The sequence below is a fragment of the Rossellomorea sp. NPDC071047 genome (assembly GCF_050270195.1).
In the GTDB taxonomy this organism is placed as follows: domain Bacteria; phylum Bacillota; class Bacilli; order Bacillales; family Bacillaceae_B; genus Rossellomorea.
On record NZ_JBNNJT010000002.1, the window covers coordinates 1 to 85,014 of the forward strand.

General features: G+C 43.0%; 80 protein-coding genes and 1 riboswitch. Of the genes, 54 read left to right on the forward strand and 26 right to left on the reverse strand.

Going from position 1 to position 85,014, the window contains the following annotated elements:
- The 4 genes from ACQKFO_RS07775 to ACQKFO_RS07790 form a co-directional block, all read left to right on the forward strand.
- Positions 1-206: hypothetical protein (locus tag ACQKFO_RS07775; RefSeq protein WP_427597822.1), on the forward strand; the 206-nt coding region annotated here is incomplete at its 5' end.
- Between the two features lie 122 nt (positions 207-328).
- A complete protein-coding gene (locus ACQKFO_RS07780) occupies positions 329-1,708 on the forward strand; it encodes a sigma-54 interaction domain-containing protein (RefSeq protein ID WP_427597823.1) in 1,380 nt (459 codons plus the stop codon).
- 132 nt (positions 1,709-1,840) lie between these two features.
- On the forward strand, positions 1,841-3,226 hold the full coding sequence (locus ACQKFO_RS07785) for a YjiH family protein (protein ID WP_427597824.1): 1,386 nt from the start codon (positions 1,841-1,843) through the stop codon (positions 3,224-3,226).
- A gap of 51 nt (positions 3,227-3,277) precedes the next feature.
- Positions 3,278-4,600 carry an aspartate aminotransferase family protein gene (locus ACQKFO_RS07790; RefSeq protein WP_427597825.1) on the forward strand — a complete coding sequence of 441 codons (1,323 nt, stop codon included), beginning with the start codon at positions 3,278-3,280 and terminating at the stop codon, positions 4,598-4,600.
- 61 nt (positions 4,601-4,661) lie between these two features.
- Here ACQKFO_RS07790 and ACQKFO_RS07795 read toward each other — a convergent pair whose 3' ends face one another.
- The gene (locus tag ACQKFO_RS07795) at positions 4,662-6,071 is read right to left on the reverse strand and encodes a sodium:solute symporter family protein (protein WP_427597826.1); all 1,410 of its coding nucleotides are present in this window, start codon (positions 6,069-6,071) and stop codon (positions 4,662-4,664) included.
- Positions 6,072-6,622: 551 nt separating this feature from the next.
- On the reverse strand, positions 6,623-7,474 hold the full coding sequence (locus tag ACQKFO_RS07800; RefSeq protein ID WP_427597828.1) for a MurR/RpiR family transcriptional regulator: 852 nt from the start codon (positions 7,472-7,474) through the stop codon (positions 6,623-6,625).
- A 308-nt stretch (positions 7,475-7,782) separates the two neighbouring features.
- On the opposite strand from ACQKFO_RS07800, the gene ACQKFO_RS07805 reads away from it, so the two are divergent.
- From ACQKFO_RS07805 to ACQKFO_RS07850, 10 genes are all read left to right on the forward strand, one after another.
- Positions 7,783-9,126, forward strand: coding sequence for a GntP family permease (locus ACQKFO_RS07805; protein ID WP_044339150.1), 1,344 nt, complete (start codon positions 7,783-7,785; stop codon positions 9,124-9,126).
- 90 nt (positions 9,127-9,216) lie between these two features.
- Positions 9,217-10,728 (forward strand): gluconokinase, encoded by a 1,512-nt coding sequence (gntK, locus tag ACQKFO_RS07810; RefSeq protein WP_427598874.1) that lies wholly within the window; start codon positions 9,217-9,219, stop codon positions 10,726-10,728.
- 142 nt (positions 10,729-10,870) lie between these two features.
- On the forward strand, positions 10,871-11,590 hold the full coding sequence (locus tag ACQKFO_RS07815) for a YebC/PmpR family DNA-binding transcriptional regulator (protein WP_044339151.1): 720 nt from the start codon (positions 10,871-10,873) through the stop codon (positions 11,588-11,590).
- Between the two features lie 189 nt (positions 11,591-11,779).
- Positions 11,780-13,051 carry an ATP-grasp domain-containing protein gene (locus ACQKFO_RS07820; RefSeq protein WP_299741467.1) on the forward strand — a complete coding sequence of 424 codons (1,272 nt, stop codon included), beginning with the start codon at positions 11,780-11,782 and terminating at the stop codon, positions 13,049-13,051.
- A gap of 43 nt (positions 13,052-13,094) precedes the next feature.
- On the forward strand, positions 13,095-15,059 hold the full coding sequence (locus ACQKFO_RS07825) for a hypothetical protein (RefSeq protein WP_427597829.1): 1,965 nt from the start codon (positions 13,095-13,097) through the stop codon (positions 15,057-15,059).
- Between the two features lie 110 nt (positions 15,060-15,169).
- Complete coding sequence (locus ACQKFO_RS07830) at positions 15,170-15,364, forward strand: hypothetical protein (protein ID WP_282137600.1); 195 nt, start codon at positions 15,170-15,172, stop codon at positions 15,362-15,364.
- A gap of 10 nt (positions 15,365-15,374) precedes the next feature.
- A complete protein-coding gene (locus ACQKFO_RS07835) occupies positions 15,375-15,530 on the forward strand; it encodes a hypothetical protein (protein WP_427597830.1) in 156 nt (51 codons plus the stop codon).
- On the forward strand, positions 15,514-15,732 hold the full coding sequence (locus tag ACQKFO_RS07840) for a hypothetical protein (protein ID WP_427597831.1): 219 nt from the start codon (positions 15,514-15,516) through the stop codon (positions 15,730-15,732). Before ACQKFO_RS07835 ends, ACQKFO_RS07840 begins: the two co-directional genes overlap by 17 nt.
- A 154-nt stretch (positions 15,733-15,886) precedes the next feature.
- Positions 15,887-16,540, forward strand: a complete 654-nt coding sequence (locus ACQKFO_RS07845) for an NAD-dependent epimerase/dehydratase family protein (RefSeq protein WP_427597832.1) — start codon at positions 15,887-15,889, stop codon at positions 16,538-16,540.
- A 14-nt stretch (positions 16,541-16,554) separates the two neighbouring features.
- Positions 16,555-16,980: a DUF1284 domain-containing protein gene (locus ACQKFO_RS07850; RefSeq protein WP_427597833.1), complete on the forward strand. Its 426-nt coding sequence runs from the start codon at positions 16,555-16,557 to the stop codon at positions 16,978-16,980.
- 46 nt (positions 16,981-17,026) lie between these two features.
- On the opposite strand, the gene ACQKFO_RS07855 is transcribed toward ACQKFO_RS07850, so the two are convergent.
- Positions 17,027-17,881, reverse strand: a complete 855-nt coding sequence (locus ACQKFO_RS07855; RefSeq protein ID WP_148995024.1) for a TetR/AcrR family transcriptional regulator — start codon at positions 17,879-17,881, stop codon at positions 17,027-17,029.
- 163 nt (positions 17,882-18,044) lie between these two features.
- Here ACQKFO_RS07855 and ACQKFO_RS07860 point away from each other — a divergent pair, with 163 nt between their 5' ends.
- The 9 genes from ACQKFO_RS07860 to ACQKFO_RS07900 all read left to right on the forward strand — a co-directional run bounded on the left by ACQKFO_RS07860 (position 18,045) and on the right by ACQKFO_RS07900 (position 31,875).
- The gene (locus ACQKFO_RS07860) at positions 18,045-21,188 is read left to right on the forward strand and encodes an efflux RND transporter permease subunit (protein ID WP_427597834.1); all 3,144 of its coding nucleotides are present in this window, start codon (positions 18,045-18,047) and stop codon (positions 21,186-21,188) included.
- Positions 21,189-21,333: 145 nt separating this feature from the next.
- On the forward strand, positions 21,334-22,359 hold the full coding sequence (locus ACQKFO_RS07865; protein ID WP_427597835.1) for a LacI family DNA-binding transcriptional regulator: 1,026 nt from the start codon (positions 21,334-21,336) through the stop codon (positions 22,357-22,359).
- Between the two features lie 102 nt (positions 22,360-22,461).
- Complete coding sequence (locus ACQKFO_RS07870) at positions 22,462-23,778, forward strand: ABC transporter substrate-binding protein (RefSeq protein ID WP_427597836.1); 1,317 nt, start codon at positions 22,462-22,464, stop codon at positions 23,776-23,778.
- A 75-nt stretch (positions 23,779-23,853) separates the two neighbouring features.
- Positions 23,854-24,753: a carbohydrate ABC transporter permease gene (locus ACQKFO_RS07875; protein WP_148995020.1), complete on the forward strand. Its 900-nt coding sequence runs from the start codon at positions 23,854-23,856 to the stop codon at positions 24,751-24,753.
- Between the two features lie 144 nt (positions 24,754-24,897).
- Complete coding sequence (locus ACQKFO_RS07880; protein WP_262371858.1) at positions 24,898-25,674, forward strand: carbohydrate ABC transporter permease; 777 nt, start codon at positions 24,898-24,900, stop codon at positions 25,672-25,674.
- A 15-nt stretch (positions 25,675-25,689) separates the two neighbouring features.
- A complete protein-coding gene (locus ACQKFO_RS07885) occupies positions 25,690-27,057 on the forward strand; it encodes a GH1 family beta-glucosidase (RefSeq protein ID WP_427597837.1) in 1,368 nt (455 codons plus the stop codon).
- Positions 27,054-28,397 (forward strand): glycoside hydrolase family 30 protein, encoded by a 1,344-nt coding sequence (locus ACQKFO_RS07890; protein ID WP_427597838.1) that lies wholly within the window; start codon positions 27,054-27,056, stop codon positions 28,395-28,397. Before ACQKFO_RS07885 ends, ACQKFO_RS07890 begins: the two co-directional genes overlap by 4 nt.
- Before the next feature lie 138 nt (positions 28,398-28,535).
- Positions 28,536-29,852 carry an oligosaccharide flippase family protein gene (locus ACQKFO_RS07895; RefSeq protein ID WP_427597839.1) on the forward strand — a complete coding sequence of 439 codons (1,317 nt, stop codon included), beginning with the start codon at positions 28,536-28,538 and terminating at the stop codon, positions 29,850-29,852.
- Between the two features lie 136 nt (positions 29,853-29,988).
- Positions 29,989-31,875, forward strand: coding sequence for a cation:proton antiporter (locus ACQKFO_RS07900; RefSeq protein WP_427597840.1), 1,887 nt, complete (start codon positions 29,989-29,991; stop codon positions 31,873-31,875).
- Positions 31,876-31,900: 25 nt separating this feature from the next.
- On the opposite strand, the gene ACQKFO_RS07905 is transcribed toward ACQKFO_RS07900, so the two are convergent.
- Both ACQKFO_RS07905 and ACQKFO_RS07910 read right to left on the reverse strand, forming a co-directional pair.
- The gene (locus tag ACQKFO_RS07905) at positions 31,901-32,035 is read right to left on the reverse strand and encodes a hypothetical protein (protein ID WP_427597841.1); all 135 of its coding nucleotides are present in this window, start codon (positions 32,033-32,035) and stop codon (positions 31,901-31,903) included.
- A gap of 82 nt (positions 32,036-32,117) precedes the next feature.
- Positions 32,118-32,843, reverse strand: coding sequence for a TspO/MBR family protein (locus ACQKFO_RS07910; RefSeq protein ID WP_427597842.1), 726 nt, complete (start codon positions 32,841-32,843; stop codon positions 32,118-32,120).
- A 651-nt stretch (positions 32,844-33,494) separates the two neighbouring features.
- On the opposite strand from ACQKFO_RS07910, the gene ACQKFO_RS07915 reads away from it, so the two are divergent.
- The 11 genes from ACQKFO_RS07915 (at position 33,495) to ACQKFO_RS07965 (ending at position 44,466) form a co-directional block, all read left to right on the forward strand.
- Positions 33,495-35,282, forward strand: coding sequence for a M3 family oligoendopeptidase (locus tag ACQKFO_RS07915; protein ID WP_427597843.1), 1,788 nt, complete (start codon positions 33,495-33,497; stop codon positions 35,280-35,282).
- Between the two features lie 304 nt (positions 35,283-35,586).
- Positions 35,587-35,931 carry a flagellar basal body rod protein gene (locus tag ACQKFO_RS07920; RefSeq protein ID WP_427597844.1) on the forward strand — a complete coding sequence of 115 codons (345 nt, stop codon included), beginning with the start codon at positions 35,587-35,589 and terminating at the stop codon, positions 35,929-35,931.
- Between the two features lie 15 nt (positions 35,932-35,946).
- A complete protein-coding gene (locus ACQKFO_RS07925) occupies positions 35,947-36,600 on the forward strand; it encodes a PspA/IM30 family protein (RefSeq protein WP_427597845.1) in 654 nt (217 codons plus the stop codon).
- Between the two features lie 158 nt (positions 36,601-36,758).
- Entirely contained in the window at positions 36,759-37,490 is a 732-nt protein-coding gene (liaF, locus tag ACQKFO_RS07930; protein ID WP_427597846.1) for a cell wall-active antibiotics response protein LiaF, read from the forward strand.
- Positions 37,487-38,536, forward strand: coding sequence for a sensor histidine kinase (locus tag ACQKFO_RS07935; RefSeq protein ID WP_427597847.1), 1,050 nt, complete (start codon positions 37,487-37,489; stop codon positions 38,534-38,536). Before liaF ends, ACQKFO_RS07935 begins: the two co-directional genes overlap by 4 nt.
- Positions 38,529-39,161, forward strand: a complete 633-nt coding sequence (locus tag ACQKFO_RS07940; RefSeq protein WP_113968787.1) for a response regulator transcription factor — start codon at positions 38,529-38,531, stop codon at positions 39,159-39,161. The genes ACQKFO_RS07935 and ACQKFO_RS07940 overlap by 8 nt, the downstream gene beginning before the upstream one ends.
- Before the next feature lie 254 nt (positions 39,162-39,415).
- Positions 39,416-40,345 carry a hypothetical protein gene (locus ACQKFO_RS07945; protein WP_427597848.1) on the forward strand — a complete coding sequence of 310 codons (930 nt, stop codon included), beginning with the start codon at positions 39,416-39,418 and terminating at the stop codon, positions 40,343-40,345.
- A 93-nt stretch (positions 40,346-40,438) separates the two neighbouring features.
- Positions 40,439-41,080: a DUF4129 domain-containing protein gene (locus tag ACQKFO_RS07950; RefSeq protein ID WP_427597849.1), complete on the forward strand. Its 642-nt coding sequence runs from the start codon at positions 40,439-40,441 to the stop codon at positions 41,078-41,080.
- Positions 41,081-41,103: 23 nt separating this feature from the next.
- On the forward strand, positions 41,104-42,234 hold the full coding sequence (locus ACQKFO_RS07955; protein ID WP_427597850.1) for a DUF4350 domain-containing protein: 1,131 nt from the start codon (positions 41,104-41,106) through the stop codon (positions 42,232-42,234).
- The gene (locus ACQKFO_RS07960; protein ID WP_427597852.1) at positions 42,231-43,157 is read left to right on the forward strand and encodes an AAA family ATPase; all 927 of its coding nucleotides are present in this window, start codon (positions 42,231-42,233) and stop codon (positions 43,155-43,157) included. Before ACQKFO_RS07955 ends, ACQKFO_RS07960 begins: the two co-directional genes overlap by 4 nt.
- Complete coding sequence (locus ACQKFO_RS07965; protein ID WP_427597853.1) at positions 43,108-44,466, forward strand: DUF58 domain-containing protein; 1,359 nt, start codon at positions 43,108-43,110, stop codon at positions 44,464-44,466. The genes ACQKFO_RS07960 and ACQKFO_RS07965 overlap by 50 nt, the downstream gene beginning before the upstream one ends.
- On the opposite strand, the gene ACQKFO_RS07970 is transcribed toward ACQKFO_RS07965, so the two are convergent.
- Positions 44,458-45,417, reverse strand: coding sequence for a stage II sporulation protein M (locus ACQKFO_RS07970; RefSeq protein ID WP_427597855.1), 960 nt, complete (start codon positions 45,415-45,417; stop codon positions 44,458-44,460). The two genes, ACQKFO_RS07965 and ACQKFO_RS07970, sit on opposite strands and share 9 nt — an antisense overlap.
- Before the next feature lie 104 nt (positions 45,418-45,521).
- Between ACQKFO_RS07970 and ACQKFO_RS07975 the strand changes: the two genes are divergently transcribed.
- Together ACQKFO_RS07975 and ACQKFO_RS07980 are read left to right on the forward strand one after the other, a co-directional pair.
- Positions 45,522-46,325, forward strand: coding sequence for an RDD family protein (locus ACQKFO_RS07975; RefSeq protein ID WP_427597857.1), 804 nt, complete (start codon positions 45,522-45,524; stop codon positions 46,323-46,325).
- A 291-nt stretch (positions 46,326-46,616) separates the two neighbouring features.
- On the forward strand, positions 46,617-48,578 hold the full coding sequence (locus ACQKFO_RS07980; protein ID WP_427597858.1) for a phospholipase D-like domain-containing protein: 1,962 nt from the start codon (positions 46,617-46,619) through the stop codon (positions 48,576-48,578).
- A gap of 82 nt (positions 48,579-48,660) precedes the next feature.
- Here ACQKFO_RS07980 and ACQKFO_RS07985 read toward each other — a convergent pair whose 3' ends face one another.
- Together ACQKFO_RS07985 and ACQKFO_RS07990 are read right to left on the reverse strand one after the other, a co-directional pair.
- Positions 48,661-48,948, reverse strand: a complete 288-nt coding sequence (locus tag ACQKFO_RS07985; protein ID WP_427597859.1) for a hypothetical protein — start codon at positions 48,946-48,948, stop codon at positions 48,661-48,663.
- 172 nt (positions 48,949-49,120) lie between these two features.
- A complete protein-coding gene (locus ACQKFO_RS07990) occupies positions 49,121-49,921 on the reverse strand; it encodes a VLRF1 family aeRF1-type release factor (RefSeq protein WP_427597861.1) in 801 nt (266 codons plus the stop codon).
- Between the two features lie 132 nt (positions 49,922-50,053).
- Here ACQKFO_RS07990 and ACQKFO_RS07995 point away from each other — a divergent pair, with 132 nt between their 5' ends.
- The 3 genes from ACQKFO_RS07995 (at position 50,054) to ACQKFO_RS08005 (ending at position 50,982) form a co-directional block, all read left to right on the forward strand.
- Positions 50,054-50,470, forward strand: coding sequence for a GNAT family N-acetyltransferase (locus tag ACQKFO_RS07995; protein ID WP_427597862.1), 417 nt, complete (start codon positions 50,054-50,056; stop codon positions 50,468-50,470).
- A gap of 162 nt (positions 50,471-50,632) precedes the next feature.
- Entirely contained in the window at positions 50,633-50,866 is a 234-nt protein-coding gene (locus ACQKFO_RS08000) for a hypothetical protein (RefSeq protein WP_427597863.1), read from the forward strand.
- Positions 50,860-50,982, forward strand: a complete 123-nt coding sequence (locus ACQKFO_RS08005; RefSeq protein WP_262371836.1) for a hypothetical protein — start codon at positions 50,860-50,862, stop codon at positions 50,980-50,982. The genes ACQKFO_RS08000 and ACQKFO_RS08005 overlap by 7 nt, the downstream gene beginning before the upstream one ends.
- Before the next feature lie 123 nt (positions 50,983-51,105).
- Here the strand turns inward: ACQKFO_RS08005 and aldA are convergent, their stop codons facing one another.
- Positions 51,106-52,554, reverse strand: a complete 1,449-nt coding sequence (gene aldA / locus ACQKFO_RS08010) for an aldehyde dehydrogenase (protein WP_427597864.1) — start codon at positions 52,552-52,554, stop codon at positions 51,106-51,108.
- Positions 52,555-52,816: 262 nt separating this feature from the next.
- Complete coding sequence (locus ACQKFO_RS08015; protein ID WP_427597865.1) at positions 52,817-53,842, reverse strand: NADP-dependent oxidoreductase; 1,026 nt, start codon at positions 53,840-53,842, stop codon at positions 52,817-52,819.
- 104 nt (positions 53,843-53,946) lie between these two features.
- Here ACQKFO_RS08015 and ACQKFO_RS08020 point away from each other — a divergent pair, with 104 nt between their 5' ends.
- Complete coding sequence (locus tag ACQKFO_RS08020) at positions 53,947-54,879, forward strand: phosphotransferase (protein ID WP_427597866.1); 933 nt, start codon at positions 53,947-53,949, stop codon at positions 54,877-54,879.
- 25 nt (positions 54,880-54,904) lie between these two features.
- Here the strand turns inward: ACQKFO_RS08020 and ACQKFO_RS08025 are convergent, their stop codons facing one another.
- Positions 54,905-55,408, reverse strand: coding sequence for a peroxiredoxin family protein (locus tag ACQKFO_RS08025; protein ID WP_427597867.1), 504 nt, complete (start codon positions 55,406-55,408; stop codon positions 54,905-54,907).
- A 170-nt stretch (positions 55,409-55,578) separates the two neighbouring features.
- Between ACQKFO_RS08025 and ACQKFO_RS08030 the strand changes: the two genes are divergently transcribed.
- Together ACQKFO_RS08030 and ACQKFO_RS08035 are read left to right on the forward strand one after the other, a co-directional pair.
- On the forward strand, positions 55,579-55,881 hold the full coding sequence (locus tag ACQKFO_RS08030) for a phospholipase (protein WP_427597868.1): 303 nt from the start codon (positions 55,579-55,581) through the stop codon (positions 55,879-55,881).
- Positions 55,882-56,236: 355 nt separating this feature from the next.
- Complete coding sequence (locus ACQKFO_RS08035) at positions 56,237-57,343, forward strand: acyltransferase (protein WP_427597869.1); 1,107 nt, start codon at positions 56,237-56,239, stop codon at positions 57,341-57,343.
- Between the two features lie 151 nt (positions 57,344-57,494).
- Here ACQKFO_RS08035 and ACQKFO_RS08040 read toward each other — a convergent pair whose 3' ends face one another.
- A complete protein-coding gene (locus ACQKFO_RS08040) occupies positions 57,495-57,908 on the reverse strand; it encodes a DUF2269 family protein (RefSeq protein ID WP_427597870.1) in 414 nt (137 codons plus the stop codon).
- A 118-nt stretch (positions 57,909-58,026) separates the two neighbouring features.
- Between ACQKFO_RS08040 and ACQKFO_RS08045 the strand changes: the two genes are divergently transcribed.
- Complete coding sequence (locus ACQKFO_RS08045; protein ID WP_427597872.1) at positions 58,027-58,749, forward strand: 5-formyltetrahydrofolate cyclo-ligase; 723 nt, start codon at positions 58,027-58,029, stop codon at positions 58,747-58,749.
- A gap of 154 nt (positions 58,750-58,903) precedes the next feature.
- Here ACQKFO_RS08045 and ACQKFO_RS08050 read toward each other — a convergent pair whose 3' ends face one another.
- The 3 genes from ACQKFO_RS08050 to ACQKFO_RS08060 all read right to left on the reverse strand — a co-directional run bounded on the left by ACQKFO_RS08050 (position 58,904) and on the right by ACQKFO_RS08060 (position 60,758).
- Positions 58,904-59,461: a beta-class carbonic anhydrase gene (locus ACQKFO_RS08050; protein WP_427597873.1), complete on the reverse strand. Its 558-nt coding sequence runs from the start codon at positions 59,459-59,461 to the stop codon at positions 58,904-58,906.
- A 26-nt stretch (positions 59,462-59,487) separates the two neighbouring features.
- Positions 59,488-60,021, reverse strand: a complete 534-nt coding sequence (locus tag ACQKFO_RS08055) for a hypothetical protein (RefSeq protein ID WP_427597874.1) — start codon at positions 60,019-60,021, stop codon at positions 59,488-59,490.
- An 86-nt stretch (positions 60,022-60,107) separates the two neighbouring features.
- A complete protein-coding gene (locus ACQKFO_RS08060; protein ID WP_427597876.1) occupies positions 60,108-60,758 on the reverse strand; it encodes a cobalamin B12-binding domain-containing protein in 651 nt (216 codons plus the stop codon).
- 343 nt (positions 60,759-61,101) lie between these two features.
- Between ACQKFO_RS08060 and queF the strand changes: the two genes are divergently transcribed.
- The 9 genes from queF (at position 61,102) to ACQKFO_RS08105 (ending at position 71,378) form a co-directional block, all read left to right on the forward strand.
- A complete protein-coding gene (queF, locus tag ACQKFO_RS08065) occupies positions 61,102-61,599 on the forward strand; it encodes a preQ(1) synthase (RefSeq protein WP_113968655.1) in 498 nt (165 codons plus the stop codon).
- Positions 61,600-61,727: 128 nt separating this feature from the next.
- Positions 61,728-62,627, forward strand: a complete 900-nt coding sequence (locus ACQKFO_RS08070) for an EamA family transporter (protein ID WP_427597877.1) — start codon at positions 61,728-61,730, stop codon at positions 62,625-62,627.
- Between the two features lie 256 nt (positions 62,628-62,883).
- Complete coding sequence (locus tag ACQKFO_RS08075; RefSeq protein WP_148967364.1) at positions 62,884-63,732, forward strand: YitT family protein; 849 nt, start codon at positions 62,884-62,886, stop codon at positions 63,730-63,732.
- Positions 63,733-64,578: 846 nt separating this feature from the next.
- Positions 64,579-66,216, forward strand: coding sequence for a DUF2339 domain-containing protein (locus tag ACQKFO_RS08080; protein ID WP_427597878.1), 1,638 nt, complete (start codon positions 64,579-64,581; stop codon positions 66,214-66,216).
- A gap of 79 nt (positions 66,217-66,295) precedes the next feature.
- Positions 66,296-66,409, forward strand: a complete 114-nt coding sequence (locus ACQKFO_RS08085; protein WP_427597879.1) for an RAxF-45 family protein — start codon at positions 66,296-66,298, stop codon at positions 66,407-66,409.
- Positions 66,410-66,637: 228 nt separating this feature from the next.
- On the forward strand, positions 66,638-68,515 hold the full coding sequence (gene abc-f, locus ACQKFO_RS08090; RefSeq protein ID WP_427597880.1) for a ribosomal protection-like ABC-F family protein: 1,878 nt from the start codon (positions 66,638-66,640) through the stop codon (positions 68,513-68,515).
- Positions 68,516-68,601: 86 nt separating this feature from the next.
- Positions 68,602-69,582, forward strand: coding sequence for an NAD(P)/FAD-dependent oxidoreductase (locus tag ACQKFO_RS08095; protein WP_427597881.1), 981 nt, complete (start codon positions 68,602-68,604; stop codon positions 69,580-69,582).
- Between the two features lie 98 nt (positions 69,583-69,680).
- Positions 69,681-70,196: an N-acetyltransferase family protein gene (locus ACQKFO_RS08100; RefSeq protein ID WP_427597882.1), complete on the forward strand. Its 516-nt coding sequence runs from the start codon at positions 69,681-69,683 to the stop codon at positions 70,194-70,196.
- Positions 70,197-70,298: 102 nt separating this feature from the next.
- A complete protein-coding gene (locus ACQKFO_RS08105) occupies positions 70,299-71,378 on the forward strand; it encodes a nitric oxide synthase oxygenase (RefSeq protein WP_427597883.1) in 1,080 nt (359 codons plus the stop codon).
- Positions 71,379-71,417: 39 nt separating this feature from the next.
- On the opposite strand, the gene ACQKFO_RS08110 is transcribed toward ACQKFO_RS08105, so the two are convergent.
- From ACQKFO_RS08110 to ACQKFO_RS08160, 11 genes are all read right to left on the reverse strand, one after another.
- Positions 71,418-71,645: a hypothetical protein gene (locus ACQKFO_RS08110; protein ID WP_427597884.1), complete on the reverse strand. Its 228-nt coding sequence runs from the start codon at positions 71,643-71,645 to the stop codon at positions 71,418-71,420.
- 88 nt (positions 71,646-71,733) lie between these two features.
- Positions 71,734-72,372 (reverse strand): class F sortase, encoded by a 639-nt coding sequence (locus ACQKFO_RS08115; RefSeq protein ID WP_427597885.1) that lies wholly within the window; start codon positions 72,370-72,372, stop codon positions 71,734-71,736.
- A gap of 74 nt (positions 72,373-72,446) precedes the next feature.
- A complete protein-coding gene (locus tag ACQKFO_RS08120) occupies positions 72,447-73,799 on the reverse strand; it encodes a copper amine oxidase (RefSeq protein WP_427597887.1) in 1,353 nt (450 codons plus the stop codon).
- Positions 73,800-74,150: 351 nt separating this feature from the next.
- Positions 74,151-74,867 (reverse strand): anti-sigma factor, encoded by a 717-nt coding sequence (locus ACQKFO_RS08125; RefSeq protein ID WP_427597888.1) that lies wholly within the window; start codon positions 74,865-74,867, stop codon positions 74,151-74,153.
- The gene (locus tag ACQKFO_RS08130; RefSeq protein ID WP_427597889.1) at positions 74,864-75,427 is read right to left on the reverse strand and encodes an RNA polymerase sigma factor; all 564 of its coding nucleotides are present in this window, start codon (positions 75,425-75,427) and stop codon (positions 74,864-74,866) included. The genes ACQKFO_RS08125 and ACQKFO_RS08130 overlap by 4 nt, the downstream gene beginning before the upstream one ends.
- A 476-nt stretch (positions 75,428-75,903) precedes the next feature.
- Positions 75,904-76,908: a rod-share determining protein MreBH gene (gene mreBH, locus ACQKFO_RS08135; protein WP_034761217.1), complete on the reverse strand. Its 1,005-nt coding sequence runs from the start codon at positions 76,906-76,908 to the stop codon at positions 75,904-75,906.
- 404 nt (positions 76,909-77,312) lie between these two features.
- A complete protein-coding gene (locus ACQKFO_RS08140) occupies positions 77,313-78,971 on the reverse strand; it encodes a methyl-accepting chemotaxis protein (RefSeq protein WP_427597890.1) in 1,659 nt (552 codons plus the stop codon).
- Between the two features lie 22 nt (positions 78,972-78,993).
- Positions 78,994-79,971, reverse strand: coding sequence for a BMP family ABC transporter substrate-binding protein (locus ACQKFO_RS08145; protein ID WP_427597891.1), 978 nt, complete (start codon positions 79,969-79,971; stop codon positions 78,994-78,996).
- A gap of 627 nt (positions 79,972-80,598) precedes the next feature.
- Positions 80,599-81,102 (reverse strand): acyl-CoA thioesterase, encoded by a 504-nt coding sequence (locus tag ACQKFO_RS08150; RefSeq protein ID WP_113968670.1) that lies wholly within the window; start codon positions 81,100-81,102, stop codon positions 80,599-80,601.
- Positions 81,103-81,192: 90 nt separating this feature from the next.
- The gene (locus tag ACQKFO_RS08155; protein WP_427597892.1) at positions 81,193-82,386 is read right to left on the reverse strand and encodes a NupC/NupG family nucleoside CNT transporter; all 1,194 of its coding nucleotides are present in this window, start codon (positions 82,384-82,386) and stop codon (positions 81,193-81,195) included.
- A gap of 134 nt (positions 82,387-82,520) precedes the next feature.
- Positions 82,521-82,622, reverse strand: a riboswitch (purine riboswitch).
- Positions 82,623-82,810: 188 nt separating this feature from the next.
- Complete coding sequence (locus ACQKFO_RS08160) at positions 82,811-82,939, reverse strand: YflJ family protein (RefSeq protein WP_082386245.1); 129 nt, start codon at positions 82,937-82,939, stop codon at positions 82,811-82,813.
- Between the two features lie 305 nt (positions 82,940-83,244).
- Here ACQKFO_RS08160 and ACQKFO_RS08165 point away from each other — a divergent pair, with 305 nt between their 5' ends.
- A complete protein-coding gene (locus tag ACQKFO_RS08165; RefSeq protein ID WP_427597893.1) occupies positions 83,245-84,471 on the forward strand; it encodes a hypothetical protein in 1,227 nt (408 codons plus the stop codon).
- Between the two features lie 27 nt (positions 84,472-84,498).
- Positions 84,499-85,014: hypothetical protein (locus tag ACQKFO_RS08170; protein ID WP_427597894.1), on the forward strand; the 516-nt coding region annotated here is incomplete at its 3' end.

Consider the following 85,014-nt stretch of genomic DNA (forward strand, 5'->3'; position numbering starts at 1 on the left):
TAAAAGAAGGAGCTAAAATGGCTTCTTTTATTAAAGCTGCCTTTAAATCGATGTGGATAATGAGTATTGACAGTTTCGTTCATATCAGGAGGCTCACCGCCCGCCCCGCGGAAAGCGAGCACCTGCAGCGGAAATCAACTACTGCTACCTTGAATAGAAGTAATCAGCCTCCTACAAATGTGTTGAGTAAAAATATTTATTTTTGAATAATTTATTCAAAAATGTATAAAAAGTCAAAAAACTTTGGTATAAATGAATTAATATAAAAATTATCAGGATAATTATTCATTATTGAATAATTGCAAGACTTGCAAAGGGGATGCTGTCTGTGACTGTAGAGAAAAAAAGTTGGAATGAAAATGAAGCGATTCTTCATTCGCTGCAAGATGATATTTTAGTAACCAATACAGATGGGATAATCTTGAAAGTGAGTGACGCAACCGGGGATATTTATAACGTGAACTCGGCAGACATGGTAGGGAAATCTGTGTATGACCTGGAAAAAGAAGGCGTTTTTTCACCGATACTAACCCCGATCGTTCTAAAAGAAAAGAAAAAAATAACGTTGGTCCAGACGAGTAAAGAAGGTAAGAAACTGCTTGTTACAGGGATCCCGGTATTCAATGAAACGGGTGAACTAGTGAGAATCGTCAGCTATTCCCATGATGTAACGGAATTATTGAATATGAAAAAGTATTTAACGGAAATGGAAGATGAGATGGAAAGAGTGAAAAGCGAGCTTGAAATCCTTAGAAGCCGTCATTACTATTCGGAAGGGATCATTGCCTCAAGTGATGAGATGAGAAAGGTGTTACAGGTTGCCCTGCAAGTAGCAGAAGTCGATGTGAACGTTCTCCTGCTGGGGGAATCCGGTGTCGGTAAGTCCCATATTGCGAAATTCATACATAACAAAAGTCAACGAAAAGGCGGCCCATTCATTGAGGTCAATTGTGGAGCGATACCAGACTCGTTATTTGAAGCAGAGTTCTTTGGGTATGAACCCGGGTCTTTCACGGGGGCTGACCGCAAAGGAAAAGTAGGATTAGCAGAACTCGCTGAAGGAGGCACTCTATTTTTGGATGAAATAGGGGAGTTATCTCTATCAAACCAGGTCAAGATTCTAAAATTCATTCAGGAGAAACAATTTTACCGTGTAGGCGGTACGAAACACAGGAGGGTTGACTTCAGGGTCCTGGCAGCTACGAACAAGGATTTAGAGATGGCTGTGGAGGAGAAAGAATTCAGGAGGGATTTATTCTTCCGTTTGAATGTGGTTCCCATAACGATTCCTCCATTAAGAGAGAGAACATCAGACATTATTACGATGATCGATTACTTTGTAAATCATTTTTGTGAAAAATATAAGCGCCAAAGAGAGCTGGATGAAGGAGTTGTTCACCAGTTGTTGATCCAAGATTGGAAAGGGAATGTCAGAGAGCTGATGAATCTAATTGAAAGGCTGATTGTGACATCATCCAAGCCATTGATTGAAATGGAAAACCTGCCTGGTTCATACATAAAACATAGTGCTGATATTTCAGGATTTGAGTACAATGGTCAATCCTTAAAGGACATTCTTGAAGCAGTCGAAGAAAAAGTATTAAAGAATGCCAGGGAGAAGCATAAAACAACTACCCAAATGGCTCAAAACTTAGGAGTTAGTCAACCTTCAATAGTTAGAAAACTCAAAAAATATAAAATTAAATAAAATATTGGCATGAAACTTGCAAGTAATAAGGTGAAAAGAACGAAAAGGTGAAGAAGGGGGATATTAATACGACGCATACGTGGTTCTCGAATGTTTAGGGGTTATGGATAAATTTTAAAGGGGTGTTTGACAATGGAAGTTGGAAAACAAAATGTTAGTCAATTAGAAACCCGGTCAGGCAGAACGTCAAGAGAAGCAATGAAGTTTATCATTCCGTCCTTGTTAGGGGTACTGTTGTTCCTTGTACCTGTTACATATGATGGGAACATGACAATCGGGGTCGGGATATTTGCTTCTTATTTTCAAGGAATGCTGGAAGGTGTACTGCCATTATTCATGACAGTGGTTTTTGGTATATCAGCACTTATGGCTATTTATACGAAAATGTTTAAACCTCAGTGGATTGTAAACCACTCGTTTTTAAAAGGATTATTTGACGTAGGATTCTTTTGGATTGCTATTCGCGTCCTGGGTTCGATATTTGCGGTGATGACGGTAAATGGAATTGGTCCCGAGTGGATCATTTCTGACTTTACGGGAGGAACCGTCTTGTATTCATTAGTTCCTGTCTTAACGACTTGGTTTTTATTTGCAGGCTTATTGATGCCCCTGCTTTTAGATTTTGGACTGATGGATTTCTTCGGTACCCTGCTGCAGAAAATCATGAAGCCGCTATTCCAACTGCCGGGGCGATCGTCCATCGATGCCCTTGCATCCTGGATGGGGAGTGGTACCGTGGGAGTATTGATTACAACGAAACAATTTGAAGAAGGCTACTACACAAAGCGGGAAGCAGCAGTCATTGCCACAAACTTTTCCGTTGCTTCGATCGCTTTCAGTCTTGTGATTGTCAGCTTCATCGGATTGGAATCAATGTTCGTTCAACTGTATGGGACAGTGGTTATTGCAGGGATAGCAGCTGCGGTCATATGTCCGCGCATCCCGCCTCTTTCCCGAAAGAAAGATACCTATTACGAGCCGGTTGGCATGCAAATTTCAGAAACCGTTCCTGATAATGTATCCCGTTTTCAATGGGGCTTTGAAAAAGCAGTGGAAAAAGCATCAGAAGTGAAAAGTGTCGGAGAGGTAGCGAAAAAAGGACTCCAGAACGTCCTGGATATCTGGTTTGGTCTTATTCCTCTAGTAATGGCCCTTGGAACGATTGCTTTAGTGGTAGCTGAATATACTCCTGTATTTGACGTATTGGCATATCCGATTGTTCCTCTATTGGAGTTATTGCAAATTCCACAGGCGGCAGATGCGGCCCCTGCCATGATCGTTGGTTTCGCAGATATGTTTTTACCTGCTGTAGTAGGGAGCGGAATTGAGAGTGAATTAACAAGATTCGTCATTGCCGCCATGTCTTTGACTCAATTAATTTACATGTCTGAGATTGGTATTCTATTAATCAAATCCAAGATTCCGATCAGCTTTTTAGATTTATTCATCATTTTTATCCAGCGTACGATTATCACGTTACCTATCGTCGCTTTATTGGCTCATTTCTTCTTTATGTAAGAGAATTAATACTAAACAAATTTGTCAGTCACATATATGGAGGTTACTAGAATGGAACAAACATTTGAACAGCTGATTCAAAATATGCCTAATCGTCTGGCACCCAGTATGGCAAAAGATCACCCAAACTTACCGGTAGTAAAAGAAGAGGGGTGCTATTACTACGGGTTGGACGGAAAGAAATATCTTGATTTCACCTCTGGGATTGCCGTAACGAATGTTGGACATCGTCATCCGAAAATTGTACAAGCGATTAAAGATGCAGCAGATGGACTTATGCACGGGCCATCAGGTGTCATCATGTATGAATCGATCCTTCGATTGGCTGATGAGCTTGCAGAGATCCTCCCAGGAGATTTAGATAGTTTCTTCTTTGCCAATAGTGGTACTGAAGCGATCGAGGGTGGAATCAAGCTTGCGAAATATGTAACGAAGCGTCCGTATGTTGTTTCCTTTACCGGCTGTTTTCACGGGCGTTCACTTGGTGCGTTAAGTGTCACGACTTCCAAGAGTAAGTATCGAAAGTTTATGCAGCCATCAGGACTGACGTATCAGGTTCCATATGCGAACGAAAGAGAGTGTCCGGAGGGAGTGGACTCAGTCCAATATGTTGTTGAGAAGCTTGAAAAGGATTTCGAAACTCTCTTTAATCATCAGGTCACACCTGAAGAGGTAGCGTGTATCATATTAGAACCCGTCCTTGGTGAAGGCGGGTACATCGTTCCTCCGAAAGCTTGGCTCAAAAAAGTAAGGGAGATTTGTGATCGTCACGATATTTTACTGATTTTCGATGAAGTCCAAACAGGCTTTGGACGTACGGGGAATTGGTTTGCAGCTCAAACTTTCGATGTAACACCGGATATTATGGCGATTGCAAAAGGGATTGCCTCGGGGCTTCCCCTGAGCGCGACGGTCGCATCGAATAAGCTCATGAAACAATGGCCCCTTGGAAGCCATGGGACGACGTTTGGTGGAAATCCGATTGCGTGTTCCGTAGGACTTGCTACATTAGAAGTCATGAAGGAAGAAAATCTTCTCGATAATACGAAAACAATGGGGGCTTATGCCGTTTCCAGGCTCGAGCTTTTAAAGGAGAAACATAGCGTGATCGGGAGCATTCGATCAGTCGGACTGATGATCGGCATTGAAATCGTTCATCCTCAAACAGGAAAACCAAATCAGGAAGGATTAATGGATATTCTGGATCGTGCTTTGGAAAAAGGCGTATTATTCTATCTATGCGGAAATCATAGTGAAGTGATCAGGATGATTCCACCGCTTACTGTAACAAAGGAACAAATAGATACTGGACTTCGCATGCTGGATGAAGCATTGAGTGAGTATGAGGCTACATTGATGAGTCATTTCGATTAAACGTTAAAAGGCAGGATTCAGGTGAAACATTATACCTGAATCCTGCCTTTTTATCATGAGATTATGCAGTTTGTTGTATCTGTTCATCATTCTTGTTTGTCGTCAGAAGAGTTACGACGATCAACACAATAATGGCTAACGGAACAGCGATGACAACGCTATTCAGGTCAAATGGTTTCTGAAGGACGATCTCCCAAACCAATGTGGAAACGACCCCTGCAAGCATGGAAGAAACGCCTCCGGCAGCATTCACCCGTTTCCAGAAGAACACGGCTAAAACAGCTGGAGTGATGCCTGCGCCATAAACAGTGTAAGCGTACATTTGAACATCCAGTACGCTTGGGAAGTAATTAATGATGATGAATGCTAACGCACCAAGGACAACAATGAACATCTTGGTGATTTTTAACTGTTTATCATCAGAAGCATTTGGATTGATATATTTACCATAAATATCATAAGTCAGATTCGTTGCAGCAGACAATAGATACGAATTTCCTGTTGTAATGATAAAGGAAGCCGCTGCTGCCAGAAGGATTCCGCCGATTCCAATCGGCATCGCAATTGTTGTGGCCATTAACGCCATTCCTGGATCGATATCCGGGAATAGAGAACGGGATGCAAAGGCGATTAAGGAGATGGCAGGAGAAATGATGATCATGGCAATAAGCCATCCAATTTGTCCTTTTCTTGATGAAGAATCCCCTTTAGATGAAGCCAGACGCTGATACATGTTTTGGTCACCCAACAACAAGAATAGAGATGGCAATAGATAACCGATCAATTGAATGATGGATAAGTTGCCCGTGGCTGACATGTGGGATGCAGGGACATTTTTAACGATTTCATCCCATCCCCCAGCAATGAAGAAAATGGTTGGAACGGTAATGATTAAACCACCGACCATAAGAAATCCACTGAGTGCATCTGTTTGCGAAACAGAACGTAAACCACCGATCATGGCTAGAAAAATGATCAAGGCAGCACCGATGGTCGTACCAAGACCAACAGACATGCCTGTTGTTAAATTTAGAATGAACCCGAAACCTTTCATCTGATAAGAAACAATTCCTACATAAGCTAAGATGATAATGACACTTGAAAGATTTCGTGCAGTGGAACCATACTTTTCTTCCAGGATTGCTGAAACCGTATATTTACTGAATGCACGGATTTTAGGTGCAACGAGATAAAGGATCCCGATTCCCACCAGAGTCGGAATCATTAGCATTAACGAAGGGATGATTCCGAAGCTATATGCGACAGATGTTTCTCCCCCTGAAATACTTCCGCTTCCAGTCCAAGTTGCAAGCAATGTCCCCATTAATACAAATGGACCAAGGCTTTTTCCAGCTAATATAAAATCATTGCTGCTGGATACTTTCTTAGACATATACGTACCAATCCCAATCATAAGTACTGCATATATCCCTATAAACCATAGTAAATGTGGATTTTGTTGTAATTCCATAAAACGATCATCTCCTGAACAGTATTTGTTCACGCGAGAGAACGTTGATTCATTTCTTAATCACAATTTTGATCACCGGTGAAAAGTTAAACACATTTTTTAGCCTGAATAGAAGGTAGAAGATTCTACCTGCCAATCAAAAATCTAAAGCTACGCGAAAAAAGTTTAGAGGTTGTAAGAGGCTCTGAACATGTCTTTCGTTGTGATGTTTTTCATGAATGCTTGTCTCACGTAAAAACATTTCTCATTAACCTTAGCATACATTCATTTCGATAAAAAATGGTTGGAAAGCTTGACTTGACAAGATTTTCAGCAGGTAATCAAACGTTGGGAAAAAATGGGATGGAAGCTAAACCTATACAGGTCAATTGGTATAGGAATAGAAGAAATAGTTAGAAATTTGAAATAAATAAAGGTGTAGAAAAATAATAAAATAAACCATTTTACCTATTATCTAGTTTGGTTTCATAGGTAAAAATACCTGATTATTAGTTGGGTAATAGCAAATGGATGGTACTAAAAAGGTCGATCAGTTTTCACTGATCGACCTTTTATAGCCTTTTAACAGAAATAGCTTTGCGCATTTTCCTAAGCGCATCCTGACCTTCCATTTCTCTCTGCATCATCAAATTGACGTAGAGGGCATCGATTAATGTTAATTGAGCAATACGGGAGGATAGTGCTTCTGATCGATAGTCCGTTTCTTCTGACACGGTGAAGAGGGACGTATCGACACCCTGGCTTAATGGAGATTTCGCAAAATTGGTGATGCAGATCGTCTTGGCCCCGGTTTCCTTGACAATATCAAGAACCTGGAGAATGTCTTTCGTCGATCCGGAATGTGATATGAACACGGCACAATCTTCACTCGTCATTTGGGAAGCAGTCATAAGCTGAATATGACTGTCACTTGCAGCATGCACACGTAATCCGGTTCGAATGAACTTATGATACGCGTCAAGGGCGATGACGCCTGATCCGCCACTGCCGAAAAATTCGATTGATCGGGCATTCGACATTATGTCCACAGCTTTTGTAAGCTTTTTCTCATCGACTACCATCAATGTGTCTTCAATGGTTTTGATATTCGACCGGAATACTTTTGTGGCAATGGTTTGAGCTGAATCCCCTTCATCAACCCGCTCATGTATGTCCTTTAGCCCCGTCACTATTTCTGAGGCAAGGGCAATTTTCATCGCTTGATAACCTTTAAAGCCGATTCGCTTACAAAAACGGAAGACAGTGGAGTCAGCGACTCCTAAATCTTCTGCCAAACCATTGATCGTCGAATGAATGATCTCGGTTGGATTTTCAAGTATATAGTCGGCAATTTTTTTCTCGGTCACGCTAAATTGAGGATAGTGTGAACGTATACTCGCTAGACAATGTTGATGTTGACTCATAGACTTCACTCCTGTAAGGGTTTTCATAATATTATTATACAAGAATACAAGAAAAATAAAAATAATTTCTGTAAACGGTTGCAAAAAGAAAAATATTTTTTATAATAGAGATATACAGAAAATAATTTTCCTGATTATCTTAAACTACGAAATGCACTTTCTTTAAGCCACTTCTGTTTAGCAGGTCAGAGAGTAGAAGTTACATAGAGGAAAATTGTAAACGTTTTACTTTCCCGGGTAGTCAGGATCAATCGTTATAAAAAATCTGGCAGCCAAGCTGTCGTCATGAAAGAAAGGTAGGGATAGAGATGTCTGATCAAATGCTCATTTTAGTTGCATTAGCCGGAATTTTTCTTCTATTATTTTTAGTTATCAAAACGAAGCTTCATGCTTTCGTCGCCCTATTATTAGTAAGTTTGATTGTAGGGATCGCCGCAGGCATGCCTCTCCAGGAAGTTGTCGCTTCGATACAAAGCGGAATGGGCGGGACCCTAGGGTTTGTCGCTGTCGTAGTTGGTTTAGGTGCAATGTTCGGTCGTATGCTTGAAGTTTCAGGGGGAGCGGAACGACTGGCTCAAACCCTGATTAATAAATTTGGTGAAGATAAAGCGCAGTGGTCGTTAGGTATTACAGGTTTCTTGGTAGCCATTCCGGTATTCTTCGATGTAGGATTCATCATCCTTGTACCGATCGTATATGGTTTGGCAAAGAAAACTGGCAAGTCGCTATTATACTATGGGATCCCTTTACTTGCGGGACTAGCTGTAACACACAGCTTCATTCCGCCAACTCCAGGACCGATTGCTGTAGCTGATTTAATCGGTGCTGACCTTGGCTGGGTTATCTTATTCGGTACTCTTGCAGGTATCCCATCCATGATCATCGCCGGTCCACTTTTTGCAAAATTCATTTCGAAACGAATTCATGCAGTGGTTCCGGATTATATGCAAGTGGAAGAGATCGAGTACGATAAAGAGCTTCCAAGCTTTGCAATGATTGCTTCACTTATCTCGATTCCTTTAGTGTTAATTTTATTGAATACACTTTCTGGTGTTCTATTAGATGAAGGAAATACCATTCGTTCAATCTTAACGTTCCTTGGTCATCCGTTCGTAGCGTTAACGATTGCGACTCTATTGACGTTTACATTATTAGGAACAAGACGTGGATATTCACGTCAGGAAGTTCAGGATATTGCGACAAAAGCACTTGAGCCGGCTGGGATCATCATCCTTGTTACAGGAGCCGGTGGAGTGTTCAAGCAAGTTCTGATCGACTCGGGTGTCGGTGAAGTACTTGGTGAAATGATGGCAGGTTCAAGCTTGCCTCCGATTGCCCTTGCTTTCTTAATTGCCATGGTCGTTCGTGTGGCACAAGGTTCAGCGACTGTATCCATGGTCACGGCAGCGGGACTAATGAGTCCATTAATTTCCACTCTTGGTTTAGAAGGGCCGGTCCTTGGTTTAATGGTCATTTCCATTGCAGCAGGAGCAACTGTCTTCTCTCATGTAAATGACAGCGGATTCTGGCTAGTGAATCGTTATTTTGGATTAGATGTAAAAGATACGTTAAAATCATGGACAATGATGGAAACGCTCATCGGTTTTGTAGGATTTACTGTAGTATTCATTATAGGGATATTCATCGGATAAAATAGGATAGAATAATAGTGGAAGAGGGAAGAGCCATGTCGCTTCTTCCTTTTCTCTATTTGTTTAGGAGGAACGAAAATGTCAGAATTCATGATTGGTGTCGATATCGGGACAACCAGTACGAAAGCGGTACTTTTTAATAAAAAGGGAGAAGCGATCGATCGTCATGGGGTCGAATATCCATTACATACACCGGCACCGGGAACCGCCGAACAGGACCCCGAAGAAATCTTCCGTGCCGTCATCAGTTGTATAAAGGAAGTGACCTCGAAAACAAGTGAGAAAATCTCGTTTGTGTCGTTCAGCTCTGCTATGCACAGCTTGATCCTGGTGGATGAGAAGGACCAGCCTCTGACTCCTTCCATTACTTGGGCTGATAACCGAAGTGCCGAATGGGCGGATAAGATAAAAAAAGAAATGAATGGGTTGCAGATTTATCGCAGAACAGGGACTCCTATTCACCCGATGTCCCCCCTTGTAAAGCTTGCCTGGCTGCAGCATGAAGAACCCGAATTATTTTCCAAGGCAGCTAAGTTCATTTCCATTAAAGAATTTGTGTTCCATCGCTTTTTCGGAAAATATGTTGTGGATTATTCAATCGCATCTGCAACAGGTATGTTCCATCTGGAGAACCTTGCTTGGGATGAAGAAGCGTTGAAGGTGGCAGGTGTCACCAAGGATCAACTTTCGGTTCCTGTCTCAACGACTAAAAGCTTAGTTGGCTTGAAATCTGAGTACACGGACATGATGGGCTTATCAGCCGACACACCGTTTGTCGTCGGAGCAAGTGACGGAGTCTTATCGAATCTTGGCGTCAATGCCATTGAACCGGGTGTCGTAGCCGTTACGATCGGAACGAGTGGTGCGATACGCGCTGTAACGGACCGTCCGGTAACGGATCCGAAAGGCCGCATTTTCTGTTATGCCTTGACGGATAATCATTGGGTGATTGGCGGGCCAGTCAACAACGGTGGTATGATCTTTCGTTGGGTGCGGGACGAACTGGCTTCTGCAGAGGTTGAAGTGGCCAGCCGGTTAGGAAAAGATCCTTACGAAGTACTTACGGATATTGCATCTAAAGTAGAACCGGGCTCGGAAGGATTGCTCTTCCATCCATATATGGCAGGCGAACGGGCACCTCTTTGGAACGCAAAAGCCCGTGGTTCATTCTTTGGACTCGGTATGCATCACAAAAAAGAGCATATGATCCGTGCAGTGTTAGAAGGAATTGTCATGAATTTATACAGCGTTCTTCTGGCGCTGGAAGAATTAATCGGAACACCTAAAAGGGTTCAGGCAACGGGTGGATTTGCCCGCTCGGAGATTTGGCGTCAAATGCTCGCTGATGTATTTGATCAGGAAGTGGAAGTTCCGGAAAGCTTCGAAAGCTCATGTCTTGGAGCGGTTGTCCTTGGGATGTATGGAAACGGGATGATTGACTCACTGGAAGAAGTGAGTGAAATGGTCGGTTCTGTACATTCCCATCAGCCGGATCCGAAAGCAACGGAAGCTTATACGAAACTGATGCCTATCTTTATTCGCGTTCCACGTTTGCTGGAAGAAGAATATGAAGCGATAAGTGCATACCAGGAACGAAGCTGACTCATCTGAGTCGGCTTTCTTTAGGTAAGAGTGGCAAGGAATCTACTTAGCCAAAAATAGTTGTTTTCATGTATAATAGAAACGAAAATACCTTTTAAGAGTGAAAGTATCTATAGATAAATGTGAAAGAGAGTGAAACAATATGGGACGTAAATGGAATAACATTAAAGAAAAGAAAGCGTCTAAGGATGCGAATACGAGTCGTATTTATGCGAAGTTCGGTCGTGAGATCTATGTTGCGGCCAAGCAAGGTGAGCCGGATCCTGAACTGAACCAAACGCTGAAATTTGTTCTTGAGCGTGCGAAAACATACAGCGTACCGAAACACATCGTGGACCGAGCCATCGAAAAGGCAAAGGGTGGTTCAGAAGAGAACTATGACGAACTACGCTATGAAGGCTTCGGACCGAATGGTTCCATGGTCATTGTTGATGCCCTGACGAACAATGTAAACCGAACTGCATCCGAAGTGCGTGCAGCTTTCGGCAAAAATGGCGGTAACATGGGTGTAAGTGGATCTGTAGCGTATATGTTCGATGCAACTGCCGTAATCGGTATTGAAGGGAAATCAGAAGAAGAAGTAATGGAGATCCTGATGGAAGCGGATGTAGACGCACGTGATATTATCGAAGAAGATGATGCTGTGATCGTTTACGCTGAACCAGATCAATTCCATGCGGTTCAAGAAGCGTTTAAAGGTGCAGGTGTTACTGAGTTTACAGTAGCGGAACTGACAATGCTTGCGCAGAATGATGTCGAACTTCCAGAAGACGGTCAAGCTCAATTCGAAAAAATGATTGATGCGATAGAAGATTTGGAAGATGTTCAGCAGGTTTATCATAATGTTGATTTAGGTGAATAATAGAAGAAAGGACCCCTGATGCTGAGTGCATTTGGGGTTTTTTATTGGAGACATCCCCGCTGATTATGTCACTTTACCACTTTATTTGTCGAATAGATTGAAAATTCAGCATAATACTTCATTCTCCCTATCTGCTTTGTTATGCTAAAGAGGAATCTGAATAAATACGTGACAAGGGGAGAGGAAAATATGGGACTAGATCAACTCGAATTACAGCAAGCAGAACAGAACGTGGATCGAAAGGAAAAAACCAAACCCTATCTAACGGCATTGATCGGTTGGAGTCTGCCGGCAATCGAAGCATGTACGAAGCTTAATAGGCCTTTCGTCGTTGTAGGCCCCCCAGATTTTGAGGCATACGCAGAAAAACATGATATCGCCTTTATCGGTTGGGACTTCGATCGATTAAATGAAGGTTCAGATCATCTTTATAAACAGCTGAAAGCAATGGGTGCAGAAGTGGCTGTTCCTTTGTATGAAGAGTGTGTGGAGTGGTCCGGGGCATTAAACTCCCGATTCCGTAACGAACCACGCGTCTTCAATCGTTCTCTACTATTAAGAGATAAAGGGATGATGAAGCGTAAAGCGCAAATTGCCGGAATTAAAGTAGGTGTATTTGAAGAAGCAAGGGATAAGGAAGATGTAAGACGCTTCTTGAAACGAGTGAATGAAGCCCTCCTGAAAGTCGAAGGAGACAAGAACGATCCCATTCACGTAAAACCTCTTGATAAAGCAGGGTCTGTAGGACACCGAGCCATTGAGAATCCGGAAGATATCGATGCTCTCACTGAGTCGGAGTTTCCGCTTCTGATGGAAAGTCATTTAGACGGACAGGAATTCTCGTGTGAAGCGTTTATCCATAATGGAAAGATCCAATTTTTAAATATAACGGAGTATGTGCGATTAGGCTACTCTAATTTCGTACCGGCATCTCCAAGCCTTGAGGAAAAGCGTCCGATCATCCGAGAGGCGATTCAACAGCTCATTGATGCGTTTGAGATTGAATACGGTGTTATTCATCCGGAATATTTCATTACGTCCGATGGTACCCTTCATTTTGGTGAAGTCGCAGCCAGGGTCCCCGGCGGACATATCTTTGATTTGATTGAGAGGGCTTATGGGTTTAATGCATATCAAGCTCAAATCCTTTGCAGTGACCCCAATACAACAGAAGAAGAGCTTAGAGAGTTTTTCCCTTCTACAGGTGAAAAGGCAAAAGCCCATGCAGGTTGTTTAATGGTCCACCCTCATGTTAATTATGTGGAGAAGCTGGAGGTACCCGATGAACTGGAGAACCATGCCTATTTTGAAAAACATGATATGTTCAGTCCGGCTCAAGGGAAAGTAGCTCAGCGAATCGGCTTCGGTAATCATTACGGAACGATCTTCTTCTATGGGGAAGACAGTGAAATCATGAGGGATCTATTAAAGGAATACGAACAGTTTAACTTCTATATTTAATTCTCCCATCCACTGGTATTTTGATCGATAAAGGAGTTTTGAAATGGCATTTGAATTAACGTCTAAGCTGGAAGATCGATTTCTGCAAGCGCTTAATGAATTGGAGAGCGCAGCTTCATTTGCGAAATCAATGTATCAAACTGACGTCTATCAGGAAGCACAAAGATTGTTGGATATGGATGAAGGATTGGAGATTCTATATCGGAGCGCAAGTCGCTTTGAAAAAGCCGGGGTCTTTCAGGATGGCCCCTGGGAAAAGGCGTCCAAGCTCCAACCACCACTCGTGGCCGGTTCTCTTCAAGCGAAGGGGCTTCCTTCGATCATTGAAATTCTCAGTGAGTTAAGAATGCTCTCCATTGCAGAAGGACAGTATGAACATCCCGATGTTTCGACTGAAATGGCAGAGGATTTCCTTAATGAAGTAATGGTCCTGAATCTGAACCTGCTTTTCCCTGAAGCAACAGAAGCAGCACGGATTGAAGGTGGAGAGCATAGTGAAAGGGCAACGGAATTATTTCGATTTCTATCTGATAAGCTTTCCTATCAAGCACTTACAACTACACTGATTAAAGAAATCGAACGTTTGACAGCACAGCGTCCGATCATGGTAAAAAGGACCGTGTCGATGATCGAAACAGCCAAAAAAATGCTTCATTCAGATTTAAGCGTAGCGGAACGCCTTGTGCTGGAGAAGTACGTTTCGGCCATTGAAGGTCCATCACCAATCAGCAAAAGCATTGTTCAGCCAGGTGAGTACCGAAAAAAGTTGATGAACCTGTCTAAGGAAGAGCTTGAGAAAGAAGCAGTGGCCTTTGCGGCTTCAATGCGTGAAACAGGATTGGTTGCCCCTCAGCATGCCATCCTGCTAAGGTTCCTCGGCAGAAAAGTTCAAGACCTTGTTCCGGCTGCCCTGCACTTAAATGACAAAGGAAAAGCAAACTTGGATGAACATAAGGAACTCGTATTCCAGCTCATTAAAGTGGCAATCTATCCAGCCACAAAGCAATCGGTTTATGGACTCGCTCTCATGCTTGAGCGGGGTGTATTATCATCATCTCCAGTATCACCGGGTTTGAAAAGGCTGATTGAGCTCGATATTCGGCCGGAAGTACGGAAGACGCTCCTTAATTCGTGTAAAGCTGGAGACGGAATTACAGCAAATTCTGTCCTTCTGGCCGGTGTCATCAATGTCCTCGGTCAACCGATCGGGATTGGCCAAGGCCTAAACCCGACTTGTCAAACAGCGCGGGGAATCAGCCTTTGGGCACAGCATGCTCCAGGATACTTACTCGAGCTGATACCACGGGCGGCAAGGGATGGAGATATCGATATCATGTTTGAAGGAACACCGGTCCATTCCAAAGAATTAAGTGGAGGGCTGGCGCCAGAGCTTCATCAAGAGCTTGACCCTGTGTCACTTGTTCTCGTCCCTCATCTTGATCGTATTTATAGTGAGATGATGAGACGTGTATCGCTCAGAGGGGAAGATGGACACCGCTGGGTGAATCCGGAATTCTATGGAGATTGGGTTCAAAAAGGGTTTAGCACAGTCATTGACTCACTAACAGGCCTCATCTCAGACTATCCCGGGTTCGTTCGCCTGTTCTATGCCACTCATCATCCGGAATACAATGATGACTACGGATTGATCTATCCGAATCCGGTCGGGATCTTCATCACAAATGTCCATGGGAAGCTCCTTGGATTCCATGCCGTTTCGATTCTTAGGATCACCCAGGATCCCAATGGAGAATACCGGATCTATTTCTATAATCCGAATAACGATGGCTCTCAGAACTGGGGGCAGGGCATCGAACCTTCCGTCATGGAAAATGGGGAACTGGAAGGAGAATGCTCTCTTCCGTTTCACGAGTTTGTTTCCAGGCTTTACGCTTTCCACTACAACCCTTATGAACAGGGAGATGCCTTTGCTGTGGAAAATGAAATTGTCGATGAAATCAAAGATCTTGCCCGAGATAGCTGGGGAAGGGATTATACGTGGGTTTAAAGATGAATGGGGCGTTAAGCAGCTTAAGTTGCTTAACGCTTTTTGTGAGCTGTATGAAGTTTGGATGATTCTTTTATCAGTAGCCATACTAAATAATGGAGGTGGAATAAATGAGAGATCATAAGAAACCTGAAGAGTTCCGGATGGACACGCCGTTAAATCCGGAATTCACAATGAATAACCAGCTTCGTAATCCCAGTCAAGTATATGTTCCAGGAGAGTCAGTAGAGGAACATCATGCAATTGAGGAAGGGAACGGGTTCATTGCAGAAAAAGAATTCGGACAAGCAAACGAAAATAGTTAAGAGGTGAAGAATGATGATGAATAAAGAGTTTCCAGTGGCAAACCTATCAGAAGATACGTTAAATCAAGTGAAGAATATGGAGAGTGAGCTTCGTCAGCAAACGAACGAGGATATCATTCTAATCGCTTATAAGAATGGTGGTGGAATGATTGAAGAGGGAAGATGAAGTGAATAAAGGAAATAGAGACATGCCGGATTTCAAACAGTTAAACGACCGTGTCATCGCAGAGGAACCGAAAGGACCGTTTCTCGCGATTAAAACAAATATGGATACGGCAGGTGTCAAGGACAATCCATATGCGTCTGAAAGTGCAGATCCTGAACAAGATGAGAAATTACAGCAATTTTTCGAAGATGAAGAGTTATAGGTGATATAAAATAAGAACTTTAATCTTTTGTTTCATTATATAAAAAAGTGTCAGTCACATGATTGGCACCTTTTTTGATTGATGTATCGTTCAAATACATAAAAAGCTCTATACTAAGTATAAGACACAGTTACTTGGAAGAGAGGAATGAAAAATGTCGAAAGTAGCGTTGGTAGTAGGATCCACTGGATTAGTCGGTTCCCATTTGATTGAGATACTGATCAAGAGTCCCGAGTATAAAAAAGTGATTTCGTTCGTGAGAAAAAAGAGTGGTGTGGAGCATGAAAAGTTGGATGAACGAATCATCCCATTCGATCAGATGAAGCTCCTTTCCCACGAAGAAGTCGATGATGTTTTCTGTTGTCTAGGAACGACCATTAAGAAAGCGCAGACAAAGGAAGCGTTTAGAAAGGTAGATTATGAATACCCCGTTCAACTGGGGAGGCTCGGTAAAGACCATGGAGCCAAACAATATATGGTCATATCAGCCATCGGGGCGAGCTCGGGTTCACCGTTCTTTTATAGTAAGGTGAAAGGAGAGTTGGAGGAAGACTTAATAGCGCTGTATTATCCGGCACTGCACATTTTCCGGCCATCCCTTCTTTTAGGGGAGAGAGATGAATTCCGCTTAGGGGAAAAAGCGGGAGAAATCTTCTCAAGAGCCATCCGTCCGGTAATGGTAGGTAAGTTGAAAAAATATAGAAGCATCTCAGGGCGTCAGGTGGCTTATGGAATGTACCGTGCCGCCAATGGTTCTGGAAGTGAAAAAGTAACCATCCATGAATCGGATCAAATTCAAAATCTTTAAAAAAGGGGGATTTCATGAAGAGGATATTAAGAGGTCATCATCTACTTTGTATTCACGGGTTTCAAGGTATGGGATACAGTACTGAATTCGTTAAGGTGATGGCAGACATAGTGGGAGAGATACGAAACGAGGAATTGGACTTTCCCATCCAGGTTGTACAGTCCTTCGATGACGCCTGCCAGGCCTGCCCTCATAAGGGGAAAACAGCATGTGAAAAAAGTGCGGCCTCCAATGACCATGTTCTATCGTTAGACAGCAAGGTTCTTCATCATTTAGGCTTGAAATACGGTGACGTCTATATGAAATCAGCATTGATCAGCATAACGGCCCGAAAGGTAAAGCCTGAAGACCTTGATCATTTATGTGAAGGCTGCTCCTGGCTGGAGTATGGGGTTTGTAAGGAAGGGATCGGAAAGTTAAGGGAGAATGTTTTAGTGTAAATTAAAATGAAAGACCCACATCTGATCAGGTGCGGGTCTTTAGTCATTAGATTTTATAATAATGTCTCAATGCATTCATCAGATGCTTAAGCGTTGGGTCTTCCTCAAGGTTCATCATCATCCCTTTAATGACGACGATACGCGTCTCATCCTTTTGAATTTCTTCTTTGATGACTTCCAATGAAATTTGGCTGTTTTCATCTTCCGCTATTTCTATGGAGTCCTCAATCATATGAACAAGGGTGGATTCATTGATTCTGTTCGAAGAAGTGAAATCCTTCACCAAATCATCCAATTTTTCAAAGGAAAGAACAGGCTGATCCCCGCTTTTTAGTAAGCCTTCCACTAAATCATCCGTACGTTTCAATATGAATCGGGACAAATAGGAAAAATCCAATTCGATTTTATCAAGCATCACCAATTCTAAATAAGAATGGAAAAAACCTTGAATCATCATGGTGATATCCCAGAAGTAGGGTTCGATTTTTTTTCCGTAAATCCCATATAATCTTTTCTTATAATAACGATGGGTGTCCATTTTCATCTCGCTGAGGAGATCATGGATTTCATCGTTAAACGGCATGGCATTCTCTCTTATCTGCATAATGATAAACTCTTTATGTTTACAGATTTCAATAAACTGGCATTCTAATTGCTTTTGGAATTTTTCATAAGGAGGCAGATCCTCGTTTTCGATTTCATTCACTTTAGCTGTGATCATTTTAAAATAGTAGTTCATGATGGCTAACAGAAGGGCTTCCTTTGACTTGAAATACAAATAGAATGCACCTTTAGATATTTCACACTCGTTCACGATTTCTTGCACCGAGGTGGCGTTAAACCCTTTCGTGGCAAACAGCTTAATCGATGTTTCAATAATTAATTTCTCTTTTTCCTTCATGCTTTCCTCTCCTTGATAAACTCCTTGACTCTATTATGACCGATTGGTCACAATAAATAAACCTTTTATTTTATAAGTATATTGACTTATGACTGTACGGTCAGTTATATTAGAATGTGTTATGACTAGTCGGTCAGAAAATGAGAGAAGGGACGAATAAAGAGTGAATAGTATTATCAATTTCGTACTCAAGAATAAGTTTGCCGTATGGTTAATGACCATCATCGTCATTATTGCAGGCTTATATTCAGGATTTAATATGAAACTCGAAACCTTACCAAACATTAATACACCGATTGTAAGTGTTACGACGGTGTATCCGGGAGCTACGCCTGAAGATGTAGCCGAAAAGGTTTCAGAACCAATCGAAAAACGTTTGAAGAATTTAAATGGGGTAAATGTTGTCAGCTCCACTTCTTATCAAAATGCTTCAGCCGTTCAAATAGAATACAAGTTTTCGAAAGATATGGACGAAGCAAAGACGGAAGTGGAAGATGCCCTTTCGGATCTTTCTTTTCCAGAAGGGGTAAATGAGCCGGAAGTATCAAGATTAAGCTTTAACGCTTTCCCGATCATCGCGCTCAGTGTAGCAAATGATGATCAATCTCTTGCTCAATTAACTTCGACTGTAGAAGAAACGATCGTGCCACAGCTTGAAGGAGTGGACGGAGTAGCATCTGTTCAAGTTTCAGGCCAACAAGTTCAAGAGGCACAAGTCGTTTTTGATCAAGAAAAACTTGCTGAATACGGCTTAACCGAAGAAACGGTCCAAAATATGATTAAAGGTTCTGATGTCACAGCGCCATTAGGACTTTATACGTTTAAAGACAGCCAGAAATCTGTGATGGTTGATGGAAATATTACGACGATTGAAGATTTGAAAGAAATGAAGATTCCTGTGACGCCTTCATCTGGCGGATCTATGGAAGCTCCACAAGGGCAAACACCTGGGGGGCAATCTCCTCAAGCTCCGCCTGCCGGTGAAGCACCTGCCGGCATGAAGATCCCGACCGTACAACTATCAGACATTGCTGATATCGAGCTGAAAGGGAAAGCCGAATCCATTTCCAGAACCAATGGGAAGGAATCCATCGGACTTCAAGTGGTGAAGACAGCTGACGCCAATACGGTAGACGTTGTAAACGCGGTAAAAGAAGAAGTGAAAGATTTTGAAAAAAGCTTGGATGGGGTTGAAATCATCTCTACCTTTGACCAAGGTGAACCCATCGAAGAATCTGTCAGCACCATGCTGAACAAAGCATTATTTGGTGCCATATTTGCGGTCATCATCATCCTGCTATTTTTACGGGATATTAAATCGACGCTAATCTCCGTCGTATCGATCCCATTATCGTTGTTAATCGCGATTTTACTTTTAAAACAGATGGATATCACATTAAATATTATGACTCTTGGAGCTATGACCGTAGCGATCGGACGTGTCATTGATGACTCCATCGTAGTAGTGGAGAACATTTACCGACGGATGTCCCTTAAAGGTGAGCTGTTGAAAGGAAAAGAGTTGATCCGGGAAGCAACGAAGGAAATGTTCGTTCCGATCGCGTCTTCCACGATTGTAACGATCGCCGTGTTCCTTCCATTAGGATTGGTTCAGGGGATGATCGGGGAACTATTCCTGCCATTTGCATTGACCATCGTGTTTGCCCTATTGGCTTCACTTCTAGTGGCAGTAACGATTGTGCCGATGCTTGCTCACTCGATGTTTAAAAAAGGTGTTGGGAAGAAGCATGTGGAAAAACAAAGCCGTTTAGCAATTTGGTACAAAGGCGTATTGAACTGGACGCTGAACCATAAAATCATCACGTCACTCCTGGCTGTCGCGATGCTGGTCGGAAGCTTGTTCCTGGTTCCGCTCATCGGTGTGAGTTTCCTGCCATCAGACGAAGAAAAGATGATCATGGCAACGTATAAACCGGAACCTGGTCAAACAGAAGAAGAAGTAAATCAAATCGCTCAAGATGCAGAAGAGTATTTCCAAGGGCGTAAAGGGGCTGAAACGATTCAGTACTCGGTTGGTGGAGAGAACCCAATGAGTCCGGGAAGCTCAAACAACGCAATATTCTATGTTCAATACAGTGATGAAACAGAGAATTTCTCTGAAGAAAAAGAACAAGTCATTAAAAAACTTCAAGAAACAACAGATAAAGGGGAATGGGCTTCACAAGACTTCTCCGCCAGTGCCGGCAGCAATGAAATTGTCGTGTATGTGTACGGTGAAACCCTGAAAGAAATCGAACCTGTTGTGAACGACATTCAAGCAATGATGAAAGATAAAGAAGATTTCAAAAAAGTGGGATCAAGTATCTCTGAATCGTACGATGAATATTCATTCATCGCAGACCAGGAAAAGCTGAGTGAGCTTGGCCTGACAGCGGGTCAAATCGCCATGGAACTTGGTCAGACACGTCAACGTCCTGTCCTCACCACCATTGAAAAAGATGGAGAAGAGGTAAATGTCTATTTAGACGTTGAAAAAGAGGAATACGAAAGCATCAACGACTTGACGGACAAAACCATCCAATCACCACTGGGCATGGAAGTACCGATTAAAGACGTCGTTGAAGTGCAGGAAGGCAAAACATCTGATACCGTTTCACGACGAGATGGGAAAGTATTTGCTCAAGTGAGCGGAGAATTAAAATCGGATGATGTATCAAAAGCATCACAAGCCATTCAAAAAGAAATCGAAGAAATCGATTTGCCAGCCGGTATCAATGTAGACATGGGTGGAGTAACAGAAGACATCCAGGAATCCTTCACACAATTAGGATTAGCGATGCTCGCAGCCATTGCCATTGTGTACTTGATCCTGGTGATTACGTTCGGTGGAGGTCTAGCACCGTTTGCCATTTTGTTCTCGTTGCCATTTACGATCATCGGGGCATTGGTTGGACTATTGATCGCAGGAGAAACAATCAGTATTTCCTCCATGATTGGTGCCCTCATGCTGATAGGTATCGTTGTCACCAACGCAATCGTCCTGATTGACCGGGTGATCCATAAAGAAAATGAAGGTCTATCAACAAGGGAAGCGTTACTGGAAGCCGGTGCCACCCGACTTCGCCCGATCCTTATGACAGCAATTGCAACAATCGGGGCACTGTTCCCATTGGCGTTAGGTCTTGAAGGAAGTGGGTTGATCTCTAAAGGACTTGGTGTAACCGTGATTGGCGGTCTGACAAGTTCGACACTATTAACACTTGTTGTTGTGCCGATCGTGTATGAAATCCTGATGAAAATTAAAGGGAAGATTGGTCGACGGAAGCGAAAGGCAGTAAAAGAGTAAGTTGAGGAAAGCAGTCCTGTTGCGGGGCTGCTTTTTTTCTTTAGGTTCCTTGTATATAAATTTTCTGAAAAATAGTATTGATTCCATCAAAAGTCTAGACTATAATAACATTAACGAAAGCGCTTTCGATGAAGAGGAGATAACAATGGTTACAATCTATGACTTAGCAAAACGGACTGGTTTTTCCAGTACGACAGTTTCTAAAGCTCTTAACAATTACACAGATGTGAGTCAGAAAACGAAGCAGAAAATCCTCGATGCAGCGGCTGAAATGGGGTATTTACCAAATGCCCACGCCCAGTCTTTATCGACAAAAAAATCCTGGACGATCGGTGTAATGTTCGCTGAGGACAACGAGGTCGGGATGAAACATCCTTTCTTTAGCGCCCTCATTGAAAGTTTTCGAAAGCATGTAGAACGGGAAGGCTATGATTTAATATTTGCTTCTCGCAATCTGCGCAATCGGGATACTAGTTATTTGGAGCATTTTATGTACCGTGCTGTGGATGGGATCGTCGTGATATGTTCAGACCCTAACGACCCGCAGGTTCAAGACATGATTAACAATCATGTGCCGATTGTCGTGATTGATATGAGCAATCAGAACTGCAGCGTCGTCTATTCCGATAATATTGAGGGAGGGAGGCTCGCAGTGAACTATCTTCATTCATTGGGGCATACAAGAATCGCTCATATTTCAGGAGATCCAGAGATCGATGCAGGAGCACAAAGGATTAAAGGGTTTTCTAAGGCCATGAATGATTTAAACCTTCCGATTCATCAAGAATACCTTGTGAATGGTGGATTGTTTTCCATTGAAGAAGGTAGAGCAGCAATGAAATCCCTTCTAGAATTGGAAACGATACCTACCGCTGTTTTTGTAGCAGGTGACCATATGGCCATTGGGGCAATGGAAGCCATTAAAGAAAAGGGGTTAAAAATACCGGAAGATATCTCTATCATCGGGTATGATGACATTGAAATGTCGGCCTATGTTACACCGAAACTAACCACAGTCAAACAAGACACGGATAGAATCGGTGCTCGTGCAGGACAGTTACTAATTAAACAAATGATTCAAAAGAAGAAACTCATAACAACAGAAATCATTCCAGTAGAACTAATTATTAGAGAATCATGCACATCTATTAAAAAAGAAAAAAATAATTGATTTTTATTTTTTAGTAATTCCGAAACCGGTTTCGGAATTTTTATAAGGGATGGAACGAAACCGCTTTCGAAACTATATTGAAAAGAACAAAGGGGGATAATGATGAAGAAGTTTTTAGGAATATTTATGACGCTTGTACTGCTGGCAGGGGTGTTGTCAGCTTGCTCCGGAGATTCCAAATCATCAGGAGATTCTAAATCAAGTAAAGATGTAGATTTGAAGATTTGGTCATTCACTGATGAGTTAAAGAAACCAATTACGAAATTTGAAGAGAAAAATGGTGTAAAGGTTGAATTGACCATTGTTCCGATAGCGGATTATCCGACAAAACTTAAGCCGGTACTTGAAAGTGGTGTGGGAGCACCGGACGTATTCACAGGTGAAATAGCCTTTCTGAAACAATGGGTAGACGCAGGGTACTGGGAAAACTTATCAAAAGATCCATACAATGTGGATGAAATGAAAGATAACTATGTTCCTTACGTATTCGATTTAGGTAAGGACAAGGATGGAAACGTAAGAGCCCTTTCATGGCAAACGACGCCTGGAGGCCTATTTTATAAGAGAAGTATCGCTAAAGAGGTACTTGGTACAGATGATCCAACTGAAGTTGGGAATATGCTCAACTCAATGGACAATGTATTTAAAGTAGCAGAGAAGATGAAGGAAAAAGGCTACAGCATGTTTCCTGATGAAGGATCCATCCGCTGGTTCTCGCAAGGAGACAATCCCCAACCTTGGGTGAACGACAAGAATGAGTTAAAGCTGACTGATCAGAAGATCGAGTTTATGGACTATGCTAAAAAACTACGTGAGAACAGTTATACGGCACTTGCAGCTGAATGGTCTCCATCATGGTTTGAAGCAATGGATAAGCCGATCAAAGTGAAAGAAAATGGAAAAGAGAAAGAAACTGAAGTGTTCTCTTATGTACTTCCGACGTGGGGTCTTCATAGTGTACTGAAAACAAATGTGAAGGAATCAGCAGGAGACTGGGCAGTAACGAATGGACCAAGCCCATACTTCTGGGGTGGAACATGGTTAGGAGTTTACGAGAAGTCAGAGAACAAAGAACTTGCTTATGACTTTGTAAAAATGATGACCCAGGAAGATGAATTCCTGACAGAATGGGCGAAAGAAACAGGGGATGTTCTGTCCTACCTGCCTGTAACAAACGAAATCAAGGGTGATTTCAGTGACGAATTCCTTGGCGGTCAAAATAACTACCAGTTCTTTCTGGAACAAGCGAAAGAAATCGAGCCTGGCATTGTAACGAAATATGACCAACAGCTCGATACATTCTATGGAAACGCAGTTCAGCAGTACGTAGACGGGAAGAAATCGAAAAAAGAAGCTGTTAAAGAATTCTATCAAAAAGCACAAAACGCATATCCGGATTTAAAAGTACCAAAAAACTAACGCGTAAAAATCAATGGCAAGTGGCATGGTCCATGCCACTTGCCAAATCTTCTAACAATTAAGGGGGGCTGGGGAATGAAGAAATTAGACCGATATGGTTATGTTTTTATTGCCCCGTTTTGGATCATCTTTTTAATATTTAGTATTTATCCCGTTGCGCTTACATTCTACTACAGCTTTACGAACTATTCAGGAAGCGGGACAGCAGAAGTTGTCGGTCTTGCCAACTATGCCCGGTTACTCTCGGACAGCTATTTTGTGGAAGCATTTTTTAACACATGGAAAATATGGGGGATCAATTTTGCCCTGCAAATAGGACTGGCCCTTGTACTCGCATTAATCTTCTCTGATATGAGAATGAAGTTAAAAGGTTTGGCATTTTTCAGATCGATCTTTTATTTACCTAATTTAATCACGATTAGTTCGGTCGCTTTGCTGTTCGGTATCTTACTGGACTGGCAGCATGGATCATTAAATATGATTCTATTAAATATAGGTCTTATATCAGAACCGATTAATTGGCTGAACGAGCCGACGACTGCACAGCTGTCTGTATCCCTGATCCTTACCTGGATGTGGTTCGGCCATTCGTTCATAGTGGTCATGGCGGGTGTTTCCGGAATTTCCAAGGACTACTACGAGGCTGCCTTGATCGATGGGGCAAACAGATGGCAGACCTTTACAAAGATCACCATTCCCTTATTAAAACCAATCTTACTTTATATCATGATCACATCCCTGATCGGCGGCCTTCAACTGTTTGATCTGCCGATGCTTCTGACAGACGGGATCGGTTCTCCGGATGGGTCACTGAATACGATGGTACTTTACCTGTACAATCAAGCATTCAAGTTTAACAATTACGGGTATGCATCAGCAGTAGCGTACGGATTGTTTGTCATTACCTTGATTTTCTCGGCGATTGTCTTTAAAGGGATGTACGGAAATGAACGCAAACAAGCAAGGAAGGTGTAAAGCATGTTGGGAAAAACAGCCGTTGAAAAAAACGTATCCACTCAGAAGATAGAAAAAACAAAACCCGAACTTCTGCCACATGAATCCAAACTAAAGACCAGAAACAACATTGTAAAGAGTATCATCTATATCCTGCTTGTGTTGATGGCGATTATTTGCTTCATCCCATTCCTTATGATGCTTGTGAACGCAACAAGATCGAATGAAGCGATCCTGTCAGGATTCACCTTGATCCCTGGCAGTTCATTGGTTGAAAACTATACCAATATGATGGAATACGTAAACATCTGGTCGGGTTTCAAGAATAGTCTGATCATCTCTGTCCTCACGACCGTATTATCAGGATATTTTTCAGCTTTGACTGCCTATGGATTTGCTTTTTACACATTCAGGGGGAAGAATTTCTTATTCGTCTTCATGCTTGTGATGATGATGGTTCCGGGACAATTGGGGCTTATCGGCTTTTATGAACTAAGTAAGAACCTGGGGATACTGGATTCCTTCATCCCACTGATCGTACCTGCGATCGCAAGTCCGTTTGTCGTGTTCTTTCTCAGACAATACATCAAGACGACTTTGCATCCAAGTCTAATAGAAGCGGCCCGAATCGACGGAGCGAGTGAGTTCAAGATTTTCCATACGGTGGCGATCCCGATCATGATGCCGGCTGTTGCAACGATGTCGATCTTCACGTTCATCGGATCATGGAATAACTACATCATGCCACTCGTGATCTTGTTCTCGCCTGAAAAATATACGTTGCCAGTATTGATGGGATTCTTGAAGGGGTCTCAAGTAGCACAAAATTTAGGATCGATGTATTTAGGGATTGCGATTTCAGTCGTACCAATCATGATTGCGTTCCTATTCTTATCTAAATATATCGTCAACAGCATTTCAGCAGGGTCAATCAAAGAATAGAGGAGAGAATGACATATGCATTTTGAGAAAACATTTACCTTTGGAACCGCCACATCATCGTATCAAATTGAAGGAGCACACCAGGAAGGGGGAAGAACTCCGTCCATTTGGGATATGTTCTGTGACATTCCAGGAAGAGTGTATAAGCAGCATAACGGTGATGTCGCATGTGATCACTATCATCGATTCGAAGAGGATATCCAGCATATTAAACGCCTTGGAGTGGATACGTACCGATTCTCCATTGCCTGGCCGCGCATCTTTCCAGAAAAGGGTAAGTACAATCAGGAAGGGATGAATTTTTATAAGAAGCTTGCGAGAAGACTTCAAGAAGAAGGGATCAAACCTGCTGTGACCTTGTACCATTGGGATCTTCCAATGTGGGCGCATGAAGAAGGCGGATGGGTCAATCGTGAATCGGTACAATGGTTCTTGGAATATGCGAGAGCATGCTTCACAGAACTTGATGCGGTCGTTGATTCTTGGATCACCCATAACGAGCCTTGGTGCGCAGGGTTCCTTGGTTACCATCAAGGGGTACATGCTCCGGGTCATACCAATATGGATGAAGCGGTGAGAGCTGTTCACCACATGCTGTTGTCCCACGGGAAAGCGGTGGAACTGCTGAAGAAGGAATTCAAGTCCGAGACGGATATTGGAATCACGCTGAACCTGTCACCGGTCTATCCAAATACAGATTCAGTAAACGATGCCCTTGCTGCGAACAATGCAGACGGGTATTCCAATCGCTGGTTCCTGGATCCGGTATTCAAGGGGGAATATCCTAAAGACATGATGAACTTATTCTCGAAATATGTTCATACTTATGACTTCATTAAAGAAGGGGATATGGAACTGATTTCAACGGAATGTGATTTCTTCGGGATCAACTATTACAGTCGTGGAATCGTCGAGTTCAGTGCGTCCCATGACTTCATGCATAAAGGAGCGTACTCCGATTATGAGAAAACAGGGATGGGCTGGGATATCGCCCCGAATGAATTTAAAGATCTCATCCGCCGCCTGAGACAAGTTTATACGGATCTGCCAATCTATATCACTGAAAACGGAGCGGCGTATGACGATGTGTTGGAAAATGGACGAGTGCATGATAAGGAACGTGTCGACTACTTGAATCTGCATCTTCAAGCCGTTTCTGACCTTAATGATGAAGGCATGAACATTCAAGGATATTATCTATGGTCACTGATGGATAACTTCGAGTGGAGCTTCGGATATGATAAGCGCTTCGGAATTCTTTATGTGGATTTTGATACACAAGAGAGAATTTGGAAAGACAGCGCCTTCCGATACGCTGAAATCATCCGTGATCATAAAGGAAAGCATGGTCTTCACACAAATGCTGAGGAAATTGCACAATGAATGCAAAGCAAGTAAAGGTGATTTTGACAGCCAAAGAAACTGGAGATCGGTTCTCTGAAAAAGAACCGGTTTCCTTTTCTTCTGATCAAGCTCCATCCGCTACTCATATCGAGCTTGATCCGGAGCGGAAATATCAAGAAATGATAGGATTTGGAGGCGCGTTCACCGAAGCAGCAGCATACAGCCTGTCACTCATCAGCCCGGAAAAGCGGGAAGCAGTCATTCACCGGTATTTCGATCCGGAAAAAGGTTTGGGCTATCGTTTAGGCAGAACACATATCAATAGCTGTGATTTTTCATTAGGGAACTATACGTATGTGGAGGATGGAGACACGTCGTTAGAAAGCTTTTCCATCGAACGTGAGAAGAAGCTCGTGATTCCTCTTATTCAAGAAGCGATGGAAGTGGCAGGGAGAGAGCTTTCACTTATGGCATCCCCATGGAGTCCGCCTTCATGGATGAAGACGAACGGCGAAATGAACAATGGCGGGAAGCTTTTATCAGAGTATGAATCTGTTTGGGCTGATTATTATTCTAAGTATATAGAGGCGATGGAAGAAGAGGGGATCCGGATCTGGGGCATCACAATCCAAAATGAACCGGAAGCAAAGCAGGTATGGGATTCCTGTCTGTATTCAGGAGCGGAAGAACGTGACTTCATCAAAAATCATCTAGGTCCGTCCCTGACGAAAAATGGGCATGATGATGTGAAGGTCATCATATGGGACCATAATCGTGATGTGATATATGAGCGTGCCCATGCCGTATTATCGGATCCTGAAGCAGCTAAGTACGTATGGGGAACTGGTTTGCACTGGTATGTTTCAGAGGAGTTTGAAAATCTTTCTAAAGTATATCATGCTTTTCCTGACAAGCATTTGATCTTTACAGAAGGGTGCATGGAAGGCGGGGTCCAAGTAGGTTCATGGGTTACAGGTGAGCGTTACGGCAGGAATATCATCGGTGACTTGAACAATTATCTTGAAGCCTGGATCGATTGGAATTTAGTATTGAATGAAGAAGGCGGGCCCAATCATGTAGGGAATTATTGTGATGCGCCGGTGATCGTAGATACTCAAACGGACGAGGTTCACTATAATAGCTCTTATTATTATATTGGACATTTTAGTAAATATATCAAGCCTGGTGCAAGACGTATTGGATGTCAAGTTTCCAATGACTCCATATTGGCTACGTCCTTTGAAAATCCAGATGGGGAAATCGTGTTGGTTGCTATGAATGCGAATCGCGGGAATGAAGAAATTTCAATATCCTGTGCTGAGGGATCGATGACTTCTAAGCTCCCTTCCCATTCTATAGCTACATTCATTATTCAATAGAAGATTGAAAGCAGCCCTGGGGAGGGCTGCTTTTTGTTAATCAAGCACCAACTCCATTTCCGTCACGCCCCCCTTCACATATTCCCCGGACAACCATCATAGAATAGACCATCTAAAACAAAGGCAGGGTACAAACATATGAGTTTGTTTTTAAGAGGTACATTGGTGCTGGTGGTGACGGCTTTTTTAGGTGAGTGTTTGGAGTTTGTGATCAATATGATTTTGGCACGGGAGCTTGGAGAGGCTGGGCTTGGCTCGTATATGTCGATTCTGCCGACTGTGTTTCTGATTGTGATTTTATCAAGCATGGAGCTGCCGATCAGTCTTTCCAAGTTCTTTGCCGAACGGGAAGAAAAGTATCATCGGGGCATGCTTCATTATGCTTTTCGATTTGCGGTCATCACGACGTGCATTCTCTTAATTCTCATGGTCCTCATATATGCCTGGACTCCTTTATTCGAAGGATACCACCCAGGGATTCGCTGGCTCATTTTGATTGTCATTCCCATTGTGGCGTTCACTTCGATCACGAGAGGCTATTTTATGGGGATCCAGCAGATGGGCAAAATTGCAGTTGCTAATTTTCTGCGTAGAGGAATTCAGCTATTTTTACTGGTTTCAATCTATAATTTTCTATCTTTTGGTATCAATACGTCAATCTTCATAGCCCTTGGGACGCTGATTGCCAGTGAGGTGGTGGTCTTTGTTTATTTAATTCATGCTTACGTACTCGAGATTAGGGGTAATAGAAAGAAGAGCCATTCTACATTATCAACAATTGAAATGAGAAAGTCGGTATTATCTGTATCTATTCCGACGACGGTGCTGCGGATTTTTCACGCTCTGACCCATGCGGTTCAACCATTTTTGATAAAATGGGCGTTAGTTCTTTCAGGCATGGGGGCTCTTGAGGCGAACGAGCATTTCGGGATGCTGGCTGGAATTGCCCTTACAATCGGCTTCTTCCCGTCATTTATTGCTTTTTCCATGTTAATCGTGTTAATTCCGACTGTGTCGGAAAAAGTGTCATCAAAGGACTTTGATGGAATCCTGACCCATCTTAAGCAGGTAATGTGGATTACATTAGGATATGGTATTCCTGCAGTATTCATATACTATTTGCTTGGGGACTATATTACAGAAACGTTCTTTCATTCTGTGGCATCGGCCTATTATTTGAAGCTGCTCTGGCCGTATTTTCTTTTTCATTTCCTGGTGTTTCCACTCCAAGCCTTTTTAATCGGACTGGGATTGGTGAAGGATGCTCTCCTTCATACCATATGGTCGAGTGTATTTTCTTTTTCACTGATATACTTGCTCGGATCCCGTTTTGGAATGGAAGGAGTCATTCTTGGAATGAATGCGGGAGCCGTTCTGATCACCATGCTTCATTACTTTACAATATGTAGAGAATTGGAAACGACTCTTTGGTTAAAACCTGGAATTAAACTGTAAACTATACAAAAACACAATGTGCCCTTTTGAACCTCTTTGTTTTGCACAAAGAGGGACAAATCTTATATCCTGGTAACACGTACATAATATCTACTGTTATGATGGCCTGATTTCATAACCTTCAAAGGAGAAAGCTATGATCGATTCTATTTTATTCAACATCATGTTAGTCGGAGTACTCGGGATCGCTTCCCAATGGATTGCCTGGAGATTCAGGCTTCCTGCCATCGTCGTCATGTCGATTGTCGGACTGCTGGTGGGACCTATATTTGGTCTCATCAATCCAAAGGACGATTTTGGGGAAGTATTCAAACCCATTATATCAATGGCGGTTGCCATCATCCTTTTTGAAGGGAGCTTAAATCTTAATTTTCGAGAGGTAAGGGGATTAGGCAAGCCTTTATTTAGAATTGTGACCTTTGGAGCTTTACTCGCTTGGATATTAGGTTCACTTGGTGCTCACTATGTAGCCGGTTTGTCCTGGGCTGTTTCCTTTGTGATTGGTGGGTTATTCATCGTCACCGGTCCAACTGTTATACTGCCGCTACTTAGACAGGCAAAGCTTAAACCAAGACCGGCAGCTATCCTGAAATGGGAAGGAATAGTTGTCGATCCATTCGGTGCACTTCTCGCTGTATTCGCTTTTGAAATCATCAACTTTTTAATAAGCGATGACGTAACAGGTTTAACCTTATTACTGTTCTTTGCGGCTTCCCTATTTGCCGTGGTCTTTGGATGGGCACTGGGGAAATTCACAGGATTCATTTTTGAAAATGGACATGTACCGGAGTTCTTGAAATCACCTGTTGTTTTTGCCTTGGTTCTTGCCTGCTTCACAGTTTCAGATCAGATCACACATGAAACGGGACTGTTAGCCGTTACAGCGATGGGGATGACCCTTGCGAATATGCATATCTCATCCATTGACGATATGCGCCACTTTAAAGAAAACATTTCGGTTCTGCTCATATCTACCATTTTTGTCATGCTGACGGCATCATTAACGGTAGACACGCTTTTACGAATCTTTAACTGGAACATCGTCGCATTCGTCCTGCTTATGCTCTTCATTGTCCGACCATTATCTATTTGGTTGTCCACAATAGGGACGGACCTCTCTAATAAGGAGAAATTGCTTGTTGGGTGGATTGCCCCCAGGGGAATTGTCGCACTTACGGTCTCAAGTTATTTTGCTTCAGTTCTATTGGAGAAAGGCTTTGAGGATGCAGCCATACTGACGTCCCTGACTTTTGCTCTGGTATTCTCTACAGTATGTGCACATGGCTTCTCCATTAAATGGCTTGCGAAAAAATTGGATCTTGCCATTGATGAAAGGCCGGGAGTTATGATTGTGGGAGGAAGTAAATTCAGTACGGAATTTGCCAAGACCCTTCAAGACCTGAAGATTCCGGTCTTAATTTCGGATTCATCCTGGCAGAGATTGTTTTCGGTCAGAAAAGCTGGAATCCCGTTCTACCGTGGTGAAATCTTATCCGAACAAACGGAATACTATCTGGATATGACGCCGTATGAATACATGATTGCGGCTACAGAGCTTGATTCTTACAACGCTCTCGTCTGTACGACATTTGTTCCTGAAATCGGCCGTAATAACCTATTCCAACTGAGTTTGCGCAGCCAGCGGGACGATGATCTTGAAGACATGGTCCATACGATTGGCGGACGGATCTTATTCCAAAACCATGTGACGTGGGAAGAGCTGAACAAACGTGTCGAACGTGGAGACGTATTCAGAAAAACGAATATTACTGAAAAGTACACCTTTGAATCTTATCTGCAGGAGCGGGATGAGAACACATTATTAATGTTTGCCCTTAAACCTGCAGGCAGAATCGAGTTCTTTACGGAAGGTGCTTCACCTAAGATTGAACAGGGAGATGTGATTGTCAGTCTTACTCAGCCCTGTAAGGAAAAGAATAAGATTCAGGAGAAACTGACGGTTCAACGTGAAAAAGAAATCATAAAAGCTCAAAATGAAACGAATCAAGAAAGCGCCGACTAAGTCGACGCTTTCTTTTTGCGGAATTTTACTTCTTTCCGTTATATTGTTCCCCCAGTAACTGTTTCACTTGATTATACGTCAGCCCTGAATGCTGATTGAGTCGTTTAACCTCATCAATATCCGTTCCGGAACGAGTGACGTTTCTCTTCTGCTGGTTCATACAACACACCCCCTATCACTTAATGTAAGTCATCGGAAGGCATCCTATACAAAAATAGAAGACCTGAGGGACGGACCTTCGTTTACTTTGCTTGTCGTGTTCTCTTATACACCAGGTCAAAGATGAGGATGATAATGGCGAGTGCAAAGGCGGTATAGGAATAGGTTGAGTGTTCTGCCATGTTCTTTACTCCGATACCGACAAAAGCCCAGACAAACACAAGCGGATACAGCATGTCATGCTTTCCGATGCGGAACCAGAACGCGAGTACCGTAGCGACAATCAGCCCAAGATAAGCCCACACCAATTCAGAAATGCCGAATCCGTTCCAGCCGATGTCCGTCAAGTAGTACGTAATGTTCACAATCGTGGCAACCGAGATCCAGCCTAAATATATAGAAAAAGGGGCTATATCCAGGAGGGACGGACCTGTACTCTTCACCCGTCTATAAAGGGCAATAAGAGTTGAAAGAAGTCCAATCATGATAAATACCGAAATGAGAAAGTAATTGTAGTGCCAAACGAATATCCATGCTGAATTCAATAAGCAGCTCAGGATGAATAGTCCGCTTGTTTCCTGATATAGGGGAAGGTTTCTTCTGTCTTTAGGGAACTGGCGGATGATCCAAATCGCGAGCAGCAGATAAATCAGGCTCCAGATCGAAAAGACATAACCAGCCGGAGTAATCATGATATCAAGCCTATCACTGATTTCCCCCGTTGATTGATTATTCAGAGGCAAAGTGACAGCCAGCGTATTCATCAAAATCACTAAAGAGAATGCTAAAATATTCAAGATCAGTTTCATTGAGTGTACCCCCTGTAAGTAGTGGTGTTATATACTATTCCACTCTTATCAGATTAAAAACCAAATGAAGAGAGTTAGGCAAAAAGGATTAATGAACGCTCTTTTCTCAAATGTTGTTGTCTTTTTAAATAAGCTCTGCAAGGCTCTGTCAATTAGTGTGTGCTGGATGGTGAGGGGAACTGCTTCGCTTTCCGCGGACGTTCGGCCGAGCCTCCTCAGCTTCGCTTCCGGGGTCTCGGCACGTCCGTACTTCCGCAGGAGTCTACGCAGTTTCCCTCACCATCTTCGCAAGAATTTTCGTGACAGTGCTACAAGTTGTCCAAAAACAATTAACTAGAAAACAAAATTCTTATTGTTTTTATTGATTTCTATTAAGGATACATGCTTAGAAAGTTGATTGGAGTGGAAGGATGATCGACTCCTGCGGGAATAGCTGGACAGGTGAGACCCCGGAGGCGTAGCCGAGGAGGCTCACCGCCAGCCCCGCGGAAAGCGAGCATCCTGTAGCGGAAATCAACTATTACTTTCTTCTGTAAAATAGCACCAAACGTCACCAAAAGAACCTTAGTGAAAGATCAGGAAGGATTTAAGGGATTTATCGAGAATTAGAAATAGGATAGGGACAATGAGAAAATCTATTAGGGGGACATTATGGACCGTACAAATCATACATATTCGGATGTTTGGGATTTAGATGTTTTTTTCCAAGGAGGAAGTGAATCAACGGAATTCAGAAAGCATCTCGATACATTAGAGAAAAAGAAAAATGACTTTGCAGAGAATGCACTGGCATTCCACCCGCCTCAATCGGCTAACGATGCTGACCTGGTGTGGAACCTGATTGAAGAAGCAAAGGAAGTGATGCTGTATTTGCGTCAGGCAGGTGCCTTCGTGAGCTGTCTAGAAGCTCAAAATATGCATGACCGAAAAGCAGATTCTCTCCGCGCTGAAGTGACAAGCCAGAGTGCCGACTTTTCTTCTACTTTTACAAAGTTTCAGCAGCAGCTTTCAGATTGCAAAGAGGAAATCTGGAGTGAATTGCTTCAGCATGATCAGCTGAGTGAGATTACGTTTGTCCTGAACGAGTGGCGACAAAAAGCGAAAGATAAGCTGTCCAGCACAGAAGAGTCACTGATCCAGGCGTTGGCCGTCGATGGCTATCACGGCTGGGGACAGATGTATGACACGATCGTGGGGGCCATGGAAATTGAACACGATGGAAAAAAGCTATCGGTCGGTCAGGCAAATAACCTGCTCTCAAGTCCAGATGCCAATACGCGTAAAGAGGTTTTTGAAGAGTTAGAGAAAGCCTGGGAACAAAATGAGGAACTCTTTGCACGCACCCTTAATCACCTGGGCGGCTTTCGCTTGAATGTCTATAAGAAGCGTGGCTGGGACGAATTGATGAAGGAGCCACTGGAATATAATCGTATGAAGCAAGAAACGCTGGATGCCATGTGGGGAGCTATTTCAAAGCATAAGCAGCCTTTCGTTCAGTACCTGGAAAGAAAAGCGAAATTGATCGGGAAAGACCGACTCGATTGGTACGACCTTGACGCACCAGTGGCAGAGTCGACGAGCACCATGTCATATGACGATGGGGCAAAATTCATTCTGAAGCAGTTCGCCCGGTTCGGGGAAGAGATGGCCCAGTTTGCTGAAAAAGCATTTGAGAACCAGTGGATAGAAGCGGAGGACCGATCCGGAAAACGTCCGGGTGGATTCTGCACATCCTTCCCGTTAAGTGATCAATCCCGTATCTTCATGACGTATTCAGGGACTATGTCGAATGTCTCCACCCTTGCACACGAGCTGGGGCATGCGTTTCATTCCTATGCATTAAAACCGATGCACACATTGAATCGTAACTACGCCATGAATGTGGCAGAAACCGCATCCACCTTTGCTGAAATGATCGTCGCGGATGCTGCCGTAAAAGAAGCGGAGACAAAGTCCGAAAAGATTGCCCTGGTGGAAGATAAACTGCAGAGGAGTGTTGCGTTCTTCATGAATATCCATGCCCGCTTCTTATTCGAGACACGATTCTATGAAGAACGTAAGAAGGGGATTGTATCTGCTGATAAACTCAACGAACTGATGGTGGACGCTCAGAAGGAAGCATTCTCAGACTCCATTGGAGAGGTTCATCCGCGCTTCTGGGCATCGAAGCTCCATTTCTATATTACAGGAGTGCCGTTCTATAACTTCCCATACACCTTTGGATACTTGTTCTCACTGAGCATTTACGCTAAAGCCCTCGAGTCGGATGAAAGCTATGAAGATAAATACATGGCGTTACTCCGTGACACCGCGGTCATGAATGTCGAAGAGCTGGCGATGAAGCACCTCGGTGAAGACATCACCAAAGAAGCCTTCTGGGAAAAAGGCATCAAGCTATGCATAGCGGATGTGGAAGAATTTCTTGAGTTAACAGAATAAAGTTGGCAGGGTCCGTTCCATTTTGGGGACGGACCTTGTTTTTTTTGAGTGGAACGACTTTATCGACCGTTTATCAACCGTTATACAAATTAATCGACCGTTAAAAAATATATCAACCGTATTTTCAACATATCGACCGTTCTACGAAAAACGACAAACTTCGTAGCCTCCAAAATCCCAATAAACGACAAGTCCTACCACCCCTAAGCCTCAAGTCTGATACGAAAATAAAGCTCAGGCTCGTTATGGGAAACCCGGAAAATAGATAGGATAGAGACATGAAGAAGAAAGGAGGCAATAACATATGAAGAAATTTGGATTGCTTTTAGCAGGAGGGATTGCAGCCATTGTCCTGCTTGCGAATTTAGGACCAATCGTGGGGCTCGCCATCTCTTTAGTGATCATGTATTACAGCTTTAAAGGGTTTGTGAAAACAGACTCAACAATGAAGAAGATCTTATGGGCACTGATCGGTCTTGCGGCATTCAGTGCTTCGATATCCAACTTCCCGGCGATCATCGGGTTGGTAGCTCTATACGTTCTGTATGTGATCTATAAGAACTGGAAAACAGAAGAAGTCATTATAGAAGAAAAATCATCGGATCCATTCACTAATTTTGAAAGAGAATGGTCACAATTAAAAAACTAAAGGAGAGAATACAATATGGCAAACTTATTTCAACGAATTAAAAATACAGTCATGTCCGACCTGCACGAAGCATTAGATAAAAAGGAAAAGAAAAATCCAATAGCCGTGTTGAATCATTATTTAAGACAGTGTGAGCAGGAAGTAGAAAAAGTAAGTAAGCTTGTTGAAAGACAATATCTATTAAAAGAAGAATTCCAAAAAGAGTATCAGCAGGCTTCTGCTTTAGCCGACAAACGAAAATACCAGGCTGAGGTTGCATCGAAGGCAAATGAAGAAGGTCTGTATGAATTTGCCCTCCAGGAACAAAAATACTATGAAGAACGCGCCGTGCGCATCCAGGATTCGAAGTTGAAAGCAACGAAAGAGCTTGAAGAGCTGGAGAGAAAATATGAAGAGATGAAGCACAAGCTGAAGGATATGTACATCAAGCGGATGGAGCTGATGGGAAGAGAGAATATTGCCCGTGCCCATAACAAGGTGAATTCTGTGCTTGAATCGTCTTCCGGTTATAACAACCAGGCGTTCTCTAAATTCGATGAAATTGAAACATACTTAGATCATTTAGAGCATGGAGTGAACTCCTCTTATTATCGAAATACGATTGACGCAAAGATCGCTAAATTAGAAAAAGAAGTGAAAAAAGAGGAAACGGAAGCCATTCCTTCATAAAACATGGTATTCTAATCTATGAAAACGAATAGTAACGATAAAAAGGGGGAGCCCGAATGGGTTCACCCCGTTTTATCATCATATAAAATCCGGATATGGTTTTATGCACTGAATCAGAAAATATGATCAAAATACATAACCAGAAAGGAGGAACCCCCTTGTTCAATCGTTTACGCTCAGACGGGATCAGCTGGATCATCTTAATCGGAACCCTTTTAATACTGTTGGAAGTATCATTCTACGATGGGGGGGTTCTCGTCTTTCTCTCGATTGCGGCCTTCTGTATCTATATTGGAAGAAAGAAGCTTCCGAGTACTCTTGGAAAGATCCTGCTGTGGTTTGGGATCATCAGCTTAGCGATCAATATCTTTAATACAGTAGCGTTTAAGTTTTTATTGTTTGCCATCCTTCTATTTATCATCGTCCGTTTTGCTGATTCGAAGAAACATCCTAAATACATCACTCCGACGATTAAGGAAACGTTCACCCACACAAGTGAACCACTCCTCATGAAAAAGTCCGCTCTTCAAAACGAATGGTTCGGGCCGAAACGGACTCCGGAAGACGTATATGAATGGAATGATATCAACATTCAGGGTGTGATCGGAGACTCGGTCATCGATATTGGAAATACGGTGCTCCCTAAAGGCACGTCCGTCGTTTCGATTCGAAACATTTTAGGCAATATTGAAATATTGATTCCGTATGATGTGGAAGTGAGTGTTCATCACTCGGTACTTGCCGGCTCGATTGAGATTTTTGAACAAGTGGAGCCGAAAGCGATCAATCAGTCCCTTTATTATCAAACTCCGGGATATGATACGGCTGTCCAGCGGGTGAAGATTGTCACCTCGATGTGGATCGGGGATTTAGAGGTGAAGAGAATATGAGCTCAGTCAGTAAGCAGATTGTTGCAGGCATTCTCTTTTCCCTTGGGATGGTGATGTTTTTATCGCTGTCATATTTTTATTTGTATCCCTTGGAGGATTGGTCCCTTTTATGGGAAGTGGAGATTATGGATATACCGGGAGCAGGGTTTATCCTCGTTGTAAGCATCCTTATCGGAATCGTGTTCGGCATCCGGACAGGATTGAAGGATAAACGGCAGTTAAGGGAGATTGAAGATGCCCTGATGAATGTGGAGCAGGGCCGCTCGATCAATTTTCCGGAAACGGCAACCTCAGAAGTGCAGCAGGTTTGGAAAAAGGTTGATGCGTTAGGGAAGCATCTCACGGATCAAGCGCGATATTCCCAGAAGCTTGCCAATGAAAAGGCGGAGGAGCAGGAAAAGAGGATCCAGGAAATCGTTTCCCAGGAGCGGAACCGTTTGGCAAGGGAATTACACGACTCGGTCAGTCAGCAGCTATTTGCAGCATCCATGCTGATGTCAGCCATCACGGAAACAGCCTCACCTGGACGAACGCCTCATGAAGAAAAGCAACTTAGTATGGTGGAGCAGATGATTCATCAGTCTCAGCTTGAAATGAGGGCTCTCCTCCTTCATCTTCGCCCCGTTGCGTTGAAAGGAAAAAATCTTCAAGAAGGAATGAAGGAGCTGCTGGTCGAATTGGCTCAGAAGGTACCCCTTGATATCGAGTGGAAAATAGAAGACATGAGTCTTGATAAAGGAATCGAAGATCATCTCTTCAGGATTCTGCAGGAGTCGGTTTCAAACACCCTGAGACATGCGAAGGCGACTTCCTTGGATATTCGATTGATCAAAAGAGAATCCATTATCATTTTACGGGTAGTGGATGATGGTCAGGGCTTTGATGTGAACGAATCAAAGGTGACAAGCTCCTATGGGCTTCAGAATATGAGGGAGCGGGCCATTGAAATCGGTGGTACGTTTAAAATCATCAGTGTACCGAATAAGGGGACACGCTTGGAAGTGAAGGTTCCCGTTGTGGAGAATGAAGGTGAAAAAAATGATTAAAGTGGTATTTGTAGATGATCATGAAATGGTAAGGATCGGGGTTTCTTCTTATCTATCGGCTCAGGCGGATATTGATGTCGTCGGGGAAGCGTCGGATGGGAAAGAAGGCGTTCAGCTTGCCCTCGAGCTGCGGCCGGATATTATTCTTATGGATCTTGTGATGAAAGAAATGGATGGCATCCAGGCAACAAAGGAGATCATTCAAGAGTGGCCGGACGCAAAGATCATCATCGTCACCAGCTTCCTGGATGATGATAAGGTGTACCCGGCCCTGGAAGCAGGCGCGGTCAGTTATATGCTGAAAACGTCGAAAGCAAGTGAGATTGCCGAAGCGGTACGTAAGACGTACAACGGCCAATCGATTCTCGAACCTGAAGTCACGGGGAAAATGATGACGCGCATGAGACAAAAGACCGTTTCTCATCCCCATGAAGAGCTCACCAACCGCGAACTGGAAATCCTTCTCCTGATGACACAAGGGAAAACGAACCAGGAAATTGCCGATGAATTATTCATTGCCCTGAAAACAGTGAAAACACACGTAAGCAATATCCTCTCCAAGCTCGGAGTCCAGGACAGGACCCAGGCTGTGATTTATGCTTTTAAACATGACTTAGCTAAATAAATGAAGAGAAAGTGACCCAAAAAGAAAACTTTTTGGGTCACTTTTTCGTATAAAAAGAAGAAAGCAAACGGATCTCCTTCCCAAAATGGCAAGCATGAGAATCCAAGCGTGAAATATACATCAGATAAGGAGTGGTGCCATTTTGGTAACAAGAGCGAAAAAAATACAAATCTTTCATCAACGCAAGGAGGAATAATGGTAGAATAAGCGATATATTGTCAAATATTGAAAAATAATCGGTAGGGGGATATGACGTGAACGCAAAATTTAGTAAGCCTAAAGGGTTCGGTGAAATACTGGACCACACATTTCGATTGAGCAAGAACCGCTTTAAAGACTTTTTTCTTATTTTCCTTATTCTGTTAGGGCCTGTTTATTTACTGCAGGCACTCATTGAACTGGCAGCAGGGGTTAGCTTCTTTAGGACTGTCGGTACCGGGGAAACCTGGTTCGATGGGATTGTCAACAGCTTTTCAGGTGAATTTACGGACGAAGGGGGTCCAGAAGTAAATCTGGCAGCAGAGCTTGGTACAGGTCTCATTGGACTTATCAGTATCATTCTGGCTCCAATCGCTCAAGCGGCGATTTTATTTGCCCTTAATCATATGAGAAAAAATGAAGAATTTACGGTGAAGCTTGTGATAAAGGAAGCATTCTCCCGTTTTTGGCCGATTATCGGAAGTAGTCTCCTATTTGGAGTGATTGTATTCGGTATCGTATTTGTTCCGATCTTCACGATCGGTTTTGCCGGGGTATTCGGTGCTGCACTTTTGGAGCCGGGCGTCGGGATTGTGGTCGCCGGAGTTGTCCTGTTGCTTGCATTCGCGGTTGCAGTAGCTTACATCTTAACTCGTTGGAGCTTTTATTTTGGAGCGGCAGCCATAGAAAATGATGCACCTGGTCTCGGCAGGAGCTGGAGGCTGACGAAGAAGCGTGGATGGATCCTTCTTTTATTATTCATTGTCTTCGGCTTGATTATAGGAATCGTAAGTTCAGCCTTCGAATTAACGTTTGGGTTGGTGTTAGGGAATAGTGTCCTGTACGGCATGATTGTAAACGTTGTGACTTTATTTACGTCGATGCTGTTCGCCGTTGGTTTCGGGGTTATGTTCCTTGATCTTAAAACGAGACATGATGCAGATGATCTAAATGAAATGATCGATGATTATAACACTATTCAATAGAATCATGCTTCTGTGAAAGAATGAAGTATCCAGTCTGGCTACGGAGGCATCATGCTTCCGGGCTTTTGATCTGAAAGCTAGGTGAAGAAAGTGATGAATGAGAATAGAGCAAAGGATCAATTAGAAGAAATCCTGGATGGGGAGGAATATAAGGCCTATCACGATGAATCTCAGGGACTGCTCGCCGGTTGGTGGGAGAAGGCAAAGGAATGGCTTTCAGAACAGCTGCAAAAACTGTTCCCTTCTCTTGAACCGACAGGCGGGGCGGCATCGGGCATCCTGATCACGTTGATTGTCATTGGCGTGGCCATTCTCCTCGTCGTAGCATTCTTCGCCATTCGAAACGGAGTCCGAAAACGGAAATTCCGTTCGAATAAACCACTCCAATCCATGAATGAGATGGAGTGGTCCTATGATAGACATTTAGAAGAAGCTTATAAACAAGAGGGGCTTGAAGATTATTCGAAAGCAACCCGCCATATGTTCCTGGCCCTTCTTTTATACTTTCATGAAAGAGACTATCTCGAAGCAAAGGTCTGGAAAACAAATTGGGAGTATTATGATGAACTGCGTAAAGTGAATCGGGATTGGGCAGAGCGCTTCTACAGGCTGGCCCTTCTGTTTGATGAGGTGGCTTATGGTGAGCGGGAAGTGGAGGAAGAAGAGTATCTTCCCTATAAACAGGAAGCTCTAAGCTGGTTGGAACATGAAACGGATTCACAGCCTTACGGATAAGAGAAAGGAGGTAGAATCGAGCATTGAAAACAAATAAAAAGGCGTGGGTCTGGCTCGCCACACTTTTAAGCTTATTTATCATCATCGGTGTATTTCTTTCTCCTGAAAAACCTAAGGAGTATCCGGCCTATGTTTCCGAGTCTCCCTCTCCTTCTGGAATAAAAGCCCTTTATACCTATTTGGAAAACGAAGGTGCTTCTATACAACGCTGGTCTTTTTCACCTGATAGGCTGCCGGTGGCTGAATCTGATCGATTACTGATTATGATAGAACCATTCTCAATCCCTGAGCAAGAAGAAATGGAAGCTTACGAGAATTTCATGAAAGCAGGGAATACGATTCTTCTTTTAAAGGATAATCCAAAAGGGATGTTTGACACGAAGACGGTCTTAATAGGGGAAGGGCTCGATAATCCTCTTATACGTGATCAAAAAGGGAATACATATCAAACAGATCTTCTATCAGGCGTAAGGTTAGAAACGTCGGATGAAGATACCGTTCTATTGGATGATCGGGAGGGAACGATTGCCTATAGCTCTCCTATAGGAAAGGGTCAATTGATTGTATCTACTTCACCGGGATGGGTGATGAACGGGAATATTCTTGATAGTGATCATCTTCAGCTGGTTCTCACTCTATTAGAAAGCGGTGGAGCGGAACGGAAAACGATCCTGGTCGATGAATACCTTCACGGGGGAGAGAGTGAGGCAAGCCTTACCAGTCTCTATCCCCAGTGGCTGTTGCTTTTCATCCTTCAATTGCTGATCCTCACCGTCCTTTGGCTCTGGATGCGGGGGAAACGTTTTGGTGGTACTCTCACACCGAGGGAAGAGACGGTCCGATTCAGTGATGAACGAATCAAGGCGCTTTCAGCCTGGTACTTAAAAGGGCGCCAATACAAAGAATCTTTAGTGATTCAAGCTGATTATGTCAGAGTTCTGTTCCAGGAACGTTGGGGGATTCCGACGAGTAAGGAATGGTCGGAATTGAATGAACCTTTAGAACGGAGATTTACGACCGTTTCTAAAAAAGAAATCGATTCGGTTTTATCTGGGATAAGGGCTGTATTAGAGAAAGAACACATCAGTAAACAAGAATTCGTACAATGGTCGAAAAAAATAGAACTATTCAGGAAAGAGGTGGAGGATCGTTGAAACCAGAAATCACATCCTTAATGGAGAAATATGAAGAGCGAATTGTAGGTCAAAGTACGAATCTTAAACTCTTGTTGTCTTCGATTCTGGCAGGAGGGCATGTATTGATAGAGGGAGTCCCGGGGACAGGGAAGACACAGATGGTCAAGACCCTTTCCCAGTTGCTCGGGGGAAGCTTCAACCGGATTCAATTCACACCGGATCTGTTACCGAGTGATATCACAGGTAGTACGATTTACAATATGAAGGATAGCAGCTTCCAGACGATCAAAGGGCCGATTTTCACCAATGTACTATTGGCCGATGAAATCAACCGTACTCCGGCGAAAACCCAGGCGGCCCTGCTCGAAGCCATGGAGGAAAAGCAGGTGACGATCCAAGGGGCAACGTATCCTCTTGAAGAGGTGTTTTTCGTGGTAGCTACCCAGAATCCGATTGAATTCGAGGGAACCTATCCCTTGCCTGAGGCCCAGCAGGACCGCTTCCTGTTTAAGCTGGATATCGATTTTCCTTCCTTTGAAGAAGAGAAAAATGTATTGAAACAAGTGATCGAGAATCATTATGCGGAAAGTGTAGGGGCCGTTCTCGACATGGAAACCTTCCTTTCTATCAGAAGAGAAATCGGTGATGTCACACTTAGTGATGCTGTGTTGGATTATATTATGCAGATTGTGAGAAAAACCCGTGAAACGGAATCGATCCGCTTCGGGGCAAGTACAAGGGCGGCGATTTCGATTGGAAAAGCGGGACGGGCATGGGCTTATCTGTCAGGACGTGACTATGTCACACCTGATGATATCAAGATTGTGGCAAGACCTGCCCTCAGACACCGCATCCAGCTATCCCCGCACGTAGAATTGGAGGGAGTGACCATTGACCAAGTCATCCAAGAGCTTGTTGGGTCGATTCCTGTTCCAAGATAAGGGGATATTGCCGACGCGAAAGTTGTTGATCTCGTATCTCCTATTTTCCGTCATCCTTCTTGCAGGAACGTTTATTGGACTGTCATGGACGCTCATTTTTATATTGAACGGCTTGTTTCTGGTCATGAGTCTCATTGATCTGACTCTGTCGCCATCCAAAAAGGAAATAGACGTCAAGCGCCATATTCCGGATCAAATGGAAAGGGGTCTGGATTATGTCGTCGAACTGGAAATCATAAACAGATCTTCCCGTGGCATGGAGTTTCGGATCCTGGATGGTACCCCGCAAAGCTTTCAAACAACTTTTCCCTTAGAAGGGAAGCTTGAACAGGATTCAGCAGGGACCCTTGCCTATGATGTGGTGACGCCGGTAAGGGGGGACTATAACCTGACGAAGCTGTATCTTCGCTATCGAAGCTCCCTCGGTTTATGGGAAAAACAAAAAACAATGGAGCTCCATGATGTGGTGAAAGTCATTCCGGATCTTACCGAAACGAAAAAAGTGTTGGAAAGTGCTCAGCAATTCCTACTATATGAAGGGGTGAAAATCCGTAAGCAGCAAAGTGGTGCCGGGGAATTCTCCAAGATTAGAAATTATGTGCTTGGGGATGATCCCAGAAAGATCAACTGGCGTCAAACCGCAAAGCTCAGGGAAGTGATGACCAATGAATATGAACCTGAGCATGGTAAGTACATTACGATCCTAATTGATTGCGGAAGAATGATGGGAGCGGAACTGAAAAAAGGAAACCGGTTGGAGAAATCCCTGGAGGCGGCCCTGACCGTGACGGCAGCGGCCCTTCAAAACGGGGATTATGTATCGGTCCTTGCTTTCAGTAAAGATGTAAAGGTATATATCCCTCCGGCAAAAGGGATGGCGCATCTGCAAACGATTCTTCATCGTATATATCATTTGGAAGTGGACGCAGCCGAATCTAATTATGCCGGCGTCCTCCATTATGTTCAAACGGTTCAGAAGAAGCGGAGTCTGCTCTTATTATTCAGTGACGTACACACTTTTCTTCATGAAGACAGTGCCCTGTTTTACTTACAGCGCCTGCGGAGGCAACATCTCTTTTTAACGATCGGGATAGAAGATGAAACGTTGGTCAAACGGATCAAGGCAGAGCCTGCCGATTCAGAGCAGGCAATGATGAAGAGCATGGCTCAAAAACAGATGCTCGTGAAGAAAAGGGAAAAGGCAAAGTGGGAAAAACAGGGCCTCCTGATGGTGGAGGCCCGTGAAGAGAAACTGGCGGCAACCGCTGTTTCTTACTATATTGATATGATGAACCGGGGGTTACTGTAAGCTCGCATTTAGCCGAAGCTTTCCGATCGTCATATAGAGAATCAGACCGATAACCGTTATAAAGGCAACCATATATTTTGCGAGTAGCGGTATGGCAGCAGGCGTAATGAAGCCTTCGATGATCCCGGCGATCACAAACAGGGGTACCGTCCCGAGGAGCAGCTGGACGGATCGTTTCGCTTGCTGCTTTAATTGATAGCCTCGTGTAAAACGTCCAGGTACAAAGAGCTTATAGCCCATCAAGAGTCCCGCTCCGCCTGCAATAAAGATGGCTGTAAGCTCGATCATGCCGTGGGGGACGATGTAAGCCCAGAATTCATAGCTCATTCCCTGGTGCCAGAAGACAGCGGCCAGGGCCCCTACTATGATACCGTTGTACACAAGCATATAGACCGTCAACAAGCCAAATGTCACACCGCCGGCAAAGGCAAGGAAGGCGACTTTGATGTTATTGGTCATGATGGCAGCCGACATAAGGGAAGAATCCACTTGTCCGTCACTTTTCCCGAGATTAGAAGGATCCACACCTTGAGACATCTCAGCTGGTAGAATGGAATATAGGTGAAGAGGATCATTTACGACAGAAATGAAGGCACCGAGTGCACCGATTGTAAATAATATCATCGCCGTGACAACGAACTTCCACTGTTCAAGCAGTAATCCAATAAACGTCGTGGAGAAAAAATGTCTAATTTGTTTTCCACTTGAGATTTGGTCTTTATATAATAGATTGTGAGACTTTGATACGAGACCGTTCAAATAACCGGTTACTTCTTCGCCGGGAAAGTAAGTCTGGCTGTAGGAAAGATTCTGGGCAGCCTTTTGATAAAGACGGTTGAATTGATCAATGGCCGGGCCCGTGGAGTTCTTCCTCTTGCGAAGGGTTCCAAGGAGATCTTCTAACTGCTTCCAGTCCTCCCGGTGCTGTTTGACAAATTGCTTCACGTTCATTGTGACACCTACTTGTTCTTTTGATTTCTTATCTCTTATTATAGTAAGTTTAGAAAAAAATAGAAACCATTAAAGGTAAATTCATCCATAAGGAGGGGATTGTATTGCATGAAGAACAAGTCGATATCAGAACCCCGGAATATGTTTCCCTGCAATTCCAACCTGCAGGCTTAGGCAGCCGGGCAGCAGCCCTTATGATCGACCAGCTGTTGTTAACAATCGTAAACATCCTGATCGTTGTGCTCCTGTTTTTTGCGACGTCGGGGAATGATGGCCTATTTAGTATGATGGAAATCAACTCGACACTATGGGGGATCGCCATCATCGCCATCTTTTTTCTCAACTGGGGATATTTCTTTGCTTTAGAATACTTCTGGGGTGGAAAGACGATCGGAAAGCGATTGCTGGGGATCCGGGTGATGCAGGAAAACGGACACAGCGTCACTCTCCTATCCTGCTTCATTCGAAATCTATTAAGAATCATTGACATGCTTCCCGTCTCCTATTTCATTGGTATGGTCATGATCTTCCTTCATTCTAAGCATAAGAGGGTGGGGGATCTCGTTGCCGGAACCATCGTTGTTCATGAGCGACGCGTCAAAGGAAAACGAAAAGAAAAAGCCATAGAGAAGGAAATCCGCCGCCGTGGCTTGAGGAAAGAGGATATAACGGTGGAAGCGTGGGAATTAAAGCGGCTCGGTGCGAAAGAATGGCAGCTGGTCAAAACGTACAGCAACCGATTCGTTCAGCTCCCCCTTTCAGAACGAAACCAATTAACCAAGAAGCTTGCCTTTATCCTCTATCCTAAACTGGGATTAGACGTGCAGGATAAAACGTATGAGGAGATTGAGGATACCCTTCTCCTTTTATACCTGGCATTAAGGGAAGAATGGGAATTTGAATTGTAGGAATCAGCAAAGTCTGGTGAGGGCTTTGCTGTTTTTTTATTTGTCAGATGGCAAGGGCTTTATACCTAATGAAGATTCCTCGTGCTATTAAAGCAATCTTGTTGATTACATAGAAAATTAAGTAAATACAGTAGGATAATTGTGATAGAGGTTTACAATCAATACACATAATTTACAAAATAATAAGAAAAGTAATGCCCATTTTCCCATTACATTACAAAATGCGACAAAATATACTTGTACTGTAATCATTTATATATATTTGTTTTTAAACTGAAGGGGGAAAAGGGTATGAGGACGAAAAGTATTTCATTATCCATTATAAGTATTCTGTTATTACTGACTGGAGGTTTCATTCAGCCTCAAGAAAGTATGGACACAGGAGTGGCAGCTGCACCTCAGTCTGCCGTAATCAATGAAGTGGCCTGGATGGGAACGGCGGGTTCTTACAACAATGAATGGATGGAACTATACAATACCACCACATCTGATCTTTCATTGGAAGGGTGGGTCCTTGAAGCCCAGGACGGATCACCGAGCATAGTCTTAAGCGGATCGGTTCCGGCCCAGGGTTATTTTTTACTGGAAAGGACAAGCGATGACACGATTTCAACTGTTTCAGCGGACCAAGTCTATACAGGAAGTCTTGGAAATTCGGATGAAGTTCTTTATTTAAAGGATGAGTCCGGTTCGATAATCGATGAAGTGAACGGCTGGTACGCTGGTGACAACACCACGAAAGCCTCGATGGAGCGAAACAATCAATCTATCAGCGGAACGGATCCGAGCAATTGGAGTACATCGACGGCTTCCTATGAAGGTGGATTTGGAACCCCTAAAGTGGCTAATTCAGCTGTTCCTTCGGGAAGTGGAAGTGAATCACTTACCAATGTAAGCGAGGCGCCTGGTGCGATTAACGTCTACTTTAACAAAAGTGCATCGACTCAATATGCCATGCCGGGTAACGAAGCTAACTACAACGTGAACCTTGAAGATCGTCTCATTGAACGATTGAATGAAGCGACAACGTCCATTGACTTTGCCACTTATGAAATCAATCTGCCTCGAGTGGTCGATACATTGATGGCCAAAGCGGCACAAGGGGTGGACGTCCGGATTCTGGCTGATGCCAAGGATGGATCGGACCCCCATTACGCAGAACGATATGAAACCATGAGATTATACTTAGAGAAACTTGTCCGCGGTCAGGATGGAGTAGTAGGATCAGCGGATGATGCTCATATTTTATCTGACTCCCCTATGTTTGTAGTGGAAGATGCCGTGAAGCGGGCAGCGTACGATTTACCTGCAAGCTACAGTGATTTCCCACAGCGAAACGTGTCGGTTGGAAGCACGGCGACTTCAGGCCATATGTTTGTGGAAGGGGAATTGAAAGAGACAGACAGCTACTATTCTCCAGGGAATCAAATGCATAATAAATTTGCTGTAGTTGACGGGAAATGGGTTTTCACAGGAAGCTGGAATTTTACCGTAACAGGCTTATATGGTTCTGAGGAAAACATGAACCAGGGCATCCTTGACGGCAACCAGCAGCATGTCGTGGAGGTTCACTCTCCTGAACTTGCCTCCATTTATAAAACGGAATTTGAAGAAATGTGGGGGAGTGGATCAACGACTCCAAATAATTCAGTATCGAACTTTAGCACAAGGAAAGTAGATAACACCCCTCATACGTTGACCATTGGAGGAGATACGGTAGAGGTGTACTTCTCTTCAGGAGATGACGCGGTTGGACGGATGACAGAACTTGTAAAAGCAGAAGCAGACGAAAACGCGTATTTCACCATTTTCGCATGGAGCGACCAGGCCCTTGTGGACGAATTGAAGAATAAGTGGGAAGGAAGCTATATGGATATCCAGGGAACGTTGACCGGCTTTGACGTGAAAGGTCTTTATGATGCCAGCTTCTGGAACCAATGGTGGTCAGCGAGTATTGAAATGACTGGAAGAACGGCTACGCAAACGAGTACGAACAATCCAAATACGCGCTGGGCAAACCCTGCACCCGTGTACAAGGCAAATGAAAGCCGCAAGCTTCATGCGAAAACGATGCTCATCGATGCCGATACCAGCAGCGATCCAACCGTTATTGTAGGGTCGACGAACTGGAGTGAAAACGGTAATAATGTGAATGACGAAAACATGCTCATCATCCATGATGATGCCATCACGAATCAATTCCTTCAGGAGTTCAATGCAAGATATGTGAATGCTGGAGGGGTTGTACAGTAGGTTGGATGAAAAATTCCTTGAGTATGGAACAGAACAAAAAGGATGATTCTCTTTTCTGAGAATCATCCTTTTTGGGGGGAACTCACTCCATCCCAGGAGCCTTCTGGATTTCAAAAATAAGTACAATTGCAGTGATTGCATGGGCAATCAATCGGATGACCGGGAAAAAGTTTAAGAAGGAAGCAAGGATACCGAGGGCACTTCCTAGGATTGGCTGATCTTCTGACCTTGAAATGTACAACACGCTCACATGCCAAAGAGCCACTAAACAAAGGAGAAAAGGAATAGCATCACCAGCAATATTGCCAAAGATCGGAACAGCCAAAAACAATTCGATAGAAAAGGATAACCATTTAATTCGTGAAAGCACGGACACACACCTCCTTATTTCAGTGTATGACTATGTGAGGGGCGTGTGCCTGTTTGAAGGAATTGTTTTTAAGGGGGGAGTGGTGGTGGTTGTCGTGTGAGGATTTAGCGATAGACAACCATCACAAAAAGACCATCGTCTCATCTCAAGACAATGGTCTTTTAAAGCATTTTTAAGCAAGTAACTTCTCCACAACCTTATGCTCATTTTCATTCAGCAGGTTTTTGCCGATCGTTTCATGAACCTCTTTATTCATGCTGTCTTCCAGCACCGCGGCCTCTTCCTTATCACCAACGAGTAGGATCCGTTCCCACTCCTCATCAGCGGCCTTTTTGTCCAGGATGCTGCCGAGGCTTTTCCACCAGCGTTGTTGATTCGCTTTGAGGCGATTTTCAAATTCTTCCTGCTGATTGGCCTTTCCACCGCCGCTTCCCATGCTGACGTCCGAGTGATGGGGACCTTCATGCTTTCGCCAATCATCTGTTTCTAAATCGAATTCCATAAATTCACTGGACTGAATCTCTCCAAAGGCGGAGGTGAGGATTTTGATTTGATTTTGCTGAAGAAGCACTAATCCCGTGTAAGGGTAATCTTTATGCAAAGATTTCAATTGATCCAGGTGAGGATTCTCCTCCCAATAAAAATTCGTTTCAACCGGTATTTGAAGCTCGAATGTCTCCCAAATGCCACTATCGGCTGAAGCGAAGATGATAAAGCTTCTAGGCAGTTCACGTTCTAAACTATATACATAGTTTTCTACTTTCGGGCGGATGGATTGAAGCCTTTCTTTTTCCTCGGGAGCACTTTCCAGGTATTCTTCCAGGCGGTTGAATCCGTTTTTGAGGGCAATCTTCCATTCACCACCCTGCTGATCGTGGTCGCTGCGGTCCGTATTCAAGTATACAGTCAATAATTTATCAGGTTTTTGTAAGTACAAGTTTTCCAATACGCTCAGTGTTTTTTTGAAAGACATGGAACTCCTCCTTATAGAATGCTTACTTTTCATATAAACGGTAGAGGCCCCTTTTAAACATTATTTTGTAAAAAAAGGGAATTGACGAAAGGACCTTAATAGGAAAAAATAGGAGGGAAGGGAGGAGAACCAATGAATATTGAGAAGCAGTGGGTCCAGGAAGATAGCGATTACATACGAAAGAAATTAATCGAATACAATATGTCACAAGTAGATGAGGAGACAAAGACGCCCCTGGAGCAAATCAGTTTTGTTATGAGGAACGATGAGGATGAAATCGTTGGCGGAGTGGTCGGAGAAATGTTCTGGCAGCATCTCCATATTGATTTTCTGTGGGTGGCAGATGACTATCGGCATGGAGGTTATGGCTCCAAACTGATTCACCGGATAGAAGAGTATGCCAGGGAGAAGGGATGCCATCTCGTTATATTAGATACATTCAGCTTCCAGGCCCCTCATTTTTATAAAAAATTAGGTTATAAGGAATTCGGGATCCTTAAAGACTTTCCTAAGGGACAGAGTCAGTATTTTATGGAGAAACGATTGTAGCAACCAGCCTTGGCTGGTTGTTTCTTGACGTGAATCGTATCATCTATGAAATCTCCTATGTGCTATTAAGCCCATTTTCTTGAAGAAATCAGATAAATCATGTTTTATGTTCTTTCCATCGGGTAAATATGTACTAAATAACACACGACGGGAGAGAATAAAGTGAGCTATATTAACCAGGGTAGAGAGCGCATTCAGTTTGATCGTAAGGGTAAGAAAAAGGATTTACATATACTGGAGTGCACACATTGTGAGAATGAATTCCGTTCAACGATGAATGTCCACCAAATCGAGTGCTCTAATTGTTCAACATCTACAGATCCTAAATTGGACCTTTCAATTTTTAAAGTCATCGGATTTATTGAAAATATTCAAGGGAGTGAAGTTCGTTGCTAAACAAGGACAAATTAGCCGATTTGAAAATGGATTTTAACGATATTCTTTGGATGAGTTCTGGAGTTGCCATTATTCTATTATTACTAGCTTTAGCAAATTTCTTTATCCTTGCCTAATCATATTGTTGAGATCGGTTTGAAAAGTCCTGACTGTTTAGTAGGACTTTTTTTGTTGGGCGAAACCATTGAAAAAGCCTGCCCGCTTTTACGATTAAAGCGGGCAGGCTTTTCTTTAGGGTGTTATCCTTTATAGCTTTCATCGTACTCAAGATAAACAACATGAGTTTCCAGGTATTCGTTAAGGCCGTGTTTTCCATCTGCTCCGCCGATTCCTGATTGACCGCGACCAGCGTGGAAACCATTGATGGCTTCGAAATTTTCACGATTGACGAAAGTTTCACCGTATCGAAGTTCATTAGCGGCTCTCATGATTTCATGAAGATTTTCACTGAAGATGGATGAAGAGAGACCATATTCCGTATCGTTGGCAAGCTCGATGACTTCATCAAAATCTTTGTATGTCATAATTGGAAGGACCGGTCCAAAGATCTCTTCCTGGATAATTTCCATATCCTGCTTTACATCTACTAGAATGGTAGGCTCGTAGTAGAACCCTTTATCCATATTGAGGGGTTTCCCGCCTGTGAGGATTTTTGCTCCGTTTTCAACGGCAGTATTGACCATTGCAGTTACGGTCTCGAGTCGATCCTTATTCACAAGAGGCCCGATGTCGTTATCACGGTTTGTCGGATCTCCGACTGTCGTGTTTTTCATCGCTTCTGTCATTTTGCTGATGAATTCCTCTGCTACATCCTCGTGGACATACACTCGTTCTGCGTTCGTGCATGCCTGCCCGGAGTTGGTGATTCGGGACGTTTTGATCTTTTCGACGGCAAGATCAATATTTGCATGCTTGGTGACGATGGCAGGAGCCTTACCGCCAAGCTCCAGGTTTACTTTTGTAATGGACTTCGATGCTGCTTCCATCACTTTTGAACCAGCCGGGTAGCTTCCTGTCATGGACACCATGCGTACTTTAGGGTGACTGGACATCGGGTTTCCGATACCGGACCCTTTACCGGTTACAAGGTTAAAGACACCTTTTGGCAGCCCGATTTCGTCTATGATCTTAGCAAATTCACATGCGGTATTTGGCGTGTATTGACTTGGTTTCATAACAATCGTACAGCCTGTAACAATCGCAGGTGCAACCTTCCTTGCCAGGATGAACATCGGGAAGTTCCATGGGACGATCCCTGCCACGACACCAATCGGCTTTTTGTAAACAAGGATATTTTCATTCGAGCGCTCACTCTCAAGGATTTCGCCTTCATACCTTAACGCCCAGCCTGCCATGTAGCGGAAATACTCAATGGCAGTATCCAGCTCACCTTCTGAGGCATCCAATGTCTTCCCGTTTTCTTCTGTCAGCATCTGGACAAATTGGTCTTTACGTTCTTCAAGCTTATCGGCTATTTTATATAAATAGGAAGCACGCTCCTTGGAAGGGACCTTCGCCCATGAGAGAAAAGCAGAGTGAGCAGCATCAATCGCGTGATTGACATCCTCTTCCGTTCCCAACTGAATGGAAGAAATCGTTTCCTCATTCGCAGGATTGATCACGTCCAACGTATCCTTCGACGTACTATCCACAAACTCACCATTAATATACAACTGATACTTCTTCACGATTACTCCTCCTTGTATAAATCTTTCTTATCATATCTACTTCTTTTCCCTTTCAATGGGAGGGGGTAAACATGGGGATGTGCGAGGGACGGACCTCTTTCCATTCATATAGTAAGCTAAGACCTTGATACAAAGGAGTTTAAGTGAGTTTGTCCATTAGTATCTGAAAGATAGAGGGACGGACCTCATCCACTCACTCCTTCAACCAAAACGCTGATTTAAAAGGATATGAGTAAAATTGGAGGTCCGTCCCTCAAAATGGTTACTTGCTTGGTTCTGCGATTTTGACGAGTTGTTTGCCGATGTTTTTGCCTTGGAAGAGTCCGAGGAAGGCGTCGGTTACGTTTTCTAGGCCTTCTGTGATGGTTTCTTCGTATTGCAGTTTTCCTTGTCCCAGCCATTGACCAAGTTCCGTTGCCCCTTCTTTGAAGCGGTCATTGTAGTCGTTGACGACAAAGCCTTTCATGAGTGCGCTTGATTTGATCAATCTGGTTTGTACGCGTGGTCCCAGGTCACGATCCGTTTTGTTATAAGAAGAAATCGCTCCGCACACTGGAACGCGGGCATGTTTATTTAGTAAACTAAGGGCAGCGTCACCAATTTCACCACCAACGTTTTCAAAATAAACATCGATGCCGTGTGGACACGCTTCTTCTAACGCAGCATAAATGCTTTCCGTTGATTTGTAGTTGATTCCTTCGTCGAATCCAAGCGTATCAGTCAGGTAGCTTACTTTTTCATCCGAACCTGCAATCCCGACGACACGGGCTCCTTTGATTTTGGCAATTTGACCGACAACAGAGCCGACTGCGCCTGCAGCACCGGATACAACCACGGTTTCGCCTTCTTTCGGCTGACCGATGTCAAGGAGTCCGAAGTAAGCGGTCAATCCAGTCATTCCCAGTATACTAAGGTGAGTTGAGATAGGAGCGACATTCGGATCGATGGAGCGTACCTGCTTTTCATCGGCAAGGGAATATTCCTGCCATGGCAGCATCCCTACAACGAAATCGCCTTTTTGGAAATGTTTAGATTCTGACTCGACGATTAAACCAACCGCTCCGCCAGCCAACGCTTCGTTCAATTGGAATGGTTCTACATACGACTTGGCATCAGACATTCTGCCCCTCATATAAGGATCCACGGAAAGATAAAGGGTTTTGACTAATACTTGACCTTTGGATGGTTTAGGAACATCAATCTCTTTGAAGTGGAAATCCTCTTTTACAGGCATTCCTTCGGGACGGGCGACTAATTGAATTTGTTGCTGCTTTTCGGGTAACATCATGATTCCTCCTCGTAAATTAAACTGGAATATTTCCGATTACTTGAAATTTATCACATGGAGTTTAGGTTCTACAAAGAATAACACTTGAGGAAGGTGGGGTGAATGTGGTGAATAGTTGGGAAGCAGAGGTCGAGGTCACCATTGACCAGGCAAGATTATTAATTGGAAATCAGTTTCCGGAACTTCATCCATCAAGATTAGATATCATTGACTATGGATTCGATAATACGGTTATGAAAGTGAACAACGATTGGGTCTTTCGGTTTCCTAGACGGAATATAGCCGTGAAGCTATTGGAAACGGAAGGAAAGCTCTTGTCACTGCTCGATGAAAAGAGTCTCGGGCTCCGAATTCCGATTCCGACCTTTTTTGGAGAGCCTTCCCCTCAATACAAATGGCCCTTTTTAGGCTATCGGTTCGTTGAAGGAACGATTCCATCCCGGGCACATGAGGTGGTTAGAGAAGGGGAGTCAGCCCTTAAAATGGCGTGGTTTCTAAAGAAACTTCATCTGACGGATGCTTCAGAGGCCGTGAAACGGGGAGTACCTCATGATGAATTGAATCGTTTAGATGTAAAAAAACGAATATCGACCTTGGAAAAAAATATTCATGAAATCGAAGAACTGAATCTTTTTCACCAGGTTGATAAATTAAAAGACTATCTTCAGCACGTACCAAAAAAGTCATTGCCATCAGAAACCACTCTGGTGCATGGCGACCTTCATTTTAAAAATATTGTTGTGAATGAGAATGGGATCTTATCAGGGATCCTTGATTGGGGTGACGTTCATATTGGCCATCGAGCCATTGATTTAAACCTCGTTTACAGTTATCTCAATTCTTCGGGACGGGATTTGTTTTTTGAAGAATATGGAGAGGTAGAGGAAGTCGAGTTGGAATATGCCAGGTTCAAAGCCATCTACACCAACGTCGTCCTGCTTCTTTACGGCCATCATGAAAAGCAGCCCTTCACGGTTGCAGAAGCGCAGAAAAGTTTGGAATTTGCATTAATAAGAGGGACGGACCTTGGTGAGTAACACAAGGTCCGTCCCTCTTCTACTATTATTTAACGTTTTTCTGGATATACTTCACGATTTTTCTAAGTTCATTCGCATGTGGACGTCCAAAGGGGCTCGTTTGTCTTTGCTGGTACATGGTTTGTCCTTTTTCATTCACAAGGAAGTAAGCAGGTTCACCATGCTGTCCGTGATCCTCATATGGGGCATCTTCACCGTGATAGAACACATCATAGGCCTTGATTGCCTCTAACTTTTCGTCTGCTAAAACAGGGAAAGTTAAATCCTCTTTGTTCGCAAACTCCTGCAAGTCCTCCAATTTATCACTGGAAATCGTAAGTATGTGAACATTATGCTTTTCAAAATCCTCTTTGTTAGCTTGTAACTCTCTAAGTTCTTCCTGACATACCGGGCACCATGAGCCCCTGAAGAAAACGATTAGATGCCAGCTTTGATGTTCTTTTTGATGGTCCTCAAATGAGAACGTTTCACCTGAAACTGCCGGGAGCGTGAAATTTGGTACCGTATCATTTAATTGAAAAGTTGCCATTATTCATTCCTCCTATTGTTTTCTTTCTAATCAGATAGGCTTTAGGACAATCCTAACCAGATTGAAATACATACAATATAGTAATTTATTTTGCTTACATGGAGTGTATTTCCCTTTTTGTGAGAAACAAAACGTACTAGTGTGCAGAGTGAGAAGAAAGGAAGATGGATATGAGAAGAAATGAGACAGCTCCAAATCTGTGTATTTTCCCGGATTACAAGTGGTGTGGACCAGGATGCAGCGGACCAGGGGCACCCATCAATTCAGTCGACGCAGCATGCAAGGCCCATGACCTTTGCTATGAGCGATACGGCCCAAGCTGCCAGTGTGATCGGATGTTTATGAGGAAGCTGAAAAATGAAATCAACCATGATAGTCGAAAAGGGAGACATGCTCTTCTTATGTATCAATATATGAAATTGCAGACAAGGTTTACGTGTCATGGTGATCGGTGTCGGGGGTCATGGTTTTAGGTATTAACCGCTTGGATTGTTCAAGCGGTCTTATTATTTGAAGTTAGAAACGCATTTGATCCAGTTATTACCTAATTTTCAAGTAAGTTGATGTTGAAAATTGTCGCTATTTGTTGAAGAATGGCTAGTATACCCTATAAGACATTGTTCTTATTTTTTGTAAGTGATAAAGCAAAACAAGTTTAATTTAAATAGGTTTCATACTGATTACTAAGGATTCCTTGAAAGTAATATGGTATGAAAGTATTCCAAATTAATTTAGAACCAAAGTTTCTTTTTAATTTTGTTCAGGGATTTTTATGTCTGATTCTATTACAATTACCTATGATATTGTCAGCAAGAAAGGGGAGATACCATGTCATCCATTTCAACAAAAAAGAAAAAATATCTTTTTGAAATACATTTTTTAAGAGCATTTGCTTGTTTAGCCGTATTAGGAGTTCACGTATCAGCTACTTATTACTCAATGAATGATAATACGTTTAATTGGTTTTCATACTTTTTAAATCAAGTTGGCCGTTTTGGAACGCCTATATTTGTAGTGATTGCCGGATTTCTATTATTCTATCAAGTAAAAAGAAACACGTATTCTTTTAATAAATTTGTTACTTCCAGGATTTCAAAAATCATTATGCCATTGATATTATGGAGCTTGGTCTATCGCTTCTTACTCTATTATTTTGATAATCAACAGATTGGAGCAATAAAAACAGAACTCGTAAAGATCTTTACAGGCGGTCACTTCTATCATCTCTATTTTATTGCTATTATCGTTCAATTTTATTTTATCTTTCCTATTCTGCAAAAACTGTTTAGAACGAAAATGGGATTAATTATTTTTACCATCATCTCATTTTTTATTAGTTATAATATGATCGGTTTTGATCCCGGAATTGAAGGGTTTATCGGAAACTTTATGGCAAGTAAATCGTTCATGCCGCTATGGATTTTCTATTTTTCATTCGGAGGATTATTGGCCTTCTTCTGGGAGGATATTAGAGATTTTGCAACTGATTTTCCTTGGATGATGTTAACCTTATCAATACTCATAACAGCAGGAGCAATTATAGAGTATACAATCAATGGAGATCTTACGAACAGAAGACCAAGTAATTTATTAAATATACCACTATTAAGCATTGCTACTATTGGAATGTATCCTTTACTTTCTCAGTGGAGTGTCTTGAAAAAGCCTCTGACGTTATTAGGGAAGTATTCGATGGGGATATACCTAATTCATCCCTTCGTTCTGCACTTGATGAAAATATATTTGCCTGCTTCTACGTGGAACATGATTTATCTTCCGATATTATTTGTCGCCGTATTATTAATTTGTGTAGGATTGATTCGCCTTATTCAGCAGGTTCCATTTAGCAGTTATTTCATTCCTGTACCAAAAATTAAAAGAACACCAAACAATGAAAGTGGTGGGAATGTTACATCAAAAGAAGCTACAGCATAGACGAAAGAACCGAGTTGATTCTTATATCGCTCGGTTTTTTAAAAAACAAAATATGGGAAAATGAATCTCCCAATTTCTCGCACAAACCCCCATAAAAAAACAGCGCACATCAAGCAGGCTGGCGACTCAGATTAAGATGGTTTAATAGACATTAGGATGATAAGAATAATGGCAGCACTATGTATAATGATATTGAAGGGTTTAATTCTGAGTTGATTTTTCCGTATGATTCCGGAACGTCGTCACCACTGTGACTGTGGATGATCTCGGCCATTTGCTTCACTTTCTTCGGCATGATGCCTGCTACAATGAATTGAACACCTATGTAGATCACGATGGACGCGATATACCAACCTGTTTTGAATAAATAAGGATTCATAATACCCATAATGAGACCAGTAATAAGTAACACGATACTGCCGACTTTTGCAAAGGTTTCGATCTTTTTGCTAAGCTCTAAAGAGAATTTCGCCTGATATGACGTTTCAGGTGTCTTCATCACGACGGGCATGGCAAAGCTTGCGCCAAGGCCAGCGACTGCAGCAACGATGAGGACAAGAACCAAAAATCCATAGAATTACATGTTATTCACCTCCATCTAAGGGAATTTTGAACAGATTTCATTGTAGAGTAAATTAGTACCTGTTTCCAGGTTTTTTTTTGAAAAGAGAGGAGAGAAAAATATGAGTGAGAAAGATGAAATCAGGCATAAGGTATGGAATCGGTTGACAGAGAGAAAGTTAGGCGGTTTTCCATTCCCTCTAACGGGCCGGATTCCAAATTTCAAAGGAGCTGAAAAAGCTGCTTCTTTTGTTCGGGATATGGAAATTTACAAGGGTGCTGAGGTCGTAAAGGTGAATCCGGATGCACCTCAGCTTCCACTTCGTGCATCTGTGTTGAAGGATGGGAAAACCCTGCTCATTCCAACTCCGCGCTTAAAGGACGGATTTGTCATGATCCAGCCTGAATGGGTGCCCCGGGGAGAAGAGAGAAAGGCAGCTAGTATCAAGCATATGAATACATATGGTAAAGTAGTGCCGCTCACAGATATACCTGCCATCGACTTAATCGTAGTTGGTTCCGTTGCGATTCACCGTGATGGGAGAAGGCTCGGAAAAGGAGAGGGGTATGCCGATCGCGAATATGCCATACTTCGTGAAATCGGGAACAGCCCGGTGCCGGTCATCACCACCATTAACAGTGAGCAACTTGTAGGGGACGATATCCCAAGAGATTCCTATGACCTGGCCGTCGACTGGATCATCACCGAAGAAGGAATCACGGAAACCCACACCCCATACCCAAAACCACACGGCATCGAATGGGAACACGTAACCGAAGACGAAATGGAAAAAATGCCGATCCTGAAGGAATTGAAGGGGTTCTCTAGAGGGACGGACCTGTAATTTAATATCAATTGGCAGGAATGCTATAGGGACGGGCTTTATGGGAAAAATGGAGGTCCGTCCCTCTATATACGCAAAAATCCCTGAAGGCGAATTCGCCTTCAGGGATTTTTTTGTTATGATTGTTGCCTCTGGGCAAGGCATTTTGGCTTTTTTAGTATCCTTCCACAACCAAATCAAGCTTCCCTGTTTCCGGACTGATGACAAGCCCGTGGACAGGAATCTTTTTATCCATCAACGGATGGTTTTTGATCATGTCGACGCTGTGGGCGACGCTTTCCTGTACTGAGCTGAAGCCTTTCAACCAGTCGTGGAGGTCGATTCCGGAGTAGTTGACGGTGTCGAGTGTTTCATCTGCCACCCCGCGTTCTTTCATTTTGTCCAGGATACTATCGCTGTTGATGGCGCTCATTCCGCAGTCGTGGTGACCGATCACGAGTACTTCATCTGCCTGGAGTTCATATACTGCAACGAGCAGGCTGCGCATAATGCTACCGAACGGATGGCTCACGACGGCACCTGCATTCTTGACGATCTTCACATCGCCGTTTTTCATGTTCATGGACTTAGGAAGCAGCTCTACTAAACGAGTATCCATACAAGTAAGAATCACTAGGCGCTTGTCTGGGAACTTGGTTGTACGGTATTCCTCGTAGGAATGTTCTTCTACAAACTGCTGGTTGTAATCAAGTATGTTCGTTAATAAAGTCATATAGTCTTCTCCTATAAAATTTATTATCACTTCACATTTTGCTGAAGGTGATTTTCTATCTCTTTTATTTTATCCATAACTTCCTGCCGATTCCAATCTGACGTATTGGAAAGTTTTAAATATAAAGAAGATACTTTAGCCAGCACCTCTGTCAGATTCGGTTCTTTTCTTGGATATGTGGACTTACCCATGAGATCGAACAAGCCATTCATTTGATCTGATACTTTCTTGTATTGATCGTCCTTTGAAATGACGGCCACATGAAAATATTGTTGCATATCTGAGAACTGAAAGAATATATCAAACAACTCGAATGAATTATTTTTCTTCAGGTTCAATTCCATTTCACCGGATGCATTTTTATGAATGAACCGGGCGAACTTTGGTGAGCTTTCTTCTTCTACAATAGACATGAAGTTTTCTCCAGGCTTTAGAAGATCGTACCCTGTATTTGACGCATCTATTAAATTAAATTGCCTGTCCAATAGTAGATAAGGAATCGGGCATAAATGCAGATTTTCCACATGATCACTCCCTTGGGAAAGGTTAATGGACGTCATTGCCCCATTCCTCACTTATAGAGGAGGTTCATGTGGGATAACATTCAGTTGAACCTTATTAAGTTTGGCTAAATATGATGAAGGAGCTAGCCTTTCTGGGAAACAGGCTGTTCAGACATATCTGTCAGGTATTCATTGAGCTCTAACAAGTCATTAAAGCTTTCTACCTGTGATTTTTCCAGAAAATCCAGGGTATAGTTTGAAATCAATCGACCGCCAACCAGAATTTCAATCTCTTGATTATGCTCTCTGATCTTTTCGATGCACGCTTTCAATCGAGTCAGTTCCGTTGTCATCCCGATTGAAATCCCAACGACATGGGGTTCCCACGCTTCAATAAATGTTAGGGCATCCTTAACAGGGACATTTGCTCCCAAGTAACGGGTATTCCATTGTTTTTCTTTGAACACTTCATTCGCAAGTTCAAGTCCTAAACTATGATGTTCACCCTCTATACAAAATAAAAGAGCTTTAGGATGGTTTTCCAAAGCTTCTTGATGGGTAAATACGGTAGCAAGTAAATATTTAAGGGTCGCAGTAGCTAAATGCTCATCTGCAACGGTAATTTGATTTTTCTCCCAAAGATCACCGATTCTATACATAGATGGTTTAATAATTTTCTCATAAAAAGTAAAATTATCTATTTTTGAGTGAATAGAAGACGAATGTAATTCCATTAATGAATGCACGTCTCCCGCGAGAATAGACTTGGTGAAAGCCTGGACCAGCTGATTCATTATGATCACTCCCAGCAAAAATACAATTACTATATTCAATAGAAAGAATCGAAATTCCTGCTACAAATTTCAATCTTTAATTGGATTGACTTTCCCTATATTCTTATTTAATATAACCTCTGTAACACAAATTGTCGCTCAAGTAACTGAGAGAGGTTCATAGCATTAACCCTCTATAAAAAACTATGGTTCTATGAATCTAACATGTGGTTTCTTAAACATGTTATCCTTTAAGCGTAACAGGATAATACAATTTTTGCAATTTCCTTGCCTGTTATGTCGATTCTTAGGCTAATGCTATGTCCTCCTTCATTCGAGGCACTCTGAAGGGGAGGATTTTTACATGTCAGGAAGAAAAGACGAAGATTTAACAGATCTATCATTATTAGGAAATCAAGGAACAAATTACTTATTCGAGTATGCTCCACATATTTTGGAAGCATTCGACAATAAGCATCCGAACCGGGACTATTTTGTGAAGTTCAACTGTCCTGAATTCACAAGTCTCTGCCCGAAAACAGGTCAGCCGGACTTCGCTGCCATCTATATCAGCTATATACCTGGTGAAAAGATGGTGGAAAGCAAATCACTCAAGCTTTACTTATTCAGCTTTAGGAATCATGGTGATTTCCACGAAGACTGCATGAACATCATCATGAACGACCTGATCGAATTAATGGATCCACGCTATATTGAAGTGTGGGGGAAGTTCACTCCACGTGGGGGAATCAGCATTGATCCATACTGTAACTACGGAAAGCCAGGTACGAAATACGAAACGATGGCAGACCACCGCTTGATGAACCATGATTTGTATCCGGAGAAGATTGATAACCGATAAGATGGGAAGGACGATTCTGCTTCAGGAATCGTTCTTCTTTTTTGTTTAACGATAGGCGAATATTTCTATTGCCGAAATAAATATCCGGGATTATACTTGCGGGAAGAGATAGAAAAGGGGGGAGCGGGATGAAGCCGTTAAACGCATCTCTTTGTGTGCTGATTGGAGCAAGTTCTTACGGGATTCATGCTTCTGTCGTGAAGCTCGGATTTGCTGAAGGCTACTCTGTTTCAGATGTAACGGGTATACAGTATTTATTTGGAGTGGCTATGTTATTCCTGGCCTTTCTTTTTACTAAAAAAATAAAGATGACTAAGACGCATTGGGTCTCGCTCTTCGGGGTCGGAATCCTTCTTAGCTTGACTGGGGTCTTTTATGGCCTCAGCCTTCATGAGGTTCCTGCTTCCATTGCAGTTGTCATGTTGTTCCAATTCACATGGATCGGCGTTTTGATTGAATCGCTTTATTTAAAAAAATTCCCTTCCAATAAGAAGCTTCTTTCCGTTTTATTTCTGTGGATGGGAACCTTGCTTGCAGGAGGGGTCATTTCTTCTGAACGTTTCAGATGGTCTGAAAATGGTATGGGAATTCTCTTCGGTTTCTTTGCAGCCATCACATTTGCCCTGTTTATCTTCTTCAGCGGCAAGGTGGCAAAAGAAGTGCCCACGATTCAAAAGAGCATGATGATTACCCTTGGCGGTTTACTTGTAGTCCTCATCGCGTTTCGTCCTTCTTTCATTCATGAACCTGTTCAGATTGTTGAAATGGCAGACTTTGGACTACTCGTCGGCATCTTCGGAAGTATCTTTCCCGTCGTCTTTTTCGCGATCGGTACTCCACACCTCGATTCGAGTCTCTCGACCATTGTGGGAGCAGCGGAACTTCCGGCAGCTATACTCGCAGCCATGTGGATTCTCCATGAACAAGTGGTATTATTGCAGTTCATAGGAATCCTGCTGATTTTGATCGGGATTGCCATTCCTCAATTTCATATAGGATCTGTACGGAATCGGAAACAATTTGGGTGAACGAAAGCTCTCTTCTTTGGCGAAGGGAGCTTTTTTCGGTGAAAGCCGAAATTCCCACCTTACCCCAACTTATACCCCATTAAACCCAAACCCCACCCTCATCGCATCTGCAAACCCTTCCAATTTTCACAATTATTAAACCTTATTTTTTTGACCGGATTCCCTTTACAAAGGGTCTTCATGGGCTTTATAATCCCGTTGTTCAACTATTTACGGAATACCAATAAAAATTTTAAAGAAAAAGGAGGTTGCGGTGATGCGACAAAGAATATTTTCCTTCTTAATGATGAATCTTGGTGCATTTCTTGTTTCGGTGAATGTCCATTTTTTCTTATCGCCTAATAATTTAGCGACAGGGGGAGTAAGTGGATTGTCGATCATCATGAACGATCTGTTTCCAGGGTTATCCCTTGGACTGTTCATGATCATTATCAATATCGTGTTATTTATCGTCGGTGTGATCTTTCTCGGCTTTAATTTCGGTGCGAAAACCATTTACGCAAGTTTCGCCCTTTCATTCTATGTTTGGTTATTAGAGAGATTTGCTCCCATGAGTGCGCCATTGAGTGATGATATTTTGATTCAATTGATTATCGGTCAATGCATTGCCGCAACCGGGATGGCCATTGTGTTCAACCAGCAGGCATCAACGGGTGGAACGGATATCGTGGCCCTGATCTTTAATAAATATTTCAATATAGATGTAGGCAGAGGCGTCCTGCTGGCAGATCTATCAATTGCTATGTCTTCAGCTGTACTATTCGGACCGCAAGTCGGAATGTATGCATTCTTCGGTGTCATCCTGAACGGACTCGTCATCGATTATGCATTGCAACAATTCAATTCAAATAAAGAGATTGTGATCATCAGCCGCTACAGCGATGAGATCAAGTCTTATATCGTCCATGAACTGGGAAAAGGAGCGACGATTCATACGGCAACGGGAGCCTTCACTTCCGACGAAAAGGAAGTCATCACGACCATCCTTGGTCGAAAGGACTTCTCCAAGTTAAAAGGGTTCATCACCCAGGTCGATAATCGTGCCTTCATCACGGTTCATACGATGAATGAAATACTAGGTCAAAACTTCAAACGACTGGCATAGAAACAAAGCTTCACCTTTTCAATAAGGTGGAGCTTTTTCTTTGTCAAAAGCTCTTTTTGCAAAGATTGATTTTTAGTTACATAGGAACTGCATTGGCTCTGTCAATCAGTGTATGCTCAGATGGTGAGGGGAACTGCTTCGCTTGCAGCTAGCGTTCGGCCGAGCCTCCTCAGCTGAGCCGAACGGGGTCTCGGCACGACCGTACTTCCGCAGGAGTCTACACAGTTCCCCTCACCATCTAAAAGGGAATTTCGTGACAGAGCTTAAAAGTGACAAAAACTATCTGGAGAAAACGGACTACTGCTCTCTTTATAAGTTGTCCTTTTCCACGGTAGCATTGTTTGTTTCATTTGATAGATAGTTAGATGATCCACCGATCTGAGTTAACATTAAATTTTCTTTTACTCCTTTGTAGATGGTCCTTTTTAGGAATAAAAGCTGTATATATATTTATAGCTGTCAGAATTTAGTAGCAGAGAGTGGATTGTAGCGGAAGGCACTTGACTCCTGCGGGAGGTAGAGGAAAAGTCGAGACCCCGCAGGGCAAAAGCCCGAGGAGGCTCGACTTCCTCCCCGCGGAAAGCAAGTGCCTGGAGCGGAAAGGAACGGTCCATGTTTTTACAGTACGATTCATTCAATAGGTAAATTTACTTTTTTTGTAATCTGCGCATAATCAGTGGGAGAGACCCAAAAGATCGGTGTGGATGCTCACTGGCTGTACTTTCTCTGTTTAAATAGCAACAATGTTTACAAATAGAGCCTTGTCAAAAATATTGTTCTACTTTCCAGAAAATAAAGGAAAATATTCCATTCTTCCTGTATAAATAATAGGTAGGGGGTGGAAAAATGGAGAAAGAAGAGTTTGAACGCCTGGAACGGAAAATCAGCACTCTGGAAAGAGAGCTATACCTTGTGAAAAGGCAGTTGATACAAGCGAAGAGCGAAAGTGAAGCACCTGCTATCCAAAAAGCAGAAGTGTATACGGAACCTGAAAAGCAATTACCTGCAGAGGAAAATGAGCCATTCATTGAAAGAGAACCATTCGACTTTTCAGTGGAACGCTGGCTTCCGAAAGTGTTTCTATTTGTTCTATTGATAGGAAGCGTTTGGGGCTTTATGGCTGCTTCTCAAAATGGCTGGGTTACGCCCGGTTTAAGGGTGTTAACGGGGGCTGTCATCAGTATCGTGATGTATTTCTTAGGAGAACGATATATCAGGGATCAGAGGAAGTTAGCCCTCACACTACTGTCAGGGAGCATCGTCCTTGCGATCATTACGTTATTCTCAGCAAACATTTTGTATGGATATATAGGCGGACTCATCACAAATCTATTAGTACTCGTCATTATTTCTGTCGGGTTGTGGACTTCTCATAAACATAGTTCTGAAGTGATCCTGTGCTTGATCGGGGCAGGAGCGTATCTGTTTCCGTTTATTTTCGCAGGGGATGAGCGGAATGAGTGGTTGTTTTACGGATATGAGTTAGTAATGTTCTTTGTATTAATGACGTTCAGCACGGTGAAACGTTACCGGATTGCCTGGAATATTCATTATTATTTACTTTATTTCTCATTATTTTTCTTTGCGGCCTTTGGTGTAGGGGCGATGACGCTGACCGTTCTGATTCCATTTGCGATTCAGCACGCTTATGTTTTACTGTTAATCGTGCTGGGCCGGGATGAGCGGGTGAGTGCCGAAATGATTCCTGCTCTAGTATCAGGCTCATTCATCCTTCTTGGATTATTGAATGATATTTACGCAGCAATCCCACTCTATTACTATGTGACTTTCGCAGCGGTGTATATCGGCGTATCGTTCATTGAACCGAAGGAAAAGAAACAAACAAAGGATGTCCTGCTCGTCTTAGGTTTCCTGCATGTGCTCCTCTTCTTATTTGAACTATTAGAATACGATTGGCGCTTTGTCTTAGTCGGCCTTCAGGCAACTGCCCTTTTATGGCTTGCTGGAAGAAGGGAAAGCTATCTTGGTTTGGTTGCTTCCATTCTTTTGATGATGTGTTCATTCCTCGGGGTACTGGTCGGTGCATCTGATGATTTCTTTACGATTGAGCTGCCGATTTTTGTGATCTCTTTTGGGTATGTGTATCTGTTTTCCCACTACAATAAAAATGAGTCCTCTTTCTTAAACGTGTCGACAACGCCGATTAAAGTGGTGTTGACAGGAATTGTCATGTTCTTCGTGTTACGTTTGACGGATTTCATTGTAATCGGCTGGGACTATACCCCGCGAACCACCGCCTTCACCGTAGCAATTGCCGCTCTGTCCATTGCTTATCTCATCTTCGGTGAAAGCAGGAAGGATGCCTTTTACCGCTGGGTAGGGATCAGTTTTTTAGCTCTGGCATTGGTGAAATTCTTCCTGGCAGATCTCGTGTTCCTGGATTTCACAATCCGTGCCATGATCCTGATTCCAATCGGAGTGATCGGTCTTGTGCTTTCAAGATTTTTATATAAAAAGGAATAAACACATTGCAAAAGCTTTCAGAATAATTATATAATGGTGATATTAACTAACGTGTAATGGAAAAGGAGGTGGAATTGAGATGAATCGTTCTGTAGGATTGCGTGGGAAGTATTTAGACTATATTTACATTTGCCGTGCAATTTTTCATGTATTTGCGTTCAAAGGGACACTTATGCCCTTTTTCAGCAAATAGATATGAATACTGAACGGTAAGAGGTCTCAATTCCAATCACTTTTCTATAAAGAATCGGAAAAAGGGGGCGTTTTCGCTCTCTTTTTTTATGCCTTCTTTTATGAAAGGGGAAGTGCGGTACAATCGCACTTCGATCAGCCATGGGAGAGCCTTCTGCTTCCTCATGGTTTTTTTGTGATCATAACGGACCCTCTTACCTTAAAATAAATGAACGAAAGGAAGAGGAACATGATACTATGCAGCGCACAGGAATTAAGCAAGATGTTTGGAGGACATTTAATATTTGAGGACTTATCCTTTGAAATACCGGAAAGAGCTAGAATCGGTCTCGTTGGCAGAAATGGGACCGGGAAGACGACGATATTTAAATTATTATCAGGAGTCGAATCCCCTGATAAAGGTCTTGTTCATTTTAAAAAGGGATCCAAGGTAGGCTATCTTGCGCAAATCCCTCACTATCCGGAAGGGACGAAAGGACTCAATGTATTGCGCTCTGCGTTTTCTGAATTAATCAAGACCGGTGACCGATTAAAAGAGTTGGAACTTCAAATGGGGACCGAGCATGATGCCGCTACTCTGAACCGTTTATTAGAGGAATACGGGAAAACTCAGGACCGATTCACCCTAGGCGGTGGATATGAAATTGAATCCAATATTTCAAAGATCGTCAATGGATTGGATATCAGTGAACTGGTGGATAAGGACTTTAATGACTGCAGCGGCGGGGAACAAACGAAGCTTTGTTTAGGTTTGATTCTCTTGCAAAAGCCTGATCTCCTGCTCCTTGATGAACCGACGAACCACCTGGATATCGGTGCCGTTGAATGGCTGGAGGATTTTTTGAAAGAGTATGAGGGCACAGTCGTGTGCATTTCACATGATCGTTATTTTCTCGATAACGTGATTACGCAGGTGTATGACTTAGAGGACGGGGAATTGACGATTTATCATACGAATTACTCCGGTTTCGTGAAGGAAAAGGAAGAGCGTTTGATGATTGAGTTTCAAGCGTATCAGGAGCAGCAGAAGAAGATAAAGAAAATGAAGGAAGCGATCAAACGGTTAAGGGAATGGGCGAATCAGGCCAATCCGCCTAATGAAGCTTTGCATAAACGGGCACGTAACATGGAAAGGGCGTTAGAACGGATGGAGAAGATCAAACGCCCGATTCTGGACCGGAAGAAGATGGGATTGGAGTTTGAAGAAAGTGATCGAAGCGGGAAAATCGTGTTTGCCATGGAGGATGCTTCAAAGTCTTATGGAGACAAAAGCTTGTTCAGTAACGCCGATCTCAACGTTCATTTCAAGGATCGTACCGCGATTGTCGGACAGAATGGAACCGGTAAATCAACGATTATCAGAATGCTTCTCGGAGAAGAGACAGCCGATGCAGGTGTTGTGAAAATAGGAAGCAATGTGAAGTTAGGCTATCTTTCCCAGCACTTTACGGTGGAGGATCCAAGTGTTCGTTTGATCGATGCGTTCCGGGAAGAGGTTCCCGTGACAGAGGGGGATGCCCGTCATATTCTCGCCGGGTTCTTATTTTATGGACCGAATGTGTTCAGGAAAGTAGGCCAGCTGAGCGGAGGGGAGAAGATGAGGCTCCGCCTTGCCCAATTGATGCATCAGGACATTAACTTCCTTGTCCTGGATGAACCGACGAATCATCTGGATATTGATTCAAGAGAGGTGTTGGAGGATGCTCTTGAGGACTTTAAAGGCACGATTCTGGCTGTATCTCATGATCGGTACTTTTTAAATAAGTTATTTAAGAAAACGTACTGGATTCATAAGGGTGAACTTTATTTCTTTGATGGTCCTTATAGCTGGGCAAAGGAAAAGCTCCCTGAACTTGTTCCGCTGGAAATGCCTGCAGCTGTTGTGAAGAAAGAAGCACCTCCTAAATCAGCTCCGAAAAAACCGTCGAGGACGGTGGAAGAAATAGAAGCTGAGCTTGAGCGGGTTGAAGAAGAGATTTTTTCCATTGAAGAGATGCTCCTTACACAAGGAGACTTAGACATCCTTCAGGAACTGTATAAGGAAAAAGAACAGAAAGAGCAGGAGCGGGACAAAATGTATGGGGATTTAGAAGAATTAATGGGTTAGTGTAGAGGGAGGTGACGCTGAAGTCATCTCCCTTCCATTATTTCCAATGCCCTTTGTATAATGGAAAAAAGAGAGGATGAGAGTGAATGTTGAAAAAAGAAGTGATCATCATCGGTGGCGGCCTGTCAGGGATCATGGCTGCCAAAACATTAATGGATAATGGCATAACGGATATCATCGTCATTGAAAAGAGTAGAAGTGTAGGTGGGAGACTTGCCACAAGGCGGATCGATGACGGAAAAGCCGATCACGGTGCGCAATTCTTCACCGTGCGCTCCGCAGAACTTCAAGTAGACGTGGAGAAATGGCTCCAGGCAGGCTGGATCAAAAAGTGGTTTGGCGACCCCTACCCGCGCTACACCTCAGTCAATGGAATGAACGCCCTGGCCAAAAAACTGGCCGTAGCACTTCCTATAGAGCTCAATACGAAAGTCTCCTCCATACTGGATGGGAGGGACGGACCTCTGGAAGTGGAACTGGATAACGGTGAAAAGATCCTTGGTGAACATATCATCGTAACGGCCCCTGTTCCTCAAGCCCTTACATTGCTATCTAAGATCGAGAGTAAGGAACTGAGGCATATCACGTTCGCTCCTTGTTTCGTAGGTATGTTCACCTTTGACCAGGAAAGCATCGTACCTGCACCGGGACATAAGGATGAACAGTTGCCCCCTGGAGTAGAACGGGTGGTGGATCATCACAAGAAAGGAATTTCTTCAACCGTAACGGTGAGTGTGTATATGACGGGAGCCTGGTCGAAGAAGCGCTTTGACCTTGAGGACGACACTATTTTGGGTGAAATTCAGAAGGTTGCAGAGCTTCATCTCGGAGAGGGAAATCAACTGGTCGATGCTCAATTGAAACGCTGGAAATATGCAGAGGCAGAAAAAGTCGTTCGCTCCCCTTATGTGGAACTTGGAAGGAATAAGCGTGTGATCGTTTGTGGGGATGTTTTTTTAAGAGAAAATGATGAAGCGGGACGGACACGGTTTGAAAGTGCTTATTTATCCGGGATCTCAGCCGGGGAGAGAGTGGCAGAAAAGCTGAAGGGATCAACACTCTCATGATCCGTGAAAGGTTGATTGTGGGGGTTCAGTATAACCAACATATCATCTAGAAACACTAGAAGAGTACATAAATTCAATGATAAGAAGAGGAAGTAAAAATGAACATACAACTAATGCAAGCGACCCCTGACCATCTCGGCACGATTATGGATGTTTACTTAAGATGTAAAAAAGATCTGGATGAAAAGGGATTACTTCAATGGAATGATCACTATCCAAGCCGTGAATATTTTGAAGAAGAAATGATAAATGGAAATCTATATGTATTCATGATAGATGAAACAATAGCAGGATCCGCGACCCTGAATGAATGGCAGTCTCCGGAGTGGTCCGAGATTCCGTGGCGATTTGCGAACGAGTGGGTGATTCATGCCTTGTTTCTTGATCCCCTTCAGCAGGGGAATGGATTGGGTAAAGTATTCATGGAGAGGTGTGAAGAGCTCGCTCGTGAAAGAGGATTCGGGAGCATCCGGTTAGATGCCTATTCAAGAAACACGGGGGCCAATTACCTTTTTAAAAAATTGGGCTATGAGTACCGGGGATCGGTCTATTTCACTTCTAAACCAGAGGGGCATCAGGAATATCGCTGCTACGAGAAAGCACTGGCTCTTTAAGATTCAATCCTTGTTCAAATGTACCAAGGAAAAGAGTATAGGATAAATGGTATACTTGAAGGTACAGTATGCGCTGAATACGAAAGCAGGGAAGCGATTATATTGACACCGATTTTGGATGAGGCGAAGGCCTTCATTGAGCAATGTTATCAGGAATTAAATAAAAGCGAATCAGACATGGTGCTTCGCTTACAACAAATAGAAGACGAACTAAGTACAGAAGGAACCTATACTCATACAAGGGAAGAGCTTGTACACGGAGCCAAGATGGCGTGGAGAAACAGCAATCGCTGTATTGGAAGGTTGTTTTGGAATTCATTGAACGTGTTCGACGAGCGGGAAGCGTCGACGGAGGACGAGGTGTTCGGAGCGTTAGAGCGCCACCTTGACTATGCTTCCAATAATGGAAGAATTCGTCCGACGATTACCATCTTCAGACCATCTCAGCCACAGCAGCCTGACATCCGATTATGGAATCATCAATTGATCAGGTATGCAGGCTATGTAGAGGATGGGCAGTATGCAGGAGATCCGCATTCCATCGATTTTACAAAGAAATGCGAGGAACTTGGCTGGAAAGGACATGGGACTGACTTCGATGTCCTGCCTTTCGTTGTGCAAATCGGGGACGGACCTCCACAGTGGAAAGAGATTGAAGCTCGCCTTACGTTGGAGGTTCCTCTACGCCACCCAGAATTTGACTGGTTCCAGGATTTGGGGTTGAAGTGGTATGGAGTTCCGATCATTTCTGATATGGAATTGAAAATCGGAGGCATCTCATATAAAGCAGCTCCATTTAACGGCTGGTATATGGAAACGGAAATCGGCGCACGGAACCTTGCGGATGAGAACCGCTATAATCTTTTGCCGAAGGTAGCGAGCTGCATGGGATTGGATATGTCGAGAGCGGCAACGTTGTGGAAAGATAAAGCGCTGATCGAGTTAAATGTCGCCGTACTCCATTCCTTTAAAGAAGATGGAGTCAACATCGTGGATCATCACACGGCTGCCCAGCAATTCCGTTTGTTCGAGGAAAACGAGAAGAGTGCAGAACGTGATGTAACAGGGGATTGGACATGGCTGATTCCGCCTGTGTCGCCGGCAACGACTCATATCTTTCATAAAGAGTACGAGAATAAGTGGAATTCGACGAATTATTTCTATCAGGATGCGCCTTATTAAGGGGAGCTGTTTTCTGTTTCTTACAGAAAGCAGCTTTTTTTAAAACGTAAAGGGCGGGCGTTTGGACACTTCATAATATTGAAACCAAAACCTGAACTCATCAAATAAAACAGGACTATCGAATGTGAAATTCTCAAAGAAATCTTCAACTAATTCTGCGTCTGCATCATCCATAATGCCAGTCACATAAAGAGGCGTCTTGAATCGTCTGTATAAATCCTCATATCCATAAAAGCTGAACAAATCCTCTAATTGTTGTTCGTTCATGATTGTCACCTTCCTTACTACTAGGGTTTCTCTATTTTGTAAAAATATCCATAAAAAAACAGCAGCGGCTGGTGTCCGTGCTGTTTGTCTATTGCTTCAATTCGGTAAAAACGACCAGCCGTTTGCTGTAGTTTCTTGAGGAACGGTCAAAGTCACCTGTGCAAGTGATCAAATTAAGGGTGCTTGCGTGGGAGTATCCGAAAATCGATTGAAGAGGGGCGTCATTCCAAGGATATTCCTTCATATCCGTTACAACGAAGATGCGGTCATCACCATCTTTATTTTTAACAATGATTTCATCACCTTTTGAAAGTTTGTTAAGGTTATAAAAAATAGCAGGGCCATTCCGGCTGTCCACATGACCACCTATGACAGCATTTCCAGGTTCGCCCGGCTTGTATCCGCCTTCGTACCAGCCAGTCTTCTCGAAACTTTCGGTAACGTCCATTTCCCCGTTTTCTTTTAATCCGACAGCTTCTACTGGTGCCGATAAATCGATTGCAGGAATTTCAATGGTCGTTGGCACGATTCCGCTTCGCTCATCTTTAATGATCGTATCAGCAAATGGGGAAGGGGAAGTGGTGGTACTAGCCTTTTGAGCTTTCGGCTTTTCCTCGGCTGTTTGCGTGGCCGCTTTTTCCTCTTGGGAACTTGAACTAAATCCCGAAGAACAGGCAGAAATGGGCAATAGTACAAGCACAAGTAGTACAACCCTCATAGTATACATTATGTGAAGCCACTCCTTTCATCTTCACACTGGGGGACGGACCTTAATAGGTCCGTCCCTCTCATCATTTAACATTATTTTTTGTGTGTAGCGTATTTTTTCATTCCCAGTGTCGTTCCACCAGCGATGATTAAGAGGGCTGCAAGAAGGAATTCGAATGGGAATTCGTTTCCGGCTGTTCCACCCATACCAGTGTTTGGCATTTCAGAAGGCATATTGGCTTTGAATTTGTCAGGGAACTGATCAGCAAACGCTCCTGATAATCCTTTTGCCGGATTAAGCATATGCTCATACGCCATTCGGATTTGATCCCATGACTTTTCGTAATCCCCGGCTGCATAGCTGTCGAATGCTCCGACCAGCTGCTCAACGTGCATTTGAAGTCCTTCTGCCAGGGCATCAGATTTCAAGCGGCCATCCGTTGCCGTTTCAAGGAATTTGGAGAATTCTGCACGATATCCATCCAGATTCTTAAGGGCTTCTTCTTTTGCTGCTTCGTCTTCAGCACCTGTTGCTTCTACATAATCAACGAAGAATCCGATATGCTTGGACCACATATCTTTAAATTGGTTACCTGCTTCTTCTCCGTATACAGAAGCAATCGCTGCAGACAGGTCCTCAGTATTTGCATTCAGGGCACCAACAGAAGCATCGAAATCTTCTGATCCGTCAATCCCGTTTTGCATCGCCATCGTCGCAAGGGCAGCATGCTCTGTTAACAGGTGGTTAAGAGTTGACCGTAAGTCCGTTGCCGGTGTAACAGCCATCGTATTTTCGAATTTGTCAGGGTATTGATCTGTGATGGCACTTGATAATCCTTTTGATACCATTCCCATATGTCCGATTGCCTCACGCTCGTATTCGTAAGCCTTTTCATAATCTCCGGCTACATAACTATCAAATGCACCGATCAGTTGGTTGATATGCATTTGAAGTCCTTCTGCCAAACTATCAGATTTTAAACGTTCACCAGTTGCCGTTTCAAGGAAGGTAGAGAACTCTTCTTTGTAGCCTGCAAGATTTGCAAGTGCTTCGTCTTTTGCCGCTTGATCATCAGCACCCGTTGCTTTTACATAATCAACGAAAAACCCGATGTGATTCGTCCAGATGGTGTTGAATTGATTACCGGCTTCTTCACCGTATACAGAAGCGATGGCTCCTTTTAAATCAGCTGCGTTATCATTCAGGGCCCCGGCCGCTGCATCAAAATCTTCAGCACCTTCAGCTCCACGTCTCATTGCTTCCACCGCTAAGTATGCATGCTCAGTAAGTAAGTGATCTAAGGTTGTTCTTAATTCTCCTGCTGGAGTATCCACTTTCGCCTCATGTGAATGATCTTCACCGTTGTGGGCAGAAACTGTACCTACAGTCGGTACTAGTAATGTCATACTTAATGGGACTGCTAAATAACTTTTTTTCATTTTCATAATGGAATCTCTCCTTTTTTTATATTTTCATAGAGCTAACGACAGAAGTTTAAACATGGATCACATTTTTTAAAATTTCTTTCTATTATTTTTTAATAGGGGTGAAAAGTAGGGTGTAAAAGATACAGGGATAGAGGTTCTTATACTATGTAGCCCGCTTAAAAAAGTAGAAAAGAATAATGAATAGAAACTGTTTAATATTTGTATAACTTCTGTTACATAGGACTTATTTCCCTGGTACGAATTTCTCAAACATTTCGATAGGCGAAAAACACGAAATAATTACTTCTAGAAATGAAAAAAGCCCGGCAGTACAGGACTGCCCGGCGAAAAAACATTTATTGAATTTTTTTATATTTCCGAAGCTAACACAATGTCCCCCTGAGGTAACTGGCTGTTCGCATCAGGCTCAAGGGTGATGGCCACTGTATCCCAATCTTTCTTCGTGAACTCTTCGTTAAATTTGAATACGACAGAACCTTTGCCATCCTTACTCGTGACAAATGTTCCGGCACGCTCAGGTTTATCATCTTTAATGAGCCAGACCTGATACACCTCTTCTTTAGTGAGATCCTGAAGCTCAGAAGCCTGGACCACCATGCTTGTTTGTTCACCCTGCTTGATGATACTTGCCGTACCTTTGGCATTTCCACTGACACTAGCCAGGTCGACATATTGTATCACCTGATCGATGGTTGCTTGTTCAACCACTTCGTTCTGGTCCTCGATCTGTGTAAACAGATACGCATTCCCGATTAAGGAAAGGGCCAGGGCTGCTGCGACAGAAGGAAGGAACCATGATCTCTTTTTCTTATTGGAGAAAGGTTCGACGTTAGCCTTTGGCTTCTCTTCACCCAGAATGTTAGCCAAAACACGGTCTTCCAGGTCTTTGGGAGGCTCGACAACATCAGATGCGAAAGGCATATACTCTGCCAGATGCTCCAGTTCATGAAGTTCTTCCTGACACTGGGGACAGCTTTCCAGATGCTTTTCAAATTGTGCTCTCTCAATTTCAGATAAATGACCGTTGTAGTAATCCAGTAAGTATTCGCATTGGTGTGTAGTCATTCGAATTGACCTCCTTTCCCTTTAAGACACGTGTGTAAATGCTTTAGCGCCAAACGGATCCTTCCTTTGACAGTTCCTAGTGGAGTGTCAGTTGAATCGGCAATGGATTGTTGTGTCAATCCTTTGAAGTAAAATAATTGCACAATGTTTTGCTGATCATCCTTCAACGACTGGATACACTCCCGAATCGCTGCTCCTTTTTCTTTCCATTCCAACTGATCGGCAGGAGTTTCATGGGTCACTTGCAGGGAGTCTTTCTCTATATATTCAACAGACTCATGTTTCTTTCGCCTGCGGATCGCATCAAGGCAGGTATTTCTCGTCATCGTTAACAGCCATGATGAAAATTTTCCTTTACTGTGGTCATAGGGAGAGTGCTTTTTCCAGAGTTTCATAAATACCTCTTGAATCACTTCCTCTGCAATTTCCCGATCACCCGTCATTTTATAAGAGAATGAATAAATCAGTTTTTCGTATTGTTGATAAAGTTGTCGTAATGCTGTTGAATCCTGGGCTAATACTTGCTGATACAGTTCTATATCGTGACGATCATTGGGCATAATACGCTCCTTATCTTTGACATATAAAATAAGGATACTAAACAACGGAGAGGAACTCAATTTTAATAAGCTAACGAATGGAATTAGATTTTGGATCATAAATGTTTGAAAAAAATGTTAGTGGGGTAAATAGGGGGATTTGGGATTGATAACAAGATGAGGCTGGGACAAAACTAAAAAATCACGAAATAAAGACGAACAATAGAAGTGTAGGTTCTTAATGCCGCTAATGATTTCCGTGCAAGACTACGCTTTCCGCGGGTAGCCCGTGAGCCTCCTCGGCAAGCCTGCGGGGTCTCACATAAGCTACTTTTCCCGCAGGAGTCTTCGTCTTGCACTCCAATCAACCGCTGGAGACTGCTAAAATCAAATGGACCAAAAATAAATAATAAACCCGAACCAATCTGCCTCTAAAAAGCGGATTGGTTCGGGTTTTACTTAGACTAAAACACTTTTGTCCCAGCCTTATCTTGTGTTTATTTTACTTTTTGCAATTTGTGAATCACGGATAGGGAACGTCCTGTGCCGATTGCCACTGACTCCAATGGGTTTGGAGCTAAGTGAACCGGTACAACGATTTCCTGGCTCAACCAATCTTGAAGTCCGTTCAGAAGTGCTCCACCACCAGTCAGAATCACACCGCGGTCTACAATGTCCCCACTTAGTTCAGGAGGACAATTTTCCAATGTCGCACGGATCGTTTCCAAGATGTGAAGAAGAGATTCTTTTAACGCATCCTGAATTTCGTTTGATGATAGTTCGATTGTTTTTGGAAGGCCCGTCACCAGGTCACGTCCACGAATATCCATCGTTCTTTCTTCATGGTCGATCAATGCTTGACCGACTTCGATCTTCACTAATTCAGCGGTTCTTTCACCAATCAACAGATTGTAACGTTTGCGAACGTACTGAACGATATCTTCATCCATTTGATCCCCACCGATACGGATCGTGTTACAGGAAACAACGCCACCGTAAGAGATGATCGCTACTTCCGTCGTTCCGCCACCGATATCAACGATTACGTTGGCAACAGGCTCACCTACAGGCAAGTCAGCACCGATGGCAGCAGCTACAGGTTCTTCAATAAGGGTCACGGATTTCGCGCCGCTTCCTCTCACGGCATCCTGAATCGCTCTTCTCTCAACACTTGTAGCACCAGAAGGAGTACAAACAACTACCGTTGGCTTGCGAATAGAGAATCCAAGTTTTTTACTCGCTTTTTTCATCACTTGTTTTAACATTTCAGTTGTCACGTCAAAGTCGGCAATCACACCATCTTTAAGCGGGCGTACTGCCACGATTTTCCCAGGCGTTTTCCCGATCATGCTCTTGGCTTCGGTTCCAACCGCCAATACCGTTTTATTCTCTGTGTCGATTGCGACAACAGATGGTTCATTAAGTATAATTCCTTTATTTTTACTATAAACAAGTATATTTGCAGTTCCTAAATCGATACCAATTTCAGAGTTTGATAACATCAATATTCCTCCAACTATAAGAATTCTAGACAGTATAACCTTCTATACAGTATAGGAGATTTTTGAGGGTTATGAAGGTGGAGATATTTACCACCGACAAATTATTACAAAGTATGACAGAAGTGAAAGCGTTCTTAAAAAAGTGAAAGTGTATAATGGAGGGGTTTTATATACCTATACGGGTACGCGGGGACGGACCTTGATTTATTGTTCGTTAAAAAAATTTAAACGTTCTGTAATATAGATAGGGATGTTTGGAGTAGTCGAATGGTGGTGAATGGATCTTTCTGGAGACACGGGTGGTCATATGGGATGGGGCTTAGGTGAAAATGAAGGGAAGGGGAGTCTTGTAGCCTATTTCTTTTAAAAGAAAAAATGCCCCACTAAGAGGCATTTTTCCATTATCAAAGCGTAAACCGCTCCAACTCTTTTTTCATTTCTGCTGTCATTCCGTTCAATTTTCCTACTTGTTCATTCATTTGTTCGAAGTACCTCAGCTGCTCTTCTGTAGAAGAAGAGATTTCTTCCGTTCCGGCAGCGGTTTCCTCTGTGATTGCCGAGATGTTTTCAATGGCTGCAATCACCTGATTGGTACGCTCATTCGAAGCTTGCATGCCATTTTCAAGTTGGACTAGGTTTTCATAAATGGTTGAAACGTTTCCGGAGATGTCTTTAAACGCATCCTCTGTCACACTCATGGAGTCCACTTGCTGGGTGGAAAGGGATTTTCCTTTTTGAGAAGCTTCCATAATAGAGTGGATGCCATTTTTGATATTCCCGACCATGTTACCGATTCGCTCGGTTGCAACGGATGAGTCTTCTGCCAGTTTTCGGACTTCCTGGGCAACGACGGCGAATCCTTTCCCTGCGTCCCCGGCTCTGGCTGCTTCGATTGCTGCGTTTAGTGCTAAGAGATTTGTTTGATCGGCAATTTCCCTGACCGCATGGGAGGCATGTTCGATTTCACCGGTATATTGGGCAAAATGTTCGATGGAATCCATGATGGATGAAGAAGATTCAGCGATCATTTCAGCAAATTCCTGCTGCTTATTTAAGGATGCCCGGCCATGCTTCACCGAATCCAATGCCACTTTACTGCTTGCGGATGATTCTCCGCTTTGTCTCACATTCTGGGCAAAATCATCACCCATCAGAGACATTAAAGCAGCCGTTGATTGGATGTCTTCAGAGATGGATTGACTTCCTTTTGCCAGTTCTTCAGTGGAAACCGCCACCTGGTTGCTGCTTTCTGCCAAACTCGTCATTTGTGAGCGTACATCCTGGGTGAACTTCTCTACATTTGATCCGATATCATGGACGGATTGAACCGTACTCCGCAGGTTCAGAACCATATGGTGAAAAGCCGTTTGGAGTTTGTCCACTTCAAATTTACTGTTTTTCTCTTTAATTGAATCAACTGAAATCGTTAAATCCCCATTGGCCATCTTTTCAGCGTTATCCACCATAATATTTAAAGGCTTCACAATTCGATGTGTCAGTAAAGTAGATGCTGTCATAGAAAGGATGATGGTTAAGATGAATCCGATCACTGACACCCACACAATAAATTCAATTTGCCTCTTGTTTTCTTTTAAAAGGCTTTGATACCAATCATTTGTTTGTTTCGTTAATAGATACATATCATTCAGGACGCCGGAGATGCGGATCGACTGTCGTTTGATCTCCGCTTTGTTCATTTCAGTGAGAGCAGCATCTGAGACAGTCTTCAAATCTGTGAATTTCGTCTCGATGGAGGAAAGCGTTTCTTGCTGATTTTTAACGGTCAAAAGCTTTTTCAAAACGGAGATCTGCGTAGAAGTTTGTTCCAGCATACCTTCTACCATTTGTTTGTTTTCTGCCGTTGAATTGACGGAGTAATTGGATAGTGCCTGCTTTGCCACAATCAAATCTCCCCGCAATGTCTCTGTTTCAAGAAGCACTTGTACATCTTCATTAGCAGAATTTTGCAGAGAAATCAATTGAGAGACGATGTATCCAATGATAATCGTCGAAAGGATAAGGGGGATAAGTCCCAAAATCAGTAATCGTTTTTTTAATGCCATGAGAATACTCCTTAGATGAGATTTATTGCAATTTAATTGTAATGTCCCCAGAGATGATTTTGTCTTTAGCGTCTTCTAGTTGTTTTGTTTCTTCAGGAGACAAGCTCGTGACACGAATGGGGGCTAGTCCCACTCCATCTTCTTTGAGCCCCAGCTCATAGGCTTGTTGAGTTATTTTTTGATTTGAAATGAGTTCATTTGTAATGTTGAAAACCGCGTTATCCACTTTTTTGACCATGGACGTAACAACCGACTTTTCGGCAATGAAGTATTGATCCGAGTCGACCCCTCCAGATAAAATGCCTGCTTTTTGCGCAGCCTGAATCGCTCCCACGCCTGTAAAACCAGCGGCAGGATAAATAAAATCGGCGCCTTGTTTCATTTGGTTCTCCGCTATTTTCCCGCCAAGCTCAGCGTCACCAAAGTTGTCGGCGTTATCCTTCAATACCTTTATGGAAGGATTGATGTACTGAGCCCCTTGTTCGAATCCTTTTTCAAAACGTTGAATGACAGGAACATCGGCTCCACTAATGAATCCAATCGTGTTGCTTTTTGATTTCATAGCTGCCACCATTCCGAGAAGGAAGCTGCCTTCATGTTCTTTAAACGTAATGGATGTGATATTATCCACATCTGAAAATCCGTCTATCAATAGAAACTTCTGGTCAGGATTTTCTATTGCAATCTTTTCAATGGCATCTTGAATCGAAAATCCAAGTCCGATCACAAGCTCATGCTTCTGATCGACAAGCTCCTGAAGTGCCTCTTCAAAGTTTCCATCCGGTGCTTCTCTATAATCAAATAAAATACCTAATTCATCCCGTGCCCTTTCTAACCCTCTAAATGCTGAATCGTTAAACGATCCATCTCCAAGCCCTGTGTCAGAGAGAAGAATTCCAATACTCTGCTGCTTTTCTATACTCGCTTCTTCCGTCATGGGCGTGGAACATCCCGCCACAACAAGCATGACAAAAAGAAACATGCTGATTATTCTTTTCAAAACACTACCTCCAAAAATAAAAATTGAGACATTCACATGTCCGTCCCTCTGTATTATCGGAGGGACGGACCTATTTTGAAGGGGAGGAGGGAAAAAAGTGTTGTGGGGGTGATTGGAGTTTACGGGGTGAGTGTGTGGTGTGGTTGTGTACATTGGTTTGGTAATGTTATTTGGATATTCACCATTATTTGGTGGGGAATCGGCAACTAAAATGGATAATTACAATTATCTGGTGTGGAACTACAATTGATATGATCGGAAAAGGGGGAGGGGATGGATTTTGGAAGGGAAATGAGAAGCGTTTTAGACATCGGACGCAAGATATCAGCGGAATTTGCCTTTTATCAGCGAAATTTTCAAAATATCAGCGAAATCAGACCTTTATCAGCGTAATTCCACATATATCAGCGAAGTGCTGATTCGTCGTATTAATTTAGGCTATGAATTTTCGTACGATTAATATTCGGCAGGAGACCGGATTCCAAGTTAACGGCGGAAATCCTATTTTAACGGCGGAATTTTCAATATAACGGCGAAATCTCACTTTTAACGGCGAATTTTCAAATATATCGGCGAACGGATTCTTCCACAAAAAAAGAGATGCTCTCTACAAGCATCTCTCCTTCATCAATACGCTTTACGGAAAAACTCCGCAAGCTCCTGACTATGTTTTTTGCGTGCTTTACGGTGCTCAGCACGGTTCTTGGCGGTTTCGTTCAGCCATTTCTCTTCTTCAGTTTCCGGCACGACTTCCGCAATGACGGCTGGTTTATTGCCTTCTAAAGCAACAAAGGTCAAGAAAGAGATGGCTGCCACATTGGTTTCTCCTGTTAGAAGCACCTCTGAAGTGACCTTCACGCAAACCTCCATGGAGCTGCGACCGGTATATGTGACCATCGCTTCCAAAGTCACAGCATCCCCTACTTTTATGGGCTGCAGGAAGTCGACGGAATCTGTTGAAGCCGTTACGACGGGCTTGCGGGCGTGACGAGTAGCGGCAATGGAGGCCACGTCGTCTATATAGGCCATCAGTTTTCCACCAAACAGTGTACCATGATGGTTGGTGTCAGGTGGAAGAACGTGGGTCGTTTTACTTGTTTTCGTTTCTTTCATAAACTTTTTTTCTCTCAATGAATTCACCTTCCGTTGTCAATGTGAAAAAAGATTGCTACCTTATACTATTCACTAAAGGGGGGCGGAAGAAACATAATCGAGAAAAAATTATAGAAATATACTAATGACAATGGCCGTTATGAAGCTCGCCAGTGTACCGGCTATGATGGCCTTCAAGCTTAATTTAGAAACCATTGGACGCTGTGTCGGCTCCAAAGAACCTAATCCGACAATCAATTGACCGATCGAAGACAGGTTCGCAAAGTTACAAAGAGCAACGGATAGTATCGCAACAGTCTTCGGTGAAAGTTCGCTCATCATTCCTGAAAGTTCTTTGTATGCGACGAATTCATTAACAGAAAGCTTCGTCCCGATAATGGAGGCAGCACGGAACGCTTCATCCATTGGAATACCGACGAGAAGAGCCAGTGGATAGAACAGGTAGCCGAAGACCGCGGAAAGACTCATATCGACAGCACCCAGTAATCCGTTGACGAGAGCAAGGATCCCGATAAAAGCTATGAGCAGTCCACCAATATTGATTGCCAGCTGAGTACCACTCAGGGCACCTTCCGAAATCGCTTCGAATACGTTCGTATGAGTGGTTTTCCCTAACGAAATATCTCCATTCGTCCTGGACTCTTCTGTTTCTGGTTCGATGATTTTGGCAATCACAAGAGAGACGATAGGTACACTAAAGACGGATAGAAGAAGGAATTTCATGTCGATTCCCATCAAGGAATATCCGATTAAAATCGCTCCACTTGCCGAAGCTGTTCCCCCAACCATCACGGCAAAAAGTTCAGAACGCGTCAGCTTAGCTAAATAAGGCTTGATCAAAAGGGGAGCCTCTGCTAATCCAAGAAAGGAATTTCCGATTGCATTAAACGACTCAACCTTTGTTGTCCCAAGGATCTTACCCAATCCAATTCCGATATATTTTACAAAGAATGGAATGATGCGTAAGTAGTAAAGTGCTGAAATGAGTGCAGAAATAAAGATGATCGCACCCAGAACATTGATTGCGAAGACAAATGAAATGTTCGTTCCCTTCTCAAAAAATCCTCCGAACACGAACATGATTCCTTCATTGCTGTAGTCGATGACTTTCTGTACGCCCAGGGCAGCTTTTTTCAAAATGGTTTGTCCGAATGGGACTTTTAATACAAATAAGACAAGCAGGAATTCCAGGCAGATCCCAATGATGATCGTACGCCATTGAATGCTTGATCGGTTGCTGCTCAGCAGCCAGGCCAAAAATAGAACTCCAAGTAATGATAAGATGCCATATACTAAACTCATAATACAATCCCCCAAAATGTAATCTTCAACGAATTCTCAGTTTGTGTGGTATGATGTCAGACCTCTCGAGAAAATAAAAAAGTGCATGAAGACATTCTCTATTAAATAGGGAAAGTCTCCATACACATACAGCATATAGAAAAGACTTTCCTTATAGTCCGGCACTTTACGGCTGCCAGGTAGAGACTTATGGTCCATATCACCATAGATATATAAGGAATTCGTATGAAGTTGATTTGAAATATGTTTTCTACTCTATCACACGACTGAACACTATCACAATGGTTTTTAAAAAAGAAAAGCATGGAAAAACGTGGTGATTCTTTTTCACTATTTTTAACAAAATTCCAAAAAAAAGAGGGACGGACCTTCATTCCTATGACCAGGTCATAGGAATCGAGGTCCGTCCCTCTCTTGTGTCTTCTTATTTTGTACGTTCTAATAGGTTTGCAAGAACGTGTTTTTTGTAGGATTCTACATAGCGTTCCTCGTAGTGGCGTACGCCTGCTTTTTTTAGTTCTTGTACGTACCAGCCTTTGCTTCCGATATGCATTGAAATCAACATCCTTTCTTTGCTTGTTATTGATTGGAATCTCCGACTAGCTCTTCGTATGAGCTACGTTAAGATTGCTTACGGTTGTACATTGTAACATCTCATATTTCATGAAAAAAGGGGGTAAAGGGAATTTTTCGGATTCATCCTTTTCTGAAAATTTTTCAGGGAAAATTATTTTTTTTGAAAAAAAGTGATCCAAAATTGAACCACCTTCGTTAGCTTTGTGAAAATTGGATGGAGGGTGCCGGTCTCAGGTACACCACACCCCAAAAAAGCGAATCGGAAGGAGGTGACAAGACGCAGTGCATAAACGCCTAATTCAGGCTTTGCTATTTCTGGGAGTCATCAGTATACCCACTTTTGCTTCTGCAGATGGCGGACTTCTCTCCAATGTGACAAATGAAGTCGACGCTGTCACTGATGAAGCAACGTCAACCGTGAATGAAGCCGTATCCGCTCCTGACGAGGAGAAGGACAAACCTTCCATTGAAGAGAAAAGTAAAACTTCAAAGGAGGAGAATCAATCAAAAGGGAATATACTCTCGGGTACAGTTGATTCAGTGACAGAAATGGTTGATCAGACGACTGGGACCGTTTCAAATAAAGTGAATTCTGCAACCAAAACGGTCGGAAATACTGTAGACAAAACCGTGGAACGTACAACAAAACCGGTTACCGATATCGTAGGGGAATCAGCGGCTCCTGTAACGGAAACGGTGAACAATACAACGAAGTCCGTTACCAATACTGTTGAAGAAACAACGAAATCGGTAAGCAATACAGTTGAATCGACAACCAATACGGTCACGAACACGGTGGAAGAAACGACAGAACCAGTTACAGATTCTTTGTCAGACGATGAGCCTTTATTAGAAGTCGATCTATCAGAAGATCCTGAAGTGAAAGTAAATGCAGGGATTGTCGATGTCGACGTTTCTAAGGATCCACAAGTAAAAGTGGATACAGGAGTAGTAGAAGCAGATGTTTCAGACGAACCATCTGTTGAAGTGGACACTGGAATCGTTGAAACAGAAGTAAACGATGAGCCATCGGTTGACATTAAGGTGGATGAGAAAGTAGAAGTGGAGAAAGAAGATGTTCAGGATGTTCAGAAGGAAACATTCAAAAAAGATGTCCCTGATGAAAATTCCATTAGAATTAGCAAAGCAAAACAACTAAAAGACTCAATACTTACCAAACCGGCTAAAGTTGAGGCAAAGGAAGCCTTCAAGGTTGAAGAACCGAAAAACCAGAAGGAACGTCCTTTCACACCTGCCAAAAAGATGGAACCGGTATTAACGACAACAACCACTAATTCCACAAGTCAGCCTTCAAGCACGAGTGGAATGAATGGGCAAACCACCGGATCTAGCTCTTTATGGTATGTGTCGGACCAGCAAGCAGGGGCCGTCAATTTCCAAAAAGCCAATTTATATGAGAAAAAGAATCTTTATTATGATCAATGGTTAAACGCACCACCGTCCCAACCACCTCAGGCAATCTCTTCTTTTCAAAGGTATATAAACTAAAAACTTTTAAAAGGAGAGAAAAATAAAATGAGAAAAAGCGTATTTAGAACATTAGTAATGACAGGTGGATTAGCAGCAAGTCTTGCAATCGGAGGTCAAACAAGCTTAGCAGCAGGTAATGATTCTCTGCTTAACAGCAATGATGGAATACTGGAAGACGTCAACATCCTGGATTCTGAAGAGGGTCTATTAAATGGATTAAACATCGGTGGATCAGATGAAGAATCGAATACGGATGCAAATGCTGATGCTGATGCAAATGTCGTAAACGAAACCGTCGTCGATGAAGAGAATGATTCTGTTACTACGAATAATGGTGCAGAAGCGACTTCAGATGTAAACGCAGCGGTTGAAGGAGAAGACGAATCAGCAGAAGTGAATGCAGATACGGACGCTGCTGCTATGAACGAAACAATGGTAGAAGAAGATTCAGCTACTTCAAAAACAGAAGCGGGAGCATCACAGGATGTAAACGCAGCGGTTGAAGGAGAAGATGAATCGGCAAAAGTGAATGCAGATACGGATGCAGCTGTTATGAACGAA

Coding starts and splice junctions, on each gene's coding strand:
- ACQKFO_RS07870 (WP_427597836.1), top strand. CDS start 22,462: ATGAAGAAGTTTTTAGGAATATTTATGACGCTTGTACTGCTGGCAGGG.
- ACQKFO_RS08025 (WP_427597867.1), bottom strand. CDS start 55,408: ATGGCAACTTTTCAATTAAATGATACGGTACCAAATTTCACGCTCCCG.
- ACQKFO_RS07885 (WP_427597837.1), top strand. CDS start 25,690: ATGCATTTTGAGAAAACATTTACCTTTGGAACCGCCACATCATCGTAT.
- ACQKFO_RS08125 (WP_427597888.1), bottom strand. CDS start 74,867: ATGACTACACACCAATGCGAATACTTACTGGATTACTACAACGGTCAT.
- ACQKFO_RS08030 (WP_427597868.1), top strand. CDS start 55,579: ATGAGAAGAAATGAGACAGCTCCAAATCTGTGTATTTTCCCGGATTAC.
- ACQKFO_RS07805 (WP_044339150.1), top strand. CDS start 7,783: ATGTCTGATCAAATGCTCATTTTAGTTGCATTAGCCGGAATTTTTCTT.
- ACQKFO_RS07900 (WP_427597840.1), top strand. CDS start 29,989: ATGATCGATTCTATTTTATTCAACATCATGTTAGTCGGAGTACTCGGG.
- ACQKFO_RS08055 (WP_427597874.1), bottom strand. CDS start 60,021: ATGACGTCCATTAACCTTTCCCAAGGGAGTGATCATGTGGAAAATCTG.
- queF (WP_113968655.1), top strand. CDS start 61,102: ATGTCAGGAAGAAAAGACGAAGATTTAACAGATCTATCATTATTAGGA.
- ACQKFO_RS07915 (WP_427597843.1), top strand. CDS start 33,495: ATGGACCGTACAAATCATACATATTCGGATGTTTGGGATTTAGATGTT.
- ACQKFO_RS08080 (WP_427597878.1), top strand. CDS start 64,579: ATGGAGAAAGAAGAGTTTGAACGCCTGGAACGGAAAATCAGCACTCTG.
- gntK (WP_427598874.1), top strand. CDS start 9,217: ATGATTGGTGTCGATATCGGGACAACCAGTACGAAAGCGGTACTTTTT.
- ACQKFO_RS08050 (WP_427597873.1), bottom strand. CDS start 59,461: ATGACTTTATTAACGAACATACTTGATTACAACCAGCAGTTTGTAGAA.
- ACQKFO_RS07880 (WP_262371858.1), top strand. CDS start 24,898: ATGGCGATTATTTGCTTCATCCCATTCCTTATGATGCTTGTGAACGCA.
- ACQKFO_RS08110 (WP_427597884.1), bottom strand. CDS start 71,645: ATGAACGAACAACAATTAGAGGATTTGTTCAGCTTTTATGGATATGAG.
- ACQKFO_RS07990 (WP_427597861.1), bottom strand. CDS start 49,921: ATGTCTTTCAAAAAAACACTGAGCGTATTGGAAAACTTGTACTTACAA.
- ACQKFO_RS07865 (WP_427597835.1), top strand. CDS start 21,334: ATGGTTACAATCTATGACTTAGCAAAACGGACTGGTTTTTCCAGTACG.
- ACQKFO_RS08120 (WP_427597887.1), bottom strand. CDS start 73,799: ATGAAAATGAAAAAAAGTTATTTAGCAGTCCCATTAAGTATGACATTA.
- ACQKFO_RS07980 (WP_427597858.1), top strand. CDS start 46,617: ATGAGGACGAAAAGTATTTCATTATCCATTATAAGTATTCTGTTATTA.
- ACQKFO_RS08100 (WP_427597882.1), top strand. CDS start 69,681: ATGAACATACAACTAATGCAAGCGACCCCTGACCATCTCGGCACGATT.
- ACQKFO_RS07895 (WP_427597839.1), top strand. CDS start 28,536: ATGAGTTTGTTTTTAAGAGGTACATTGGTGCTGGTGGTGACGGCTTTT.
- mreBH (WP_034761217.1), bottom strand. CDS start 76,908: ATGTTATCAAACTCTGAAATTGGTATCGATTTAGGAACTGCAAATATA.
- ACQKFO_RS07920 (WP_427597844.1), top strand. CDS start 35,587: ATGAAGAAATTTGGATTGCTTTTAGCAGGAGGGATTGCAGCCATTGTC.
- ACQKFO_RS08160 (WP_082386245.1), bottom strand. CDS start 82,939: ATGCATATCGGAAGCAAAGGCTGGTACGTACAAGAACTAAAAAAAGCA.
- ACQKFO_RS07910 (WP_427597842.1), bottom strand. CDS start 32,843: ATGAAACTGATCTTGAATATTTTAGCATTCTCTTTAGTGATTTTGATG.
- ACQKFO_RS07785 (WP_427597824.1), top strand. CDS start 1,841: ATGGAAGTTGGAAAACAAAATGTTAGTCAATTAGAAACCCGGTCAGGC.
- ACQKFO_RS08095 (WP_427597881.1), top strand. CDS start 68,602: ATGTTGAAAAAAGAAGTGATCATCATCGGTGGCGGCCTGTCAGGGATC.
- ACQKFO_RS08075 (WP_148967364.1), top strand. CDS start 62,884: ATGCGACAAAGAATATTTTCCTTCTTAATGATGAATCTTGGTGCATTT.
- ACQKFO_RS08155 (WP_427597892.1), bottom strand. CDS start 82,386: ATGAGTTTAGTATATGGCATCTTATCATTACTTGGAGTTCTATTTTTG.
- ACQKFO_RS07835 (WP_427597830.1), top strand. CDS start 15,375: ATGATGATGAATAAAGAGTTTCCAGTGGCAAACCTATCAGAAGATACG.
- ACQKFO_RS07950 (WP_427597849.1), top strand. CDS start 40,439: ATGAATGAGAATAGAGCAAAGGATCAATTAGAAGAAATCCTGGATGGG.
- ACQKFO_RS08085 (WP_427597879.1), top strand. CDS start 66,296: ATGAATCGTTCTGTAGGATTGCGTGGGAAGTATTTAGACTATATTTAC.
- ACQKFO_RS08045 (WP_427597872.1), top strand. CDS start 58,027: ATGAGTGAGAAAGATGAAATCAGGCATAAGGTATGGAATCGGTTGACA.
- ACQKFO_RS07850 (WP_427597833.1), top strand. CDS start 16,555: ATGAAGAGGATATTAAGAGGTCATCATCTACTTTGTATTCACGGGTTT.
- ACQKFO_RS07925 (WP_427597845.1), top strand. CDS start 35,947: ATGGCAAACTTATTTCAACGAATTAAAAATACAGTCATGTCCGACCTG.
- ACQKFO_RS08060 (WP_427597876.1), bottom strand. CDS start 60,758: ATGAATCAGCTGGTCCAGGCTTTCACCAAGTCTATTCTCGCGGGAGAC.
- ACQKFO_RS08070 (WP_427597877.1), top strand. CDS start 61,728: ATGAAGCCGTTAAACGCATCTCTTTGTGTGCTGATTGGAGCAAGTTCT.
- ACQKFO_RS07940 (WP_113968787.1), top strand. CDS start 38,529: ATGATTAAAGTGGTATTTGTAGATGATCATGAAATGGTAAGGATCGGG.
- ACQKFO_RS07845 (WP_427597832.1), top strand. CDS start 15,887: ATGTCGAAAGTAGCGTTGGTAGTAGGATCCACTGGATTAGTCGGTTCC.
- ACQKFO_RS07935 (WP_427597847.1), top strand. CDS start 37,487: ATGAGCTCAGTCAGTAAGCAGATTGTTGCAGGCATTCTCTTTTCCCTT.
- ACQKFO_RS08130 (WP_427597889.1), bottom strand. CDS start 75,427: ATGCCCAATGATCGTCACGATATAGAACTGTATCAGCAAGTATTAGCC.
- ACQKFO_RS07890 (WP_427597838.1), top strand. CDS start 27,054: ATGAATGCAAAGCAAGTAAAGGTGATTTTGACAGCCAAAGAAACTGGA.
- abc-f (WP_427597880.1), top strand. CDS start 66,638: ATGATACTATGCAGCGCACAGGAATTAAGCAAGATGTTTGGAGGACAT.
- ACQKFO_RS07815 (WP_044339151.1), top strand. CDS start 10,871: ATGGGACGTAAATGGAATAACATTAAAGAAAAGAAAGCGTCTAAGGAT.
- ACQKFO_RS07995 (WP_427597862.1), top strand. CDS start 50,054: ATGAATATTGAGAAGCAGTGGGTCCAGGAAGATAGCGATTACATACGA.
- ACQKFO_RS07800 (WP_427597828.1), bottom strand. CDS start 7,474: ATGAGTCAACATCAACATTGTCTAGCGAGTATACGTTCACACTATCCT.
- ACQKFO_RS07875 (WP_148995020.1), top strand. CDS start 23,854: ATGAAGAAATTAGACCGATATGGTTATGTTTTTATTGCCCCGTTTTGG.
- ACQKFO_RS08035 (WP_427597869.1), top strand. CDS start 56,237: ATGTCATCCATTTCAACAAAAAAGAAAAAATATCTTTTTGAAATACAT.
- ACQKFO_RS08115 (WP_427597885.1), bottom strand. CDS start 72,372: ATGTATACTATGAGGGTTGTACTACTTGTGCTTGTACTATTGCCCATT.
- ACQKFO_RS07830 (WP_282137600.1), top strand. CDS start 15,170: ATGAGAGATCATAAGAAACCTGAAGAGTTCCGGATGGACACGCCGTTA.
- ACQKFO_RS08015 (WP_427597865.1), bottom strand. CDS start 53,842: ATGATGTTACCCGAAAAGCAGCAACAAATTCAATTAGTCGCCCGTCCC.
- ACQKFO_RS07820 (WP_299741467.1), top strand. CDS start 11,780: ATGGGACTAGATCAACTCGAATTACAGCAAGCAGAACAGAACGTGGAT.
- ACQKFO_RS07825 (WP_427597829.1), top strand. CDS start 13,095: ATGGCATTTGAATTAACGTCTAAGCTGGAAGATCGATTTCTGCAAGCG.
- ACQKFO_RS07790 (WP_427597825.1), top strand. CDS start 3,278: ATGGAACAAACATTTGAACAGCTGATTCAAAATATGCCTAATCGTCTG.
- ACQKFO_RS07855 (WP_148995024.1), bottom strand. CDS start 17,881: ATGAAGGAAAAAGAGAAATTAATTATTGAAACATCGATTAAGCTGTTT.
- ACQKFO_RS07970 (WP_427597855.1), bottom strand. CDS start 45,417: ATGAACGTGAAGCAATTTGTCAAACAGCACCGGGAGGACTGGAAGCAG.
- ACQKFO_RS08140 (WP_427597890.1), bottom strand. CDS start 78,971: ATGGCATTAAAAAAACGATTACTGATTTTGGGACTTATCCCCCTTATC.
- ACQKFO_RS07905 (WP_427597841.1), bottom strand. CDS start 32,035: ATGAACCAGCAGAAGAGAAACGTCACTCGTTCCGGAACGGATATTGAT.
- ACQKFO_RS07795 (WP_427597826.1), bottom strand. CDS start 6,071: ATGGAATTACAACAAAATCCACATTTACTATGGTTTATAGGGATATAT.